101 protein-coding genes, 1 tRNA gene and 1 rRNA gene (1 of these 103 running past the window's edge) are annotated in these 115,343 nt (G+C 58.9%); 50 read left to right on the top strand and 53 right to left on the bottom strand.

Translation table 11 applies throughout. The features are described from left to right. On the top strand, positions 1–736 hold the 3' portion of the coding sequence (locus OKC31_RS12890) for a hypothetical protein (RefSeq protein WP_247823645.1). The gene continues 356 nt to the left of window position 1, outside the view; the window shows 736 of its 1,092 coding nt (coding positions 357–1,092); its start codon lies beyond the left edge, outside the window; it ends in the stop codon at positions 734–736. A gap of 63 nt (positions 737–799) precedes the next feature. On the opposite strand, the gene priA is transcribed toward OKC31_RS12890, so the two are convergent. Continuing rightward, positions 800–3,007, bottom strand: coding sequence for a primosomal protein N' (gene priA / locus OKC31_RS12885; RefSeq protein ID WP_247823646.1), 2,208 nt, complete (start codon positions 3,005–3,007; stop codon positions 800–802). Positions 3,008–3,154: 147 nt separating this feature from the next. On the opposite strand from priA, the gene rpmE reads away from it, so the two are divergent. Beyond that, positions 3,155–3,370: a 50S ribosomal protein L31 gene (gene rpmE, locus OKC31_RS12880; RefSeq protein WP_005340673.1), complete on the top strand. Its 216-nt coding sequence runs from the start codon at positions 3,155–3,157 to the stop codon at positions 3,368–3,370. A gap of 100 nt (positions 3,371–3,470) precedes the next feature. On the opposite strand, the gene OKC31_RS12875 is transcribed toward rpmE, so the two are convergent. Together OKC31_RS12875 and OKC31_RS12870 are read right to left on the bottom strand one after the other, a co-directional pair. Then, positions 3,471–4,121: a chromophore lyase CpcT/CpeT gene (locus tag OKC31_RS12875; protein WP_139746998.1), complete on the bottom strand. Its 651-nt coding sequence runs from the start codon at positions 4,119–4,121 to the stop codon at positions 3,471–3,473. A 122-nt stretch (positions 4,122–4,243) separates the two neighbouring features. Further along, the gene (locus OKC31_RS12870) at positions 4,244–6,097 is read right to left on the bottom strand and encodes a methyl-accepting chemotaxis protein (protein ID WP_247823647.1); all 1,854 of its coding nucleotides are present in this window, start codon (positions 6,095–6,097) and stop codon (positions 4,244–4,246) included. Between the two features lie 146 nt (positions 6,098–6,243). Between OKC31_RS12870 and rraA the strand changes: the two genes are divergently transcribed. After that, complete coding sequence (gene rraA / locus OKC31_RS12865) at positions 6,244–6,729, top strand: ribonuclease E activity regulator RraA (protein WP_005340678.1); 486 nt, start codon at positions 6,244–6,246, stop codon at positions 6,727–6,729. A gap of 270 nt (positions 6,730–6,999) precedes the next feature. On the opposite strand, the gene OKC31_RS12860 is transcribed toward rraA, so the two are convergent. The 3 genes from OKC31_RS12860 to OKC31_RS12850 form a co-directional block, all read right to left on the bottom strand. Further along, complete coding sequence (locus OKC31_RS12860; protein ID WP_005340680.1) at positions 7,000–7,674, bottom strand: 7-cyano-7-deazaguanine/7-aminomethyl-7-deazaguanine transporter; 675 nt, start codon at positions 7,672–7,674, stop codon at positions 7,000–7,002. 159 nt (positions 7,675–7,833) lie between these two features. Further along, positions 7,834–8,121, bottom strand: a complete 288-nt coding sequence (locus OKC31_RS12855) for a DUF3630 family protein (protein ID WP_247823648.1) — start codon at positions 8,119–8,121, stop codon at positions 7,834–7,836. A gap of 10 nt (positions 8,122–8,131) precedes the next feature. Then, on the bottom strand, positions 8,132–9,559 hold the full coding sequence (locus OKC31_RS12850; RefSeq protein ID WP_247823649.1) for a protein adenylyltransferase SelO: 1,428 nt from the start codon (positions 9,557–9,559) through the stop codon (positions 8,132–8,134). A gap of 105 nt (positions 9,560–9,664) precedes the next feature. Here OKC31_RS12850 and OKC31_RS12845 point away from each other — a divergent pair, with 105 nt between their 5' ends. Next, on the top strand, positions 9,665–9,967 hold the full coding sequence (locus tag OKC31_RS12845) for a c-type cytochrome (protein ID WP_005340687.1): 303 nt from the start codon (positions 9,665–9,667) through the stop codon (positions 9,965–9,967). A 66-nt stretch (positions 9,968–10,033) separates the two neighbouring features. Here the strand turns inward: OKC31_RS12845 and recQ are convergent, their stop codons facing one another. Continuing rightward, the gene (gene recQ / locus OKC31_RS12840; RefSeq protein ID WP_042081697.1) at positions 10,034–11,869 is read right to left on the bottom strand and encodes an ATP-dependent DNA helicase RecQ; all 1,836 of its coding nucleotides are present in this window, start codon (positions 11,867–11,869) and stop codon (positions 10,034–10,036) included. Positions 11,870–12,002: 133 nt separating this feature from the next. Between recQ and OKC31_RS12835 the strand changes: the two genes are divergently transcribed. Both OKC31_RS12835 and OKC31_RS12830 read left to right on the top strand, forming a co-directional pair. After that, complete coding sequence (locus OKC31_RS12835) at positions 12,003–12,467, top strand: thioesterase family protein (protein WP_005355465.1); 465 nt, start codon at positions 12,003–12,005, stop codon at positions 12,465–12,467. Between the two features lie 124 nt (positions 12,468–12,591). Next, positions 12,592–13,119 (top strand): AbiTii domain-containing protein, encoded by a 528-nt coding sequence (locus OKC31_RS12830; protein WP_247823650.1) that lies wholly within the window; start codon positions 12,592–12,594, stop codon positions 13,117–13,119. Positions 13,120–13,395: 276 nt separating this feature from the next. Here OKC31_RS12830 and OKC31_RS12825 read toward each other — a convergent pair. The 9 genes from OKC31_RS12825 to OKC31_RS12785 all read right to left on the bottom strand — a co-directional run bounded on the left by OKC31_RS12825 (position 13,396) and on the right by OKC31_RS12785 (position 22,680). Further along, positions 13,396–13,472 (bottom strand) — tRNA-Pro (locus tag OKC31_RS12825). 155 nt (positions 13,473–13,627) lie between these two features. Beyond that, positions 13,628–14,332 carry an MOSC domain-containing protein gene (locus tag OKC31_RS12820; protein ID WP_247823651.1) on the bottom strand — a complete coding sequence of 235 codons (705 nt, stop codon included), beginning with the start codon at positions 14,330–14,332 and terminating at the stop codon, positions 13,628–13,630. Between the two features lie 45 nt (positions 14,333–14,377). Further along, entirely contained in the window at positions 14,378–15,223 is an 846-nt protein-coding gene (locus OKC31_RS12815) for an ABC transporter permease subunit (protein ID WP_005355472.1), read from the bottom strand. Continuing rightward, complete coding sequence (locus tag OKC31_RS12810) at positions 15,220–16,125, bottom strand: ABC transporter permease subunit (RefSeq protein WP_005340703.1); 906 nt, start codon at positions 16,123–16,125, stop codon at positions 15,220–15,222. Before OKC31_RS12810 ends, OKC31_RS12815 begins: the two co-directional genes overlap by 4 nt. Further along, the gene (gene potA / locus OKC31_RS12805; protein WP_005340704.1) at positions 16,122–17,276 is read right to left on the bottom strand and encodes a polyamine ABC transporter ATP-binding protein; all 1,155 of its coding nucleotides are present in this window, start codon (positions 17,274–17,276) and stop codon (positions 16,122–16,124) included. The genes OKC31_RS12810 and potA overlap by 4 nt, the downstream gene beginning before the upstream one ends. 78 nt (positions 17,277–17,354) lie before the next feature. Continuing rightward, positions 17,355–18,440: a polyamine ABC transporter substrate-binding protein gene (locus OKC31_RS12800; RefSeq protein ID WP_005355476.1), complete on the bottom strand. Its 1,086-nt coding sequence runs from the start codon at positions 18,438–18,440 to the stop codon at positions 17,355–17,357. A gap of 119 nt (positions 18,441–18,559) precedes the next feature. Next, positions 18,560–19,657, bottom strand: a complete 1,098-nt coding sequence (locus OKC31_RS12795; RefSeq protein ID WP_005340709.1) for an extracellular solute-binding protein — start codon at positions 19,655–19,657, stop codon at positions 18,560–18,562. Positions 19,658–19,710: 53 nt separating this feature from the next. Continuing rightward, complete coding sequence (locus tag OKC31_RS12790) at positions 19,711–21,072, bottom strand: aspartate aminotransferase family protein (protein ID WP_247823652.1); 1,362 nt, start codon at positions 21,070–21,072, stop codon at positions 19,711–19,713. Positions 21,073–21,348: 276 nt separating this feature from the next. Continuing rightward, positions 21,349–22,680, bottom strand: a complete 1,332-nt coding sequence (locus OKC31_RS12785; RefSeq protein WP_021230755.1) for a glutamine synthetase family protein — start codon at positions 22,678–22,680, stop codon at positions 21,349–21,351. 480 nt (positions 22,681–23,160) lie between these two features. On the opposite strand from OKC31_RS12785, the gene OKC31_RS12780 reads away from it, so the two are divergent. The 9 genes from OKC31_RS12780 (at position 23,161) to malZ (ending at position 31,437) form a co-directional block, all read left to right on the top strand. Continuing rightward, positions 23,161–23,547, top strand: coding sequence for a TraR/DksA family transcriptional regulator (locus tag OKC31_RS12780; RefSeq protein ID WP_005356952.1), 387 nt, complete (start codon positions 23,161–23,163; stop codon positions 23,545–23,547). Between the two features lie 147 nt (positions 23,548–23,694). Further along, a complete protein-coding gene (locus tag OKC31_RS12775; protein ID WP_075116204.1) occupies positions 23,695–24,552 on the top strand; it encodes a hypothetical protein in 858 nt (285 codons plus the stop codon). A gap of 62 nt (positions 24,553–24,614) precedes the next feature. Next, on the top strand, positions 24,615–25,061 hold the full coding sequence (locus OKC31_RS12770) for an Mpo1 family 2-hydroxy fatty acid dioxygenase (RefSeq protein WP_247823653.1): 447 nt from the start codon (positions 24,615–24,617) through the stop codon (positions 25,059–25,061). A gap of 27 nt (positions 25,062–25,088) precedes the next feature. Then, a complete protein-coding gene (locus OKC31_RS12765; RefSeq protein ID WP_005355485.1) occupies positions 25,089–25,583 on the top strand; it encodes a CreA family protein in 495 nt (164 codons plus the stop codon). 74 nt (positions 25,584–25,657) lie between these two features. Beyond that, complete coding sequence (locus OKC31_RS12760) at positions 25,658–26,647, top strand: 2-hydroxyacid dehydrogenase (protein WP_005340720.1); 990 nt, start codon at positions 25,658–25,660, stop codon at positions 26,645–26,647. A gap of 92 nt (positions 26,648–26,739) precedes the next feature. After that, complete coding sequence (gene yegD / locus OKC31_RS12755; protein ID WP_247823654.1) at positions 26,740–28,101, top strand: molecular chaperone; 1,362 nt, start codon at positions 26,740–26,742, stop codon at positions 28,099–28,101. A gap of 165 nt (positions 28,102–28,266) precedes the next feature. Beyond that, positions 28,267–28,683, top strand: a complete 417-nt coding sequence (locus OKC31_RS12750) for an META domain-containing protein (protein WP_247823655.1) — start codon at positions 28,267–28,269, stop codon at positions 28,681–28,683. Between the two features lie 88 nt (positions 28,684–28,771). After that, on the top strand, positions 28,772–29,602 hold the full coding sequence (locus tag OKC31_RS12745) for an HDOD domain-containing protein (RefSeq protein ID WP_005355498.1): 831 nt from the start codon (positions 28,772–28,774) through the stop codon (positions 29,600–29,602). A 5-nt stretch (positions 29,603–29,607) separates the two neighbouring features. Then, positions 29,608–31,437 carry a maltodextrin glucosidase gene (gene malZ, locus OKC31_RS12740; RefSeq protein ID WP_005356962.1) on the top strand — a complete coding sequence of 610 codons (1,830 nt, stop codon included), beginning with the start codon at positions 29,608–29,610 and terminating at the stop codon, positions 31,435–31,437. Between the two features lie 99 nt (positions 31,438–31,536). On the opposite strand, the gene OKC31_RS12735 is transcribed toward malZ, so the two are convergent. Both OKC31_RS12735 and OKC31_RS12730 read right to left on the bottom strand, forming a co-directional pair. Beyond that, positions 31,537–32,070: an ATP--cob(I)alamin adenosyltransferase gene (locus tag OKC31_RS12735; protein WP_043821496.1), complete on the bottom strand. Its 534-nt coding sequence runs from the start codon at positions 32,068–32,070 to the stop codon at positions 31,537–31,539. An 89-nt stretch (positions 32,071–32,159) separates the two neighbouring features. Further along, positions 32,160–33,302 (bottom strand): DUF5610 domain-containing protein, encoded by a 1,143-nt coding sequence (locus tag OKC31_RS12730; protein WP_247823656.1) that lies wholly within the window; start codon positions 33,300–33,302, stop codon positions 32,160–32,162. 170 nt (positions 33,303–33,472) lie between these two features. On the opposite strand from OKC31_RS12730, the gene trmA reads away from it, so the two are divergent. Then, complete coding sequence (trmA, locus tag OKC31_RS12725) at positions 33,473–34,606, top strand: tRNA (uridine(54)-C5)-methyltransferase TrmA (protein ID WP_236767560.1); 1,134 nt, start codon at positions 33,473–33,475, stop codon at positions 34,604–34,606. Between the two features lie 67 nt (positions 34,607–34,673). Here trmA and OKC31_RS12720 read toward each other — a convergent pair whose 3' ends face one another. The 6 genes from OKC31_RS12720 to OKC31_RS12695 form a co-directional block, all read right to left on the bottom strand. Continuing rightward, positions 34,674–36,407 (bottom strand): methyl-accepting chemotaxis protein, encoded by a 1,734-nt coding sequence (locus tag OKC31_RS12720; RefSeq protein WP_270657065.1) that lies wholly within the window; start codon positions 36,405–36,407, stop codon positions 34,674–34,676. Between the two features lie 51 nt (positions 36,408–36,458). Next, positions 36,459–37,469, bottom strand: coding sequence for a galactose/methyl galactoside ABC transporter permease MglC (mglC, locus tag OKC31_RS12715; RefSeq protein ID WP_005342585.1), 1,011 nt, complete (start codon positions 37,467–37,469; stop codon positions 36,459–36,461). A gap of 16 nt (positions 37,470–37,485) precedes the next feature. Then, the gene (gene mglA / locus OKC31_RS12710; protein ID WP_033136359.1) at positions 37,486–39,006 is read right to left on the bottom strand and encodes a galactose/methyl galactoside ABC transporter ATP-binding protein MglA; all 1,521 of its coding nucleotides are present in this window, start codon (positions 39,004–39,006) and stop codon (positions 37,486–37,488) included. 53 nt (positions 39,007–39,059) lie between these two features. Next, positions 39,060–40,046, bottom strand: coding sequence for a galactose/glucose ABC transporter substrate-binding protein MglB (mglB, locus tag OKC31_RS12705; RefSeq protein ID WP_005340747.1), 987 nt, complete (start codon positions 40,044–40,046; stop codon positions 39,060–39,062). Between the two features lie 276 nt (positions 40,047–40,322). Further along, the gene (locus OKC31_RS12700) at positions 40,323–43,382 is read right to left on the bottom strand and encodes a beta-galactosidase (RefSeq protein ID WP_247823658.1); all 3,060 of its coding nucleotides are present in this window, start codon (positions 43,380–43,382) and stop codon (positions 40,323–40,325) included. Between the two features lie 189 nt (positions 43,383–43,571). Further along, complete coding sequence (locus OKC31_RS12695) at positions 43,572–44,579, bottom strand: substrate-binding domain-containing protein (protein ID WP_041915397.1); 1,008 nt, start codon at positions 44,577–44,579, stop codon at positions 43,572–43,574. 201 nt (positions 44,580–44,780) lie between these two features. On the opposite strand from OKC31_RS12695, the gene galE reads away from it, so the two are divergent. The 5 genes from galE (at position 44,781) to bacA (ending at position 49,974) form a co-directional block, all read left to right on the top strand. Next, a complete protein-coding gene (galE, locus tag OKC31_RS12690) occupies positions 44,781–45,794 on the top strand; it encodes a UDP-glucose 4-epimerase GalE (RefSeq protein ID WP_270657064.1) in 1,014 nt (337 codons plus the stop codon). 60 nt (positions 45,795–45,854) lie between these two features. After that, complete coding sequence (locus tag OKC31_RS12685) at positions 45,855–46,913, top strand: UDP-glucose--hexose-1-phosphate uridylyltransferase (RefSeq protein WP_270657071.1); 1,059 nt, start codon at positions 45,855–45,857, stop codon at positions 46,911–46,913. Next, the gene (gene galK / locus OKC31_RS12680; RefSeq protein ID WP_270657062.1) at positions 46,910–48,058 is read left to right on the top strand and encodes a galactokinase; all 1,149 of its coding nucleotides are present in this window, start codon (positions 46,910–46,912) and stop codon (positions 48,056–48,058) included. Before OKC31_RS12685 ends, galK begins: the two co-directional genes overlap by 4 nt. After that, positions 48,055–49,044: a galactose-1-epimerase gene (gene galM, locus OKC31_RS12675; protein ID WP_270657061.1), complete on the top strand. Its 990-nt coding sequence runs from the start codon at positions 48,055–48,057 to the stop codon at positions 49,042–49,044. The genes galK and galM overlap by 4 nt, the downstream gene beginning before the upstream one ends. A gap of 114 nt (positions 49,045–49,158) precedes the next feature. Further along, entirely contained in the window at positions 49,159–49,974 is an 816-nt protein-coding gene (bacA, locus tag OKC31_RS12670) for an undecaprenyl-diphosphate phosphatase (RefSeq protein WP_005355537.1), read from the top strand. Between the two features lie 66 nt (positions 49,975–50,040). On the opposite strand, the gene OKC31_RS12665 is transcribed toward bacA, so the two are convergent. The 3 genes from OKC31_RS12665 to OKC31_RS12655 form a co-directional block, all read right to left on the bottom strand. Further along, positions 50,041–50,736, bottom strand: coding sequence for a ChrR family anti-sigma-E factor (locus OKC31_RS12665; RefSeq protein ID WP_247823662.1), 696 nt, complete (start codon positions 50,734–50,736; stop codon positions 50,041–50,043). Further along, on the bottom strand, positions 50,729–51,298 hold the full coding sequence (locus OKC31_RS12660) for a sigma-70 family RNA polymerase sigma factor (RefSeq protein WP_005355542.1): 570 nt from the start codon (positions 51,296–51,298) through the stop codon (positions 50,729–50,731). The genes OKC31_RS12665 and OKC31_RS12660 overlap by 8 nt, the downstream gene beginning before the upstream one ends. A 140-nt stretch (positions 51,299–51,438) precedes the next feature. Then, complete coding sequence (locus OKC31_RS12655) at positions 51,439–52,005, bottom strand: LON peptidase substrate-binding domain-containing protein (protein WP_270657060.1); 567 nt, start codon at positions 52,003–52,005, stop codon at positions 51,439–51,441. A 310-nt stretch (positions 52,006–52,315) separates the two neighbouring features. Between OKC31_RS12655 and argS the strand changes: the two genes are divergently transcribed. The 15 genes from argS (at position 52,316) to mgtE (ending at position 70,090) form a co-directional block, all read left to right on the top strand. Beyond that, positions 52,316–54,061, top strand: a complete 1,746-nt coding sequence (gene argS, locus OKC31_RS12650) for an arginine--tRNA ligase (RefSeq protein ID WP_005355547.1) — start codon at positions 52,316–52,318, stop codon at positions 54,059–54,061. Between the two features lie 3 nt (positions 54,062–54,064). Next, positions 54,065–54,910, top strand: a complete 846-nt coding sequence (locus OKC31_RS12645; RefSeq protein WP_005340771.1) for an SPOR domain-containing protein — start codon at positions 54,065–54,067, stop codon at positions 54,908–54,910. Between the two features lie 29 nt (positions 54,911–54,939). Then, positions 54,940–55,134, top strand: a complete 195-nt coding sequence (locus OKC31_RS21685) for a DUF1737 domain-containing protein (protein ID WP_083243790.1) — start codon at positions 54,940–54,942, stop codon at positions 55,132–55,134. Between the two features lie 186 nt (positions 55,135–55,320). Continuing rightward, the gene (gene hslV / locus OKC31_RS12640) at positions 55,321–55,854 is read left to right on the top strand and encodes an ATP-dependent protease subunit HslV (RefSeq protein ID WP_005340772.1); all 534 of its coding nucleotides are present in this window, start codon (positions 55,321–55,323) and stop codon (positions 55,852–55,854) included. Positions 55,855–55,920: 66 nt separating this feature from the next. Further along, on the top strand, positions 55,921–57,249 hold the full coding sequence (gene hslU, locus OKC31_RS12635) for an HslU--HslV peptidase ATPase subunit (RefSeq protein WP_042059467.1): 1,329 nt from the start codon (positions 55,921–55,923) through the stop codon (positions 57,247–57,249). Between the two features lie 258 nt (positions 57,250–57,507). Next, positions 57,508–58,149, top strand: a complete 642-nt coding sequence (locus OKC31_RS12630) for a TetR/AcrR family transcriptional regulator (RefSeq protein WP_247823663.1) — start codon at positions 57,508–57,510, stop codon at positions 58,147–58,149. Beyond that, entirely contained in the window at positions 58,146–59,114 is a 969-nt protein-coding gene (gene hlyD / locus OKC31_RS12625; protein WP_247823664.1) for a secretion protein HlyD, read from the top strand. Before OKC31_RS12630 ends, hlyD begins: the two co-directional genes overlap by 4 nt. Beyond that, the gene (locus OKC31_RS12620) at positions 59,111–60,880 is read left to right on the top strand and encodes an ATP-binding cassette domain-containing protein (protein WP_247823665.1); all 1,770 of its coding nucleotides are present in this window, start codon (positions 59,111–59,113) and stop codon (positions 60,878–60,880) included. The genes hlyD and OKC31_RS12620 overlap by 4 nt, the downstream gene beginning before the upstream one ends. Next, the gene (locus OKC31_RS12615) at positions 60,877–61,986 is read left to right on the top strand and encodes an ABC transporter permease (RefSeq protein WP_124245095.1); all 1,110 of its coding nucleotides are present in this window, start codon (positions 60,877–60,879) and stop codon (positions 61,984–61,986) included. Before OKC31_RS12620 ends, OKC31_RS12615 begins: the two co-directional genes overlap by 4 nt. A gap of 3 nt (positions 61,987–61,989) precedes the next feature. Then, a complete protein-coding gene (locus OKC31_RS12610; protein WP_005355575.1) occupies positions 61,990–63,078 on the top strand; it encodes an ABC transporter permease in 1,089 nt (362 codons plus the stop codon). A 294-nt stretch (positions 63,079–63,372) separates the two neighbouring features. Continuing rightward, positions 63,373–65,919 (top strand): nitrite reductase large subunit NirB, encoded by a 2,547-nt coding sequence (gene nirB, locus OKC31_RS12605; RefSeq protein WP_247823666.1) that lies wholly within the window; start codon positions 63,373–63,375, stop codon positions 65,917–65,919. Further along, positions 65,919–66,236 carry a nitrite reductase small subunit NirD gene (gene nirD, locus OKC31_RS12600; protein WP_247824155.1) on the top strand — a complete coding sequence of 106 codons (318 nt, stop codon included), beginning with the start codon at positions 65,919–65,921 and terminating at the stop codon, positions 66,234–66,236. The genes nirB and nirD overlap by 1 nt, the downstream gene beginning before the upstream one ends. Before the next feature lie 57 nt (positions 66,237–66,293). Further along, a complete protein-coding gene (gene nirC / locus OKC31_RS12595) occupies positions 66,294–67,106 on the top strand; it encodes a nitrite transporter NirC (protein WP_247823667.1) in 813 nt (270 codons plus the stop codon). Positions 67,107–67,118: 12 nt separating this feature from the next. Beyond that, positions 67,119–68,519: a siroheme synthase CysG gene (cysG, locus tag OKC31_RS12590; protein WP_247823668.1), complete on the top strand. Its 1,401-nt coding sequence runs from the start codon at positions 67,119–67,121 to the stop codon at positions 68,517–68,519. 146 nt (positions 68,520–68,665) lie between these two features. Further along, positions 68,666–70,090: a magnesium transporter gene (gene mgtE / locus OKC31_RS12585; RefSeq protein ID WP_111900427.1), complete on the top strand. Its 1,425-nt coding sequence runs from the start codon at positions 68,666–68,668 to the stop codon at positions 70,088–70,090. 80 nt (positions 70,091–70,170) lie between these two features. On the opposite strand, the gene OKC31_RS12580 is transcribed toward mgtE, so the two are convergent. Next, complete coding sequence (locus OKC31_RS12580) at positions 70,171–71,112, bottom strand: hypothetical protein (RefSeq protein ID WP_069529778.1); 942 nt, start codon at positions 71,110–71,112, stop codon at positions 70,171–70,173. 348 nt (positions 71,113–71,460) lie between these two features. Between OKC31_RS12580 and OKC31_RS12575 the strand changes: the two genes are divergently transcribed. Then, on the top strand, positions 71,461–73,452 hold the full coding sequence (locus OKC31_RS12575) for a bifunctional 2',3'-cyclic-nucleotide 2'-phosphodiesterase/3'-nucleotidase (protein ID WP_247823669.1): 1,992 nt from the start codon (positions 71,461–71,463) through the stop codon (positions 73,450–73,452). A gap of 265 nt (positions 73,453–73,717) precedes the next feature. On the opposite strand, the gene OKC31_RS12570 is transcribed toward OKC31_RS12575, so the two are convergent. The 4 genes from OKC31_RS12570 to OKC31_RS12555 form a co-directional block, all read right to left on the bottom strand. Continuing rightward, on the bottom strand, positions 73,718–74,683 hold the full coding sequence (locus OKC31_RS12570) for an ABC transporter permease (RefSeq protein WP_021230728.1): 966 nt from the start codon (positions 74,681–74,683) through the stop codon (positions 73,718–73,720). Positions 74,684–74,685: 2 nt separating this feature from the next. Then, positions 74,686–75,804 carry an ABC transporter permease gene (locus OKC31_RS12565; RefSeq protein ID WP_005340798.1) on the bottom strand — a complete coding sequence of 373 codons (1,119 nt, stop codon included), beginning with the start codon at positions 75,802–75,804 and terminating at the stop codon, positions 74,686–74,688. Then, positions 75,804–77,369 (bottom strand): ABC transporter ATP-binding protein, encoded by a 1,566-nt coding sequence (locus tag OKC31_RS12560; protein ID WP_270657059.1) that lies wholly within the window; start codon positions 77,367–77,369, stop codon positions 75,804–75,806. Before OKC31_RS12560 ends, OKC31_RS12565 begins: the two co-directional genes overlap by 1 nt. 85 nt (positions 77,370–77,454) lie before the next feature. After that, positions 77,455–78,453, bottom strand: a complete 999-nt coding sequence (locus tag OKC31_RS12555; protein WP_005340803.1) for a BMP family lipoprotein — start codon at positions 78,451–78,453, stop codon at positions 77,455–77,457. 643 nt (positions 78,454–79,096) lie between these two features. Between OKC31_RS12555 and OKC31_RS12550 the strand changes: the two genes are divergently transcribed. From OKC31_RS12550 to uvrD, 3 genes are all read left to right on the top strand, one after another. Then, positions 79,097–81,028 carry a hypothetical protein gene (locus tag OKC31_RS12550; protein ID WP_247823670.1) on the top strand — a complete coding sequence of 644 codons (1,932 nt, stop codon included), beginning with the start codon at positions 79,097–79,099 and terminating at the stop codon, positions 81,026–81,028. 64 nt (positions 81,029–81,092) lie between these two features. After that, on the top strand, positions 81,093–81,494 hold the full coding sequence (locus OKC31_RS12545; protein WP_247823671.1) for a hypothetical protein: 402 nt from the start codon (positions 81,093–81,095) through the stop codon (positions 81,492–81,494). A 68-nt stretch (positions 81,495–81,562) separates the two neighbouring features. Further along, positions 81,563–83,734 carry a DNA helicase II gene (uvrD, locus tag OKC31_RS12540; protein WP_115521530.1) on the top strand — a complete coding sequence of 724 codons (2,172 nt, stop codon included), beginning with the start codon at positions 81,563–81,565 and terminating at the stop codon, positions 83,732–83,734. A gap of 63 nt (positions 83,735–83,797) precedes the next feature. On the opposite strand, the gene OKC31_RS12535 is transcribed toward uvrD, so the two are convergent. The 4 genes from OKC31_RS12535 to ydfZ form a co-directional block, all read right to left on the bottom strand. Next, a complete protein-coding gene (locus OKC31_RS12535; RefSeq protein ID WP_083250025.1) occupies positions 83,798–85,324 on the bottom strand; it encodes an anti-phage dCTP deaminase in 1,527 nt (508 codons plus the stop codon). Between the two features lie 75 nt (positions 85,325–85,399). Further along, positions 85,400–85,582: a hypothetical protein gene (locus tag OKC31_RS12530; RefSeq protein WP_139123909.1), complete on the bottom strand. Its 183-nt coding sequence runs from the start codon at positions 85,580–85,582 to the stop codon at positions 85,400–85,402. Positions 85,583–86,078: 496 nt separating this feature from the next. Beyond that, complete coding sequence (locus OKC31_RS12525; protein WP_047438473.1) at positions 86,079–86,516, bottom strand: DUF2846 domain-containing protein; 438 nt, start codon at positions 86,514–86,516, stop codon at positions 86,079–86,081. 202 nt (positions 86,517–86,718) lie between these two features. Further along, on the bottom strand, positions 86,719–86,916 hold the full coding sequence (ydfZ, locus tag OKC31_RS12520) for a putative selenium delivery protein YdfZ (protein WP_005342516.1): 198 nt from the start codon (positions 86,914–86,916) through the stop codon (positions 86,719–86,721). Positions 86,917–87,227: 311 nt separating this feature from the next. Here ydfZ and OKC31_RS12515 point away from each other — a divergent pair, with 311 nt between their 5' ends. After that, complete coding sequence (locus OKC31_RS12515; protein ID WP_270657058.1) at positions 87,228–87,728, top strand: DUF1993 domain-containing protein; 501 nt, start codon at positions 87,228–87,230, stop codon at positions 87,726–87,728. A gap of 101 nt (positions 87,729–87,829) precedes the next feature. Here the strand turns inward: OKC31_RS12515 and OKC31_RS12510 are convergent, their stop codons facing one another. From OKC31_RS12510 to OKC31_RS12480, 7 genes are all read right to left on the bottom strand, one after another. Further along, positions 87,830–88,342: a cupin domain-containing protein gene (locus OKC31_RS12510; protein ID WP_005357028.1), complete on the bottom strand. Its 513-nt coding sequence runs from the start codon at positions 88,340–88,342 to the stop codon at positions 87,830–87,832. A 125-nt stretch (positions 88,343–88,467) separates the two neighbouring features. Next, positions 88,468–88,830 carry a cystatin domain-containing protein gene (locus tag OKC31_RS12505; RefSeq protein WP_270657057.1) on the bottom strand — a complete coding sequence of 121 codons (363 nt, stop codon included), beginning with the start codon at positions 88,828–88,830 and terminating at the stop codon, positions 88,468–88,470. Between the two features lie 100 nt (positions 88,831–88,930). Then, complete coding sequence (locus OKC31_RS12500; protein WP_100644777.1) at positions 88,931–89,587, bottom strand: DUF3313 domain-containing protein; 657 nt, start codon at positions 89,585–89,587, stop codon at positions 88,931–88,933. Positions 89,588–89,977: 390 nt separating this feature from the next. Continuing rightward, complete coding sequence (locus OKC31_RS12495) at positions 89,978–91,108, bottom strand: ABC transporter substrate-binding protein (RefSeq protein WP_270657056.1); 1,131 nt, start codon at positions 91,106–91,108, stop codon at positions 89,978–89,980. Between the two features lie 57 nt (positions 91,109–91,165). Further along, positions 91,166–91,801: a LysE family translocator gene (locus OKC31_RS12490; protein ID WP_005340824.1), complete on the bottom strand. Its 636-nt coding sequence runs from the start codon at positions 91,799–91,801 to the stop codon at positions 91,166–91,168. Between the two features lie 40 nt (positions 91,802–91,841). Further along, positions 91,842–92,663 carry a helix-turn-helix transcriptional regulator gene (locus OKC31_RS12485; protein WP_005357044.1) on the bottom strand — a complete coding sequence of 274 codons (822 nt, stop codon included), beginning with the start codon at positions 92,661–92,663 and terminating at the stop codon, positions 91,842–91,844. A gap of 60 nt (positions 92,664–92,723) precedes the next feature. Continuing rightward, on the bottom strand, positions 92,724–93,482 hold the full coding sequence (locus OKC31_RS12480; RefSeq protein WP_247823677.1) for a substrate-binding periplasmic protein: 759 nt from the start codon (positions 93,480–93,482) through the stop codon (positions 92,724–92,726). Positions 93,483–93,738: 256 nt separating this feature from the next. On the opposite strand from OKC31_RS12480, the gene OKC31_RS12475 reads away from it, so the two are divergent. Next, on the top strand, positions 93,739–94,278 hold the full coding sequence (locus OKC31_RS12475) for a hypothetical protein (protein WP_247823678.1): 540 nt from the start codon (positions 93,739–93,741) through the stop codon (positions 94,276–94,278). 43 nt (positions 94,279–94,321) lie between these two features. On the opposite strand, the gene OKC31_RS12470 is transcribed toward OKC31_RS12475, so the two are convergent. Then, on the bottom strand, positions 94,322–95,521 hold the full coding sequence (locus OKC31_RS12470) for a 3-deoxy-D-manno-octulosonic acid transferase (RefSeq protein WP_333563521.1): 1,200 nt from the start codon (positions 95,519–95,521) through the stop codon (positions 94,322–94,324). Positions 95,522–95,757: 236 nt separating this feature from the next. On the opposite strand from OKC31_RS12470, the gene OKC31_RS12465 reads away from it, so the two are divergent. Continuing rightward, positions 95,758–96,819 (top strand): glycosyltransferase, encoded by a 1,062-nt coding sequence (locus OKC31_RS12465; RefSeq protein ID WP_247823680.1) that lies wholly within the window; start codon positions 95,758–95,760, stop codon positions 96,817–96,819. Between the two features lie 31 nt (positions 96,820–96,850). Here OKC31_RS12465 and glf read toward each other — a convergent pair whose 3' ends face one another. The 6 genes from glf to rfaD all read right to left on the bottom strand — a co-directional run bounded on the left by glf (position 96,851) and on the right by rfaD (position 103,944). Next, on the bottom strand, positions 96,851–97,960 hold the full coding sequence (glf, locus tag OKC31_RS12460) for a UDP-galactopyranose mutase (protein WP_247823681.1): 1,110 nt from the start codon (positions 97,958–97,960) through the stop codon (positions 96,851–96,853). Beyond that, positions 97,957–98,742 (bottom strand): DUF4422 domain-containing protein, encoded by a 786-nt coding sequence (locus tag OKC31_RS12455; RefSeq protein WP_247823682.1) that lies wholly within the window; start codon positions 98,740–98,742, stop codon positions 97,957–97,959. The genes glf and OKC31_RS12455 overlap by 4 nt, the downstream gene beginning before the upstream one ends. Positions 98,743–98,790: 48 nt before the next feature. After that, positions 98,791–99,882 carry a glycosyltransferase family 9 protein gene (locus OKC31_RS12450; protein ID WP_247823683.1) on the bottom strand — a complete coding sequence of 364 codons (1,092 nt, stop codon included), beginning with the start codon at positions 99,880–99,882 and terminating at the stop codon, positions 98,791–98,793. Next, positions 99,879–101,105 (bottom strand): O-antigen ligase family protein, encoded by a 1,227-nt coding sequence (locus OKC31_RS12445; RefSeq protein ID WP_270657055.1) that lies wholly within the window; start codon positions 101,103–101,105, stop codon positions 99,879–99,881. Before OKC31_RS12445 ends, OKC31_RS12450 begins: the two co-directional genes overlap by 4 nt. Positions 101,106–101,108: 3 nt before the next feature. Continuing rightward, entirely contained in the window at positions 101,109–102,869 is a 1,761-nt protein-coding gene (locus OKC31_RS12440; protein WP_270657054.1) for a polysaccharide deacetylase family protein, read from the bottom strand. Positions 102,870–102,987: 118 nt separating this feature from the next. Beyond that, complete coding sequence (rfaD, locus tag OKC31_RS12435) at positions 102,988–103,944, bottom strand: ADP-glyceromanno-heptose 6-epimerase (protein WP_270657052.1); 957 nt, start codon at positions 103,942–103,944, stop codon at positions 102,988–102,990. Positions 103,945–104,102: 158 nt separating this feature from the next. Here rfaD and OKC31_RS12430 point away from each other — a divergent pair, with 158 nt between their 5' ends. The 5 genes from OKC31_RS12430 (at position 104,103) to OKC31_RS12410 (ending at position 110,151) form a co-directional block, all read left to right on the top strand. Then, positions 104,103–104,747 (top strand): TetR/AcrR family transcriptional regulator, encoded by a 645-nt coding sequence (locus OKC31_RS12430; RefSeq protein WP_005340848.1) that lies wholly within the window; start codon positions 104,103–104,105, stop codon positions 104,745–104,747. Positions 104,748–104,862: 115 nt separating this feature from the next. Further along, positions 104,863–106,053, top strand: coding sequence for a glycine C-acetyltransferase (locus OKC31_RS12425; RefSeq protein ID WP_128834529.1), 1,191 nt, complete (start codon positions 104,863–104,865; stop codon positions 106,051–106,053). A gap of 55 nt (positions 106,054–106,108) precedes the next feature. Next, positions 106,109–107,137 (top strand): L-threonine 3-dehydrogenase, encoded by a 1,029-nt coding sequence (tdh, locus tag OKC31_RS12420; RefSeq protein ID WP_005340852.1) that lies wholly within the window; start codon positions 106,109–106,111, stop codon positions 107,135–107,137. A 197-nt stretch (positions 107,138–107,334) separates the two neighbouring features. Further along, complete coding sequence (locus OKC31_RS12415; RefSeq protein ID WP_019444987.1) at positions 107,335–107,790, top strand: c-type cytochrome; 456 nt, start codon at positions 107,335–107,337, stop codon at positions 107,788–107,790. An 84-nt stretch (positions 107,791–107,874) separates the two neighbouring features. Then, the gene (locus OKC31_RS12410; RefSeq protein ID WP_058056431.1) at positions 107,875–110,151 is read left to right on the top strand and encodes a putative bifunctional diguanylate cyclase/phosphodiesterase; all 2,277 of its coding nucleotides are present in this window, start codon (positions 107,875–107,877) and stop codon (positions 110,149–110,151) included. A gap of 2 nt (positions 110,152–110,153) precedes the next feature. Here OKC31_RS12410 and rep read toward each other — a convergent pair whose 3' ends face one another. Further along, a complete protein-coding gene (rep, locus tag OKC31_RS12405; protein WP_247823686.1) occupies positions 110,154–112,166 on the bottom strand; it encodes a DNA helicase Rep in 2,013 nt (670 codons plus the stop codon). 180 nt (positions 112,167–112,346) lie between these two features. Here rep and OKC31_RS12400 point away from each other — a divergent pair, with 180 nt between their 5' ends. Together OKC31_RS12400 and OKC31_RS12395 are read left to right on the top strand one after the other, a co-directional pair. After that, complete coding sequence (locus OKC31_RS12400; protein WP_201944787.1) at positions 112,347–113,567, top strand: aminotransferase class V-fold PLP-dependent enzyme; 1,221 nt, start codon at positions 112,347–112,349, stop codon at positions 113,565–113,567. 13 nt (positions 113,568–113,580) lie between these two features. Next, positions 113,581–114,015, top strand: a complete 435-nt coding sequence (locus OKC31_RS12395; protein WP_270657051.1) for a SufE family protein — start codon at positions 113,581–113,583, stop codon at positions 114,013–114,015. Positions 114,016–114,036: 21 nt separating this feature from the next. On the opposite strand, the gene tcdA is transcribed toward OKC31_RS12395, so the two are convergent. Both tcdA and rrf read right to left on the bottom strand, forming a co-directional pair. Further along, complete coding sequence (gene tcdA, locus OKC31_RS12390; protein ID WP_270657050.1) at positions 114,037–114,873, bottom strand: tRNA cyclic N6-threonylcarbamoyladenosine(37) synthase TcdA; 837 nt, start codon at positions 114,871–114,873, stop codon at positions 114,037–114,039. A gap of 195 nt (positions 114,874–115,068) precedes the next feature. Continuing rightward, positions 115,069–115,183, bottom strand: a 5S ribosomal RNA gene (rrf, locus tag OKC31_RS12385). Positions 115,184–115,343: the final 160 nt, after the last annotated feature.

Genomic DNA, 115,343 nt, shown 5'->3' with positions numbered 1-115,343 from the left:
CCACGAAATCGAGCTGCCCAAGCCGATCAAACCCTCCGAAGAAGGAGGCGATGGAGTGACCCAAGGAGATGCAACTGCTCAAGCCGCCGAGCCGGATCAACTGGTGGAGGTGACTGACACCCTGCTGCAACAGGAGCAGCTCAACGTGATGGCATCGGCCAGCGTAGCGACTCGGGATGGTCAGACTATTCAGCTCGATCTCGGCTTTGTGCTCGACTGGCGTCAGCTGGAGGTGAGCCAGCGGCGCACCACCCTCAATGCCCTCAAAGATCCGCTGGTGCTCAGTCTGGATGGCAAGATTGCCGATCTGACCGAGGCACGGGTCACTTTCGATATTGATCAGGATGGCAAGGAGGATAGCCTGCCGGGCTTGAGTGAAGGGAGCGGCTTTGTGGCGCTGGATCGCAATGGCAACGGCACCATAGACGATGGGGGCGAGCTGTTTGGTGCTCGCTCCGGCAATGGCTTCGGCGAGTTGGCCACCCTGGATGAAGATGGCAACGGGGTGCTGGATGAGGGGGATAGCCAGTTTTCAGCCCTGCAGTTCTGGCATCCAGAGCACGCACCTATAGCTCTGGTCGAACTGGGGATCGGCGCCATCCTGCTGCGCCCCCTCGACACCCCCTTCAACCATCTGGGGGAGAGCGGCAGTCAGGGGGTGCTGCGCCAATCCGGCCTCTATCTCACCGAACAGGGTAAAGGAGGCTGGGTGCAGCAGATCGATCTGCGGGTCTGAGCCTTGAAATGAAATCACCCATCGGTCGCTGACGATAACTGCCAGCGACCGGCGCCGGAGCCATCAACTCAGCTCGGTGGGGTCGATATCCAGACTCCAGCGCACCCTTTTGGTCTCAGGCCAGCCTTCCAGCTCCTTCACCGCCCAATCCAGCAGTTGGGCCAGCGGTGCCCGGTTCGGCCCCTGCACCAGCAACTGCATGCGGAACTTGCCCGCCTTGCGCTCCATAAAGCCGCTGATAGGCCCCAGCACCTGAACGTGGGGATAGCGGGCGCTGCGCAGGGTATCGGCGAGGCGGGCGAGGAACAGCTGCACCTCGTCGCGGCCGTTGGCCTCGGCGCGGAACAGCCCCTGATAGCTGAACGGCGGCAGCCCCAGCAAGCGGCGCTCTTTCAACGCCGTATCGGCGAAGTGGCCGTAACCGTTCTGGGTCAGATCCTGCAGCAGGGCGTGCTCCGGATGGTGGCTCTGCAGCACCACCAACCCGGGTTTGCTGGCGCGACCGGCACGGCCCGCCACCTGGGTGTAGAGCTGGGCCAGCTTCTCGGCGGCGCGAAAATCGGCGCTGAACAGGGCGCCATCCACATCCAGCAGCCCTACCAGAGTCACATCCGGGAAGTGGTGGCCCTTGGCCAGCATCTGGGTGCCGATCAGGATCTTGTACTTGCCCGCCTTGATGTCGCCGAGGTGGGTCTCCAGCTCCCCCTTGCGGCGGGTGTTGTCCCGATCGATGCGCACTACAGGATATTGCGGGAAAACCGTGGTGAGCAACTGCTCCAGCTGCTCGGTGCCCACTCCCGATCCAATCAGCTCGTTGCTGCCACACTCGGGGCAGTGGTGGGGCAGCGGGCGTACGCTGTCACAGTGGTGGCAGTGCAGCCGTCGTCCGGCCTGATGCCAGGTGTACCAGGCATCACAACGCTCGCAGGCGGCGCTCCAGCCGCACTGGTGACAGATCAGAGCCGGGGCATAGCCACGGCGGTTGAGGAACAGCATCACCTGATTGCCCGCCGCCAGATGCTCTGCCATCAGCTGCTCCAGCTGGGGGGAGAGCCCGGCCTGCAACCGCACGTTCTTGATATCCAGGATCACCTGACGGGCGGTCTGGGCGTTACCGGCACGGCGAGTCAGGGTGAGATGGTGATACTTGCCGCTGCGGGCGTTGTGCAGCGTCTCCAACGACGGGGTGGCCGAGCCAAGCAGGATGGGGATACCGGCACGATGAGCCCGCATCACCGCCAGATCCCGCGCGTGGTAGCGAAAACCGTCCTGCTGCTTGAAGGAGCCGTCGTGCTCCTCGTCGATGATAATGATGCCGAGGTTGTGAAACGGGGTGAACACCGCGGAGCGGGTACCGATCAGGATGGCGGCGCCGCCGTCGCGACAGGCGAGCCAGGCATCGAGCCGTTCCCGATCGTTCATGGCGGAGTTCATCGCTACCACTGGCACGTTGAAGCGGCGGCGAAAGCGATTGATGGTCTGCGGGGTGAGGCCGATCTCCGGCACCATCACCAGCGCCTGCTTGCCCGCCTTGAGCAAGGGCTCGAGGATGCTCAGGTAGACCTCGGTCTTGCCGGAACCGGTGATGCCATCGAGCAGGAAGGCACCGAACTTGTCGCTCTGGCTGGTAACGGCAGAGACAGCCAGCGCCTGTTCGCCGTTGAGGCGCAGCCCCTCCCCCGGCTCAAAGCGGGCGGCCCAGTCGCCGTCATGGCTCGGCTCCAGCGAGCGTTTCTCCAGTAGCCCCTTCTTCTCCAGCGCGGTGAGTGCTGCGCTCTGGATCTCCTCCTGTTTGAGGGCGGAGGGGGTCTGCGGCCCCTTGCGCAGCAAGGCGAGCGCTTGCTGCTGCTTGGCCGCCCGCTTGAGCTCGTTAAGGTCGATGGCCATCCCTGCCTCAGTAGCAAACCAGAACTCCAGTTCACGATAAGCGGCAGGCTCCCCCTTGCGCACCAACACCGGCAGGGCGTGGGGCAGCACTTCCCCCAGCGGATGCTGGTAGTAGCTGGCGCTCCAGTTCATCAGCGCCAGAATATCCGGCCCCAGCACCGGTGCGGTGTCCAATACCCGTTTGATGGGCTTAAGCTTGTTGCGGGGCACCTGGCTGTCGGCCGGATGATCCACCACCAGCCCGACCAGGGTCTGGGGACCGAAAGGGATCTCGACCCGGCAACCGGGGGCAGGTAACGGCAGGGGAGAGAGATAGTCGAAGTGACGGCGTAACGGTACCGGGACAGCGACACGAACCAGATCCAGCGTTTGGGAAGAATTCACCAGGGGTTGCCTATTTTTTCTGCGAAGCCACTTGCCTGATCTCAGGCATTTCCTATATTATTCGCAGCCTTTGAAACTGTGTTCAACAATCGTGTGGTGTCCGACAAGAGATCGGATGGCGACACGGCCTATTAATTGAGGTTGTCCATGAAAGCTGGTATCCATCCTGACTACGTAGCCATCACCGCCAAGTGCTCTTGCGGTAACGTCATCAACACTTTCTCTACCATCGGTAAAGATCTGAACCTGGACGTGTGCTCCGAGTGCCACCCGTTCTACACCGGCAAGCAGAAAGAAGTTTCTAGCGGCGGCCGCGTAGACAAGTTCAACAAGCGTTTCGGTGCGATGACCACCAAGAAGTAATTTTACTTCTGAAGAATTCTGAAAAAGGCGCCCATCGGGCGCCTTTTTTACGATCCCTGTTTTTCATCCTTCATGTTCCCGCAGCCAGACGCACTCGCCCCTACTGGCCAAACCCTTTGGAACGACGCAAATAGACATACCCCTCACCCGGGCTGCCCCAGCGCGGGCTCCCTGCGTTGTCATAGGCGCGATCCAGCAATCTGACGCTGTCGGGGCCAATCCAGATATGCTGCACCAGCGTCGTGGCACCACCAAAATCGGTGGAGCAGTGGCCCACCCGGGTATGACCGGCATATTCGCCGGAGGGGGTGCGGGTCAGCCAGATCTCGCAACCGTGGCGCAAGGAGAGCTGCTGCGGGGTCAGGCTGTCGAGCAGGGCGGGATCATGCCAGGCACCGGCAAAATCGGTGGCACGGGGCATGGTCAGCTCTGCCATCAGGATCCGCCCGTCAGGGGCGGGTGAGAAGCGATAAATACGCTGGCGAAAGGGGCGGATGGAACGCATGCTCAGATACTGCTCGGCATAGACCCAGCGATAGCCCTGATAGCCGGGCCAGATCTCCATCAGGCGCAGCTCGGCACTGGTAAAGCGGCTGTCGTAACTGGCCTGCTCCCGGCTCGTAAAGGCCCCGTTGAACCAGCTGAGTAGCGGCTCCATACCGGGCTTGAGTGGGGTAGCCTGAGGCGCCGGCCCTGCCAACACCAGACAGGAACAGAGCAGCCCGAATGCGGCCACCAGCAACTTTGCCATCGAATCCTTCCGAATCATCATAGTGGCGGCGATTATATGAGCGAATTTCCCCAATAACAGCCATTACGATCAAATCATTGCCACTCTGGTGTAAAAACCTCATAAGGATGCCAGTCCGCTCACTAAACCCGATATTTTGCCACCGCCTTGTTGAGCAGCTGGGCCTGCTCGTTGAGGCCCTCGCTGGATCTCGCATTTTCCTCCGCCATGATGCTCGACTCCTGGGCGATGTCGCGGATGTTGTTGACGTTGCGGTTCACCTCGTTGGCCACCAGACTCTGCTGTTCGATGGCTGCCGCAATCTGGGTGCTCATATCCATGATGTGGGTAACATCCTGAGTAATCTGCCCCAGCAACTCCCCTGCGGTACTGGCCTGATCCGAGCTGCGGTTGCCCTGCTCGCGGCAGGTTGCCATCACCTCGACGATGCTGCCGGTCTGTTTCTGCAGCGAGCTGATGATGCCGGCAATCTCCTGGGTCGATTTCTGGGTACGGATGGCCAGATTACGCACCTCATCGGCCACCACCGCAAAGCCGCGCCCCTGATCTCCTGCCCGAGCGGCTTCGATGGCTGCGTTGAGGGCCAGCAGGTTGGTCTGCTCGGCAATGCCGCGGATCACATCGAGCACGGAGCCGATGGTCTCGCTCTCTTTTTGCAGCTGGCTCACCTCGCGGGATGAACTCTCCAGATTGCCCGCCAGCGAGCGGATCTGCTCGACAGTATTCTCGACCGCAGCCCGCCCCTCCATCGCCTTGTTGTTGGTCGCCTGCGCATTGTTTGCCGCCTGCTCGGTGTTGCGGGCGATCTCTTCGATGGTGGAGCCCATCTCGGTGGACGCGGTCGCCACCATGTCGGTCTCCTGGAGCTGGCGCGCCGCCCCTTCACTGGTGCGCTTGACGTTGGCCGAGAGGTGATCAGCCGCTTCGGTCAGGGTGTGCACGCTCTGCTTCACATCGCCAATCAGGTTGCGAAACCCGCCCAGCATCACGTCGAGATTGCCTGCCAGCTGGGCCATTTCATCGGCCCCGCGCAGCTCTATCTTCAGGCGCAGGTCATTATCCTGACGAATGCGGTTGACGGTATCATTCACCTGAGTAATGGGACGGTCGATGCTGCGCCCCAGCAACACGCTCATGATGCCAATCAGCACCACAATCACCCCGCCACAGACCAGCATCAGGCTGTTGAGGCGAGCGCTCTGCCGCTCCAGCTCAGCGACAATGTGCTGATCGACGGCGGCAAACCCCTGTTCGGTCTGATGCACCAAATCCCGCATCTGGTTGCGCAGCCCCTCATCCTCTTTCAGCCCCAGTACCTGCATCCCCTGCACCAGCGCCACAAAGTCCTGCCGGTACTGCTTGCTGGCCTGCTCCAGCTTGCCACGCTCCCCCTCCGGCAAAGTGGCAAGACTATCCTGAAAACTCTTGTGCAAGGTCTCGAAACGCTCCAGATACTGGATATCGGAGCGCAGCATAAAGTCTTTCTCCGCCCGTCTCAGCTGCAACATGGTGATGAGCAACCCCTGCTGATCCAGCTGCTTGAGCCCATTCTCCACCTCATGCACCGCCGCCCTCAGCTTGCCATAGAGCCCCTCCTCCGGCCCCAAGCCAATCTTCTGCTGCTGGGCCACCAGATCGTTGAAGGCTTTGCCATAACCGCTGATCTGCTGATCCAGTCTGGTCAGCTCCCCCTCGACAGCCGCCAGATTGTCATCGGTCACCAGCTCCCGATTGTGCTGGTGAAAATCTGACAGCCCCTGATTGAAGCGCTCGACGAAGGTCATATCCTTACGGATCAGAAAATCCTTCTCGGCCCGCCGCAAGTTGAGCATGGCGATCTCCAGCTGGTCGATATTGCGCTGGGCTTCGGTCAGGTGACGGTGCACCTGGCTGGAGTAGATAAACAGGCCGCTCAGTACCAGCATGGCAACGGCAACCAGCACGGTATTCAGGATCAACTTATGACGGATAAGCACGATGGACCTCTCGCAAACTGGCAGTGAACTGCATTGAGCTTATGCAGAAAAGCGGCGACAGGTGATCTGTGCAAGGAATATTCATTGAAATGCCACACCCACTCCTTATACTGGTTGCACCTGTTTCCAGCCGTGGATTTGACACTATGGAATACAATACTTCTGAACTGTGCGACATCTATCAGGACATGGTGGATGTGCTTGAACCCATGCTCTGCTCCTTCGGCGGCCGCGCCTCTTTCGGCGGCGTCATCACCACCGTCAAATGCTTCGAATCGAATGGTCTTATCCGTGAACTCGTCAAAGAGAACGGACTGGGACGCGTCTTGCTGATCGATGGCGGTGGCTCCATGCGCCGCGCTCTGATCGACAGCGACATCGCCACCACGGCGGCCGAGAACGATTGGGAAGGGATTGTCTGCTACGGCTGCGTCCGCGAAGTCGATATTCTGGAAGATCTGGATATCGGCATTCAGGCACTGGCAGCCATTCCGGTCGGTGCCGACAGCAAGGATGTAGGGGAGACCGATCTGCCGGTCAACTTCGGTGGGGTGACCTTCCTGCCCGACGACCACCTCTACGCCGATACCACAGGGGTGATCCTCTCCCCCGAGGCACTCGATATCGAGTAAGCCACAGACAGCGTGACGACGGGAGCCTTGGCTCCCGTTTTTTATGCCTGCAACTTGCTGAAAAATGACAAAAAAAGAGGGCCAGATAAACTGGCCCTTAACTGGAAGCAATGTGAGCAATGTCGTGCCTTCACAAGAAGTCCATCACGTTGGAACGAATGAAGTCTTTCCCGGAAAACAAGTTAACAATAATCATTCTCATTTAACTAGGCAAGCGCTATTTGCAGAAAGTGCAAAAAAATTGACCACCGCGAAGGGTGGTCAATCTGGTCAGGCTTGCCGGGTGGCCGTTTGCAGGCTGGATAATCCGGCCTCGCCCACCAGCTTGCGGCTGAGGTAGCGCAACAAGACACCGTAGAGCGGCACGAACAAACCAAGGCTTATCAGCAACTTGAATACGTAATCGACGGTTGCGATCTCGACCCAGTGCTCTGCCATGAAAGGATCTGTGGTGCGCCAGAAGGCCACACTGAAGAAAGCGATGGTATCGACCAGATTACCGAACAGGGTGGAGGCCGCAGGTGCAATCCACCACTGCTTGAGCAGACGCAGGCGGTTGAACACCACCACATCCATGAACTGCCCTACCAGATAGGCCATAAAGCTGGCCAGCGCGATACGCGCTACGAACAGGTTGAACTCGGCCAGATGACCAACGCCCTGGAAGCTCCCTTCAAAGAAGAGTACGGAGAGCGCATAGGAGACCGCCAGTGCTGGCAGCATCACGGTCTGGATAATCTTGCGCGCCAGACCGGCACCGAAGATCCGCACCGTCAGGTCGGTCGCCAGGAAGATAAACGGGAAGCTGAACGCACCCCAGGTGGTATGGAAGCCAAACACGGTGATCGGCAGCTGCACCAGATAGTTGCTGCTGGCAATGATCAGGATGTGGAACAACGACAGGCGAACGAGCGCCGTTTGGTACTGCGCAGGGGTCAGATTCATCTTGTGACCTTTTTGGTTAATGGGGTTAGGGAACCCATATCGCCACCATTGGCGATAATCGAGGGGCAGGATTATACGCCCCAAAACCGATAGTTCAATCTTTATGCGATTACGCTTGTCCAGGTTGGCCAGCGGCAGAACAGGCCTTGTGGGCGATAGTCACGCCTTGTGCTGTCTGGCGAGCCAGAGCAGCGCCTCCCGATCCGCCGGGCGCACCGCCTCCAGCCAGCAGCCGCTGTAGTGTTCATACTCCAGCCGAAACTGGCTCCCTTCAAACTCCAGCAACCAGCTATGGCGGTCGGCACCCGTATCCTGCTTGAGCGGCTGCAGCTCCCACTCTCGTAGCAAGACCTGCGCCAACAGCGGAAACGTGTCCCACTCGAGCGCCGGACAATCCAGCGTCACTACGCCAGCTTCGCTATCTACCTGTTTGATTTGCCAACTCATGCCCAATCTCTCAGCTGCTGCAGGAGAGCTCACCACCGCAATACCATGCCGGAGTCGGGGTGGCGAGATCCTCATATTCGGGTTGTTCATCATAGGGGCGTTGCAGGGCGGCGAACAGCCGCTCGAACGGCCGCATATCCCCTGTGTCGGCGGCGTCGATCACCTGCTGGGCCAGCGCATTGCGCAGCACATACTTGGGATTGATGGCATCCATCTGCGCCTTGCGCACGGCATCCTCGCTTCCTTCGTGCATTAGCCGCGCCCGATAGCGCTCCAGCCACTCCTGCCAAACACCAGGTTCAGACAACAGGGACAGCAGAGACGCAGGCCACGCCCCCTCTTGCGTTACCTCACTGAGACGACGAAGGAACAGGTGGTAATCCACCTTGTGGGCCGCCAGCAACCGGAACAACTCGCGGAACAGCGCCGGGTCATCCTCCTCCCACACCGCCAGCCCGAGTTTGGCCCGCATCAGCTCGGAGTAGTGCAGCATCAGTTGCTGCTCGTACTGGGCCAACGCAGCAGCCAGCGCATCACCGTCTACATGGCCAGCCAGCGCCTGCGCCAGCTTTTGCAGATTCCAGTAACCGACCGCAGGCTGCTGATCCAGCGCGTAGCGGCCCGCCGGATCCGAGTGGTTGCAGACAAAATCGGGCACGTAGGCATCGATAAAGCCGTATGGCCCGTAATCCAGCGTCAAGCCGAGCAGCGACATGTTGTCGGTATTCATTACCCCGTGACAGAAGCCCGCCGCCTGCCATTTGGCAATCAGGCGCGCGGTGCGGCGCACTACCTCGGCAAACAGTTCGGCACCACTCTCCAGTTCGGGGAAGTGGTGGCGCAGCAGATAGTCGATGAGTGGCGGGATCTTCTCCCCCCGCCCGCTCCAGGCGAAATACTCGATATGACCGAAGCGCAGATGGCTGGGGGCGGTGCGCAGCACGGTCGCCCCGGTCTCAACCTGCTCGCGATAAACGGGCTCCTGACTGCCCACCAATACCAGCGCCCGCGTGGTCGGGATGCCGAGGGCATGGAGCGCTTCGGAGGCGAGATATTCGCGGATGCTGGAGCGCAGCACGGCGCGGCCGTCACCAAAACGGGAGAACGGGGTTTTACCTGCGCCCTTCAGGTGGAGATCCCAGCGCTGACCATCCGGCGCCTGCTGCTCACCCAGCAGCAGCGCGCGACCATCTCCAAGCCGGGGGCTATAACCCCCGAACTGATGGCCCGCATAGACCTGCGCTACCGGCTGCATACCGGGCAGCACTTTTCCCTCGCCACAACAGGCGATCCAGTCAGCCTCGCTGACCCCTCCCAGCCCCAACTCATCCAGCAAAGCCCGGTTGAGATGAAGCAACCTGGGTTGCTGCAGCGGCTGGGGGGCCACGGGTTCACAGGCCCAGGGCAACTCGGTCGCAAAAGTGTTGATCAACTTCATGGTTGTGCCATTCGTCCCTGCGTATGCTCGTGTCACTCTTTATACTGCCGTCAGCCATGCTTGCGCTAACTGGCAACCATCATTTTTCAATTCAAGGAGAAGAAGATGCAAAAATGGGTATATGCCCTGCCCTTGCTGGCACTGGCGTGGGGTCATCAAGCCAAAGCTGCCGATATTGAAGCCGGCAAAGCCAAGGCAGCGGTCTGTGCCGCCTGTCACGGCGTGGAAGGCAAGGCAATGATCCCCAACTATCCCCATCTGGCGGGTCAGAATGCCGCCTATCTGGTGAAACAGTTGAAAGCGTTCAAGGATGGCACTCGCAAAGAGCCCTTGATGGACCCCTTCATGGCGCCGCTGACCGATGCGGATATCGACAATCTGGCGGCCTTCTACGCCAGCCTGAAATAACCTCGCGTCTGACCCAGGTTCTTCCGAGCCGTGCTTGCCGTGGTCGATTAGGCTGCCTAATCGACCCTACCGGCGGCAGTAATCGATGATCAGGTCCATAAAGGCTTCGCCAAAGCGCTCCAGCTTGCGGTGCCCGACACCGTTGATAGCCAGCATCTCGTCTTCGGTCATCGGCATCAGCTGAGCCATCTCAACCAGGGTCGCATCGTTGAACACCACGTAGGGCGGCACCTCTTCGTCCTCGGCAATCTGCTTGCGCAGGCCGCGCAACTCCTTGAACAACCGCTTGTCATAGTTGGCATTGTCGAGCAGGCCATTGCGCTTCTCCTTGCGGCTGGAGATGGGCTGCAAGCGGGGCACCGCCAGCTCAAGCTTCACCTCGCCACGCAGCACCGGACGGGCCGCTTCGGTCAGCTGCAGCACCAGATTGCGGGTGATGTTCTGGGTCAGCAGCCCCTTGTGGATCAGCTGGCGGATCACGCTCATCCAGTATTCGTGGCTCTGATCCTTGCCGATGCCATAGGTCGACAGCTTGTCATGGCCGTGATCCTTGATGCGCTGGTTCAGCGACCCGCGCAGCACCTCCACCACATAACCCACCCCGAAATTCTGCCCCACCCGCCAGACGCAGGAGAGCGCCTTCTGGGCATCTTCGGTACCGTCATAACTTTTGGGCGGATCGAGACAGATATCGCAGTTGCCGCACGGCTTGTCGTTGTACTCGCCAAAGTAGTTGAGCAGCACCTGGCGGCGACAGGTCTGCGCCTCGGCAAAGGCTGCCATCACGTTGAGCTTGTACTGCTCCACCTGCAACTGCTGCGGGTTCTCGATGTTGTCGAGCAGGCGGCGCACTCGGCCGATGTCGGCGGGATCGTAGAGCAGCAGCGCCTCGGCGGGAGTGCCATCGCGCCCGGCGCGACCGGTCTCCTGATAATAGGATTCGATGTTCTTCGGGATGTCGTAGTGCACCACGAAGCGCACATTGGGTTTGTCGATGCCCATACCGAACGCCACCGTCGCCACCACTATCTCGATGTCGTCCTTGAGGAAGGCATCCTGCGTCTGCTGGCGCTGCTCGAGCGGCAGCCCCGCATGATAGGGCGCGGCCTTGCAGCCGTGGCGAGATAACCGCTCGGCCACCTCCTCCACCCGGTTTCGACTGGAGCAGTAGACGATGCCGCAGTTGCCCTTCTGGCTCTGGACGTAGCGCAGCAACTGCTCCGCCGCCTTGAACTTCTCCACCAGGCTGTAGCGGATATTGGGGCGATCGAAGCTGGCTGTGTGGATGAAGGGATCGTTCAGCTCTAGGCGGTGCAGCATGTCGCTGCGGGTCGCCTCATCGGCGGTGGCCGTAAGCGCTACCACCGGCACCTGCGGGAACCACTGCTTGAGTCGCCCCAGCGCCGCATACTCAGGCCGGAAATCGTGGCCCCACTGGGAGACACAGTGCGCCTCATCGATGGCGAACAGCCCGAGCGGCAGCTCGGCCAGCCGATCCATAAACTCGTGCTGTAACAGTCGCTCGGGGGAGACATAGACCAGCTTGATCTCGCCGCGACGCATGGCGGCGAAGTTCTGGATCATCTCCTCCCGACTGAGGGCCGAGTTGATGTAGACCGCCGCTACACCGTTGGCGCGCAGGCTGTCGACCTGATCCTTCATCAGCGAAATAAGGGGAGAGACCACCACACCGAGCCCGGGCCGCAGCAGCGCCGGGATCTGGTAGCAGAGCGACTTGCCGCCGCCAGTGGGCTTGAGCACCAGCGCATCGCGCCCCGCCACGATCTGCTCGATGATCTCGAGCTGACCCGGCCGAAACTGCTGATAGCCGAAGACCGCCTGCAGCAGGGCAAGCGGACTCTCTGGCTGAGGATCTGGCAGGGTTTCGGCAATCGCGGTCATGGGCTCTCCTTTGGGGTCGCCATTCTAAAGCAGCCGCCGCCCACAATAAACCTGCCATTGCGACTGTTAAGGAACTGTTGCAGACTGGCTGGAGTTTTTACTCGGCTTTGATGACAAGGATTGGGATCAGAGAATGAAACAGATGCTCAAGAAGATGGCGCTCAGTGGCATTGCCAACCTGTTTGCCGAGAAGATGCCCTTCAACAAACTGATCGGCATGCAGGTGACCCACTACGACTTCGACAAGGTGGAACTGCGTATCAAGATGGACGAGAAGCTGATCGGCAACCCTTTCCACAACATCCTGCATGGCGGCGTCACCGCCACGCTGCTGGATGTGGCAGGCGGTATGATAGTCGCCGCCTCCTGCATCGACGAGCTGGAGGAGTTCTCCCCCAGCTATCTCAAGGAGCGCTTCGCCCGCCTAGGCACCATAGATCTGCGGGTGGATTACCTGCGCCCGGGACGCGGCAACGAGTTTATCGCCACCGCCCACATCATCCGGGCTGGCAGCAAGGTGGCCGTCGCCCGGATGGAGCTGCACAACGAAGAGGGCACCCACATCGCCTTCGGCACTGGTACCTATCTGGTGGGTTGAACCAAGTTAGTGCATAAAAACCACGCGGCTAATCCACTTTTAATCATTAGATTCCTTACCCCCTCTGGCCGAACAAGGTCCATACTGATAGTCGGGATTGTGTGCAGAGGGAGGATTGCAGGCGATGAGTGCGAAACTGGCCATCAAACCATCCAGAGCCTTGTTGATACAGCTCGAGTCCATGCTCGACGAGGTGCAGACACCCGAGTGTCGCCACTGGTTGGAACAGGAGCTTGAGGGGTATTCTCTCTCCTCACCCCTGCCTTGGTATCGCATCGTTCCCTGTCGGCAACGCGGTCACTTTCTGGATCTGAAAACGGGAAAATATTTGACCTGTCACATCAACAGTCAAACGCTATGCCAACGCGATCTGGCCCAAATTCAGTTCATTTATGCCCGTGAACCCGCCGCCCACTATTTGCTGCAACGCAATTCCGGTATTGAACCCTGGCCAGAACAGCTGCTGGAAGATTATCAGGAGCAGTTGATCCCCGGCCATCTATGCCTGCAAGCCTGGCATGAGCCCGTGATTTCATTACGTGCACAACTGATGGAGGGAATAGAACATTTCATTAGTGAGTACCCCAAGCACGCGGCCTTGCTGCCTCAACACAGTTTCAAGGCTTTGCGGCATCAGCACTGGCATATCTGAGTAAGCGCCTGGCGCGCAAGGAGGGCACCATAGACAAGACCCATAGCGAGATTGCCACAATCTAGAGTGCCGGAGTCAGGATCAGACTCCACCGATGGGCCACCGAGCGGTGGCCCTTTTAATGTCTGTGGTTTTGCTTCAGCCCTGCATACAGCAACTACGATCGCTTATTCAAGTGGCAGGTCGGCAGGTCGGCAGGTCGGCAGGTAAAGTGAAGCGAGAAAGCAGAAAAACGAAATGCAAAAAGGCCACTCTATTGAGCGGCCTTTTCAAATTTGGTCGGTGTGAGAGGATTCGAACCTCCGACCCCTTCGTCCCGAACGAAGTGCGCTACCAAGCTGCGCTACACACCGATGTCTGCGGGACGGGAATTTACCGAAAGCCCCGACCTGACACAAGCCTTTTTTGCATTTGGCAGGAAAAAAAGTGCCGTTCGCTCAACTATTCAGCACTCTTTTCACCCGTTTACCGGACTGCAGCCAGCTGGTGACATTCCGGTAACCGGCTGTCAGGCCAGGCGCAGGGAGGCTGGCCCCAGCAGACGGCGCTGCCAGTCAGCCACAGTGCCATGCTCCAGCCAGTCGGCTGCATGCTGGCGCCAGTTGGGGGAAAGGGCCGGATTCTCCAGCAACATCAGCAGATCCGCTTCATTGCGCACCTGATTGAACAGGATATCCGCCGTGCGCTTCACCGTCAGTTCGGGATAGGGTCTGTCTACCAGCTCCATGGCCCTGTCAGGCGCGATCATGCCCTCCTCCAGCACCCGCAGCAGCCAGCCACAACGGCCATTTAGCTGCATCACCTGCGACATCTGGCCATAGCCAAAGCGCTGGTTGAGCTTGAAGCAGGGGGATCTTGGCTGACTTATCTGGATCAGCGCCTCGCCGAGTCGATAGACATCGCCAATGCAGGCTTGCACCTCGGTCAGCCCGATACCGGAGAGGTTCTCGCCAAAGGCGGCAGGTTGCCAGGGTGTGCGTGGCGCAGGCAAGCCCAGTGCGGTTTGCCAGGTCTGCCACCAGAGATAGTGATCGGCAGGATAGTAGTGGAGCGCCCGATCCGGGCCACCGTGGTGGCGCAGGTCACACTGCTCATCCCCTTCCAGACCGGCAAAGGTACAGCGAACTGGTGCAGAGATCTGTTGCTTGTGAATAGCGCTAGTGAGGCCGGGCACCAGCTCGGTGCCACGACCGCTAAAAAGGGAGATCCGCATACTCATCCTCCAGGTTGACGAGAGTAGGCGGATCTTATCATGGCGTCAGACGACGGCCTGCATCTGGGTGGTCATGGCTATCTCGGCGCGACGGCGCTTCTCCGCCCTGGCCATCAGATACCAGCTGCCGAAGGTAAAGAGCGATACCGACAACAGGATCAGGCTGGCCACCGCGTTGATCTCGGGTTTCACCCCTAGCCGCACCGCCGAGAAGACCTCCATCGGCAAGGTAGTGGAGCCCGGGCCGGAGACGAAGCTAGCCAGCACCAGGTCATCCAGCGACAGGGCGAACGACATCATACCGCCTGCCGCCAGCGAGGGGGCGATCATCGGGATGGTGATCAGGAAGAACACCTTCCACGGCTTGGCGCCAAGATCCATCGCCGCCTCCTCGATGGAGAGATCCAGCTCCCGCAACCGCGCCGACACCACGATCGCCACGTAGGCGGTACAGAAGGTGGTGTGCGCGATCCAGATGGTCAGCATGCCCCGCTCGGCGGGCCAGCCCACCAGCTGGGCCATCGCCACGAACAGCAGCAGCAGCGAGAGACCGGTGATCACCTCGGGCATCACCAGCGGCGCCGTCACCATGCCGCCGAACAGGGTGCGACCACGGAAGTGGGGAATTCGGGTCAGCACGAAGGCTGCCACCGTCCCCAGCGCCACCGCGGCGATCGCGGTGTAGAAGGCGATCTCCAGCGAGCGGAACACAGACCCGATCAGCTGCTTGTTGTCGAGCAGGCCGAAGTACCACTTCAGCGACCAGCCACCCCAGACCGTCACCAGCTTGGAGGCGTTGAAGGAGTAGATCACCATGATGATCATGGGCAGGTAGATAAACAGCAGCCCCAGCCAGAGCATCAGTTTGGCAAAACCGAAACGCTTCATCATGCCTTGCCCTCCAGCTCTTTGGCCTGGTTACGGTTGAAGAGGATGATCGGAATAATCAGCACCGCCAGCATCACTACCGCCAGCGCAGAGGCAACCGGCCAGTCGCGGTTGTTGAAGAACTCCTGCCACAGCACCTTGCCGATCATCAGGGTCTCCGGGCCGCCCAGCATTTCCGGAATAACGAACTCCCCCACCACCGGAATGAACACCAGCATGCAGCCGGCGATAATGCCGTTCTTGGAGAGCGGCACCGTGATCTGCCAGAACCGGGTCAGGTTGCGGGCCCCCAGATCGGAGGCGGCCTCCAGCAGGCTCTGGTCATGCTTGACCAGATTGGCGTAGAGCGGCAGCACCATGAAGGGCAGGTAGGAGTAAACGATGCCGATATAGACCGCCAGGTTGGTATTGAGGATCTGCAGCGGCTCGTCGATCACCCCGATCCCCAGCAAAACGCTGTTGAGCAGACCATTGTTGCTGAGGATCCCCATCCATGCGTAGACCCGGATCAGAATGGCGGTCCAGGTCGGCATCATGATCAGCAGCAGCAGAACGGTCTGGGTCTCCTTGTTGGCCCGGGCGATGGAGTAGGCCATCGGATAGCCAATCAGCAGGCAGAGCAAAGTGCTGACGAAGGCCATCTTGAGGGAGCCCAGATAGGCCGCGATATAGAGCTCATCCTCCTGCAGCAGCAGGTAGTTGCCCATGTTGAGCAGTATGGTGAGCTGATTGTCGGCCCAGCTCACCACGTCGGTGTAGGGCGGGATCGCCACATCCGCTTCCGCAAAACTGATCTTCACCACGATGACAAAGGGCAGCAGGAAGAAGAGGAACAGCCAGAAGAAGGGGATGCCGATCACCAGCCGGCGCCCGCCGACCCGCTTCAGTCGTTGCAAGAACTTCATGATTGCAGCACCACGCCGCTGTCATCTTCCCAGTAGAGGAACACCTGGTCATCCCAGGTTGGCCGCTTGCCGTGGCGTTCGGCATTGGCGATGAAAGCCTGAACGATTTTGCCCGAGGGCAGCTGAATGTGATAAACAGAGTGACCGCCCAGATAAGCGATGTCATAGACCTCACCCTTGGTCCAGTTGAAGTCCGGGTGCTCGATCTCCTCCGGCTTTTGCAGACTCATCAGCAGTTTTTCCGGCCGCAGGGCGTAGGTCACCTTCTTGTTTTCGGCGCGGGAGCTGATGCCATGGCCCACATAGATGGGCTGCTCCAGATCGGCGCAGGCGATGGTGGCGTGGTCCTGCTCATCCTCCACCAGCAGGCCGTCAAACAGGTTGACGTTGCCGATGAACTCGCACACCAGCCGACTGGCCGGAGTCTCGTAGATATCCATCGGGCTGCCGATCTGCTCGATGCAGCCGAGGTGCATGATGGCGATCCGCTCCGCCATAGTCATGGCCTCTTCCTGATCGTGGGTCACCATGACGCAGGTAACCCCGACCCGCTCGATGATCTCAACCAGCTCCAGCTGCATCTTGGAACGCAGCTTCTTGTCGAGCGCCCCCATGGGTTCATCCAGCAGCAGCAACTTGGGACGCTTGGCCAGGGAACGAGCCAACGCCACCCGCTGACGCTGGCCACCGGAGAGCTGATGCGGTTTGCGACGGGCATACTGGGTCATCTGCACAAGCTTGAGCATCTCCTCCACCCGGGCATCAATCTCGGCCTTGGGCAGGCCATCCTGCTTGAGGCCAAAGGCGATGTTCTGGGCCACCGTCATATGGGGGAACAGGGCGTAGGACTGGAACATCATGTTGATGGGGCGTTCATAGGGGGGCATGTCGGTGATGTCGACCCCGTCGAGGAACAGCCGCCCCTCGGTCGGGCGCTCGAAACCGGCCAGCATCCGCAGCAGGGTCGATTTGCCGGAACCGGACCCGCCGAGCAGGGCGAAAATCTCCCCCTTGTGAATATTGAGAGATACGTTATCGACCGCCAGCGTTTCGTCGAACTGCTTGCTTACCCGATCAATTTTCACCAGCACTTCTTTGCGCTGCTGACTGCCCTCGAGGGCTTTCTTGTAGGCACTGGAGGCTATCGCCATTACCAAACTCCCCAACGTGATACCGGCCTTGCGGCCGATCCATAAAAGCGATTTGGCGCCCCCGAACGGGCACCAAGGTTAGGTACCGGACTTGATCTTGGTCCAACTCCGGGTGATTAGACGCTGTACCGAGCGGGGATGTGCTTCCTGCACATAGAGTCGCTCCAGCACGGCTTGAGGGGGATATACCTCCTCATTGTTGCGCACCGCCTCATCCATAAACTCGCCCGCCCTTGAGTTGGGATTCGCGTAGCCCACATAGTCGCTGACCTTGGCGATCACTTCGGGCTGCAGGACGTAGTTGATGAGAGCGTGCGCCTCTTTGACATTGGTGGCATCGGACGGGATCGCCATCATGTCGAACCAGAGATTGCCCCCCTCTTTCGGAATGCTGTAGGCAATTTTCACCCCCTTGCCAGCTTCATCGGCGCGGGCAGCGGCTTGCAGGATGTCGCCGGAAAAACCGGCCGCCACGCAGATGTCGCCATTGGCGAGATCGCCGATGTATTTGGAGGAGTGGAAGTAGGCCACATAGGGCCGCACCTTGAGCAGCAACGCCTCGGCCTGCTTGATATCCCCCGTCGCATGACTGTTGGGATCGAGCCCGAGGTAGTTGAGGGCAGCAGGGATCATCTCGTCGGCAGAGTCGAGGAAGGCGACGCCGCAGCGAGAGAGTTTCGCCATATTTTCCGGTTCGAAGATGGTGGCCCAGGAGTCAATCTTGTCGACTCCCAGCACCGCCTTGATTTTGTCGACGTTGTAGCCGATGCCGTTGGTCCCCCACAGATAGGGCACCGCGTACTGATGACCCGGATCCACCTTGTCGAGCTGCTTGAGCAGCACGGGGTCCAGGTTGGCCAGATTGGGCAGCAGGGATTTATCCAGTTTCTGGAAGGCTCCCGCCTTGATCTGCTTGGCCAGGAAATTATTGGAGGGCACCACCAAATCGTAACCGGTCCGCCCCGTCAGCAACTTGCCTTCCAGGGTCTCGTTTGAGTCAAACACGTCATAGACGGTCTTGATCCCGGTCGCCTGCTGGAAATCGCTGAGGGTGGTCTCACCGATATAGTCAGACCAGTTGTAGAAGTGCAGCACAGGGGCAGCCTGGGCCACATTCGCCAATCCCATGGTCAGCGCTATGGTTAGCAATCTGGTTGTATTCACGGTGTCAGTTCTCCTGTTTCAGTGGTTGACCGTCTGCGCATCCATTCGCGCGGCCCATCCGGATGGATGGCATCACTACCCTCCCGGCCGAACTGCGGACCGGGAGGGGCATTCGTTACTTACTTGCCGGACTTGATCTTGGTCCAGCTGCGGGTCATCAGACGCTGCACCTTGGCCGGCAGATCCGGGAAGGTGTAGATCTTCTGCAGGGTCGCCGCATCAGGGTAGATACCCGGATCGGTGCGGATCGCCTCATCCACCAGCGGGGTCGCCGCCTTGTTGCCGTTCGGGAACTGCACCACGTTGGTAATATTGGCGATCACCTCGGGCTTCATCAGGTAGTTGATGAAGGTGTGGGCCGCCTCGACGTTCTTGGCATCCGCCGGAATGGCGATCATGTCAAAGAAGCTGCCTGCCCCCTCTTTCGGAATGGTGTAGGTGAGCGCGACGCCATTCTTGGCCTCGGCTGCCCGAGCCTTGGACTGCTGCAAGTCACCAGAGTAACCGACCGCAACGCAGAGGTTGCCGTTGGCCAGATCCGAGATGTACTTGGAGGAGTGGAAATAGGCGGTATAGGGACGGATGGAGAGGAACAGCTCCTCAGCCTTCTTCAGCTCGGCCGGTTTCTGGCTATCCGGCTTGAAGCCCAGATATTGCAGGGCAGCCGGCAGCATTTCGGTCGGTGAATCGAGGAAGGAGACGCCACACTCTTTCAACTTGGCCATGTTCTCCGGCTTGAACACCAGATCCCAGGAGTTGACCGGGGCATCAGCCCCCAGCACGGCTTTCACCTTCTCGGCGTTGTAGGCATAGCCGATGGTGCCCCACAGATAGGGGATGGAGTACTGGTTGCCCGGATCGCTCGGCTCGAGCGCCTTGAGCAGGTCGACATCCATGTTTTGCCAGTTGGAGAGCTTGGACTTGTCCAGTTTCTGGAACACGCCCGCCTTGATCTGCTTGGCCAGGAAGGGGTTGGATGGCACCACGATATCGTAGCCCGAACTACCCGCCAGCAACTTGGCTTCCAGTACCTCGTTACTGTCGAACACGTCATAGACCACCTTGATCCCCGTCTCCTTCTGGAAGTTATCCAGGGTATCCGGCGCTATGTAGTCGCTCCAGTTGTAGACGTGCAGCACCTTCTCTTCAGCCATTGCTCCGGCACTTGCCATGACCAGAGCCACAGAGGCAGCGATCACTCCTGTTTTGAAAGACATCATCCTTGTCTCCTAAGCAAATTGTATGCGCATGCCAACCTGCCCGACCGGCCTCAACCCTTCAGCTTTGCGGCTGTCAGATCCAGACTGCGCCTGGCCAGATCGACCAATTCATCCACCTGTTCCTCGGTGATGACCAAGGGGGGCGATATGATCATGGTATCGCCTACCGCCCTCATCACCAAGCCATTGTTAAAACAGAACTCCCGGCAAGTCATCCCCGCATTTGCCTGAGCCGGGAAACGCCGGTTGGTCTGCTTGTCCTCAACGATTTCCAGCGCGGCGACCAATCCTTTGCCACGGGTTTCTCCCACCAGCGGATGATCGGCCAGCTCCGCCCAGCGGCGCTGCAAATAGGGGCCGATAGTATCATGCACTCGCTTAACTATGCTCTCTTTCTGCATAAGCTGGATATTGGCCACCGCCACGGCGCAAGAGACCGGATGACCCGAGTAGGTGAAGCCGTGGTTGAACTCGCCCCCCTCCTCCACCAGCCCCTTGGCAACCCGGTCACTCACCATCACTGCGCCGAGCGGCAGATAACCGGAGGTGATCCCCTTGGCCAGACACATCAGGTCCGGCTTGATGCCAAACCCTTCGCTGGCAAACCAGTGGCCGGTGCGGCCAAAGCCGCAGATCACCTCGTCGGCGATCAGCAGGATGCCGTAGTGATCGCAGATGCGCTGGATCTCCGGCCAGTAGCTGTCAGGCGGAATGATGACGCCGCCCGCCCCCTGGATCGGCTCGCCGATAAAAGCAGCCACCTTGTCCACCCCCAGCTCCAGAATCTTCTGCTCCAGCTGGCGGGCCCGCTCCAGCCCGAACTCGTGGGCGCTCATCCCCTGCCCCTCACCGAAGTGGTAGGGCTGATCGATGTGCACTATGTCGGGAATGGGCAGGCCGCCCTGGGCATGCATCCCTTTCATGCCGCCCAGACTCGCCCCCGCCACGGTGGAGCCGTGATAGGCGTTGTGGCGGCTGATGATCACCTGTTTGTCAGGCTGACCCTTGCTGGCCCAGTAGTGGCGCACCATCCGCAGCACGGTATCGTTGCACTCGGAGCCGGAGCCGGTGAAGAAGACGTGGTTGAGATGGGCTGGCGTCACCTCGGCCAGCAGGGTCGCCAGCTCGATCACCGGCGGGTGAGCGGTCTGGAAGAACAGGTTGTAGTAAGGCAACTGTTGCATCTGGCGGGTGGCGGCATCTACCAGCTCCTGGCGGCCATAGCCCATATTGACGCACCACAGGCCCGCCATGCCGTCGAGAATGCGTTTGCCCTCGGAGTCTTCCAGATAGACACCGCTGGCTTTGGTAATGATGCGCGAACCCTTCTTGTTCAGGGCCTGAAAATCGGTAAAGGGGTGCAGGTGGTGGCTGGCATCCAGTTGTTGCCACTCACGGGTTGTCTGCTGCATTTGTTGCTCCTCGGTTCCTTCGATTTAGCAAGATTCAGTCGTCAAATAGTCAGGTGAGTCGGCACGTTCGCAGCCACAGTCACTCACGGCGTGTCTGCTGCATTCGTTACTCCCCTGCGCCTTCGATTTGGCAAGATTCAATCGTTAATCAATCCAGGTCGCAGCGCTCTTTCGGCCACAACCACTCACAGGTGGCTGCCGCCACCTGACTCGCGTTCCGGTCTCTTCGATACAGGGACCGGGGAGGCCGACTCCGGCCTCCCCGTTACAGGGGTATCAGACGTTCAGCAGCAGGAACTCCCGCTCCCAGCGACTGATCACCCCGAAGTAGGTCTCGTACTCTTTGCGTTTGACCGCGACGAAGGCGCGGGTGAAGCGCTCACCCAACATCTCCTTGATGGGCTCGCACTGTTCGAGATGGCTGAGTGCCTCCTCCAGCGAGCGGGGCAGGCTGTAGGGCAGGTCATAGGCGCTCGACTTCATCTCCGGCAGCGGCTCCAGCTTCTCCATCATGCCGAGATAGCCACAGGCTAGAGTGGCGGCCAGCGCCAGATAGGGGTTGGCATCGGCACCGGCGAAGCGGTTCTCCACCCGGCGGGCACTGGGGTCGGAGAAGGGCACCCGCAGGCCACAGGTACGGTTCTCAACCCCCCACTGGACGTTGCGCGGCGCGCTCTCGCCAAAGGTGAGGCGGCGGTAGGAGTTGACGTTGGGGGCCAGCAGGGCGGTCACCGCCGGGGTGTATTTCTGCAGACCGGCGATGAAGTGCATGAACTGTTCGCTGTTACCGCCGCTCGAGGTGCCGAACAGGTTGTGGCCGTTCACATCTTCCAGACTCTGGTGGATGTGCATGGCCGACCCCGGTTCGTCACTCATCGGCTTAGCCATGAAGGTGGCATAGATGCCGTGGCGGTGAGCGGCCTCACGCATGGTGCGCTTGAACAGGAACACCTGATCCGCCAGATCGATGGCATCCCCGTGCAAGAAGTTGATCTCCATCTGGGCGGCGCCCGACTCGTGGATCAGGGTGTCCACCTCCAGCTCCTGCGCCTCGCAGTAGTCATACATGTCTTCAAAGATGGGGTCGAACTCGTTGACCGCATCGATACTGAACGATTGGCGGGCGGTCTCAGGGCGGCCGTTGCGACCCACCGGCGGCACCAGCGGATAATCGGGGTCTTCGTTGCGGGTGACCAGATAGAATTCCAGCTCGGGCGCCACCACCGGCTTCCAGCCCTGCTTCTCGTAAAATGACAGAACCCGACGCAGCACGGAGCGCGGCGCGATATCGATCAGCTTGCCGTTGACGTCGAAACAGTCGTGGATCACCTGTGCAGTGGGCTCCAGCGCCCAGGGGACAAAACGGATGGTGTTGGGGTCGGGATAGAGCTGCATGTCCCGCTCCAGCGGGTCGATCATGCTGTCGTCATCCGGATATTCGCCGGTCACCGTCTGGGTGAAAATCACCTCGGGCAGACGCATGCCCCCTTCGCGCAAAAACTTGTTGGCTGGGATGATCTTGCCCCGGGCGTTGCCGGTGAAATCCGGGAACAGGCACTCCACCTCCGTGATGCGATTGCTCTCCATCCAGCCTTTGATACTGTCCATGTTAAACCCCGACTTTACGGTTGCCATTGGCAAGGGTGTCTAATATATGGAACACCCTTGTTATAAAATTGTAATCAACATCACCATAAAAGCCCGCCATCAAGGGCAATGTCAAGCGGGCGTGTTTAAAAAACTATAAATAACGGCGCATATAATGACCAAGGCGGCACCAAATACTAAACACTCAAATCCGTACGAAGCCCCCCCCTCTCATCGTTGCAAAGGCGATGCCAACAGAGGGTGAAGCAGGCGCCAGATCCCGACCAATCCCCCGCAGGAACGGACCATTTTTTTGCAAGGGCGCACAATCCTTATCCTATTTGCTTTGCTTGGCTGCATTTTTTTGGTACAAGGCCCGCCCTGATTTGCACTCTCTTGCATGAAACAGGTGCAAATCGGGATACAAGGGCTTGGTCTGTAGGCAGACAGCCCCCATAAACAGGGATAATTGGGTTAGTAAACTGACTGGTAGTTAATCGTATGTGTGATTTCATGACTGAAGACCAACTGGCCTTTTACAAGGGGCAGATCGAGCGACAGATCGTCGAGCTCGAAGAGCGCCTGAACTCCCAGGCCAGCCAGGCCATCGCCACCGACACCAACGAGATGGCTGATGAAATTGACCGTGCCAGTATCGAGGAAGCCCGCCGTCTGGAGCTGAACCGCATCGAGCACGACAAGCTGCACCTGCGCAAGCTGCGGGGCGCATTGAAGCGCATCAGCGAAGGGGATTTTGGTTACTGCGAATCTTGCGGTGACGAGATCTCTCTCAAGCGGCTGCATGCCCGTCCGGAATCCCGTTTCTGCGTCGAATGCCAGAGCACCAAGGAATTTAACGATACCCACGTGTTCCGTCGCGTCGCCTGATTCTTCGAAGAACCGTCACCATTCTGGTGCAACAGACGCCAGCAAGGCAGGGCCCCGCGCTCAAACCTTGCACAACGCCTCGCAGCAAGATGGTGACAAGTTCTGTTAGACTCCGGACACCTTCCGGAATCTACAGGAGAACAGAGAGTGAAATGGCTCATCAAGCTGTGTTTGTGCCTGCCACTGCTGGCACAAGCACAGGTTCTGACGGTCAAGGTCCCCAGCCGTCCCGTCAACAATCTTGACCAGGAGTACCAGTACAAGCTGCTGGAACTGGCCCTGACCCGCTCCGGGCAACCCTTTCGCATCCAGCCTGTCGAACTCGACCTCAACCAGTTCACCCTCCAGCAGCAGCTGAGCAAGGGCAAGACCATCAACGTCTTCTGGATGGGCACCTCCAGCGAGCTCGAATCCTCCCTGATTGCCGTCCCCATTCCGCTGTTTCGCGGGCTGGAAGGATTGCGGTTGTCGTTCATCCACGCGGACGCTCAGGAGAAGTTCAACCAGATCAATACCCTGGCCGACCTCAAACAGCTGAAGGCGGCGCAAGGGGTCGGTTGGGCCGATAACAAAATTCTGGAAAATGCAGGCATCCCGACCTTCTCCGGCCGATACAGCAGCCTGTTTCGCCTTATCAACGACGGCGACAAGATCGACTTCTTCCCGCGCGCCCTGGTGGAAATCTTCGCCGAGCGCAGCGAACTGGTGGCGCAGTATCCCAACCTCGCCATCGAGCAGCATCTGCTGATCCGCTACCCCTTCGCCCAGTTCTTCTTCGTCAGCCCCGAATACCCCAAGCTGGCCAAGGCGATTCAGGCCGGGCTGGAGCGGGCCTATGCCGATGGCAGCTTTATGAAGTTCTTCAATGACAACCCCAAGATCCGCGAAGCGCTCGCCAGCGCCAACCTCGATCAGCGGGTCACCATCGCCCTGCCCAATCCGGATATGACCCCGTTGCTAAAATCCATTCCGGCCCAATATTGGGAGTATCCACCGCAGGGATAATCATCCCGAGCGCCTGACCATGAGGGTCGGGCAGCGAGAACACAGTGCGCCAGGGAGGTGCCATGAAGGGAATCCAGGAGTGGTTTGCGGAGTATGGCCAGAGCCATCGCCATCCGATAAACGTCGCCATCCACAAACTGGCGGTGCCGGGCATCTATCTCTGCTCGCTGGCGCTGCTCTGGTGTCTGCCACACGGGCCCTTGCCAGAGCCCCTCAACTGGGCGGCAGTGGCAGCCATTCCGGTGCTGCTGTTCTATCTGCAACTGTCGTTTTCGCTGTTCGCGGGGATGGCCGGGCTGACCGCGCTGGGATTGTGGATCTGCCACCAATGGCAGGGGCCGCTGCTGTGGCCCGCGGTGGCGGCGTTCGTGATTCTCTGGATAGCCCAGTTTGTCGGCCACAAGATCGAGGGCAAGCGCCCCTCCTTCCTCGCCGACCTGCAATTTCTGCTGATAGGCCCCGCCTGGGTGCTTGCCAGCCTCTATCGTCGCCTGGGCATTCCCTATTGAAGGGGGGCCAGGCCAACAGGAGAGACCATGACACATAACCACACGCGACATAACGCCCTGCGCCGCGCCCTGCCCCTGCTGCTGGGGGCCCTGTTTGCCGGCCCGGCACTGGCCGACAAGGCCGACCCGGTCGGTGAAGTGAGCACAGCCTTCAAGCTGTTTGGCCCCAACCACAAGATCCTGGTGGAGGCGTTCGACGACCCGCGCATCGACGGCGTCGCCTGCTATCTGGCGCGCCCCAAGACCGGTGGTGTAAAAGGCGGGCTGGGCCTGGCGGAAGATCCCTCCCACGCCTCCCTGTCGTGCCACCAGATCGGCCCCATCACCCTGCCCGAAAAGCTGAAGGCGGGGGAAGAGGTGTTCGATGTCAGCACCTCGCTGGTGTTCAAGGAGCAGAAAGTGGTGCGTTTTTACGACAAGAAACGCAATGCACTGGTTTACCTGACCTACAGCACCAAACTGGTGGATGGTTCGTACAAGAGTGCAGTCAGCGCCGTTCCCATTATGCCGTGGGGACAATAACCAGCCGGTTTGTCCGGTGATAGCTGACCCATTTTGTTGTAATTTGACGACACACACGCTGCGGAGCACATACCATGAAAGTCGCCGTATTCAGTACCAAGAGCTATGACAAAGAGCATTTCAACCAGGCCAACAGCCAATACGGCTTCGACCTGGAGTTTTTCGATGTGCGGCTGGAGGCCAAAACGGCCCGACTGGCTCACGGCTTCCCGGTGGTGTGTCTGTTCGTCAATGACGATGCCGACCGCGAGGTATTGACCGAACTGGCTGCCAACGGCACCCAGGTGATCGCCCTGCGCTGCGCCGGTTACAACAACGTGGATCTGGCCGCCGCCAAAGAGCTGGGGCTGAAAGTGGTGCGAGTGCCCGCCTACTCCCCCGAGGCGACCGCCGAGCATGCTGTCGGCATGATGATGTGCCTCAACCGCCGCATCCATAAGGCTTATCAGCGCACCCGCGACGCCAACTTCTCGCTGGAAGGGCTGGTCGGCTTCAACATGCATGGCAAGACCGTTGGCGTCATCGGTACCGGCAAGATCGGTCTGGCCGCCCTGCGTATCCTCAAGGGCTTCGGGGTTCGCCTGCTGGTGAACGACCCTTACCAGAATCCGGCGGCCATCGAGCTGGGAGCCGAGTACGTGGATCTCGATACCCTGTTCCGCCAATCCGATATCATCAGCCTGCACTGCCCGCTGTTCAAAGAGAACTACCACCTGTTGAACAAGGAGGCATTTGCCAAGATGAAGGACGGGGTAATGATCATCAACACCAGCCGTGGCGGCCTGCTCGACTCCAACGCTGCCATCGAGGCACTCAAGACCTCCCGTATCGGCGCGCTGGGGCTGGACGTCTACGAAGAGGAAGAGGATCTCTTCTTCTCCGACAAGTCCAACGAGGTGATCACCGATGACGTGTTCCGCCGCCTGTCAGCCTGCCACAACGTGCTGTTCACCGGCCATCAGGCGTTCCTGACCCGCGAGGCGTTGCACGCCATCGCCGATACCACCCTCGGCAATATCCGCGCCATCGAGAGCCAGGGCCGCTGCGACAACGAAGTGGAATAAGGGCTCGCCCTCTCTTCGTCACGCGCCGGGTTGTGAGACCCGGCGCCTTCGGGTAGGCTAGCCCCCCTTTTTTATTCAGGAGTCTGGCGCCCATGTTTATCGGATTTGATTACGGCACCTCCAACTGTGCCGTGGCCGTGATGGAACAAGGTAGCCCCAGGCTGCTGAATCTTGGCGCATCCCGCTATCTCCCTTCCACCCTGCATGCGCCCCACCGGGATGCTATCGCCGGTCTGTTGGCCGAAGGGCTGGCCCCCGCCCAGCAGGCGGAGTACCTCAAGTTGCGTGGCCCCGTGGTCACCCGCGCCCAGATGGTTCGCCGCCAGATGCGCGAAGAGGGACTGATCGACGAGCTGAGCTTTGGTGGCGCTGCACTGGAGCGCTATCTGGAAGAGCCGGACGACGGCTACTACATCAAGTCACCGAAATCCTTCCTCGGTGCCTATGGCCTCAAGGCCCCCCAGATCGCCCTGTTTGAAGACATCGTCTGCGCCATGATGCTCCATGTCCGCCAGCAGGCGGAACAACAGCTCGGTGCACCGATCCGCCAGGCGGTGATCGGCCGTCCGGTCAACTTCCAGGGTCTGGCGGGGGAAGAGAGCAACCAGCAAGCTATCGCCATCCTGACCGAGGCGGCCCGTCTGGCCGGTTTCGAGCAGGTAGAATTCCTCTATGAGCCGGTGGCCGCCGGGTTTGAATTCGAGGCGCGCCTCACTGAAGACGCCGTGGTACTGGTGGTGGATATCGGCGGCGGTACCACCGACTGCTCCATGCTGCGGATGGGACCGAGCTACCGCGATCAGCTGGATCGCAGCGGCGATCTGCTCGGCCACAGCGGCCAGCGGATCGGCGGCAACGACTTCGATATCCGCCTGACGGTGGAGGGGATGATGCCGCTGCTCGGCATGCACGAGACCCTCAAGACCGGCAAGCCGCTGCCACACCCGCTGTTCTGGGATGCGGCCGCCATCAACGACGTCAGCGCCCAGAGCCGCTTCTACAGCCTCGACACCGCCCGCCAGCTGCAGGATCTGCAGCTCGACAGCCAACCCGGCAGCAAGCTGGGGCGTCTGGCCAACCTGCGGGCCCACAAGCTGAGCCACCAGCTGGTATGGCGTGCCGAGCAGGGCAAGATCGCCCTCTCGGAGCAGGAACTCAATCGCCAGTCGCTGGCCGAGCTGGAAAAAGGGCTGGAAGCGGAGCTGACCCGCGAACAGCTGGCCAACGCCTCGGCCCTGCTGCTGGAGAAGATTGGCGACCTGATGGACGAAGCGATTGCCGCCGCCGGTGTGCAGCCGGATCGCATCTTCGTCACCGGCGGTAGCGCCCGCTCGCCGCTGATCGCCAGCTTTATCCGCCAGAAGCTCCCGTCCATCCCGCTTGAGGGTGGCGATGACTTCGGCTCGGTGGCCGCGGGTCTCGCCCGTTATGCCGAGCGGCTATTCACCAACTGATCCCTGAGATAGCGTAAATTGATGGCAACATCACCAAGGTGTTGCCATTAAGCGACAGCCTCGCGAGACAAGGGACGACAGAAGCGGTCGGTCGTCCCCTCTCCCGCCCTGCTCCCGACTGCCCAAAAAGGGTATTCTTGACGCTCCCCCAACCGGAGCCCCCTCATGCCCAGATTGCCCTTTTTGCTGATCCCCCTGTTACTGCTCGCTGGCTGCAGCTCGACCGCCTTTGTTCAGCAAGATCTGCAACACCACCACTGGGTACTGAGCAAACTGGATGGCGAACCGATCAAGGCCCCCCGCGACAATCCCCCCGATTTCGAGATCGGCGAGCACTTCACCGTCAACGGCATCGCCGGTTGCAACCGCTACTTCGGTCAGGGCCATCTGGAAGATGACAAACTGTGGGTCACCAGTCTGGGCAGCACCGAAATGGCCTGCATGCCGCCGCTCGACAATATCGAACAGGCTGTACTGACCACCCTTACCGAGGGTGCAACCCTGAGCGGCACCAGTCAGAACCTGATTCTGCAGGGCAAACAGCACCGTTTGGAATACACCTTGCGCGACTGGGTGTTCTAGCGCTCACAAAGCCGCATCACAAACAGGAACATGTTGTCCGGCTGTGGCACAATATGAGGCAGAGTTCGCAACGGAGGCTGCCTCAGCCATGTCGATGGATCGCCTGTTTGACAAGATCAAACAACTCCCCACTATTCCCAAGCTGCTGCACGAGTTGATGCAGAGCTTCAACGACGAGAATGCCCGCATCGACGAGATTGCGGCCAAGATCGCCATGGATCAGGTGATCAGCGTCAAGGTGCTACGGATGGCCAACTCGGCTGCCCTGCGCCGGGGCAACGAAGTGACCTCCATCGAACAGGCGGTGATCCGGCTCGGCTTCAACAGGCTGCGCTCCGTGGTGGTCGCCTCCGGCATCATCGGTACCTTCAAGGCCCCGCCCAGCTTCGACAAGAACAAGTTCTGGACCGAGACCTTCCAGGTCGCCACCATCGCCAAAACCCTGGCTCAGGAGGCCAAGGTGATGGATCCCGAGACCGCCTTCACCTGCGCTCTGATCCACAACATCGGCGAACTGCTTATCCAGAGCACATTGCCGGAAGAAGCCGAGCTCATCAACATGGCGATCCAGAACGGCAGCAGCCGGGTCGAGGCCCAGCGGGAGATGCTGGGCTACGACTATGCCCAGCTTGGTGCCGAGCTGGCGCGGCGCTGGAACCTCTCCGAGGCCTTCGTCGATGCCATCTCCCAACAGCTTGACCCGCTCTCCCACGATCCGGTCAGCAAGGAGGCGGTGCTGATCCGCCTCGCCGTGTTTATCTCCTTCGCCTGGAACGCGGGCGTGCCTGCCCAGGCCATCATCGCCCGTTTCCCCAAACCGCTCGCCGACCAGTTGGGACTGGATCCCAAGTCGCTGGCAGGCCAGCTCGAAACACTGCATGAACAGGGTAATGCCCTCGCCGATCTTCTGACTCAATAAGCATCATGACCCATCCGTTTCTGTTTCATCCCCAGGTGGCGCCCTGGTTCAAAGAGAGCGCCGACGCACTGCAATTGACCCTCTTTAGCGAGCTGGATGCGCCGATCCGCGAGGTGTGGCTGCGCCACGAGCCGGATAACGAGGAGTACCTGATTCCGATGACGGCGGTCTCCACCCGCGATCGGCTGCAGGTGTGGCAGGCGACCCTGCCGCTCATCAAAGGACAAGATATCCACCTCTACAGCTTCAAGTGCCTCACCGACGAGGAGCAGTGGTGGCTGCACGGGGCGGGCGTCAGCGCGTCCATGCCGCCACGGGAGCAACATTTTCGCTTCAACAGCCTGCACCAGCCACCGGCCTGGGTGCAGGATCAGGTGTTCTACCAGATCTTCCCCGACCGCTTCTGCAACGGCGATCCGTCGCTGAGCGTCAAGCATCACGAGTACGAGTACCGTGGCAAGGCGGTGATCAGCAAAGCGTGGGGTGAGCCGGTCAGTCGTCATGAAGAGGGCCACGGCGCCTGCGAGTTTTATGGCGGCGATCTGGCGGGCATCGATGCCAAGCTGCACTATCTGCAATCTCTCGGGGTGACGGCGCTCTACCTCAACCCCATCTTCGATTCGCCGAGTAACCACAAGTACGACACCCAGGACTACTTCAAGGTCGATGCCCACCTCGGCAGCAACGAGCAGTTCGCCGAGCTGACCCGCAACCTGCACCAGCGCGGCATGAAGATCATCCTCGATGCGGTGGTCAACCACACCTCTACCGAGCACCCCTGGTTCTGCCCGCCACTGGGCGCCCAGAGCAACCCGGACTCCCCGTGGCGCAGCTTCTACACCTTTGATAAAGAAGGGGATTACGTCAGCTGGAAGGGCATTCGCAGCCTGCCCAAGCTCGATTTCTCCTGCGAGAAGGTGCAGGACGCCGTCTATCGGGCTGACGATGCCATCCTTCGCTACTGGATGCGCGCCCCCTACCAGATCGATGGCTGGCGCTTTGACGTCATCCACATGCTGGGCGAGCGCGGCACCGCCGAGGGCAATCGCAGTCACGTGCGCGCCATTCGCGGGGCAGTGAAGCAGGAGAACCCGGACGCCTATGTGCTCGGCGAACACTTCTTCGAGGCGAGCCAGTGGCTGCAAGGGGATCAGGAGGATGGCGCCATGAACTACTACGGCTTCGCCCATCCGATCCGCGCCTTCCTGGCGGGGCAGGATATCGCCTACCACCCCATCAAGATCAGCGCCGAAGAGCTGGATCGCTGGCTCAAGCTGGCGCGGGCCCACATCCCGTTCAAGAACCAGCTGGCCCAGTTCAACCTGCTGGACAGCCACGATACCGCCCGTTTCCTCCACCTGCTGGGTGAAGACAAGCAGCGGATGCAGCTGGCCGCCACCCTGCTGCTCACCTATATCGGCGTGCCGTCCATCTACTACGGAGATGAAGTGGGACTCTCCGGCGGCAACGATCCGGACTGCCGCCGCTGCTTCCCGTGGGATACCACAGACTGGGATCACGTGCTGCACGACCACTATCGTCGGCTGATCCAGATCCGCCGCCAGCGCCCCTCCCTGCGCCGTGGCGATATCCAGACCCTCTACGCCGGGCCCCACAGCTATGTGTTCGCCCGTACCCTGCAGAGCGATCAGGTGGTGGTGGCCTGCAACCGCCACCCGAGCGAGCCGCGCACCATCAGCCTGCCCCTGTGGCAGACCGCGAGCCCGGCCAGCCGCTTCACCGACGCCTTCAACGGCGAGAAGTTTGAAGTGGTGCAGGGCGAGGTGCAGCTCACCATCCCCGCCAACTCGGCGAGAGTGCTGATCTCCAGCTGAGCGGGCAACTTACGCGCTGAAAAACAAAACCGGAGCCCAAGGCTCCGGTTTTTTATTCCATTCAATCCACCATGACGTCTGGCCCCTAGCCAGCCACCATCAGTAGTTGATGCTGACGTAGGGCACTTCCGGCACCTGCCAGCGCTGCTTGAGGTAGACGGTGAGCACGAAGAAGAAGTTGGCCAGCAGGTTGGCGAAGCGATAGAGAATGGGATCGAAGGCCACCCCGCTCTCTTCCAGCCTGACCAGCAGCCGCACCACCTTCTTGCTGCCGCAGCGGCACAGATGGAGGGTGGGAATGGGCTGTGGCCCCTGTGGCAGCACAAAACCGGTGACGCTGCCGCGACTCGCCTCGTTATAGTGGTCGTAACGGGCCTTGAGCCACTCAAGATCTGCATCGAAGATCCCCAGCTTGCCGCGTACCGAGCCGTTGAGGTTGTAGATAAGTCGCTGCAACGCCGCGAGATCCGCCAGCATGGGCTCGGTATCGGCATCCGGCGCAAGGTGTGACAGCACAGCCCCGACCTGACAGCAGAGCTCGTCGGTGGCGATTTCAAAATCACATTTGAGCGAGGTTTCGAAGATAAAGGGGTAGCAGAGCTCGCGCTTGTCTCTTGGCTTCTTGGGGTTCATGGGGCAACCGGATTGGAGAAAAGGCCAGTTTGCCAGCCCCGGGAAGGGCTGGCAAACGGCAGGTCATTACTTGCGTTACGCGCTGTGGCTCAGGCGTTCTTACTGGCGGGCTCGGTGGAGGGCTGGAACTGGTTGATCATCCGCAGCGCCTCCAGCATCCTCTGGTTGAAGCTGGTGAAGCGATCGACCTGCGCCGGTTCCTCTTCTCCTCTCGCCGCCAGCACGGCCGGGGTCAACGCCTGTTGTTGGGCTGGGGGCAGCAGGCTATCCGCCTGTTTCTGCACCTGATCCAGCTTCGGCAGATAGTCGGCAAACGGCTTGATCAGATCCTGCAGGGAGTGCGCCCCCTGATAGGTCTGGCTCAGCTTGACGCTCTGCTTGAGCTTGAGGGAGTAGGAGGCCAGCTGGCTGTCATCCAGTTTCAGCTCGCCCGCCTTGTTCAGCAGATCCTCGAAGTTGCCGGAGAAGAAGTTCCCCGCCAGCTCGTCGATCCCCTTGACCAACTTGCCGATGGACTCCATCTCGTCGCTGCTGAGGTCCCCCTCCAGCGAGAAGCTGAAGCTCTGGCTCGACTTGAGGCTGAACTGGCTGCCGCTCTCGCTGGTCTGGGACTTGGTCTGCCAGCTGTCGTTGAAGCGCAGCACCACCTTGTCGCCATCCTTGGTCTGGATCTCCAGATACCCCTGCTGGCGACTGGCCATCTCGGCCTGTCCCATGTCGGTCGGAGAGACCTTGCCGAAGAACTCCTTCTCGAACTCCTCGAGCCCTTTCTGGATCAGCTTGTAGCTCTGATCGATACCGGTTTTGATATCGTCGTTGTCAGTCGCCCACTTGCCGAGCTGCTTCTTCGCCTCGTCAAAGCCCTTGTCGACCCCCTTGCGGGCCTGCTCCATCATCCCGGTCAGGTCGTCGTCAGACTTGCCATCGGCCCGCGCGGCACCAAGCCGCCCGGTCACGAACTGCAGCACGTTGTCCGCCACCGACTGGAAGTCGAACAGGGTCTCCGGGGTGATCTCCTCAGGTTCTTTCACCTTCGGCGCCTGATAGCCCTGGCCGTTGATCTCCAGCGAGAACTGCAATGCCTGCTGGATCAGCACCTGCGCCCACTTGGGCGGCTTGTGCAAGGAGACCTCCTCCTCGCTCTTGACCTGTTTCTGCTCCGCCTGTTGCGGCGATTTGGGAGAAACACCCACTCCCTTGGGTTGGGCTGCGCCCACGCCTTCGATCTGCATAATGTGTCCTCCCACCATGCCTGTAGATCAGCTATCGGCCTGACTGAACACTTCTTGACCATAAAATGCTGGACAATCTGCGGCTGGCTTTTAAAATCGGGCCCCTTTGGGTGGCCTGTAGCCTTCCCCCGATTTCGACCCGGCCCGGCCGGTGTGCATGTGAGGTATTTATGACCCAGTCCCAACAGCCTTCCGCGAACGCTCCGGCGCCCAGAACCGCGGCCGACTATCAGGCCCAACTCGACGAAAAGCGTGCTCGCCTCACCGAGCTGTTTGCCGGCTTCACCCTCCCGGCGCTGGAAGTGCACAGCTCGCCGGCGGAGTACTACCGGATGCGCGCCGAATTTCGCATCTGGCACGAAGGGGATGACCTCTTCCACTGCATGTATGCCCCGGCGACCAAAGAGATCATCAAGATAGACCACTTCCCCACCGCCAGCCGCCTCATCAACCAGTTGATGCCGCTGCTGCTGGAGGGGCTGCGCCCACACCCGGTGCTGCGCCGCAAGCTGTTCCAGATTGACTACCTCTCCACCCAGTCCGGCCAGATCATTGTCAGCCTGCTCTATCACCGCAAGCTGGAGGCCGAATGGCAACAAGCCGCCGAAGTGCTGCAGGCCGATCTGCGCGCCAAGGGGTTCGAGCTGCAATTGATTGGCCGCGCCCACAAGCAGAAGATCTGTCTGGGGGATGACTTCGTCATCGAACAGCTCAACGTGGCGGGTCGCCAGCTCACCTACAAACAGGTGGAGAACAGCTTCACCCAGCCCAACGCCGCCATCAACGAGCAGATGCTGGCCTGGGCGCTGGATGTGACCAAGGGGAGCGAAGGGGACCTGCTGGAGCTCTATTGCGGCAACGGCAACTTCTCCATCGCGCTGGCGCAGAACTTCCGCAAGGTGCTGGCCACCGAGATCGCCAAGCCGAGCGTCGACTCCGCCCAGTTCAACATCGCCGCCAACGGCGTCGACAACCTGATCATCCTTCGCATGTCGGCCGAAGAGTTCACCATGGCGATGCGTGGCGAGCGGGAGTTCAACCGCCTCAAGGGGGTCGATCTCAAGAGCTACCAGTGCAACACCATCTTCGTCGACCCGCCCCGCGCTGGTCTCGATGATGCCACCGTCAAGCTGGTGCAGGAGTACGACAACATCCTCTACATCTCCTGCAACCCAGATACCCTGCAGGCCAACATGGCCGTGCTGGGCGAAACCCACGAGATCGCCCGTTTCGCCCTGTTCGACCAGTTCCCCTGGACCCATCATATGGAAGCCGGGGTCTATCTGCGCCGCAAGGCCGGTTGATTTAGGCAGACAGGAAAACAACAACAGGGCCGGATGGCCCTGTTTTGTTATTGACTGAACATCGGCCTCACTCCAGCTGGAAGTGACCCACGATCTCCCGCAGCCGGTCGTAGGTCTGCTGCATCGCCGCGGAGCTGGCAACCGTCGCTTCGCCATTGTGAGTCAGCTGGCGGATCACCTCGGCGATGGCGCTCATGTTGCGGTTGATCTCTTCGGCCACCGCGCTCTGCTGCTCCGCCGCCGTGGCGATATGGCTGATGAGATCGTTGATCTCCACTACTTCCCCTGCCATCAGATCCAGCGACTCGTTGACCCGGGTGGTGTTCTCGGCCGCCCCCTGACAGCTCTGCTTGGTGTTACCCATGGCATCCACCACGGTGCGGGTGCCCCGCTGCAGACTGGCCAGCATGGTCTGGATCTCGGCTGTGCTCTGCTGGGTACGGGCTGCGAGGGAACGCACCTCGTCCGCCACCACCGCAAAGCCACGCCCCTGTTCACCAGCGCGGGCCGCCTCGATGGCTGCGTTGAGGGCCAGCAGGTTGGTCTGTTCGGCAATGCTGCCGATCACCCCCAGCACAGAGCCAATCTGCTGCACATCCTGCTGCATCGCCTCGATGGAGCGGGCAGTGGCTTCCACTTCGTCCACCAGCGCCATCACGCTGGCCATGGCCTGATCCACCACCTGACGGGACTGGCTCGCCAGCTGCTGGCTCTGACCGGTGAGCTGGGCGGTGCTGGCCGCACTCTCGGAGACGGAGACCGCGGTGCGGCTCATCTCGTTGATGGCGGTCACCACCTGCTCAGTCTCGCGTACATGATCCGCCAGCAGGGACTGGGCGGCGCCGGTCTGACTGGCCAGCCCCTCGATGCCGCTGTTGAGCTGGCCGCTCGCCTGCCGCACCTCCCCCATCATCTCCTGCAGCCGCTCGATAAAGCGGTTGATGCCGGCCGAGATCTGGCCAAGGTCATCCTTGCTGGTCACCGCCAGCCGGCGGGTGAGATCGCCGCTGCCGCGAGAGAGCTCCAGCACCAGATCCCGCAACGAGAGGATGGGGCGATATGCCACATTGAGCGCCAGCATCGCCAGCACCATCACCACGATAGCCACGCCGCACAGCGCCATGATGATCTGGCCGTTGAGAGCCCGGGTCATGGCCCTGATGTAGTCAAGATCGATGTAGCCGGTCAGCGTCCAGCTGCTGCCGCGAATATCCAGCTGGTTGGGGCGCGCTTCGCTCTCCCCCTGCGGCTTGCTGTCATAGAGGCTGTTACCCTGACTGTCGGCCAGCGAGAAGTAGCGGCCATCGCCACTCATCTTCTCCAGCAGGCTTGTGAACTCGCTCATGTCGAGGTAGTAGAGATAGGCGGAATCAGCGCCGCGCGGCACCAGAATGGTGATGACCGGCTTGCCATCCACCTGTTGCAGCAGGCTGACGGTGATCTGGTTATTGGCGGCGGGGATCAACTTGCGCAGGGCATCCACTTTGGCGCTGTCGTTGATGACCCCGCTCACGTCGAATGCCATGTCGCCGATCACCTTGACGATGTTGTGAAAGCCGGTCTCTTGCAGGGTCTTCTTGACGTTGGTCACCCCGAAGTTGAGGTTGGCAGCCAACAGGATCTTTTGATTGATGTCACTGGCCAGCTTCTCTTTGACCAGAGTGATCTGTTCGTTGATGTTGTGGGTGGCTTGAGTGCGAATGTAGCCACTGATGAAGTGGTTGACGCTGAGCCCGGCGGTGCCGATGGTGACCAGAATGGCCAGTAGCAGCAAGAGGTAAATCTTGACCTTGAATGGCATGGGTTCCCTCCAGAAGAGAGGGCTGGCAACGCCAACCCTCTCTGCCAATCGTTATTTCTTCTTGGCGTACTTCATGGAGTCCAGGGCCACCGCCAGAATGATGATGCCGCCCTTGATGATGAACTGCCAGTAAGGGCTGACGCCGATATAGGTCAAACCATAGTTGATCAGGGTGAAGATAAGTACGCCGGTGATCACACCTGCGACAGTTCCCACCCCGCCGGCAAACGACACCCCGCCCACCACGCAGGCCGCGATGGCGTCGAGCTCGTACATGAAACCGAGGTTATTGGTGGCACTACCGATCCGGCCCGCTTCCAGCATGCCGCCGAAGGCGTAGAAGACCCCCGCCAGCGCATAGATCATCACCAGATTGACCGCCACGTTGACACCGGAAACCTTGGCCGCTTCCGGGTTGCCGCCGATGGCGAAGATGTTCTTGCCAAAGCGGGTCTTGTTCCACAGCACCCAGACAAAGACGCTGGCGATGGCCGCGTAGAAGGTGAGGTACGAGAGCTTGAAGCCGCCGATCCGGATAAACCCCTGGGCGAAGCTGGAGAAGCGGGGGTCAAACCCAGCCACTGGCGAAGCCCCGACCGAGTCGAAGTAGAGGGAGTTGATACCGTAGACGATGATCATGGTGCCCAGGGTGGTAATGAACGGGGTAACGTTCAGGTAGGCCACGATCAGACCGTTGACCAGACCAATCAGGGCACCCACCACACACACCAGCAGGATCACCGCAGGAATGGGCACCTCCCCCAGCGTCGGGAACACCTTGTTGACGTTGGTCAGCGCCTGCAACATGGTTGCCGCGATGAGTGCCGCCAGACCGACCTGACGACCGGCCGAGAGATCCGTCCCCTGAGTGATGATGATGCCCGCCACCCCCAGCGCGATGATGACCCGCACCGAGGACTGGGTCAGGATGTTGCTGAAGTTGGTGAGGCTCAGGAAGGAGGGCTCCTGGATCACGATGACCATGAGCAGCACCAGCAGCACCAGATAGATGGCGTTTTCCTTGAGCGCCTGCATCAGATTGAAATTTTTAGCCGACTCCATAAATGTCTTCCTGTCTCTAGAGGTACAGAGATGCCAGGCGCAGTATCTCGCTCTGGTCAGTTTCTTTGGTATTGACGATCCCGGCGACCCGACCGTTGCTCATCACCATGATGCGGTCGGTGATCCCCAGCAATTCCGGCATCTCTGACGAGATGATGATGATCCCCTTGTCCTTCTTCGCCAGCTCCAGAATGAGCTGATAGATCTCGAACTTGGCCCCGACGTCGATGCCGCGGGTGGGCTCGTCGAGCATCAGGATCTCCGGCTGGGTCAGCAGCCAGCGGCCGATGATCACCTTCTGCTGGTTGCCCCCGGAGAGGGAACCTATCTGGGTCTGCTGGGTCGGCGTCTTGACCCGCATGGAGTCGATCACCCACTGGGTATCGCTCTTCATCTTGTTGTCGCTGAGCAGCCCCATGGAGCCCTTGTAGCTGTCCATGTTGGCGATCAGGGAGTTGAAGGCGATATCGAGCCGCGAGTAGATACCGGTGGAGCGGCGCTCTTCCGTCACCAGCGCAAAGCCGTTGCGGATCGCTTCGTGGGCGTTGTGGTTGGCTACCTCTTTGCCGTGCAGCTTGATGCTGCCCTGACTGCGATCACGAATACCGAACAGGGTCTCGACGATGTCGGTGCGCTTGGCCCCCACCAGTCCGGCGATGCCGAGGATCTCCCCCTTGTGCAGGTTGAAGGTCACATCCTGAATGGAGGGCTGGTTCTTCGCCGTCAGGTGTTCGATCTCGAGGATCACCTCTTTCGGCTGGTTGGTCTTTTCCGGGAAACGCTGGGTCAGTTCACGGCCGACCATCATGCCGATGATCTGATCCATGGTCATGCCCTTGAGCGGCTGGGTTGCCACCCACTGGCCATCCCGCAATATGGTGATCTCGTCACAGAGCTGGAAGATCTCCTCCATCTTGTGAGAGATGTAGACGATGCCGCACCCCTTATCCTTCAACTTGTTGATGATCTTGAAGAGGTGGTTCACCTCTTTCTCGGTCAGGGAGGAGGTGGGTTCGTCCATGATGACGATCTTGGCATCGTAGGAGAACGCCTTGGCGATCTCGATCATCTGCATCTGGGAGACCGACAGGGTCGCGACCTTCACTTTGGGGTCGATGTCGATATCCAGCTCATCGAAGATGCGCTTGGTGTCGTCATACATCTTGCCGTGGTCGATAAACCACCCCTTGGTGGGGTAGCGGCCGAGCCACATGTTGTCCATCACGGTACGCTGCAACACCAGGTTGAGCTCCTGATGCACCATGGAGACGCCATTTTCCAGCGCCTCTTTCGAGGAGGTGAAGTTGATCTCCTGCCCCTTGAAGAAGATCTTGCCCTGATCCTTCTCGTAAATGCCGAACAGGCACTTGAGCAGTGTGGATTTTCCCGCTCCGTTCTCGCCCATCAACGCATGCACAGAATGAGGACGGACCCGTAAATTGACATTATCGAGTGCCTTGACGCCAGGAAAGCTCTTACTGACGTCAATCATCTCCAACAGCCATTCTGATTGTTGCTGTGTTGTCATATCAGCCATCACATCTGGTTGAAAAAAGGGCAAGGGGATCTCCCTTGCCCTGGAGGAGGGAATTACTCGAATTGGGACAGGTTGTCTTTATCCACACCGACGTAGGCAACACGTACTACCTTGTCGACGATATTCCACTTGGTGCCTTCACCAGCCGGTTTGCCTTCAGCCAGGTTCTTGGTCAGCTCGAAGGTGGCTTTGGCCTGGTTGGCCGCATCGTTCAGCACGGTACCCGCCATGGCACCGCTCTTGACCATGGCCAGCGCTTCCGGCAGCGCATCGACGCCGAATACCGGAATGGCAGTCTTGCCCTGGGCTTTCAGTGACTCGACTGCACCCATTGCCATGCCGTCGTTGTTGGCGATGACCACTTCGATCTTGTTGGCGTTGGGGCCGGAGATCCAGGCGTCCATCTTGTCTTTCGCCATGGCGGTATCCCACATACCGGTATCCATGTGCAGTTGTTCGGTCTTGACGCCGCCATCGTTCAGGGTCTTGACCACGTAGGAGGTACGCGCTTCCGCATCCGGGTGGCCCGGCTCCCCTTTCAGCAGCACGAACTGGATCACGCCATCCTTGTTCAGATCCCACTCCGGATGGGCTTTCCAGTGTTTGGCAATCAGCTGACCCTGGATGATCCCTGACTCCTTGGAGTCGGTGCCCACGTAGTAGGCCTTGTCGTAGCTGGCCAGATCGGTAGCGCTCGGCTCCTTGTTGTAGAAGACCACCGGGATATCTTCGCCACGGGCTTTCTCAATCACCACCGGTGCCGCAGCTGGGTCAACCAGGTTGATGGCCAGCGCCTTCACCCCTTTGGCCAGCAGCACGTCGATCTGGTCGTTCTGCTTGGACTGGTCGTTCTGGGAGTCGTTCATCAGCAGCTCCACCCCCGGAGTGGCTGCCGCCTCCTTCTCGATGGCCTTGCGCACGACCGCCATGAAGTTGTCGTCGTACTTGTAGACGGTTACCCCGATACGGGTGTCAGCCTGGGCATTGGCTCCAGCCATCATGCCCATCAGCAGGGCGGCAACTGTGGTCAGTTTTTTCATTATGTGTGCTCCGATGTGTCTATCTGTGTTGTAGGGTGGCGAGCAATTGAGCAAGCGCCAATCAATGTAATCAGTTTGTTGTCATTTCTTCTGTGATCATGACGACAAAATGAAAACGTTTACACTCTGTTACATTGAAACTTTATATTTATTTTTCAAATACATATAAATAAAAATCAGATTTGAGACTCAATCTTTCCCACAGCATTGAGGCTAGTCGTTACTGGTCTGTTGTCAAAATGGCGCACTGGCTAGACAGTCGCTTCAATAGCTGGATTAGCGGAGAGTGCAGCCCCAACGGTAACGACGCTCGAGCAGTTGATACTCGGGACGCACGCTCTGGCTCCAGGAGTCATCACCGCCCACCCCCATATGGGCGCCATCGAGGCAGACCCACAACCCCTCTTCGGCCACCAGATCGCTCTGGTGACGGGCGGCGGCCAACTGCTGCTGACTGAAGCGGCTGGCACTGAAATGGAAGCTGCCGTTCACCGTCGTGCCGCCCAGCTGCAACTGGCGGGTATCACAGCGCAAGCCGTTGTCACTCGGGAAAATGTAAGGGGTATGCATCGCCTCCAGCGGCAGACTCCAGCGCCCCAGATCAGCGCCCAGCAGACGATCTGGATAGTTCTCGTGAGGGCCGCGTCCCAACCATTCGGCTCGCGCCGGTACCTCGGCCAGATGAAGCAGCAGGCCAATCCGCGGCAGCGACGGCAGCACCTGTGCCAGCTCGGTTTCTATCTCTAGGCTCATAGCGCCATCGTCGGTAAAGCGGTGATGCCAGTGACTCACCAGCAGCAGCTCATCGTGGTGGAAGTAACCATGGCTGACCCGGATATCCCCTCCGACGACCGCGATCCCCAGACAGCGGTGCTGCCACTGACCGAGGCCACACACCTGCCAGCGAGCAATCCAGGAGTTGGGGTCGGCGTGATCCGCTTCGCTGGTGCCAATGTCGTTGTCGAGCGGCGCCCGGTAGAAGTGATCCATGATCGGCGCCAGCAACTGCTCCTGCCCCGATTTTTGCCAACTGGTGATGCGGCCGCTCTGCTTGTCGAGCCACCACTGGCTGTTTGCGGTGGTGACCAGCCAGCTATCCGGCTGCTCGCTCAGGGTAGCGGCAGCGACCGGCGCTGGCAGGGCAAGGGGGATCGGCAGGGTGAACTGCTGACGGGCGACCTTGTGATCCGCCTGCGACCATAGGGTTTCCTGTGGCTGCACGATGGCCAGATCGAGCCAGGCCAGTGAGCCTGCCGCAAAGGGGGGCAGCCTCTCGCTCAGGGTCAACTCGACCACTCCCTGTGGCGCCAGCTCAAGGGAGATCTCCCCCTGCAGCTGCACATGGCCGTTCTCGCACAGCTGCCAGCAAAGCCGCTCGTTGTCGGTTTCCCGAAACAGGTATTCGCTCTCGATCCGCACCCGCAGCGGGGTGTGCTCAAGCAGAGTGAAGCGGAACGGCTGCTGGGCGCGCTTTGCCTCAAACAGCGCGGGATGGGGGGAGCGATCCGGGAACAGCAGGCCGTTGCAGCAGAACTGGCGATCGTTTTGCACATCACCAAAATCGCCGCCATAGCCCCAGTAGTGGCGGCCATCGGCGGTGTATTTGTCGAGCCCCTGATCGACCCAATCCCAGACAAATCCGCCTTGCAGACGTGGATGATCGCGAAACGCCTGCCAATAGTGGCCGTAGCCCCCCAGACTGTTGCCCATGGCGTGGGCATATTCGCAGAGGATCAGCGGCCGGTGCTCGCCGGGCAGGCCGATCCACTTGGCCAGCGCCCACTTGGGCACCGCCGGGAAGGGTTGATCCTGATGGGTTCTGGCATACATGGGGCAGATGATGTCGGTGGCCGGGGTATCGGCCCCGCCCCCCTCGTACTGCACCGGACGGCTCGGGTCGCTGCGCTTGATCCAGCCATACATGGCATCGTGGGCCGGGCCGTACCCCGACTCATTGCCCAGCGACCAGATGATGATGGAGGGGTGGTTGAAATCCCGCGCCACCATGCGGGTGGCCCGCTCCAGAAAAGCGTTGCTCCAGGCGGGATCCCGCGCCAGCCGCCCCATGGGGGTCATGCCGTGGGTCTCCAGATTCGCCTCGTCCACCACATAGAGGCCGAGCCGGTCGCAGAGGCGATAGAAGTCGGGGTGATTGGGGTAGTGGGAGCAGCGCACCGCATTGAAGTTGTGCCGCTTCATCAGCAGCAGATCCCGCTCCATGGTGGCGCGATCAACGGCATAACCCTTGGCGGGATGGTGTTCATGACGGTTGGCACCACGAATAAGCAGCGGCTGACCGTTGACCCGCAGCAGGCCGCCACAGATCTCCACCACCCGAAAGCCCACATCGCACGCTTCGCTCTCGATAGCCTGGCCCTGCTCGTCCCGCAGGGTCAGGGTCAGGCGATAGAGATGGGGCGTCTCGGCGCTCCACTTGCGCGGCGCAGCCACGTCGAGCCACAGTTCGGCGCGATCGTCGTAAGCCCCTTTTTCATCAATGGCTTGGGTGCCGATCGGCTGGCGCAGGGTCGCAACCCGCTCGCCACCGTCATAGAGATTGGCCTCTACCGAGAGGCCAGCCCCATTAGCGACCTGCAGGGCAATCTTGAGACGGCCATCCCGATAGCAGGCATCCAGCTCGGGGGTCACCCGCATATCCATCAGATGGCGGGACGGTTTGTGCAGCAGGCTGACGGAGCGGAAGATCCCCGACAGCCACCACATATCCTGATCTTCCAGATAGGAGCCATCGGACCAGCGCAGCACCAGCACCGCCAGCCGGTTGCGACCGCTCTGCAGATAAGGAGTCAGATCGAATTCGGCGGGCAGCCGGCTGTCCTGGGAGTAGCCGACCCAGAGGCCGTTGCAAAAAAGGTGGAAGGCACTGCTAACCCCGTCAAAGATGATCCGGCTCTGACCGCTGGCCAGCCAGTTGGCGGGCAGTTCGAACTCGCGGGAGTAGCAACCGGTGGGGTTCTCTGCCGGTACCCGCGGCGGATCGCAGGGAAAGGGGTACTTGATATTGGTGTAGATGGGGCCATCGGTAAGTGGCCGCGCAGCCGGATAGGCGGCATCCAGCTGCCAGTTACCCGGCACTGTAATGGGGCAAGTATCCGCCAGATCCTGCACCAGCCAGCTCTCGGGCACCCGCTCGGGGGCGGCAAAGAAGGAGAAGCGCCACTCGCCATCGAGCAAGAGACGGGAGGAAGAGGCCAGATCACCCCTGGCATCCGTTTCGCTGCGCCAGCTGAACATGGGGGTATGGGCAGCCAGCCGGTTTACCGACGTAATGGCCTGAGTCTGCCAATCCTGACGCGCCACTATCTCCCTGAGCATTCACTCTCTCCCTGCTGATTAGAAAACCTATTCAGTCTAGAGAAGTATGACGCAGGGAACGGCGATCTCGCTCACACAGATGTAAACGATTACACTTGTTTTGTTAAGTAAAGCGGAGTAAAAATGATTAAAAATAGGTAAAACAATAACCGTGCAAGAAACGGCCCCGAACAGGGCCGCAAAAGGGAGCTATCCGGCCCGAACCGGCGCCACCGAGTGGCGATTTATCAGGGTGGGTGTATAGATCCGGCTCTGGGTCGCGTCACTCTCCCCCGCCGCCAGCTGAATGGCCAGCTTGGCCGCCTGGGCCGCCATCAGCTCGATGGGATAGCGCATGGTGGAGAGCTTGGGGCGCAAATATCTGGCATAGATGATGTCATCGAAGCCCACTACCGATACCTCCTCCGGCACTCGCAGGCCGTTGTCGGCCAGCACAGAGATGGCGCCCGCCGCCATGGCATCGTTATAAGCCACCACGGCAGTCACCTTGAGCCCCTTGGCCAGCAGGTTGAGCATGGCGCGCTCGCCCCCCTCCTCGTTCGGGGTGCCACTCTCGATAAGCTCGGGATCGGCTGCCAGACCGGCTTCCATCAGCCCATCCTGATACCCCTGCAGACGCAAGGTGGCATCCTCGATGGCGTGATCCGAGCTGATAAAGGCGATATGGCGGTGGCCCAGCTCGATCAGATGACGGGTCGCCGTGGCGGCACCCAGCCGGTTGTTGAGAGCGATGCAGCGCCCCTTGAGGGCCGGAATATCGCGGTTGATCAGCACCATACCGGGCACCCGCATGGCGTAATCGTAAAGTTCCTCGTCGCTCAGCGCCTTGCTGTGCACCACCAGCGCCTCGCAGCGCTTGCCGATCAGCAGCTCGATCGCCTCACGCTCCTGACGCGCCTTGTGAAAACCGTTACCCATCAGCAGGTGAAGGTTCTGCTCGACGGCGATGCCGGAGACACCCTTAACCAGTGCACCGAAGAAGGGATCGGCCACGTCACCGACCACTACCCCCATGGTGTCGCAAGTCTGGCTGACCAGTGCCCGCGCGTTGGCGTTGGGAGTGTAGCCCAGTTCGGCCATGGCCTTCTGCACCACTTCGCGAGACGCGGCGCTGGCCTTGGGGGAGTTGTTCATCACCCGTGAAACCGTTGCCACCGACACATTGGCCAAACGGGCGACATCCTTGATGGTGCTCATGCTGTTTTCACTTCTTTCACTGTGCAATAGAGCGCCATTATACCCAGCAAACCCTTTGAAAACAGGGGTGAAACGCATATCTGCCGTCAGGATGATCACAAAACGATGTAATCGTTTACACTGTTTTGCAAGCAAGCTCACAGTTTGGTCGCCACACCCTCGGCTAGACTGCTTCCCGACACTTTTTCAGTGGAGAGCAAGATGAACGTTCTGGTCACCGGCGGTTGCGGATATATCGGCAGCCACACCTCTCTGGCCTTGCAAGCGGCAGGCATGAATCCCGTGGTGGTCGACAACCTCGGCAACAGCAAGCGCAGCGTGCTAGCCCGAGTCGCGGCTATCAGCGGCCAGCAACCCCTGTTCTATCAAGGGGATATTCGCGATGCAGCCCTGCTGGACCGAATCTTCGCCGAACAGCAGATCGATGCGGTGATCCACTTTGCCGCCCTCAAGGCGGTCGGTGAATCGACCCGCATTCCACTGGATTACTACGAGAACAACCTCGGCGGCACCCTCACCCTGCTGCAGGCGATGAAGCGGGCTGGCGTGCACAATCTGGTGTTCAGCTCCTCGGCGACCGTCTACGGCGATCCCGCCAGTCTGCCGATCCGCGAGGATTTCCCCCGCAGCGCTACCAACCCCTACGGTCGTTCCAAGCTGATCATCGAAGAGATCCTCGAGGATCTGCAGCTGGCCGAGCCGCACTGGAGCATGACCCTGCTGCGTTACTTCAATCCCGTCGGCGCCCACGAGTCGGGCACCATGGGGGAAGATCCCCAAGGCATTCCCAACAATCTGATGCCCTATATCACTCAGGTCGCCATCGGCCGTCGCGACTGTCTCTCTGTCTTTGGAAACGATTACCCAACAGTGGATGGCACCGGCGTACGCGACTACATCCATGTGATGGATCTCGCCGAGGGGCACGTCAAGGCACTGCAACACTGCGCCGGCAAGGGTGGCGTGCACACCTACAACCTGGGCACAGGTCAGGGCCAGAGCGTATTGCAGCTGGTCGCTGCCTTTTCCAATGCCTGCGGCAAGCCGTTGCCGTTTCGCATCGAACCGCGCCGTCCCGGCGATATCGCCGCCTGCTGGGCCGATCCGGCCAAGGCAGAGCGCGAGCTGGGCTGGCAGGCGACCCGGGACATTGACGCCATGTGCGCCGACAGCTGGCGCTGGCAGTCCGCCAACCCGAACGGTTACGAGGAGTAGGCCTGCCTGCTCCCCGGTAATAAACGATTCTATTTTTCAATACTTTATTCAGGAGAGATGATGTTCAACCCCGTCGATCATCCCCATCGCCGCTTCAACCCGCTGACCGGCCAGTATGTGCTGGTCTCCCCCCATCGGGCCAAACGCCCCTGGCAGGGACAGGTAGAGAAGGTGAGTCAGGCCCCCAAACAGGCCCACGATCCCGACTGTTTCCTCTGCGCGGGCAACACCCGGGTCACTGGCGACATCAACCCCGACTACAAGGGCACTTTTGTCTTTACCAACGACTTCGCCGCCCTGATGCAGGATACCCCGGCCGCCGATAGCGCCAGCGATCCCCTGCTGAAGCTGGAAGCCGCCCGCGGCACCAGCCGGGTCATCTGCTTCTCGCCGGATCACGGCAAGACCCTGCCCGAGCTGCCGTTGCTCGCCATCGAAGGGGTGATCACCACCTGGAGGGATCAGGTCGCCGAGCTGTCAGCCCAGTGGCAGTGGGTGCAGGTCTTTGAAAACAAAGGGGCCGTCATGGGCTGCTCCAACCCGCACCCCCACGGCCAGATCTGGGGCAGCGACTTCCTGCCCAACGAGATCGCCCGTGAAGAGCAGCACCAGCGCGACTGGCTTGCCGAGCATGGCCGCCCCATGCTGCTGGAGTATGTGGAGCGGGAGCTGGCGGATCGCTCTCGCATCGTGGTGGAGACCGAGCACTGGCTGGCCGTCGTCCCCTTCTGGGCCGCCTGGCCGTTCGAAACCCTGCTGCTGCCCAAGGCGCACGTCCCCTCCATGCTCAATATGACCCAGGCCCAGCAACAGGATCTGGCGGTAGCGCTCAAGGAGCTCACCAGCCGTTACGACAACCTGTTCGAGTGCAGCTTCCCCTACTCCATGGGCTGGCACTTTGCCCCGCCCAAATCGGATTGCCCCGAGGCGTGGCAGTTGCACGCTCACTTCTATCCGCCCCTGCTGCGCTCCGCCACCGTGCGCAAATTTATGGTGGGCTTCGAGATGCTGGCCGAAACCCAGCGTGACCTTACCCCCGAGCAGGCTGCCGAGCGGCTGCGTGCCCTGAGCCCCGTTCACTACAACCAGACCAGCCACACCAATGAGGAGGCCCTATGACCCCCAGCCAACGCGTCAGCACCGTTTTTGCCGAGCAATTTGCCAAAGCGCCCGATCTGCTGGTGCGCGCCCCCGGCCGCGTCAACCTCATCGGTGAACATACCGACTACAACGACGGCTTCGTGCTGCCCTGCGCCATCGACTACGAGACCTGCGTCGCCATCGGCCTGCGCGATGACCGGCAAGTGCAGGTGATCGCCGCCGACTACGACAACCAGCGCGACCAGTTCGACCTCGACCAGCCCATCGAGCACCACCCCAGCCAACGCTGGAGCGACTACTTCCGCGGCGTGGTGAAGTATCTGCAGGAGCGCGGTTATGCCCTGCGCGGCCTCGATCTGGTGGTCTCCGGCAACGTACCGCAGGGGGCGGGGCTCTCCTCCTCTGCCTCGCTGGAAGTAGCCATCGGTCAGGCATTCAAAGAAGCGCTGGGGCTCGATATCAGCCAGGCCGAGATCGCCCTCAACGGCCAGCAGGCGGAGAACAAGTTCGTCGGCTGCAACTGCGGCATCATGGATCAGATGATCTCCGCCAGCGGCAAAACGGATCATGCCCTGCTGCTCGACTGCCGCTCGCTGGAGACCCGTCTCATCCCCATGCCAAGCGATCTGGCAGTGCTGATCGTCAACTCCAACGTGCGTCGCGGTCTGGTGGACAGCGAATACAACACCCGTCGCCAGCAGTGCGAAGCGGCCGCCCGTCACTACGGGGTCAAGGCGCTGCGCGACCTCGATCTGGCCGGACTGGAAGCGGGCAAAGCCGGGCTGGATGAGACCTGCTATCGCCGTGCCCGCCACATCGTCGGTGAAAACGCCCGCACCCTGGCGGCCGCCGATGCGCTAGCGAGCCACGATCTGACACGACTCGGCGAGCTGATGGCCGAGTCGCACGCCGCCATGCGCGATGACTTCGAGATCACAGTGCCCGCCATCGACGGTCTGGTGGAGATCATCAAGGCCAGGATCGGCACAGATGGCGGCGTGCGGATGACCGGCGGCGGCTTCGGCGGCTGCGTGGTCGCCCTGCTGCGCCCGGAGAAAGTGGCCGAGGTGATTGCCGCCGTCGAGGCGGAGTATCCGGCCATCTCGGGCCTCAAGGCCGACTGCTACGTCTGCTCTGCCAGCGCCGGTGCAGGCAAGCTATGAGCAGCGCCATGACCCCGTTCGAGCTGGAAAATGAAGAGGGGCTGCGGCTGCGCGGCCTCGACTTCGGCGCCACCCTCACCTCCCTCACCCTGCCGGTGGTGGGCAAACGGCGTGAAGTGCTGCTGGGCTGTGACGACGACGTCTATCCCACCCAGCAGGTGTGGCTGGGCGCGGTGGCAGGACGCTTTGCCAACCGCATCGGCGGTGCCGAGCTGGTGCGTGACGGACAGCACTGGCCGCTGAATGCCAATCAGGCACCCAACTGCCTGCATGGCGGGCAGGCGGGCTTTCATCGCCAGCGGTGGCAGATCAAGGAGCTGGAAGCGGATCGGGTCAAGCTGGTGTTGCTATCCCGAGCGGGAGATCAGGGCTTTCCCGGCAATCTGCGGGTAACCCTGGAGTATCGGCTTGAGCAGAGCGATCTGGTGGTCGATTTTGTGGCCAGCACAGATGCAGCGACCCCGGTCAGCCTCACCAGCCACGCCTACTTCAATCTCGATAGGCAAACCGATGGCAGCGATGTCCGTGACCACCTCATCAGCATCAATGCCGACCACTTCCTGCCCACCGATCCGAGCGGTTTGCCGATCGCCATCACTCCGGTGGAGGGGCCGTTCGATCTGCGCCGCGAGCGTCTTGTCGGACAGGATTGGCTGAGCCATCCCCAGCAGCAACAGGCCAAGGGGTACGATCATGCCTTTGTGCTCAACGGCCCGGCATCAGAATGGGCCGCTCGGGTCGTCTCTGGCGACAAGCAGCTGGCGATGGAGGTCTATACCAACCAGCCCTCGCTACAGTTCTACACCGGAAACTGGCTGGCCAATACCCCGAACCGCAGCGGCCAGTCGCACCTGGATCACGACGGCTTCTGTCTTGAGGCGCAACAGCTACCGGACAGCCCCAATCGCCCCGAGCTGGGCAACCCCTGGCTGCTGCCGGGCGGGCGTTATCACCACCAGACCCGCTACCGCTTTATCCGCGACTGACTTAAAGGTTTCATGATTTTTACATAGCCTCGGCAGTCACAATCGAGCAAGATAAGCCGCCCCGAGACCCTCCCGGGGCGTTTTACATCAACGAAGTTAAGGATTGTTTGTTCGATGACTGACACTTATAGCCTGCTGGTCGCCTTTATTCTGGGCGTCGTCGAGGGGCTGACCGAGTTCCTCCCCGTCTCCTCCACCGGCCACATGATTATCGTCGGCCATCTGCTGGGCTTTGAAGGGCCCAAGGCTGCCACTTTCGAAGTGGTGATCCAGCTTGGCTCCATCCTCGCCGTGGTCGCCGTCTTCTGGCGCCGCCTGTTTGGCCTGATTGGCATCCACTTCGGCCAGAAGCCGTCCCGGGATCACGCGACCCTGTCGCTGGTGCATGTCATCCTCGGCATGATGCCCGCCATCGTGGTCGGTCTGGCCATCCACAGCTGGATCAAGGCCAACCTGTTTGGTCCGCAGACCGTCATGTACGCGCTGGTCGCGGGGGGCATCCTGCTCATCATCGCCGAGAAGTTCCGCCCGGCCGTCACAGCAGAAACCCTGGATGACATCAGCTACAAGCAGGCGTTCGGCATCGGTCTGTTCCAGTGTCTGGCCCTGTGGCCCGGCTTCTCCCGCTCCGGCGCCACCATCAGTGGTGGCATGTTGATGGGGATCAGCCGTCACGCCGCCGCCGAGTTCTCTTTCATCATGGCAGTGCCCATGATGGTGGCGGCCAGCGGGCTTGATCTCTACAAGAGCCGCGATTTTCTCTCGATGGCCGACTTCCCGATGTTTGCTGTGGGCTTTATCACCGCCTTCGTGGTGGCGATGTTTGCGATCAAGACCTTCCTGACATTGATCCGCCGCATCGACTTTATCCCGTTCGCCATCTACCGCTTTATCGTGGCATTCGCCGTCTATCTGGTGTTTGTTGCCTGACCGGCAACCAGCAATCAAATGAAAAAAGGGACCAATCTGGTCCCTTTTTCTATGGCGTCATAGTGCTCAGTAGAGGTGCTGGCTGATGCCATTCAGCAGCCGCGACAACCCCTTGGTGAACTGCACCGGCGCATCCTGCACCGTGTAGCAGAGGCAACCGTCCGGCGTATGCGGGCTGTGGGAGTGGCTGGCATCGCGCCAGATGAAATCTCCCGCCTTGTAAAGGGTATCGCCATCCTGAATATTGCCCGCCAGCAGCAGAGTCAGCTCATAGCCCTGATGGGTGTGCTCGGGGATGCGCCCGCCCGCTTCGATATGGAGCAAGCTGGCGCGAGCCCCCATCTCGTCCAGCGGCAGACTCTGCTGACGAATGGCCCCGATATGGCGCCACTTGGGCGAACGATAGCGGGCCAGCACCCGTGGCAAACGGTAGGCGTGACCGGCTACCTCCAGCTCTCCGGGCTGGGCTCGGGGCTGGTCATGTGTTGGCTCGGAGAGGGGCTCTGCCAGCGGCTGGGCCAGAATATCCGCCAGCATGGCGTCGAATCCGGCGTCCAGTCCCACTTCATCGCGGGAGTCCAGCTTGGGCTCTACTGGCGAGGCAAGATATTGCTGCGCCAGCTCCTCTTCGAATGTCTTTAGTCGGGCAGCACAATCGGGGCAGAGTTCACAGTGGGCGGAGAGCCCCACCGCCAGCGGCAGAGGCAGCTCGTCGGCGGCGAAGGCACGCAGCATAGGGTCGGTCGGATGGGCTTTAATCATGGCCTTGCTCCACTTGCTCTTTCAGTTTCTGTAACGCCAGCCGGAGGCGGGACTTGATGGTACCGAGCGGCACGCCGAGTCGCTCCGCCAACTCTTGCTGGGAAAACTCCTGCAGATAGATGCCGCGTACCACCTGCTGTTGCGGCTCCGGCAGGGTGCCCAGATAGTGGGCCATCTGACGGGTCAGCACCGCATCCTCACCGCCGCTCAGATGCTCCTCTTCGGCCTGAAACTCCAGCACGGGCCACAGCTCCTCGGCACAGAGATCCTCCTTGCTGGCGCGACGACGGCGCAGCATGTCGAAGCACTGGTTGCGCATCACGGTGTAGATCCAGGTGGTCGGCGCCCCCTTCTCGGGGTGGTAGAGGCGTGCCTTCTGCCATACCAGCAGCATGGTCTCCTGCACCAGCTCCATGGCGTTGGCCTCGCTGCCGAGATGGCGCAGCCCGTAGCTGCGAATGCGCGGCGCAAAGTGTTGGAACAGGCGAGCAAAAGCAGCCTTGTCGGCCTGCTCTGCCACCCTGATCAGCAGAGATTTGAGGTCGCCATCCGGGTTATCCATCACGGGCGAGGTCCTGCGTATGGTCGAGTGTGGTTGGCCAGTATATGCCATTGCGCCATCCCTTTGGTGTGCTGTCGAACATGCTGTGGTGATGACTTGTACGGCGCTGCGGCAGTGGCGGATCAGCGGGTCAGAAAAAATCAGTGGCTGGCCACCAGTACCCCCTTGAGCAGGGCGATGGCGGGCTGATTGTCGGCAGCGGCCAGCAACAACTGCTTCTGTTCAGGGGGGATGGGCAGCACCTCCAGCCAGCGCTGGGCCACCCAGTTGCCATCGTCCCAGCGGGGGGCGGGATAGAGGGCGGCGTAGTCGGGATAGTCGGCAAACACCTCCCGCAGCGCATCAACCAGCGGTTGCTGATCGGGATGGAGCCGGCGGGGCGGCCAGGCCGTCAGCGGCGTCACCTCGCCGATACGCAGGCCATCCTGCTCCTGCCACAGATCTTCTATCTGCACCCGCTCCATCCCCTGCACCGTGATCCCCAGCATGCCGTCCGGCAGCCGGTCGAAATCGATGATGGTGACCCGGGTGGCGATGGGCAGCATGTTGCGCAGGGCGTCGGGCTGGCGAGGATCCACCATGCAGAGGGCAAAGCCGGACTCCCCCGCCTCGGCAATCATCCGCTGGTATCTCGGTTCGAAGATCCGCAGCGGCATGATGCCGCCGGGCAGCAGGTGGGCAGATAGGGGAAACAGCGCCAGTCGCATCGCAAACTCCTCGGTTGGGAACCTCTGTTGATACGCCGGGCCAGAGGGAGGAGATCATTCCCGTCAGCGGAAAGGAAAAACCCTTAACAATCAGGGGAAAATAGCCTGGACAAGCCGCTTGGATATGCAGTAGAAATGGATAAGCACCGTAATTTCCACCCAATATTCTGGAATATGGCGCCAAACGCAGTGAAATATCCGCCCGACAGCGAGCGGCGGGTCATCCCTATAGTTTTCTCGGGCCGATGCGGGTAAAATTCACGCCCTTATATATCAGTCATTTTTCGACGCGCAACCTTGGTGGTCAGTTATGAAAGAGCATATTCATCATCTACTTGAACAAACGGTAGCCAATCTCAAGTCAGCAGGCGTCCTGCCGGCGGACCTGGAAGCCCGCGTGCAAGTAGACCGATGCAAGGAAAAAGCTCACGGCGACCTGGCTACCAACCTGGCCATGCTGCTGGCCAAACCGGCCCGCAAGAATCCCCGTGAGCTGGCAGCGGCCATCATCGAGCACCTGCCTGCCTCCGACCTGATCGCCAAGGTCGAGATCGCCGGTCCCGGCTTTATCAACTTCTTCTTCGACCAGCGCTGGCTGGCCGGTCAGGTTGAGGCCATGGTGACCTCTGCCAATGCCAACGTACGGTTGCCCGCGCCACAAACCGTGGTGGTGGACTACTCCGCCCCCAACGTGGCCAAAGAGATGGCGGTGCACCACATCCGCTCCACCGTACTCGGTGATGTGGCTGCGCGCGCGCTGGAATTCCTCGGCCACAAAGTGATCCGTGCCAACCACATCGGCGACTGGGGCACCCAGTTCGGGATGCTGATCGCCTATCTGGAAAAGATGTCCAACGAGCACGCCAGCGACATGGCGCTCAAGGATCTGGAAGCCTTCTACACCCAGGCCAAGCGTTGCTACGACGAAGACGAAGCCTTCGCCGAGCGCGCCCGTAACTACGTGGTCAAGCTGCAGGGCGGCGACGAGTACTGCCGTACCATGTGGAAGAAGCTGGTCGACATGACCATGGAGCAGAACCAGATCAACTACGACCGCCTGAATGTCTCCCTGACCAACAAGGACATCATGGGCGAGTCCATGTACAACGACATGCTGCCGGAGATCGTTGCCGACCTGAAAGCCAAGGGGCTGGCGGTCGAGAGCGAAGGCGCCACCGTTGTCTTCCTGGACGAGTTCAAGAACAAGGATGGCGAGGCCATGGGCGTCATCATCCAGAAGAGCGATGGCGGTTTCCTCTACACCACCACCGACATCGCCTGTGCCAAATACCGTTACGAGACCCTGGGCGCCGACCGTGTCATGTACTTCATCGACTCCCGTCAGCACCAGCACCTGATGCAGGCCTGGACCATCACCCGCAAGGCGGGCTATGTGCCGGAATCCGTACCGCTTGAGCACCACGCCTTCGGCATGATGCTGGGCAAGGATGGTCGTCCCTACAAGACCCGCTCCGGTGGTACCGTCAAGCTGGTTGACCTGCTGAACGAGGCCGAAGAGCGCGCCGCCGCCCTGCTGGAGAGCCGCAACAGCGACCTCTCTGCCGAAGAGAAGGCCAACGTGGTCAACGCCATCGCCATGGGCGCGGTCAAGTATGCGGATCTCTCCAAGAACCGTACTACCGACTACATCTTCGACTGGGATCTGATGCTCTCCTTTGAAGGCAACACTGCCCCTTACCTGCAGTACGCCTACACCCGTATCCAGTCCATCTTCCGCAAGGCCAACATCGATGCCGAAACGCTGACCGGCAACGTGACCCTGAACGAAGAGGCCGAAGAGGTGCTGGCCCAGAAGCTGATCCAGTTCTCCGACGCGGTCAACGGCGTGGCCGACAAAGGCATGCCGCACCTGCTCTGTACCTACCTGTACGAGTTGTCCGGCAACTTCATGACCTTCTATGAAGCCTGCCCGATCAACAAGGATGGCGTGGACGAGGCAACCCGTCAGAGCCGTCTGCTGCTGTGCGCCGCCACCGCCAAGGTACTGAAACTGGGCCTCGGCGTACTGGGCATCCATACCCTGGAGCGCATGTAATAGATGGCAACCCGGGATTATGTCGGCAGCCGCCCGCGACGTCGGGCGGGTGGCCGCAATACCAAGAAAGCGGCCCCTCGCCGCTTTCCTGTTATTCCAGTGCTGCTGGTCGTGGCACTGCTGGCAGGCTTTGGTGGCTTCCTCTACATGATCAATGGCAAGGGCAACGATGCCCCCACTATTGAGGAGCAGGTAAAGGCCAACAAGCCAAAAGCGCAGAATAACGGGCTGCCTCAGGAGAAGTGGAGCTACATCGAACGGCTTGAGAACAAGCAGGTCGATATCATAGAGCCGCCGACCCAGCCGGGTGTGCTGCCGCCACCACCGGCAGATACCATGACCCTGCAACCGGAAAAACTGCCACAGCCGGTGCCGACCGACATTCCCCAACCGGGAACGCCCATCGGCCAGCCCAAGCCCTATCAGCCCAATCCGGCGACCACCCCTTCCACCTCCGGAGCACCGGTTGCCAGCGCGCAAGAGCAGGTGATCGACCGCAAGGCCGAACGGGAACGGATGGAGCGGGAGATCCGCGCCGAGCTGGAACGGGAGCGGGCCGAAGCGGCCAAGGCCAAAGCGGCCACTCCGCCAGCCCAGACCGCAGCCGCCGACAGCGGTCGCTATATGATGCAGTGCGCCGCCCTGCGCTCGCAGGATTCCGCAGAGTCGCTCAAGGCACGTATCGCCTTCACCGCCGGCCTCTCTTCCAGCCTGCAGGTGATCAATGGCGCCAACGGCACCGTCTACAAGGTGATGGTGGGCCCCTTCAACGGCAAGGCGGCCGCCGACGCGGCCAACAGCAAGCTGCAGAGCTCCGGCATCAGCGGCTGCATTCCCAAGAAGGGTTAGCATACTGTCACCAGCAGGAGAACCAGAGCATGACAAATTCGAAACAGCCACCAAATGGCCTTCCGGTTTACCGCTTAATTACTGGGCCTGATGACGCGACATTTTGTTTTCGTGTCAGCGAGGCACTAGCTCAAGGCTACACGCTGTATGGTTCTCCCTCGGCGACGTTCAATGGCCAAACTGTGATCGTGTGCCAAGCGGTAGTCTGGTCTGAAACAAAATAATGCGGATAGTTTGCAGCAGGGCCGGGTGGCAACACCCGGCCCTGTTCTTTTGGTGCCACTCGCACCCACGCTGTTTGCTACCCCGTTTATCCCAACCAAAGGCAGGGTTGAAAAGCCCGTTTGCCATCCCCATCTTTCTTGCCATGCACAGTCAGGCCGTCATTCGGCTCAAGCGAGGTAAGTAAAGTGACTACCATAGTTTCAGTTCGCCGCAACGGTCAGGTCGTCATCGGTGGCGATGGCCAGGTCTCTCTTGGCAACACCGTCATGAAGGGCAACGCCCGCAAGGTTCATCGTCTCTACAACGGCAAGGTGCTGGCCGGTTTCGCTGGCGGTACCGCCGACGCCTTCACCCTGCTCGAGCGTTTCGAAGCAAAACTGCAGGCCCATCAGGGTAATCTGGAGCGCGCCGCCGTGGCGCTGGCCAAAGATTGGCGCACCGATCGCGCCCTGCGCCGCCTCGAAGCGCTGCTGGCCGTGGCCGACGAACACAAATCCTTCATCATCACCGGCAACGGTGACGTGGTGCAGCCGGAGCACGATCTCATCGCCATCGGCAGCGGCGGCAACTTCGCCCAGTCCGCCGCCATCGCGCTGCTGGAAAACACCGAGCTGGATGCCAGGACCATTGTCGAGAAGTCCCTCAAGATTGCGGGCGACATCTGCGTCTTCACCAACGGCAACCACACCATCGAAGTGCTGGACTATTCGGCGAAATAAGGCCACCAGCCAAACCCAATTTCCCAAGGGGCGGGCACTGCCCGCCCCGGATACAGGAACACCATCATGTCCGAGATGACCCCGAGAGAAATCGTCCACGAGCTGGATCGTCACATCATTGGTCAGGCCGATGCCAAGCGCGCCGTTGCCGTTGCCCTGCGCAACCGCTGGCGCCGGATGCAACTCGATGAAGAGATGCGCCATGAAGTGACCCCGAAAAACATCCTGATGATCGGCCCGACCGGTGTCGGCAAGACCGAGATCGCCCGTCGTCTGGCCAAGCTGGCCAACGCCCCCTTCATCAAGGTAGAAGCGACCAAGTTCACCGAAGTGGGCTATGTCGGCAAGGAAGTGGACAGCATCATCCGCGATCTGACCGATGCCGCCATCAAGCTGGTGCGCGAAACCGAGATGGAGAAGATGAAATATCGCGCCGAGGAAGCCGCCGAAGAGCGCATCCTCGACGCCCTGCTGCCCAACCCGCGCAACACCTGGGGTGAGGAAGAGAAAGCCGACAACTCCAACACCCGCCAGATCTTCCGCAAGAAACTGCGGGAAGGTCAGCTGGATGACAAGGAGATCGAACTGGAACTCTCCGCCTCCCCGATGGGCGTCGAAATCATGACCCCGCCGGGCATGGAAGAGATGGCCAACCAGCTGCAGGGACTGTTCCAGAACCTGGGCCAGAACCAGAAGAAGAAGCGCAAGATCAAGGTCAAAGAGGCCATGAAGGCGCTGATCGAAGAGGAAGCGGCCCGTCTGGTCAATCCGGAAGAGCTGAAGCAGAAAGCGATCGCAGCGGTTGAGAACAACGGCATCGTCTTCCTCGACGAGATCGACAAGATCTGCAAGCGCGGCGAGAGCTCGGGCCCCGATGTCTCCCGTGAAGGGGTACAACGCGACCTGCTGCCGCTGGTCGAGGGCTGCACCGTCAACACCAAGCACGGCATGGTCAAGACCGACCATATCCTGTTTGTCGCCTCCGGCGCTTTCCAGATCGCCAAGCCGTCAGATCTGATCCCAGAGCTGCAGGGCCGTCTGCCGATCCGCGTCGAGCTGACCGCCCTGACCACAGATGACTTCGAGCGCATCCTGACCGAACCGAACGCCTCCCTGACCGATCAGTACAAGGCGCTGATGGCCACCGAAGGGGTCAACATCGAGTTCACCAAGGATGGCATCCGCCGTCTGGCCGAAGCGGCGTGGCAGGTCAACGAGCGTACCGAGAACATCGGTGCCCGTCGTCTGCACACCGTGATGGAGCGCCTGATGGAAGATATCTCCTATGACGCCTCCGAGAAGTCCGGCGAGACCTTTGTAATCGACACCGACTACGTCAACGCCCACCTCGGCAAGCTGATTGAAGACGAGGATCTGAGCCGCTTTATTCTGTAAACGCGCCCCTCCCGATAAAACGCCTCCCTTCGCGGAGGCGTTTTTATTTCTCCACCACCTCCGTCATCTGCCCGGATTCTGGCCCACACCTGCGGCAACCCGTTCAATCCCAAGCCGTTTCCAAACCTCTCCTTGCCAACGCCCGCCGTTTTTCATCTCCGCTGAAATCTGCTCAAAAAAAGATCTTTCCTATTCTCGGCGGCTGATTTATACATACGTATAAATCAGATCAAAATCTGTGCAGCAGGAACCAGAAAGATGAATCCAACCCGGCAGAAACTGCTCGATACCGGCCTCGCCATCGCCACCGAGAAGGGGCTGCGCGGCCTGACGGTGCGCGAGCTGGCGGCAGCGGCCGAGGTGAACCTCGGCTCCTTCGTCTACCACTTCGGCAACCGTGACACCTTTATCGACGAGCTGGTCGAGCTCTGGTACGCCCCCCTCTATGACGAGCTCAAGGCGGTGGCAGCCAAAGGCTCCTACCCCTCCGCCATCGCCATGTTCGAGGCGACCATGGAGGCGCTGATCGGGCTGGTGGCGCGCCAGCGCGGCTTTATCAACCACCTGTTTGGCGATGCGCTGGCGGGTGAAGGGGCGGCCCAGCGCTTTCTGCTCAGCCTGCCGCGCCGTCATCCCCTGCTGCTGATCGAGCAGGTACGGATGGCACAGGCGGAAGGGTCGCTGGTCGCGGGTCACCCGCTCCAGCTGATGATCTTCATCATGGGGTCGGTCGGCCTGCCGCTGGTGATCGCCGGCAGCGGTCGCCAGCTCGGCTGGCTGCCCGAACAGGCCGCCCCCTTTCTCAGCCAGATAGACAACCCCGAGGCCGCCAGACAACGGCTGGTATGGGCCCTGCGCGGCCTGCGCCCCACCGACATGAAAGAAGGAGAAGCGGTATGAAGCAACGCATTGCAATCGTGGCCCTGCTGCTAACCGTTATCGGTGGCTACCTCTGGTGGCAGGGACGCCCGGCCGACGGCTCCATCCTCTACGGCAACGTCGATATTCGCGACGTCAATCTGGCCTTTCGGGTCGGCGGCCGCGTCGTTCAGGTACTGGTCGATGAGGGGGATAGGGTAAAAGCCGGTCAACTGCTGGCCCGCCTCGATCCGGTTCCCCTCACCCACAGCCGCGACAGTGCCCGCGCCAATCTGGCCGCGCTCACTGCCGCCAACACCTTGATCCACAAAGGCTATCGCAGCGAAGAGACCGGCCGCGCCCGGGCCGCACTGGCCGCCGCCGAAGCCGCTGCGCTGGAAGCCGACCAGCAGTGGCGCCGCCAGAGCGCGCTGGCAGCCACCGGCGCCATCTCCCGCGGTCAGCTCGACAGCGCCCGCTCCCAGCGGGATCAGACCCGGGCGCAGGTACGCTCGGCACGCGAACAGCTCGCCCAGCTCGAAACCGGCTACCGCCCGGAAGAGATTGCCCAGTCCGATGCCCAGCTGGAAGGGGCCAAAGCGGCGCTCGCCAGTGCCGAACTGGCGCTGGCGGATGCAAGCCTGACCGCCCCCAGCGACGGCATCATCATCAGCCGCGCCGTCGAGAATGGCAGCATGGTGCAGAGCGGAGCGACCGCCTTCAACCTCTCCCTGACCGCGCCGGTCTGGGTGCGCGCCTATGTGGAGGAGCCCTGGCTCGGCCACTTCCCGAGCGGCGCCAGGGTGACCCTCACCACCGACTCGCGGCCGGATCAGCCCTATCACGGGGTGGTGGGCTTTGTCTCGCCGACCGCAGAGTTCACCCCGAAATCGGTGGAGACGCCAGACCTGCGCACTCACCTCGTCTACCGACTGCGCATCGTAGTGCAGGATCCCGACCAAGCCCTGCGCCAAGGGATGCCGGTCACCGTCAGGCTGGCGCCATGAACAGCGCCATCTCCCTCGAGGGGCTCACCAAACGCTTTGGCGAGCGGGTCGCCCTCAACGCCATCTCGGCCACCATTCCGGCCGGCGGCATCACCGGGCTGGTTGGCCCCGACGGCGCGGGCAAGAGCACTTTGCTGCGCCTGCTGGCCGGTCTGCTGATCCCCGAAGCGGGCACCATCCGGGTGCTGGGGCTGGATCCGGTGAGCGAGGGAGACCTGTTGCGTCAGCGCCTCGGCTACATGCCCCAACAGTTCGGCCTCTACGAGGATCTCAGCGTGCTGGAGAACCTCACCCTCTACGCTGACTTGCGCGGCGTACTGGAGCCCGAACGCACGCCTACCTTCGCGCGGCTGCTCGCCTTCACCGATCTTGCCCGCTTCACAGCACGACCGGCAGGCAAACTCTCTGGCGGGATGAAGCAGAAGCTCGGGCTGGCCTGCGCCCTGCTCGGCACCCCGGATGTGCTGCTGCTCGACGAACCCGGGGTCGGGGTAGATCCCATCTCCCGCCGCGCCCTCTGGCAGATGGTACGCGAGCTGGCCAAGGGAGGGATGACGGTGCTCTGGAGTACCGCCTATCTCGACGAGGCGGAGCTGTGCGACCACGTGCTGCTGATGGCGGATGGCGAGGTGCGCACCAGCGGCACGCCGGCCGATCTGATGGGGGCCATGGCCAGCCGCTGCTGGCTGCTGGAGGCGGGGCAACTGGATGGCCGCGAGCGACGCGCCCTGCTGCGCCGGGCACTGGCTCACCCGGCGGTGATGGACGGCGCGGTGGCGGGGGAACGGGTTCGCCTGCTGCTGCACCCGGGCATGACGCCCCCACTGCTGGCGGAGCTGCAACTGGATTATCTGCAACGAGCTAATGGCGCCTTTCAACCGGCCCAGCCCCGGCTGGAGGATGCCTTTATCGACCTGCTCGGCGGCGGCCCCGGCGGAGAGTCGAGTCTGGCGGCCGGGATGCGGGAAGCCGAACTGCCGCAGGGAGTCTCCCCCGAAGCGGTGATCGAGGCGCGCCACCTCACCAAGCGCTTCGGCGATTTTGCCGCCACCGATGATGTCAGCTTTGCGGTGCGCCGCGGCGAGATCTTCGGCCTGCTCGGCCCCAACGGGGCGGGCAAGTCCACCACCTTCAAGATGGAGTGCGGCCTGCTGCGCCCGAGCGAGGGGCAGGCGCTGGTGACCGGCATCGATCTGGCTCACAGCCCCTCGGCGGCGCGCCAGCGTCTCGGCTACATGGCGCAGAAGTTCTCCCTCTACAAGCAGCTCACCGTGGCGCAGAACCTCTCCTTCTTCGCCGGTATCTACGGTTTGTTCGGCCGCCACCAGCAGACGCGGATCGACGCCATGGTGACCGCTTTTGCCCTCACCCCCTGGCTCGATCAGAAGGCGGAATCCCTGCCGCTCGGCCTGCGCCAGCGCTTGTCGCTGGCCTGCGCCCTGCTGCACGAGCCGCCGCTGCTGTTTCTCGACGAGCCCACCTCCGGGGTCGATCCAGTGACCCGGCGCGAGTTCTGGTCGCACATCAACGCGCTGGCCGACCACGGCGTTACCGTGCTGGTCACCACCCACTTTATGGACGAGGCGGAGTATTGCGACCGCATCGCCCTCATCTATCGCGGCAAGCTGCTGGCCCTCGGCACCCCGGACGACCTCAAGGGGCTGGCCGCCAAAGAGGCGGCGACTTCTCTGCCAACCGGTTCCTTGCCGACCATGGAAGAGGCCTTTATCACCCTGGTCGAGCGGGCCAGCGAGGAGGACGCATGAGCATCAACCGTCGGCGACTGCTGGCCCTCTGCCGCAAGGAGACGCTGCAAATCGTCCGTGACCCGAGCAGCATCCTCATCGCCTTCATCATGCCGGTGGTACTGCTGGTAGTGATGGGTTACGCCATCAATCTGGATGTGGACCATCTGCGTCTCGGCATCTGGCGTACCGATAGCGGCGCCCCGGCGGTGCGGCTGGAACAGGCCCTGCGCGGCTCTACCGCACTGGAGATCCACAGCGGCCCGAGCAAGGCGTCCCTGCTCGCCAGTCTGGCCCGTGGCGAGATCCGCGGCCTGCTGGTGATCGATGACGGCTTCTCCCGCGCCATGGCCGGTCAGGGCAATGGTACGCCGCAGGCGCTGCTGCTGACCGACGGCTCCGAGCCCAACACTGCCAACTTCGTCACCAACTATGTGCAGGGGATCTGGCAGGGGTGGCTCGCTGGCGAGGGGGTCGCCATGCCGGTGTCGATAGAGAGCCGCGCCTGGTTCAATCCGGCGCTGGTGAGCCGCAACTTTCTGGTACCGGGCTCCATTGCGGTGGTGATGACCATCATAGGCGCCCTGCTCACCTCGCTGGTGGTGGCGCGGGAGTGGGAGCGCGGCACCATGGAGGCGCTGCTCGCCACCCCGGTCACCAAAGGGGAGCTGCTGCTCTCCAAACTGCTGCCCTACTATGGCCTCGGCATCATCGCCATGCTGCTCTGCCTGCTCTTCTCGGTGGCGGTAATGGGCGTGCCGTGGCGCGGCTCCCTGCTGCTGCTCTTTCTGGTCACCAGCGTCTTTCTCGGCAGCGCCCTCGGACTCGGGCTGTTTCTCTCCACCGTGATGCGCAGCCAGTTCAACGCCGCGCAGGCGGCGCTGATCGCCGCTTTTCTGCCCGCCGTGATGCTGTCGGGCTTCGTGTTCGAGATCGCCAGCATGCCGCCGCTGCTGCGGGCCATCACTCACCTCATTCCGGCCCGCTACTTCGCGAGCTCCCTGCAGACCCTCTATCAGGCGGGCAGTGTCTTCTCGATCCTGCTGGTCAACGGTTTCTGTCTGCTGCTGCTGGCCGGTTTCTGGCTGGCCCTGACCGCCCGCAAGACGCGGCGCACTCTGGAGTAACCCATGCTGATCCGACTCTGGTGGCTGATCCGAAAAGAGCTGCAGGCCCTGATGGGCAATACCCAGGGGCGCTTTCTGCTCATCATGCCGGTGCTGCTGCAAACCGCCCTCTTCCCGTTCGCCGCCACTCTGGAGGTGACCGGCAACACGCTGGCCATCTACAACCAGGATGGCGGTGCCCAGAGCCGCGAGCTGCTGGAGCGCCTCACCCATATGCCCGCCTTTACCACCATCATCCCGGTGCAGGGCGAGGCGGGCATGACCGAGGCCATCACCGGGCAGCAGGCACTGCTCGGGCTGATTATTCCGGGGGATTTCTCGCGCCGGCTGGCGCGGGGCGAACCGGCCAAGGTGCAGCTGATTATCGATGGCCGTCGCTCCAACGGCGGTCAGGTGGCGGCTGGCTACATCAGTCAGGTGATCGCCCGCTGGCAAAGTGAGGGCAAGGGGCAACCCGAGCTGGCGGTACGCAACCTCTACAACCCCAACGTCGAGTTCCACTGGCATATCCTGCCAGCGCTGGTGGCCATCATCACCACCACCGGCTGTCTTATCGTTACCGCCCTCTCGGTCGCGCGGGAGCGGGAGGAGGGCACCTTCGATCAGCTGCTGGTCTCCCCCCTCACCGCAGGCTGGATCATGGCGGGCAAGGCGGTGCCCGGCATCATGGTGGCAGTGGGACAAGGGTGCATAGTCGCGCTGGCCGCCCGTTTTGTCTTCCACCTCCCCTTTGCCGGCAGCCTCAGCCTGCTGATGGCGGGCATGGTCTGCTACGGGCTGGCACTGGCCGGGATCGGGCTCTTCATCTCGTCGTTCTGCTCGACCCAGCAGCAGGCCTTTCTCGGAGTCTTCTCCTTCACCGTACCGGCGGTGATCCTCTCGGGCTACATCTCGCCGGTGGAGAACATGCCGCAGGTGTTCCAGTGGCTGGCGGCCATCGACCCCCTCACCCACTTCATCGTGCTGCTCAAGGGGGTCTTCCTCAAGGGGTTTGACTGGTCGGCCGCCTGGCCCCTGCTCTGGCCGCTGCTCGCCATCGCCGGCGTCACCCTGTCGCTGGCGCTCGCCATGTTCCGCCGCCATATCGCCTGACGCGCAGCCTAGCTCAGCTGATGCCGGTCTCGCCAGTGCGAGGCCGGCCTTTTCCGCCAGAAGTTTTCACTCCCCGGCCGTGGGTAAACCGGGCTTTCCCTCCACCACCCCTCACCCCGAGCCACCCCAGAAATCATCAACTGGTATACCTATTTTTGTATATCTTTGAATTTTATCGAATTACCCCTGACGAGATATATAAATAGACACTTGATTTGCATCAATTGCCCGCCCCGACTGACTGGGTAGCCTAGCCCCAGAATGATGTTTTATTACTCCAAACTAGAGGCAATCATGAGCAAAGTCAGACTGGTCGTTGTGGGCAACGGCATGGTGGGGCACCGCTTCATCGAAGAGTTGATCGAGCGGGCCGAGCCGGGCCGCTACGAGATCACCGTCTTCGGTGCAGAACCCCGTCCCGCCTACGATCGCGTCCATCTCTCCTCCTACTTCTCCCATCACACCAGCGAAGATCTCTCCCTCGTCAAACCCGGCTTCTACGACAAGCACGGCATCCGCCTGCTGCTCGGCGAAGCGGTGAAAAAAATCGACAGGGCCAACCGCGAAGTGCACTCCAACAAGGGCACTGTGGTCGGGTACGACAAGCTGGTGCTGGCCACCGGCTCCTACCCCTGGGTGCCGCCCATTGCGGGCAGTCAGCACCACGAGTGCTTCGTCTATCGCACCATCGAGGATCTGAAAGCCATCCGCAGCGCCGCCAGGAGCGGCAAGAGCGGGGTGGTGATCGGGGGAGGCCTGCTTGGCCTGGAAGCCGCCGGCGCCCTCAAGGCGCTGGGGCTCGAAACCCACGTGGTGGAGTTTGCTCCTGTGCTGATGGCCGAGCAGCTCGACGGTCAGGGCGGCCAGCTGCTGCGCCGCAAGATTGAATCCATGGGCGTGCAGGTACACACCAGCAAGAGCACCAGCGAGATCCTGATGCATGGCGGTGAGCAGGCGAAACACCGCCTCGCCTTTGCCGACGGCAGTCAGCTGGAAGTGGACGTGGTGGTCTTCTCCACCGGCATCCGCCCGCAAGATACCCTCGGCCGTTACGGTGATCTCGCCATCGCCGAGCGCGGCGGCATCGTCATCGACGATCACTGCCTCACCTCCGACCCCGACATCTACGCCATCGGCGAGTGCGCCGCCTGGCAGGGTCGCTTCTTCGGGCTGGTGGCGCCGGGCTACAAGATGGCCCAGATCACCGTCGACCATTTGCTCGGCGGCGACAGCCGCTTCGAGGGGGCGGACATGAGCGCCAAGCTCAAGCTGCTCGGCGTCTCCGTCGGCTCCATCGGTGATGCCCACGGCCGCACCCCGGGCAGCCACAGCTATGTGTTTCAGGACGATCAGGCCGGCGTCTACAAGAAGATCGTGGTGAGCGAGGACAACAGCCGATTGCTCGGCGCCGTGCTGGTGGGTGACGTGGAAGATTACGGCAACCTGCTGCAAATGATGCTCAACGCCCTGCCGCTGCCGAGCCACCCGGACACCCTGATCCTGCCCGCCTACGCCGGAGCCAAACCGACGCTGGGGGTGGATGCCCTGCCGGAGAGCGCCCAGATCTGCTCCTGCTTCGACGTCTCCAAGGGCGACATCGCCAAGGCGGTAGCTGAAGGTCACACCACGCTGGCCGCCATCAAACAGCACACCAAGGCCGGCACCGGCTGCGGCGGCTGTGTGCCGCTCATCAGTCAGGTGCTCAACGCCGAGCTGGTGAAGCAGGGTATCGAGGTCAACAACCACCTCTGCGCCCACTTCCCCCACTCCCGTCAGGAGCTGTTCCATCTGGTCAAGGTGGAGGGGATCAAGAGCTTCGACGAACTGCTGGCCAAACACGGTCAGGGCTATGGCTGCGAGGTGTGCAAACCGACCGTCGGCTCCATCCTCGCCTCCTGCTGGAACGAGCATGTGCTGAGCCCGCGCAACATCCCGTTGCAGGACACCAACGACATCTTCCTCGGCAACATGCAGAAGGACGGCAGCTACTCCGTCATCCCGCGCATGGCCGGTGGCGAAGTGACTCCGGAAGGGCTGCTGGCGGTGGCCGAAGTCGCCCGCGACTACAAGCTCTACACCAAGATCACCGGCGCCCAGCGCATCGGTCTGTTCGGGGCTCAGAAGGATGACCTGCCCGCCATCTGGCGCAAGCTGCTGGCAGCCGGATTCGAGACAGGTCAGGCCTACGCCAAGGCGCTGCGCATGGCCAAGACCTGTGTCGGCAGCACCTGGTGCCGCTTCGGCGTGCAGGACAGCGTTGGCCTCGGGGTCTTCCTCGAGAACCGCTACAAGGGGATTCGCACCCCGCACAAGATGAAGTTCGGCGTCTCCGGCTGTACCCGCGAATGTGCGGAAGCCCAAGGTAAGGATGTCGGCATCATCGCCACCGACGCGGGCTGGAACCTCTATGTGGGCGGCAACGGCGGCATGAAGCCGCGCCACGCCGACCTGCTGGCGTCTGACCTCGACCGCGAGACCCTCATCAAGCTGATCGACCGCTTTATGATGTTCTACGTCACCAGCGCCGACAAACTGCAGCGCACCTCGGTCTGGCTTGGCAATCTGGAAGGGGGCGTCGACTACCTGCGCGAAGTGATCGTCGACGACAAGCTGGGGCTGGCCGAGACGCTGGAGCGCGATATCCAGACCCTCATCGACAGCTACGAATGCGAATGGTCGCGCACCCTCAACGAAGAGGAAGCGCTCAAACGCTTCAGCCACTTCATCAACAGCGACAAGCGCGATCCGGACGTTCAGTTCGTCGCCGAGCGCAACCAGCATCGACCGGCGACCCCAGCCGAGCGCATCCCCGTCTACCAGATCGAGGTGGAAACCAAATGATGAAACTTGCCTGCCAACTCAACGACATCCTGCCGGGAACCGGCGTCTGCGCACTCATTGAAGGTCGCCAGATCGCCCTGTTCCGCCCGAGCGCGGCCGCCGAGGTGTTCGCCATCGACAACCGGGACCCCTTCTTCGCCGCCAACGTGCTGTCGCGGGGCCTGATCTGCGAACACGACGGCGAGCTCTGGGTCGCCAGCCCGCTCAAGAAGCAGCGCTTTCGCCTGAGCGATGGCCACTGTTTCGACAACCCTGCGATGTCGGTTCAAAGCTACCCCGTTGAAGTACACGACCAGCAGGTCTGGGTCGCCGTCTAAAGCCAAATTCACTCTCTTTCGGGCTGCCAGAGAGCAGCCCTTTCAAGGACTCACTAGATGTACACGGAAACCATCAACAAGTGCGCCGCCAACGCGGCCCGCATCAACCGCTTCGAGCGCAGCGACAAGCTCGGCTTCTGGCTCAGCTCCGCCATGGCGGGGGCCTATGTGGGCCTCGGCATCATCCTCATCTTCACCCTCGGCAATCTGGTGGATCCCGCCATCCGGCCGCTGGTGATGGGGGCCACCTTCGGCATCGCCCTGACGCTGGTGATCATCGCCGGCTCCGAGCTCTACACTGGCCACACCATGTTCCTCACCTTCGGGGTGAAGAGCGGCAAGATCACCATGGCCGACCTGCTGCGTATCCTGCCGCAGACTTGGGCGGGCAACCTGATTGGCTCCGTCGTGGTGGCGCTGATCTACTCCTACGGCGGCAGCCTGCTGCCAGACGCAGGCAGTCTGGCCCACAAGGTGGCGCTGGCCAAGACCCTGGCACCGGCCCTGACCCTGTTTATGAAGGGGATCCTCTGCAACTGGCTGGTCTGCCTCGCCATCTGGATGGCGCTGCGCACCGAAGGGGCCGCCCGCTTCATCGCCATCTGGTGGTGCCTGCTGGCCTTTATCGCCTCCGGCTACGAGCACTCCATCGCCAACATGACCCTGTTCGCCCTCTCCTGGTTTGGCGCCCACTCCGAGGCCTACACCCTGAGCGGCATCGGCCACAACCTGCTGTGGGTGACCCTGGGCAACTCCGTCTCCGGCGCCCTCTTTATGGGCCTCGGCTACTGGTATGCCACCCCCAAGGCCGAGCGCCCAGTCGCGGTGAGCGAAACAACCAGCACCGCCAACCAGACCCGAACCGCCTGATCCGGAGGCCCCATGGACTACTTGCCCATCTTTTGCCGACTCGACAACAAACCCGTGCTGCTGGTCGGCGGCGGCGAGGTGGCGGAGCGCAAGGCGCGCCTGCTGCTGGATGCCGGTGCCCAGCTCACCGTGGTCGCGCCCGAGCTCGACCCCGAGCTGGCGGAACTGGCTGCCAACGGCAGCATCGAGTGGATGGCCGGTGAATTTGCGCCGCAGCAACTGGCGGGCAAGTGGCTGGTGGTGGCCGCCACCGATCGGCGCGAGGTGAATGCGCTGGTCTACCAGAGCGCCAATCAGGCGCGGATCTTTGCCAACGTGGTGGATGACCCGAAGCGCTCCAGCTTCATCATGCCGTCGATCATCGACCGCTCGCCGCTGATGGTGGCCATCTCCTCCGGCGGTAAGGCGCCAGTGCTGGCCCGGCTGCTGCGGGAAAAACTGGAAGCCCTGCTGCCGCAACATCTGGGGACCGTGGCAACCTTCGCCGGCAGCCTGCGGGAGCGGGTCAAGGCCCGCTTCGCCACCATGGGCGAGCGGCGTCGCTTCTGGGAGCGGCTGCTCGGGGCGGATCGGCTCGGTCAGGCGCTGGCGCGGGGCGATAGCGCCTCTGCCCACCAGCTGGCCGACAACCTGTTTGCCGACGAGAGCCAGAGCACTGGCGAAGTGGTGCTGGTGGGAGCCGGCCCCGGCGATCCGGGTCTGCTCACCCTGCACGCCCTGCGCCAGATGCAGCAGGCCGACGTGGTGGTCTATGACCGGCTGGTCTCGGACGAGGTGATGGCGCTGGTGCGCCGCGACGCCAAACGCATCTTCGTCGGCAAGCAGGCGGGCAACCACTGCGTGCCGCAGGAGGGGATCAACCAGCTCTTGCTGGAGGAGGCGCAGAAGGGGCAACGGGTGGTGCGGCTGAAGGGGGGCGACCCCTTTATCTTCGGCCGTGGCGGCGAGGAGCTGGAGACGCTGGTCGGCAGCGGCATCGGCTTTCAGGTGGTGCCGGGGATCACCGCGGCCAGCGGCTGCGCCGCCTACGCCGGTATTCCGCTCACCCACCGCGACCACGCCCAGAGCGTGCGCTTCGTCACTGCTCACGGCAAGGGGGGCGCACGGGATCTCGACTGGCCGCTGCTGGCCAAAGATCGGCAGACGCTGGTGTTCTACATGGGGCTCTCATCCTGCGCCACCATCCGCGAGCAGCTGCTGGCCCACGGCAAGGCGGGCAACACCCCGGTGGCGCTGATCGAGCGCGGCACCCAACCCTGCCAGCGGGTCCTTCGCGGCACCCTCGATGAGCTGCCCGCGCTGGCGGTGGGGGTCGAGAGTCCGGCGCTGATCATGGTGGGCTCGGTGGTGACCCTGGCCGACCGGCTCGCCTGGTTTGGTGCGGCACCGCAGCGCCAGCGAGCCCTCGCCTGAGGGATCCTCGGCAACTCGCCATGAGGCCACCAGCAGGTGGCCTCACTTTTACCCCCCTCTTCTCCCATCACGGTCATAACCTGTTGTTTTAAGTCTGGTATCCTATGGGCATTGAGCCCTTGGCTACCATCTCAGGAATTCATCCCATGTCTCTTCCCATCAAGAACAGCGCCCGGCAGCGCGCGGATGACAGATCCCGCATTCTCACCCTGCTGCTACGCGATGACGCCCTCACCGACAGCCTGCTCGACCCGCAAGCGGTGCAGGATGCAGAGCAGCGCGATCAGACCAGCGAACTCACTGCGCTGGTCAACGGGTTGCCCGCCGCCGACGTCGCCGATGCGCTGGAGTCGCTGCCGCCCGATGAGCGTCATGCCCTGTGGGCGCTGGTGGAGGAGGAGAAGCGCGGCCAGATCCTGGTCGAAGCCTCCGAGACGGTGTGGGACAGCCTGATCAGCGGGATGAGCGACAAGGAGCTGCTGCACGCCCTGCGTACCCTGGATATCGACGATCAGATCTATCTGGGCCAGTACCTGCCGCGCAACCTGATGGGGCGGCTGCTCACCTATATGGCCCCCGCCGACCGGGATCGGGTGCGGGAGGTGATCCGCTACGGCAAGCACACCGTCGGCGCCATGATGGATTTCGAGATCATCACCATCCGCCCCGAGGTGAGTCTGGCCACGGTGCAGCGCTATCTGCGGCTGCGCGGCAAGATCCCCGCCAACACCGACAAGCTGTTCGTCATCGACCGGCGCAACCACCTGCTGGGGGAGCTGGCCCTCACCACAGTGCTGCTGCACAAACCCGCTACCCTGGTGAGCGACGTGATGGAGCGGGATCCGGTCACCTTCGATCCAGAGGATAACGACGAAGCGGCGGCCCGCACCTTCGAGCGGGATGACCTGCTCTCCGCCGCCGTGGTGGATGGCAAGGGCAAGCTGATGGGCCGCCTCACCGTCGAAGAGGTGGTGGATCTGGTCTATGAGGAGAGTGACACCGACCTGCGCCGGATGGGGGGTATCAGCGAGGATGAAGACGTGTTCGCCCCTGTCTCCAAGGCGGTCAAGACCCGCTGGGCCTGGCTTGCCATCAACCTCTGCACCGCCTTTGTCGCCTCGCGGGTGATCGGCTTGTTCGAGCACACCATCTCCCAGCTGGTGGCACTGGCGGCGCTGATGCCCATCGTCGCCGGGATCGGCGGCAACACCGGCAACCAGACCATCACCATGATAGTGCGGGCGCTGGCGCTGCAGCACATTCAGGCGGGCAACCTCTCCTTCCTGCTGCTGCGGGAACTCGGCGTCGCCTTTATCAACGGGCTGGTGTGGGGCGGCACCATGGGCATTGCAACATATCTGCTCTATCAGGATGCGGCGCTCGGCGCCGTGATGACGCTCGCCATGATGCTCAACCTGCTGGTGGCCGCCCTGATGGGGGTGATTATCCCCATGACCATGACCCGCCTCGGCCGCGACCCGGCGGTGGGAGCCAGCGTGATGATCACCGCCATCACCGACACCGGCGGCTTCTTTATCTTCCTCGGGCTGGCGACACTCTTCCTGCTGTAAACCGTGCGTTGAAAACAACAAGGGAGCCACTGGCTCCCTTGTTGTTTCAGGCGCGTTTGCCCACCCCTGCCGTTAGCTGCTTATCGCTTGTCAGCGGTGATCAGCAAGCCATTGGTGTCGGGGAAGCCGATGACCAGCGCCTCTTTTTTGGCATCCGTGGTAAAGGTGGTGACATAGGCGACGCGGTTATCCATCGCCCGGGCCAGAGCGGCATTCCAGAGGTTTTCGATCGGCGTGGCGGCAGCGGATTGCTTGAAGTTGCACTTGCCAAACCCGGTCATGGTCAGCTTGCTCAACCCGGCAGTGGCACTCCCCTCGCCCACCAGCGTACAACCTGCCGCCGGAAACTCGATCGCTACCGTCAGCTTGCCGCCGTTGTTGGTGGTATCCACCTTGCCCACCATGTCGCTGCTGAAGCCATCGCTGTCCGTGGCACTCCAGCTGGCCGTGGTCACCGCTTTGGTGGTCAGGGCTGTCACCGCCACATGACCGCTGAAACCGGAATAGATGGGGGAGTTGTCGGAGAACTTGGTGCCGGTGCGAGTGAAATCAAAAACCCAGCGCTTGATCTCCTTGCCCTGCAGATCGATGACCGGCTGATCTTGGAAGGTGATGAGGTTGTGGTCGTTGGTCACCGAGCTGAGCGCCGTGCTGGTACCGAGCCGCTCGCTGTTGCGGATCAACTGCACCGGGTAGATCCCGTCTTTGTCGGCTTTCTGGTCAGCCTGACCCAGCCACTGGCTGTTGGTCTCGACCTTGCCCACCTGATGATCCACCCAGACACCCCAGTACTGCACGGTTTCACCCTTCGGGTAGACCAGCGCCAGACCATCCAGATCCTTGATCATGCGCGGCGTCGCCTTGTCGCCGTCGCGGCTCATCAGATTCGCTTGGTAAAGACCCGCCTCCGGCAGAGCCAGCGGCACCCGTTTGGCGATGCTGTTGGCAGCTTTTTCGCTGTCACAGGCAGACAGGGCCGCAGCGCAGGCGATGGCCAGCAGCGCTTTGTTGTGCATTTTCATGAGGTTTTATTCCTTGCTGTCGCTTTGTAATTTTTAGATGCAATCAATCGCCGCTGAATTTAAGGGAAAGGTCATCTATCAGTCGAATGGAGATCTGTAACCAACCATTACAGCCTCGCAGGAGCGGCAGACCGCGCCGCTTGCTCCGACCGCACAGCGGTGACTACAGGGTGACTAACGGCGGAAAAGCAGCGAGGGTAGCGAACCAAAAAAACAGATGAAAATCAGAGTCATAACTCTATTAACAGGAGGGTAATTAGCCCGAATTGCCAGCCTGCTCACAATCGGATTCTTTTGCTGTCGATAGAATGCACCACGCTGGCATACCCATAACAAGAGAATCCAACAATGAAAACCACCCTCAAACTGAGCGCGGTGGCAGTTATCTTTTTGCTGTCCGGCTGTGACGACAACAACTCTCAGGCCCCCGGTGATCTCACCCTGCGGCTGATCGAAACCTCTGATATCCACTCCAACCTGCTGAGCTACGACTACTACCAGAACAAGCCGGATGCCTCGCTGGGCTTTGCCCGCACCGCTGTGCTGATCCGCAAGGCCCGCGAAGAGAACGCCAACAACTTGCTGATCGACAACGGCGACCTGATCCAGGGCACCCCGCTGGCCGACTATATCCACGACCAGCAGGTCAAACAGCAATGGCTGAGCAAGCAGACCCACCCCGCCATCAAGGCGCTCAACACCATGAGCTATGATGTCGGCAACCTGGGCAACCACGAATTCAACTTCGGTCTCGACTTCCTTTCAGAGACCCTGAAAGGGGCCAACTACCCCTACATCAACGCCAACGTCTTCCAGGCCGATGCCTTCAGTCGTGATGGCAAGGGCACCATCGACTGGAGCAAGCAGAAGTTCAAACCCTATGTGGTACTGGATCGTCAGGTGAAGGATGCCAACGGCAATACCCAGACCATCAAGGTCGGTGTGCTGGGCCTGACTCCGCCCCAGATCACCCAGTGGGACAAACGCAATCTGGAAGGCAAGGTGGTGGTGGCCGATATGGTCGAGACCGCCGAGCACTATGTACCCGAAATCCGCGCCAAGGGCGCTGACATCGTCGTGGTCGTGGCCCACACCGGCATCATTGGTGACCCGCGCGAACCCATGATGGAGAACGCCGCTCTGCCGCTGGCCAAGGTGAAAGGGGTCGATGCCCTGCTGCTGGGCCACGCCCACCGCACCTTCCCGGGCGACTACCCCAACATGACCGACGTGGACAACGAGAAAGGCACCCTGGCGGGCGTACCGACCGTGATGCCGGGCGTCTGGGGCAATCACCTCGGCATCATCGACCTGCACATGACCTGGAAAGAGGGTCGCTGGGAAGTGGCCTCCAGCCAGTCCCAGCTGCGCAAAATCGACAGCAGTGCCAGCAGCACCGAAGATCAGGCGGTGGTCGATCAGGTCATTGCCGAGCACGAGCAGGCCAACCAGTGGCTGGACGAGCCCCTCAGCAAGATCACCAAGCCGATCCACAGCTTCTTCGCGCTGGTGCAGGATGACCCCTCCATCCAGATCGTCAGCGACGCCCAGCTGTGGCACGCCAAGAAACTGCAACAGGATGGTCAGCTCAAGGAGAAATGGCCCATCCTCTCCGCCGCCGCGCCATTCCGTGGCGGTCGCAACGGCCCGACCGACTTCACCTATGTACCGGCTGGCGATATCTCCCTGCGCAACGTGGCCGACCTCTATGTCTACCCCAACACCCTGCAGGTGGTCGCCATCAATGGCGCGACCGTACAGGAGTGGCTGGAGAAGAGCGCCGTCCAGTTCAACAAGATCGATGCCGCCAGTACCGCGACCCAGTGGCTGGTCAACGAGAAGTACCGCACCTACAACTTCGACGTGATCGACGGGGTGAACTATCAGGTCGATGTGACCAAACCTGCCCGTTACGATGTGGATGGCAACAAGGTGAGCGACAGCTACCGCATCACCAAACTCACCTATCAGGGCAAGGCGATCGACCCGACCCAGATGTTCTACGTGGTGACCAACAACTACCGCGCCAGCGGTGGTGGCAACTTCCCGGGCATCAACGCCAAGGTGATCGTCCATGAAGATCAGTTCGAAACCCGCGAAGTGCTCTCCGAATACCTCAAGGATCTGGCAGAGAAGAATCCGGCCGGTTTCGAGCCCCCGGCAGACAACAACTGGCAGATGGCCCCCCTGCCCGCCAATCTGGATCTGCGCATCTACAGCTCGCCACGCAGCGAGGCGCAAGCCCTGACCGGTGGCAAGCTGAACTATGTAGAGACCCTGCCGCCCACCGATGCCAAACACCCCGGCTTTGGTGTCTACAAGCTGGTGCTAGCACCCTGAACCTCAGAGTTCATCCGGCAATAACTTCTGCAACCCCCTCCTGATACGAGGGGGTTTTTGATGGTGCAGGCAGAGGGTCAGCTCTTGTACGCCAACCACGACCTGCAGCAGATCGCGCAGCCCGTTTATCCCTTCATGCCATCGCCTCCCTCTATCACACCATCCAGATCCCGGCTGACCTGCCCCATCCCGCCCATAAATAAACAGGCCCACCGAAGTGGGCCTGCAGTTATCTGGGGGGTCGGGAATATCGCGCCAAAGGACGCTACTCCCGCTCCTTCACATAAGGTGTGCCAAGTGCCTTCGGCGCCACCGCACGGCCGATAAAGCCGGCCAGCAGGAACACGGTCAGGATGTAGGGCAGTGCCTCGATGGCCTGCACCGGAATGGCGAAGCCACCGATGCTGACCCCTTGCAGACGGATGGCGACCGCATCGAGGAAGCCGAACAGCAGGCAAGCAGCCATGGCATTCCAGGGGCGCCATTTGCCGAACACCAGCGCCGCCAGCGCCATAAAGCCCTTGCCCGCACTCATGTTGGGGATGAACTGGGCCGTCTGGGCCACCGCCAGATAGGTGCCACCGATACCGGCCAGCAGGCCGCCGATGAGGAGCGCGGTGTAGCGCATCCGCACCACAGAGATACCGGCGGTATCGACCGCTGCGGGCGCCTCGCCCACCGCCCGCAGACGCAGACCGAAGCGGGTACGGAACATCACCCACCAGGCCAGCGGCACACAGGCAAATGCCACGTACTCCAGCAGGGAGTGGCCGCTCAGCAGCTCGCTGTAGAGCTGGCCGATCACCGGCACATCCCACAGCTCCTTGGCATAGGGCAGATCGATGGGAGCGAAACGGGCATCACCGGAGAGTGCCGGAGTCTGGCCACCCTGATCGAACCAGTAACGACCCAGCGTCACGGTCAGACCGGCCGCCAGAATGTTGATGGCCATGCCACTCACCACCTGATCACCGCGGTGGGTGATAGTGGCAAAGCCGTGCATCAGGGCGAACAGGATGGAGACACCTACCCCGGCACCCAAACCTATCCAGGCAGAACCGGAGACCGCCGCAGCCGCACCACTGGCGAACGCCGCTGCCAGCAGTTTGCCTTCCAGCGCGATATTGACCACCCCGGAGCGCTCGCAAAACATGCCCGCCATGGCGGCCAGAATGAGCGGCGGCGCGGTACGAATGGTCGCATCCAGCATCAGGATCAGAATTTCAAACATGATCAGACTCCTTTAGCTTGCGCGGCTGAGCGGTTGGCAAACGCTAGATAGAGCTGCTCGATGCGCGGACGCATCATGTGCTCAAGGGCGCCACAGAACAGGATCACCAGACCCTGCAACACCACCACGATGTTGCGGTCGACACCGAACTCGAAGCTGAGCTCGGCGCCCCCCTGATAGAGGAAACCGAACAGCAGGCTGGCGATGATGACGCCGACCGGATGGTTGCGCCCCATCAGCGCCACCGCGATACCGGTGAAGCCGAACCCTTCCACGAAGTTGAGCTTGATCTGGTGCAGTTCACCCTGCAGCACGTTGAGGGCGAAGAAGCCCGACAGCATGCCGGAGATGACCATGGCCAGGATCACCACCTTGGGATAGGAGATACCGGCGTAGGCAGAGGCACTCTGGCTGGCGCCGACCGAGCGGATCTCGTAACCCCAGCGGGTGTGCCAGATAAAGACCCACACCAGCGCCGCACAGATCAGCGCCCAGAAGAAGCTGATATTGAGCGGGCTGTTGGGGATCTCCATCCCGAACAGGCTAGCCAGCCCGCTCATCTTGGGCAGCCAGCTTGCCTCGGCAAACACCTTGCTCTCGGTCGCCATCGAGCCGGGCGGCTTGAACACCTCCACCAGCAGATAGGCCATCAGGGAGGCGGCGATGAAGTTGAACATGATGGTGGTGATCACGATATGGCTGCCGCGCTTGGCTTGCAGCCAGGCCGGAATAAAGGCCCAGGCCGCACCGAACAGACCACCGGCAATGATGGAGAGCGGCAACAGCAGGGCAAACGGCAGCACATCGCCGAGCATCAGACAGACCAGACCGACACCGAGACCACCGATATAGGCCTGACCTTCACCACCGATATTGAACAGACCGGCGTGGAAGGCGACCGCCACCGACAGACCGGTAAAGATAAAGCCGGTTGCGTAGTAGAGGGTGAAGCCGACCCCTTCACCTGTACCGAACGCGCCGTACCACATGATCTTGGCGGCATCGACCGGGTTGATGTCGAGGTAGTAGAACAAAATGGCCGACACCAGGAAGGCCAGCAGGATGTTGACCGCAGACAAGACGCCTACGGAGACCCAGGCAGGAATACGTACTTGGCTCATCAGTGGGCCTCCTTGGCAACTTCGTCCGGCACTATGTTCGCCATCATCAGACCAATGGTGCGCTCATCCGCCTTGGCACCATCCAGCTCGCCGACGATGCGACCGTCGGCAATGACCAGAATGCGATCTGCGAGGCTCATGATCTCGTCCAGCTCCACCGAGACCAGCAGCACCGCCTTGCCCTTGTCGCGCATGGCGATGATCTGTTGGTGGATATATTCGATGGCACCGATGTCGACCCCGCGGGTCGGCTGGCCGATCAACAGCACATCCGGGTCCTGCTCCACTTCACGGGCGATCACCAGCTTCTGCTGGTTGCCACCGGAGAAGTTGGCGGTCTTGTGATCGGGATGGGGCGGGCGCACGTCCCACTTCTCCATCTTGGCCTGACAATCCTGCTGGATCGCCTCCTTGTTCTGCAGCCACCCCTTGTTGTATTGCGGGCGGCGGTGATAACCGAGAATAAAGGCCTCTTTCGCCTCGAAGCGGTTGATCAACCCCATCTTGTGGCGATCTTCCGGCACATGGCCGAGGCCGTAGTTGCGCACCAGCTCGGGATCGGCCGGGTGCTCAGCGCTCACCTTGTGCACGCCGCTGCGGCTGCTGATGGTAAAGCTGCCCTTGCTCGGCTTGAGAATGCCGCCAAGCAGACTGAGCAGTTCGGACTGGCCGTTGCCGGAGACCCCGGCGATGCCGACCACTTCACCGGCCCGCACCTCGAAGCTGACCGATTTGACCCGCTCCACCTTGCTGGCGTCGACGTAGCTGAGCCCTTCGATCTTCAGCTTGGCGTCACCGGGCTGGGTTGGCCCCTTGTCGACCTTGAGGCGCACCTTGCGGCCCACCATCAGTTCGGCCAGCTGCTCCTTGTCGGTATCCTTGGTGGCGACGTGTGCCACCATCTCGCCACGGCGCATGATGGAGACCTGATCGGTAATGGCCAGGATCTCCCGCAGCTTGTGGGTGATAAGGATGATGGTTGCCCCCTGATCCCGCAGCTTTTTCAGCACCTCGAACAGGTGATCCGCCTCTTGCGGGGTCAGTACCCCGGTCGGCTCGTCGAGGATCAGGATGCGGGCGCCGCGATAGAGCGCCTTGAGAATTTCAACCCGCTGTTGCAAGCCAACCGGCAGGTCTTCGACCTTTTCGTGCAGCGGCACGTCGAGGCCATAATCCCGCGCCAGTTCGCCCAGCAGCTTTTCGGCTGACGCCACGCTCTGCTGAAGGTGCCAGCCGTTCTCAGCGCCGAGGATGACGTTTTCCAATACGGTGAAGTTATTGACCAGCATGAAGTGCTGGTGAACCATGCCCACGCCTGCGGCAATCGCATCTTGTGAGCCATGGGGTTTGAAAGGATTCCCGTCGATCAGCATCTCGCCTTTGTCGGCATGGTAGAAACCATAAATGATGCTCATCAGGGTGGACTTACCGGCGCCATTTTCGCCGACAATGCCGTGGATACTGCCTTTGCGAACCTTAAGGTCGATCAGCTTGTTGGCGTACACTTCGCCGAACCGCTTATCGATACCTCTTAATTCGATGGCATAGCGATCTGTCTGGTCCATGATGCAGCCCTGCGTTTCATGAAATAAGACTAAAAACCGGCCCGTGCGGGCCGGTGGTGCGTTGAGAGTCGTAGCAGCTATCTAATTAGTATTTGCAGGTGTTATCGCTCATGTAGTCATGAACCTTGACCTTGCCAGCGATGATTTCGGCCTTGATGGCATCCACCTTGGCTTTCATTTCCGGGGTGATCAGCTTCTCGTTGTCCTTGTCGAGTGCCCAATCCACACCGCCTTCAGCCAGACCCAGGTTCTTGATACCCGGCTTCCACTCGCCTTTGGCAGCGTCATCCCAGGTCTGGTAAGCGGCCAGACCCACAGACTTGACCATGGAGGTCAGCATGGTGCCCGGTTGCAGGTGGTTCTGGTTGGAGTCCACACCGATAGCGAACTTGCCGCTGTCCTTCGCTGCCTGATAGACACCGATACCGGTACCGCCAGCTGCGGCGTAAACCACATCAGCACCTTTGGCGAACTGGGACTTGGCCAGCTCGGCACCTTTGGCCGGGTCAGCAAACGCGGCCGGGGTAGAGCCCGCCATGTTCTGGAACACTTCGATCTTCGGATTGACGAACTTGGCACCCTGCTCGTAACCGCACTGGAATTTGCGGATCAGCGGGATATCCATGCCACCCACGAAGCCGACCTTGCCGCTCTTGGAAGCGATGGCAGCCAGCGCGCCCACCAGGAAGGAACCTTCATGCTCCTTGAAGATGACGGACTGGACGTTCGGCTTGTCGACCACCATGTCGATGATGGTGAACTGGGTTTTCGGGAATTCGGTCGCAACCTTCTCTACCGCAGAACCCATGTTGAAACCGACCGCCACGATCGGGCCGTTGCCACGGCTGGCCAGACGACGCAGACCCTGCTCACGCTGGGCTTCGTTCTGGGGTTCAAACTCTTTGACCTTGACGCCCTTGTCCTTGTTGTAGAGCTCGACGCCGTTACGGAACACGGCTTCGTTGAATGATTTGTCATACTTGCCCGCGGTGTCATAAATGACGGCTGGCTCGGAAGCAGCCTGAGCAGAGAGAGCAGCGAGAGTGAGGGAGGCCACGGTGGCCAGCTTGAGCACTTTAGTCACGATCGTATCCTTGATTGTTATTAAGTGAGGGAACTTGCTTGCCTGTCAGAGCAGGCTATCTAGCACGCAGGCTTACTCTAAGTCAGCCCCGATGCGGGTCAAGCAAATGATAAGGGAAAAACGTTTGCGTTAACGGTTTGAATTCTAAGCAAATAACCTTATAAGCAGTTGTTTTTTAGCTACTTTTCAGTTTTTTATGCTAACAACCAGAAGACCCAAACGACATTTCTCTTATTGTTCAGCAAGTTACTGTAAACCGTTTTCCCCTCTTATTCATCCAGCCCCCCGGCAAGCCCGTGATCCGGCTCGCAAAATCCCCACAAACCGCGCGAGCAAGGATTGGCTACAGCTGGAAACGACCAACACTCACAGACCCTCTCTCTAATACTCTCCAGTCAACATTCCCTAACCAACAATGAGCCCCCACCTCCACTTTGTTGAGCAAGCTCACAATTCATATGAACTCGAGATCCAGATCAAGTTGAAAACCATATGAGCCCCTGTATGATGCCCGCCGCATAGATCTCAAATGAAACTAACAAAAACATCAATTGGGCTTCTTTTGCATCAAGTCATGCCACCCATTCTGACTTCCTCAGCCAGGTGCCGGTGACATATGCATCGTTGTTTCAGGAAAATAAAAATGAAAAAAAATATTCTGGCTTTATCGGTTGTGACGGCGTTATCCAGCTTGGCGCTGGCTGGTTGTGGCGGTGGTGGCGACAGTGCCAGCACAGATAATGGCAATAACAGTGGCAATGGTGGAAACGCCACCAAACCTGCGTTGACTGCCACCTTTATTGATAGTGCGGTAGCCGGTTTGAACTACACCTGCGGCAATTACTCGGACGTCACGAACTCGCAAGGTCAGTTCCTCTTTAATGACGGTGACACCTGTACCTTCAAACTGGGCTCAATCCCGCTTGGGGAAACCCAGGTTAAAAAAGGTCAGACCCTGGTAACCCCATATACCATCGCCGAGAAGGGTGACAAAGATCGCGCCATTCGTATCGCCGCCCTGCTGCAAACCATGGATGACGACAACGATCCTGCGAACGGTATCACCCTGAAGCCTGATGCCATCGCCAAGCTGGGCAATACCATCCGTTTTGAAAGCGATGACGCTTTTAATACCAGCCTGAATGAAGCCCTGAAACAGGCACAGCTCGACAAAAAAGTGGTTGATACCAAAGCTGCCGAAGCACATATGAATGCCTCGCTGGCAGTGATTAATGGTCAATCAGTTGCAGTCAACAAGGTACTCACCGATCTGCTGACGCTGACCGATCTAAAAACCCTGCATGTGGAAGATAAGCTCAAGGAGTACAAGAGCACGCTGCAGGCCGAGACCACAGACACTGGCAAAACCGATCGCCAGATCGTGCTGGCCATGCTGGCCATGCTCGAAGTAACCAACGACCCTGTTGTTGCAGAACGCTTAGGCTTTACCTCTTCTGAGATGGGCGTTAATTACAGCACCAACCTGGCTAAAGTGATCGATGTCATTATCCACACACCATACTCCGCCTCCATGGCCTTTAGTCTCAAGGGTGGCAAAGGATATACCCGTGACGTAGCTAAGCTGATGGGGGCCTATGCCGATAGTATGGACAAGGTCGCCGCCACCCTGGCCGATATCCAGGACCCGGGTTACAGCGCAATCTATGGTGACAACGATGCGATTACCCTCAATCTCGACAGCGCCAAGGCCCTACGCGCCTCAGCGATGGCGATGGCATCGGCACTCAATATTGCCGCATCCTACCAATACGGCCCGGATAATGCGTATGCAACCCAGCAAGAAGAGGTGACCTTGCCTCGCATGCATATCAAGCAAAGCTGGGGGCAGCAATTCCATACCACTTATGAAGAGAGCGCCAGCACCTTCAAGACCCAGTTCAGCCAGATGGATATCGAACCAGATGCGCTAGTGGCACATGCGGACTTCTTCCGTCTGACCAATGAGGCCAAGGCTCGGCTGACCAAGGCCAAGGCACAGTTAAAGGATGCGGTAGACATTGCACTGACCATAGATCAGAGCAAGCTGGACGAATCGCTGACCCAAGATGAGATCGATTCCAATGCCGCAACCCTGAAGCAGTTTGCCGACCATTTCTCGGGCAAGGCGCCCACTATCCTGTGGGAAAGCATTGAGACTAAGTACGTAGACACCGGCATGGGCTGGGAACCCAAAGAGGTTGGCGTCAAATTCAACATCAACGTTATCCCGTTCTTTGACGAGATGCTGGATCGCAGCGATTTAACCATCAAGGTATCTGGCAACTGTGCTGTGGGTGTGCGGGATGCCGAACTCTCCAAGGCAATGGGAGAGCCCATGTGCCTGATCTCGAGCAATGAATTCAAGGCGCTTCATGCCCAAAACGATTACGGTGCACTCAAGTACATCGGCTGGATGCAGGAAGATCAAGACAGCCACACTAGCATCTACGCCAAGGGAGTTGGCTATGGCTGGTCAACCCAAATGACACCGGTAGCTGGATCGACCTTTGACAAAGTCTTTGTATCTTGTACCGATCTGGATGGAAACAAGGTCAGCTGTGCCGATCAGCTGTAAACAATGCAGAGCGCCCCTGCTGGGGGCGCTCTTTTTGCTAATACCGACGGCACAAGCTGCCGGTATGTTGGCTCGCTACAAGGATTATCGGGAGCGTGTCTTCGATCGTCAGGGTCTTTTGCAATATCAATTAACTACCCGGGAATATATGCAGCGGATGCCCGATGGGCGTCCGTCACTGTCCAGTCTCTTTGCGTTGCGAGAGATGCAACGAGAGTCACTGCAGCTCAAGCTGGGCACCTTGATGGTGAATGATGTCATCGTGCACTTCCAGCATGGATATTATCAAGATGGCCAACTCATGATGGGCGACACGGAAGTGACCTTACCTGAAGGCCGTTTGCACGCAGCAGTACTTCGTTTTGATCCCGTCCATCAAGTGTTGGATTCCCCACGCGCCATGCTATTGAGCTTTTCTGGCGATGTGTTGGGCCAATATCGAGATTATCACCGCCCCCTTCGTTGATCCTGCTGGTTGGTCTCTGGCGCCACACGCCGTATAATCCCCGCCTGTATAAATAAACAGGAGTGGTGATGGACGTTTCAACCCTGCTCGACGGGCTCAACGACAAGCAAAGAGATGCCGTTGCGGCGCCCCGCAGCAACCTGCTGGTGCTGGCCGGTGCCGGTTCGGGCAAGACCCGGGTGCTGGTGCACCGTATCGCCTGGCTGATGCAGGTGGAACGCTGTTCACCCTTCTCCATCATCGCGGTCACCTTTACCAACAAGGCGGCGGCCGAGATGCGCGGCCGGGTCGAAAAAGTGATCGGCGACGGCGTGCGCGGCATGTGGATCGGCACCTTCCACGGCATCGCCCATCGCCTGCTGCGGGCCCACCATCTGGATGCGGGGCTGCCGCAGGATTTCCAGATCCTCGACTCCGACGACCAGTACCGGCTGATCCGCCGGGTGCTCAAGGCGCTCAACCTCGACGAGAAGCACTGGGCCCCGCGCGCCGTGATGGGCTACATCAACGGCAAGAAGGACGAGGGACTGCGCCCCGGCGACATCGACCTCTACGGCGACCCCGTCACCCGCACCTATCAGCAGATCTACAAGACCTATCAGGAGACCTGCGATCGCTCCGGTCTGGTGGATTTTGCCGAGCTGCTGCTGCGCGCCCACGAGCTGTGGCTCAACAAACCGCACATCCTCGAACACTACCGCGACCGCTTCCAGAACATTCTGGTGGACGAGTTTCAGGATACCAACGGCATCCAGTACGCCTGGCTGCGGATGCTGGCGGGCAACAGCGGCAAGGTGATGATCGTCGGCGACGATGACCAGTCCATCTACGGCTGGCGCGGCGCCAAGATCGAGAACATCCAGCGCTTCCTGACCGACTATCAGGGCGCCGAGACCATCCGCCTCGAGCAGAACTACCGCTCCACCGCCAATATCCTCAAAGCGGCCAACAGCGTTATCGCCAACAACGCCGAGCGCCTTGGCAAGGAGCTGTGGACCGAAGGGGCCGAGGGCGAGCCGATTTCCCTCTACGCCGCCTTCAACGAGGTGGACGAAGCGCGCTTTGTGGTCGGCCGCCTCAAGGATTGGAAGGAAAAGGGCGGCCTCCTGGCCGACTGCGCCATCCTCTATCGCTCCAACGCCCAGTCACGGGTGCTGGAAGAGGCGCTGATGCAGGACGCCATGCCCTACCGCATCTACGGCGGCTTGCGCTTCTTCGAGCGGCAAGAGATCAAGGACGCTATGGCCTACCTGCGCCTTATCAACAACCGTGGCGACGACGCCAGCTTCGAGCGGGTGGTCAACACCCCGACCCGCGGCATCGGCGATCGCACCCTCGAGATCCTGCGCGGCAATGCCCGCGATCAGGGGCTCAACCTGTGGCAATCGGCCAAGGCGCTGCTCAACGACAAGGTGCTGACCGGTCGCGCCGGTAATGCGGTGCGCGGCTTTGTGGATCTCATCGACGCGCTGGAGGAGCAGGTCTCCCTGCTGCCGCTGCACCAGCAGGCGGATATCGCCATCCAGAACTCCGGCCTCAAGGCGATGTATCTGGCGGAAAAAGGCGAGAAATCCCAGGCACGGGTAGAGAACCTGGACGAACTGGTCACCGCCTGCCGCCAGTACCAGCGCCCGGACGAGCTGGAGGATATGAGCGATCTCTCCGCCTTCCTCGCCCACGCGGCGCTGGAATCCGGCGAGAATCAGGCCGACGAATATGCCGATGCGGTGCAGCTGATGACCCTGCACAGCGCCAAGGGGCTGGAGTTCCCGCTGGTGCTGCTGGTCGGCGTCGAAGAAGGCATGTTCCCCAGCCAGCAATCGACCGAGGAGTCGGGCCGGCTGGAAGAGGAGCGCCGTCTCTGCTACGTCGGCATGACCCGCGCCATGGAGAAGCTCTACATCTGTTATGCCGAGAGCCGCCGCATCTATGGCCGCGAGATGTTCCACAAGCCGAGCCGCTTTATCCGCGAGATGCCCGCCGAGTGTCTGGAAGAGATCCGGCTGCGCACTCAGGTCAGCCGCCCCACCCAGTACGGCCGCTTTAGCCAGAACGAGGTGCAGCAGAGCTTCGACGCCAGCGGCATCAAGCTCGGCCAGCGGGTGCTTCATCCGAAATTCGGCGAAGGGGTGGTACTCAACTTCGAAGGGGTCGGCCAGCAGAGCCGGGTGCAGATCCAGTTCGACGACGTCGGCGCCAAGTGGTTGGTGACGGCGTATGCCAGATTGGAAGCGCTTTAAATTGCCTAACAAAACAGCTCCGAACAAGTGATGAGTTCGGAGCTGTTTTAGATAAAAAGTTACTTAAGCGTCGGTATTTTCAAACATTCCTGCAAGCATCGCTGCTACTTTAGCTTCATATGCATGATAACTATCTAAATATTGAGTATCGACATGATATAAATCATTCACATGATTATGAATAACGCGACCACTATTATCCTTTCTGGCACCATTTGATTTAAAAAACTTCTCAAATCTATTAGGAGATACACCTTCAAATGGCATAAAAATAACTTTACCTACTTCATCTATATCTGATATAGCATCATCATGAAGTTTCATTGCGAGACTTTTTTCATAAGGTTCAATATATACAACCTTATTTATGCCAGCAGCAACAATATGTCTAGCACAATTATGACATGGATATGTCGTGGCAAATAATATTTTGTTTTTTGTTGACTCAGATGTTTCTCTGGCAAGTGAAACAATAGCATCCATCTCAGCATGAATAGCGCGTGAATATTCAATTAGAGATTTTATTTTTGTTTCTGATACAATTTGCTGCACAAGGTGCTGAACTAACCTTTCATCATGGATTTCTTTAGTAAGCGTCTGTCTAATTTCTTCTTTAAGAAGACTCTTATGCTTATCATTAGAACACTGCCCTTTATGTACACATCTGAAATCCTTGCTGGTACTTGCAGAATATAAACCTCCGCCAGCAGCAGGAACATCATTACATCCAGTAGCAATAACATTTCCTGAAGCATCAGTTATTGCAGCCCCAACCTGTCTAGATAAGCACGCAGAGCGTAATGATGCTGAATATGCGGCAAACATTCCGATTTCATCATGCGTGGGTGTAATTCCATTGACACCATGAACGAGCTTAATAAATCTTTCTACAGAGGCTTGTAATAGCTGGCTCTGATTATGGATATTTCTTATAAAGAAATCTGCGCCATACAATGTTTTTTCAACTTGCTGACCATGCTCATCAGAGTCTTTTCTGTCGCGCATGACCAATTCTTCAATTTCACCAGGGTTTATCTTTTCTTCTTCTAGATTCAGCTTTCTTTCTTTTTCCGTTCTAATTAGACCAATTAAATAAAAGTTGTGATTGTAAACAGTCCTTAATAGACTAACCTCATCAGGATGTTTTAGCTGGTCTAATATATATGCTACTTTTTTATCTGTTTTTACTAATTCGTCACTTTCCTCTTCATCAGAGCCATACTCCTCTATTCTAGTTAATGCAATTTCATTTATTGCACATGCTGCCAAAATAGAACTATTGTGTTTACGCCTCAACTCATCGCCAGCATCTTGCAACTGAACGTAGCGATCATATCCTGTTAACGACTTTAAGGTAGGGTCAGTCTTACTAATTATGATATCACTCAGTCTTATATGGTGTACTTCATACCCATATGACTTTAACTTTTCACATATTGTATTTTTAAGCGGTTTGATTCCTGAACCTATCGCACCACAAAGACCAATAATAAGCTCTTGTGAACGCCGCTTTTTGATCACGCCAATTACATCTTTAGGTGGGTTTGTTATTCCGATTATTTTAGGTGCTTTGACTGGTGACGTCGCCATAATGAAAAACCCTTAAGAATTGATAAAAATATTCTTAAGGGTTTTTCATTAAAAATCAATTGTTTTGTAACAGAATCACCAACCCAACTTTTGGGCAGATGATAACAATACATCACGAGCCCTTCTTTTCTTTTTGTTATTGTCTTTAATTTCAACCACTTTTGCACTTTGCTCATTATTTTTAGGTGCGCAAAAATTGCCATTAGACTCAATGACTTGGCTCTTTCTCTGCCTATATTCGTACATAGAAGCAACCATGCTTAACCTCCTATCTACATTTATCATCCTAAATGCAGGTTTAACAGACTAAATGCAGCGCGAAATTCTACTCATTTTTTGCCCAACTGCAACTAAAACATAATCCATTTAAACTTAACTTACTAATTTAAAACATAAAAAACTAACCTACGTCACTATTTAAATTTCAAGCACAACATATAGTTTAAAATGAATTTCAAAACACAATATGTAGGATAACGGTTCCGATGAACAGAGCGTGCAGATCTGGGATGGGAAATCTCCATGCCCGCCGCCAATTGGCCATCCCTTTCCCCTCGTTGAGACCGAAAAGCCAAGCATAGTCTTGCCTCACGTCGATCTGCTTACGGGCCATGATGGTGCGGATATTCCATTACGCGATCGTCCGATTACGCTTCGCTAATCGAACCTACATGGACAGGAAATCTGGAACACCCACTTTCGGGCAAAGGCGTAACTGGTGGAGCTACGCCTTGTTTTTGGTGAAAGCCTCTGGTCACTTGACCAACTTGCTCTCCATCACCCCTTGTTTGCCCTCCTCCTCACTGACCTGACTCAGCTTGGAGCGGGCCATCAGCAGCCCCATCTTGACCTCCTGCCAGACGTAGTAGTTTTTACCCGCCTCGGTGCTGAGGGTCAGGGTGGCATCGTTCTCCGACTTGGAGGTGATGGTGTGGCTGCCCGGTGTCACCTGCTTGAGGATGTAGGTGTGGGCCACGGTATCGCCGACCGCCATACCATCCACCAGCAGCGGCATTTTCACCGCCGCACCGAAGGTCTCGTTGCGATAGATATAGAGGTTGGCCGCATCCTTGGGCGCCACAAACTGCTTGGCCTGCGCGTCTGCGGTGGCATCGGCCATGGGTACGGAAGCACAACCAGAAAGCAGCGCCGCCGACAGCAGGGCGGCACCCATCATTATTTGCCTGAACATAGTCGTTATTTTTTAGTGGGTTAACGGGATTTAAAGGTTCGCATGAGCCTGCGCTGGCTGACAATCGATCAAATCGGTCGGGGTGTGACCCGGTTCAATTTTTCAGCATTTGGTGGGATGAAGGGGGAAATCAGAAACCCGGCCGCCAGATGGGGCGCGGTGGCCGGGTGAATTGTAAAGAGTAGGGTGACAGGGAAAGGGATCAGCCTAGTCTAATCAACTCGATGGGGGCGTAGCGCTCACCAGAGTTTGCCAGCAGCACGCACTTCTCATGCTCCGCCTGATAGGGGGTCATGTTGTCGGTGTGGGCCTCTTTCAGAAAATCGACTGCGCCAGTGGCGGCAATCATGACGCGCTGACCCAGGTTCAGCACATTGCGGTTACGGTCATAGATCTTCATCTCATTCTCCTTTTCTTGTGTCCTGGCGGATGCGCAGGCGTCTGTCCAGGACAACGGCATTCAGCCTACGCCCCTGAAAAAAGGTGATTTATGTCACAGATCAAAAAAGGGGTGATAAGGGACTCGCAGGCTCAAAAAGCGAGCATGGCCCCTTGGCCAACGGCTGTCGCGCGAAGTCGCGCTGCCCTGCCCTTTTTGTCACCACGGGCTCGAACCCGACAGCGGTTGGGGTATATTGGTGGCCGATTAGCCAGTCTCATTCACCGTGGCCGCGGACGCGGGCCGCTGTTTCAACAAGATGGAGAGTGCTCATGAATCGCGACATTACCGCCCAGTTTATCAAGATGCTGACCAACCTCGACCACTGTCTGGCCAAGGCCGAGGCCCACGCCGCGGCGAAGCAGTTCAACGTGGATAACTTCTTCGGCGAGCGGCTGATCGTCGATATGCTACCGCTGTCCAAGCAGGTGCTGATCTGCTGCGATTCGGCCCGCGCCGTGGTCGCCACCGCCAGCCACAGCGAGCTGCCGGTGCTGGGGGATGACCCCAAAACCATGGCGGACCTGCGCGCCCATCTCGGCAAGACCATCAGCTATCTGCAAGGCAAGCTGGACGCAGACTACAGCCAGTATGCCAGCGGCCGTTACGTGCCCCACTGGGCGGGCGGCAAGGGGATGGATGGCCATACCTGCGTCCATGAGTACGGCATTCCCAACTTCTACTTCCACCTCACCATGGCCTACGCCCTGCTGCGCCGCGCCGGGGTCGATCTCGGCAAGCGTGACTATCTGGGCGGGCTCAACCTGCAATAAGCGCGGCACGCCACAGGCGGCAAACAGATAGCAAAAGCCTGCCACGCGGCAGGCTTTTTTATATCGGGTGGTGCAGATCTGGTGCGCAGAAGGGCTGCGTCCTAGAAGGGGCCATTGCGCTCGCGCAGCTTGTCGGGCAGGCCGTCGTGATCCCCCAGCTCGCGCTCGGGCACATCATCCCAGTGCAGCTTGCCGAGGGTGATATTTCGCTCGGGATGAACGGCGTAGTGGATGCGGTTGTCCTCCCGATCCGTATCGCCGATGCAGAGCAGCCGGACAGTCTCTTCGGTGTTGTTGATAAAGGCGTGGGCCAGTCCGTCACCGGCCTTGAAGCCCACCGAATCGCCCGGTTGCAGCCGATAGAGGACGCCATCGAGCCAGACATCCGGCGTCCCTTCCAGCACGTGAACAAACTCGTCTTCGGTCTTTTCGGCATGGGGCCAGCTGGTGCGATGGCCGGGTTCGACAATCTCGTGGTGAATGCCGATGCGGCTGAAGCCAAAGTGCTTGCCGAGGGCGCAACCGCGCGACAGGGGCTCCTGACTGCCGGAGTAGTAGCGCGGCGTCTGCTCTTGCAGCTCGCTCCAGTGTTTGATGCAGGGGTGGCGATTCATAGCGGTTCCTTTTCTATGAGGATGCAGTCACGGGAGGGGTCATCCTGACTGTCAGAATGCGGGGAGAAAAGCAGAAATTTTCTGGTCAGATGAGCCCCTCTGACGAGGGGCTCAACAAGCAGGAATTACTTGGCCTTGACGCAAGGCAAGGGAGGAAGCTCGCCCTGTGCAGCCGGGCGGGTCATCTGGTAGTTGCCGGCAAGATCCCGATAGACACGGGTGTTCCACACCTCTCCGCTGTCGAGCTGGAACTCGATGTCGTAGTTGACCCCGGAGACCACCTGGCTGCGCACCTCGCGGATGCTCTGCAGTTTGGCGGCCGTGTTCATGCGAGCCAGCACGCTGGCCAGCGCAGCCTCCCCTTCCGCATTGGGCAACGGCTGACTCTGCCAGCCACCCGCCATCGGTGCACACTCCGGCGTGGGTGACGAGGTGCTGCAGGCACTCAACAGGCCCGCAACAAGGATGGGTAACAACACGCGTTTCATATCATTTTCTCCTGCCTGCAAAATGACCACCTTATCAACATCTTGCCATTATTGCAGCCCAAAAGGCTCCCGCTGCGCCCCGCTTGGACGCACCAATCGATCAGCGCCCCAGATTGTCCGCCAGCTGTTTGGCGCGGCTGGCCGCCCACTGGTCGATCATCTTCTCCATCTCCTCGGCGGTGATGGGCTCATCCTTGTGGGTGGTATCCGTGCTCTCGCGGGCATCCATCACCCGCACCAGCAGCTTGCCGCTCCGGGAGTCGAGCAGCTGGGCCATGCTGCCCACCTTGAGCAAATAGGGCTCCTTGCCGATCACTTCGCGGGTGACGTTGATGGCGATCTTGGCGGGCAGCAGGTCACGCAGCTTGGGATCGGGGCGGGTCAGGTCGAAGTTGGTGACGGCGGCCTGGATCCGCATGACTTTCGGGCCGGGGGCAGTGGCGATCTTGACGCCCTGCTTGATCAGCTCGCTCTGGAACTTATCGTGGTAGTAGCGGCCAATCTGGTTCTGTTCATTGGCGGTCAGCAGATACCACTGACCATTCTCCTGCCGGATAAACTGCAGCGGATCGAGCAGCACTTCATTGTATTGGCGCAGGTCAACGCCCGGCTCCTTGTAGACGCGCTGATTGGGGTTGCTCTCGCTCTGCTGGAAGGCAGTCAGCGGGATCGCCTGCAAGCTGTGGGATACCTGATTCTTGACGGCGCAGCCACCCAGAAGGGCCGCAGCCACGGCAACCATCACGACCTTTTTCATATTTGCTCCTGCATTTTACTGTTTGTTTTTGCTGTGGATTTCGCACCACATGGCTGGAGAACCCGTGCCGGATGCCGCCAATGTCACAGAGAAATAACCTATTCATCACCTTCCCACAAGGGACAGATCAGGATTGTTCAGCTCACATCCAAGTTGTCACAATTGAGGCACTTTTGTACAGGGTCAGCCAGGGTACGAACGGCAATCTGGCGAGGGTTCGGTTGTTTAATCCGGCTAAATGGGGCTGCGGAAAGCGCTCAGTTTTTTCAAACGATGTGAGCCCGCGAGCGGCGTGAGTTGAACGGGGGAATACCCTGGAACGGGCGATGACCGATCATCAGCCATCTCGCGCAAACTTGCCTGCCACCGGAGAAGCGGCAGGCTCATTCATCAGTTATCGAGATCCCAGGGGCACTGCTTGACCAGCCCCTCTTTGCCGCTGGCGACGATCGCCTGCTGCACCATCCGTTTGTAGCGATTCTTGATATGGGCGGGCAACGCGGGCACCAGCAGCCGCTCGTCAAACTCCGGCAGCGGGTGATCCGGCAGCACCGCCTGCTCCTGCGGGCTGAGGGGTGGCCGGGAGGCAATATTGCTGGCCGAAATGGTGGGCGTGCCCACCAGCATCTGGCGTTGCAGCGGCGCGCTCAGCAGAAAATCCACAAGCAGGTAGGCGGCCTTGAGCCGAGCGGGATCATCGCCGACATGACGGGCGATAGAGATCGCATCGAGGGCATAGATGGCCCCCTCCTGCACCATGGCGATCCGCCACAGCTGCTCGTTCTGCTTGTTGCACTCCACCAGCTCCAACCCCCAGGTGGTGGCAAAGGTCTGCTGGCGCAGATCCTCGCAGCGGTTGGCCTGATTGAACCAGAAGCCGCGACTGGCTCGCAGCCGCTGCGAGAGCTGCTGCTCCACCTCTTGCTGCAAGGTCTTGTCGGCCAGCATCTCGCCGCTGGCAAACAGAGCGGGCGACTTGCCCAGCGAGAGCAGCACCGAAAAGAGCAGCGGCTCGAACTGGTCGCAGAACTCGGCAAACTGGCCCGGCGGCGAGCTGTTGGCGAGCACCTGCCAACTGGTGGGCGCTTGCGGCACCTGCTTGCTGTCATAGGCGAGGCTGAACATGGCGTAGGAAAAGGGCACCGAGTAATTGCGCTCCCCCTGCTTGTCATACTCGGTGTTCTTGAGGGCGGGTTTCACCTCGGCGTAGTGCTGCAGGCGACTGAAATCGATGGGGAGCAGCAGCTTGAACAGCGGCTGGTGATGGGCCTTGTAGAAGTAGCTGGTCGGCAGCACCACATCGGCGCTGCGGGTGCGCAGGGCGCGGTAGACGCTGTCGAAATCGGTCAGCAGCGGCTCGATCCGGCTGACCGTCGCCTCCACCCCATGGGCTTTGGCGTAGTCGGCAAACTGTTGTTCATAACCCGCTGGCAGATAGCCCCACTCCAGCAATTTGAGCTGAACCGGGGCCGCCAGCGCCGGGGCCATCCCCAACAACCAGCAAAGAGGCAGTAGACGCATGGCCGGGTACTCCTGACAGGTAAACCTTGTTGGAGTATAGGCCCATGCGCCGACTCGTCAGGCCACCAGCTCGGCCCCCATGCTCGCCAGAATGGAGAGGCTGACCACCGCAAACAGCACGCCGGTCACCAGATTGAGTGGCCGCTGCACCCGCAGCAGCAGGCGCTGGGCACGATCGGTGGAGAGGCTCCACGCCAGCAGCCCGAACCAGCAGAGGGAGATGATGAACAGCTCGCCCACCAGCAGGCTACGGGTCATTCCATCCACCTCTGGCGTCACCATGGCGGCCAGCAGACCGATAAAGAACACCAGCGCCTTGGGGTTAAGCAGGTTGGTGGCAAGGCCAGTGCGCACGCCCCTGCCCCAGCCGCGCAGCTCGTTGGCGGCGCTCTGCATCACGGTACTGCTCTGCTGCCGAGCCGCCATCAGGGCGCCCCACCCCAACCAGCCCAGATAGAGGGCGCCGCAGCACTTGATCACCATAAACAGCAGCGGATGGCTGGCGATCAGCATGCTGATCCCGGTCAGGCTCAGGGTGGCGTGCACCATGATCGCCAACGAGATGCCCAGCGCCGCGCCAAGGGCGGTCGGCCGGTGCAGGCTGGTGCGCAGGATCAGGGCGAAATCGGGGCCGGGGCTGGCCAGTGCAATCAGGTGCATCAGGCCGAGGGTAACGAACAGACTGGTCAGCATAACAACTCTCGCTTTAACGACGGAGAGCCAGCATGGCGGATCAGCGGGGGGCGCGGCTTGTAAAAGATTGCATCTGGGCACGAAATTCGGCGGGCGTCAGACCGAATGCCTGGCGAAAGCCGTGGTGGAAGTGACTCTGATCGAAGAAGCCGACCGCGAGCGCCACCTCGCTCACCGCCATGCCGCTCGCCAGCAGCCGTTTGCCCTGCTCCAGCCGCAGCCGTTTCAGCCAGGCGTAGGGGGTCATACCGCTGCGTTTCTTGAACTGGCGCAGGAAGGCGAAACGGTCGAGCCCGAGCAACCCCGCCAGCTCTTCCAGCGAGTGGGGCTCGTCGAGGGCGGCCATCAGGTAGTCGCGCAGGAATCGCAACTGGGGATCCGCCAGCTGGTGCACCTCGGGGGCCAGATGCAGCAGCTCCCCCAGCAGGGCAAGCAGCTGGCTCTCGATCAGCAGGCCATCGGCCTTGGGGTTGTCGAGATAGCCGTGTAGCTGGGCAAAGCCCTGATAGAGATCAGGGCGGCTCTGCAATCCCTTGTCGAAGAAGGGTTCCGGCTGCTCCGGCAGCCAGAGCGCCAGCTGCTGCGGATCGATGGCAAAGACCCGCACCTCATACCCTTCCGGCAACAGGCTGAGGCCGTCGTGCACCTCATCCGGGTTGACGGTAGAGAGCACCCCGCGCACCAGATGGTGGCTGTTTCCCTTGTGGATAAACTTCTGGCCACCCCGCTGCACCAGCCCGATATGGTAGTCGAGATGGACATGGCGGCCATAGCTGAACGCCCTGTGGTGGGAGTGTGACAGCTCGACCCCCGGCAGGTGCGGGGATTGCCAGTAGCGGATGAGGGAATCGGTGGTATTCATGGCTTATAGATACACCAGCAGCGGGCCTTGGACTTGTAGATTATTGCACGCAACCCCCTCTCAACGCCCCCACAGCCGAGGGGTTGGCTCCACCAGCGAGGCGAGCGGCACCCGCTCCACCATCTGACGCATATGTTGCACCAGATCGGGATTGCCATCCCCCAACGACTTGTTCAGCACGATATGCACCTGCAGCGGAGTGACCGGCAGGTAGATGAGGCGGGTCGCCGCAGGGAGCTTGGCGCGAAAATGGTTGGCGGAAATATCGTTGGAGAAGAGCGCGGCATCGATGCGCCCGCGCAGCAGCTTCTGCATGTTGCCATGCTCCCAGCTGAGCTGGGAGAGAGTGTCGATGTGGATCTGCGGATGCTGTAACAGCGGCGGCACGATCGCCTGACTCGACCAGCCGATGGTGGTGCCGTAGAGATCTTCCTGCCGTTCGACCGAGTGAAGTCGCGATGGCACCAGTACCACCAGCACCGGCCGCAGCAGCAACATGTGGGGGTCTATATAGCGGAAGTGACGAGCACGCTCGGGACTGTAACTCAGCAGCGGGGTCAGATCGCACTCGCCGCTCTCGAGGTTACTGAGCAGCCGCGCCACATTGAGCCCCTGCCACTCGATGGTACGCCCGATCGCGGGTTCGATATGACGGCGAAAGTAGTCGATCACCGGCCCGGAGACCTCGCCCTGCTGATCAATGGTGACCAGCGGCGCCAGCTGAAAGACGCATCCCCGCAGTGGCGCGTTGATCGCCACGGCCTGGCTGATGGTCATAAGAGGGAGAAGAAGTGCCGATAGCAGTAATACCAAACTCATACCCGAACGAGAGATGCCCATAGGTGCCGACCCGATGCCCTGATAGCCATCAGCATGGCACAAGGCAAAAGGGCGGGCTATCCGCTCCTGCCGCGCTTTGACCTCTTGTGCCCCCTACTCCCATGACCAATGGGCCCCGTTCTATTGCGGTGAAAATCAATAATTCCGCGGCTTTGATGGATTTTGGTCTCTTGATATATAGTGCGGCCCCATTCATCACACGGGCGGGTGAGCACCCCGCCGGACAGGTAAATTCATGAGACTGTTTTTGCTGTTGTTGTCGTTGTTTGCCACGACCGTAAATTCTGATGAAAAGCCGCGCCTGCCCTATTACGACTGGGGTCGCTGCCCGTTTGAAGGTTGCACCTATCAGACATGGACCACCAAGCAAGAGGTGATCGTCAGAGCCGAGCCATCCCTGACGGCCAAAGGGCTATTCCGGCTACCCCGCGGCCAGCAGGTGGAAGGGCTGACCGGGGTTGTCATTACCGAACAACCGGGGATCGTCGAGATACTCAGATCGGTCAAGCTGGGCTATAGCAAGGAGGGCAAAGGGCCGCTGTTGAATATGAAGGCAGGGGAAACGCTTTATATCCTCGGTGGACTGGGCGAAGGCAATAGCCTGTTCTGGTACAAGGGCAAAACCTACATTCTCGATTATGACTATGCGCGCAAAGAGATCAGATACGGCCGGTCACCGCAAAACCAGTGGTGGGTAAAAATTCGGGACAAGCAGGGGCGTGAGGGTTGGGTTGCCGAAGCCAAAAACTTCGCCCATATGGACCGTTTCGAATAGTGACAGCCAGCCCACCGAGATCGGGGAGCTGGCCGTGGATGACTCACCGCTTGGGTTGCAACTTCATCTCTTGCAGATGCTCCAGCACCTGGGTTTTGTAGTCCGCCTGATAGGAGAACTTGGTGCTGTCGCACGCCGCGATCAGGTTCACCGCAGTGCAGAACAGGGTTGCCGCCAGCAGCCCCTTGCCAACCCACTGCGGATAACGACGGCTCCAGCGCACCAGCAACAGCAAGATCGGGAACAGGGCGTAGGGGAAGATCAGCATCAGGTGCCAGTAGTTGAAGATGATGGGCGAGAGCGCCGCACTCACCAGCACCGCCAGCACCGCCGCCAGCGCATAGAGACCGAGCCAGCTTTCACCATCCACTGGCGCGCGATCGCTGCGCAACAGACGCGGCTTGAGTTCGCGCCACAGCTGCCAGTTGGCCTTGGCCGCCAGCAATACGGTCGCCAAGCCGACCCCGTAAATCACCACCCGCCACAGCCAGACTGCCGCCATCTGCAGGTATTCGTGCCCCGCCAACCAGATGAACTGGGTATCGTTGACCAGCTTGCTGGCAAACAGCCAGGAGCCGTAGCGCAGCCAGTAGAGCACTGATTTCAGCACCGGATAGACATGCACCAGCCCCCAGCCGATATAGCGCTGACGCGCCTCGGGATCGATGTTCTGGGTAATATGGCTGTTGCTCATCACTTCCATGGCGTAAGGGATCAGGGAGGCACCGATCAGCAGGGTAGCCACCACCACCCCGCTCCAGCTCACTTTGAGAATGCGGCGCCAGAACAGATAGGTGGACATTACCGCCAGCAGCGGCCAGGAGTAGTGCAGCTGCATCGCCATGCCGATGGCCAGCAGGTGAACAATCATGTGCCAGAAGGAGGCCCGCTCGCGCATATGCCAGGCAGACCAGCAGTGCATGGCCGAGAAGAGGAACAGATAGGAGGGGTTGTAGAGCAGACTCTCGTACTGGAACCAGGGGTTGAGCCAGCAGAGCACCAGAAACAGCAGACGTACCCTGTCATCAAACACCTGACGGATCACTGCATCAAAAAGCAGGAATCCGACCAACCGCATCACCAGCAGCAACACCATGGGGGCATAGGGAGAATCCCACAGCAGCAGCGGCCCGCCGATCAGCCAGGCCGACAAACTCCCCGGCACATTGCCCACCGCACTCGCCGCATTGCCATAGCTGAGCCAGACCCCCTCATAAGCCCCAAGGTAGCCCTTGTAGAGCATCTGGGTCTGATCGCCGGTGAGGAGTTGGTGATCGGAAAACAGCCAGGAAAGCAGCAGCCCGGCAAATATACAGGCCGCGAATAATGCGTTATGGTAGCGCCCACTAAGACCAATCATTGATCCATACCTATTGAAAAAATTGCTAACGACTTTAACAGTTGCCACCTGATTTTGCTCGTTTACGATTCACATTTTTAGTAGATTTACCAGTCAGTTATGAGACCCGCGGAGCAGTTATGACCCCACCAGTTAAAAAGTTTTTATTCATTGTTGAAGACTTGTATGGTGGTGGTGCGGAAAAGGTTTTGCTCAATACCGCATCCTTGCTAAAAGATGCCGGTGCAGATGTAACCTTGTTTACCTTGCGGGAAAAAATAGATCATACGTTGCCCGACAATATTCATCCTATCGACCTTGGCATTGTCACAAAACTGACCAAAGCCATATCCAATATTGCGGTTGAAAAAATACAAGCGTCGCTGATCCTGAAAAAAATCAAAGAGATTTCACCTGACGTCATCATCTCATGCTCATGTGATAAAATTACCAGACACCTGCCTGATACACTGAATATCTATTACTGGATCCACGGTAATATCACTGGCTTTGCCAAAAACAACGCCAAAGGATATGAAAAATTCAAGCGTTTCTATAATGGCAAGAAACTGATCTGCGTATCTCGTGGCATCGCGGACGACATTTTACAAAATGTAAAAGCCACACCCAAATCGTGTCAGGTTATATACAATCCGTTTGATATCGAGAAAATCCAGGCGTTGGCTAATGTGCCTTTCAGCAAGCCATTCGACAAGTATTTTATCCATGTCGGCACCTTCGAAGAGCGGAAACGCCATGATCGTCTCTTGCAGGCATATCAGCTAAGCGGCGTTGATACACCACTCGTCCTGATGGGAAAAGGGGAGCGGCGTCCTCACATTGAGGCCATGATCGAGGAGATGAACCTTGCCAACAAGGTGAAAATCATCGATTTTCAGAAGAATCCCTATCCCTATATCAGGGCTGCCCAAGCACTTATCCTGACATCGGATGCTGAAGGATTGCCAACAGTGCTTATTGAAGCACTTATCTGCCATACCCCGGTGATCAGCGTGGATTGCCCGTCTGGGCCGGCAGAGATTCTTACTGGCAGTCTATTTGAATATCTATGCCCAATAAATAACGGTCAAGCACTTTCAACCGCAATATCATCTATTGATAAAATGCCACCTTTCATAAACAATACTTTATACGAGTCATTCTCTAGTAGCCAAACCATTAAAAAATTCCTTGCTTTATAATTGAAAGGCGAATCATATGATTCGCCTTGTATTACTCCAACTCCTGACGAGCACGATAAAGTGCAGAACTAATTACTTGATGCATGTCATAGTATTTATACTCAGCAAGTCGGCCTCCAAAAATCACGTCAGACTCATTTTTTGCCAACTTTCTATATTTATTATAGCGTTCCATATTTGCGTCATTATTCACAGGATAATACCTTTCCTTACCAAGTACCCATGAATCTGGGTATTCCTTTGTCAACACCGAGAATGGTGATGAGCAATAGCGAGAGAAGTGACGATGCTCAATAACTCTAGTATAGGGGATGGATGCTTCAGAATAGTTTATAACTGCATTACCCTGTACATTCTCACTCTCAAAAACTTCATGTTCAAATCTAAGAGAGCGATATTCTAGTGCACCAAAACAGTATGAGAAGTACTCATCTATAGCACCCGTGAACACGATCTTTTTCGCCAACTTACGATATTTTTCCTGATTATCAAAAAAATCCACCCCTAATTTCACATCGACACCATCAATCAATGACTTTATTAATGTGTTATAACCACCAAATGGAATCCCTTGGTACTTATCACTGAAATAATTGTTATCATATGTAAATCTAACAGGAATACGCTTAATTATAAACGCCGGTAATTCAGTTGCTTTTTTTCCCCACTGTTTCTCTGTATAACCTTTAATAAGCTTTTCGTATATGTCTCGCCCGACTAATGAGAGGGCTTGCTCCTCCAAATTTGCAGGGGGAGTTGCATTATTATATTCAGCCCTCTGTTTTTCTATCATAGCCATAGCCTCTTCCGGGTTTTTTACACCCCATAGACCATGAAATGTATTCATATTAAACGGTAAGTTATATTGTTCATCCTTATATCTTACCAATGGACTATTTATATATGGTTCCATCTCAACGTGAGCACAAACAAAGTCCCATATTTCTTTATCATTGGTATGAAATATATGGGCGCCATACTTATGTACAATCACACCATGTTGTTGCTCGCAGTAAACGTTGCCACCAATATGCTCTCGCTTATCAATTATCAAGCAACGTTTCCCATTATCCTTCATCTGGTTTGCGAATGTCGCACCATACAATCCGCACCCTACGATAAGATAATCATATTCTGTCATATTGATTCCTTAATAAACTTGCTAAATAATTTTTTAACTCGGCTCTTTGACTCTAGATTTATCACCCCAGATTCATAAATGCGCAAATTTAGCTCTTGTGCAGCATATAAGATCCAAACATTAAAAAGCCTCTCTGATATAAAACCAAATACTCTGCGCTGATAACTATCGTAGGAACTAATATCAATAGACATCTCTAACTCAAATAGCACAGAAAAAATCCACTCCCAACATTCTCTAAATAATTGTTGAGGCATGACAAACATATTGCAAGTATGGATACTTCTTTGGCATGAAAAGTCATCAAAATACTTTAAATATTTTGGATACTTATCCTTTATAATACTTCTAGTAATCTCATAATCAGCATGAACATGATTTATTTTATAATCCTGTTCAATATGAGCATGGAACTTAATTCTCTTGGGTATTACTATGTCATAACATTTAAATAATTTATCAAGTTCACATGCAGTTACACAAGAATTAACCCCCCAACGTCCTATAAACTTTTCCTCATTTCTAGCACCCAATTTAAAATGACGCCGATAATGAACTAATCCTACATGTGTTGAGTTATCATTTCTCAACATCCAATATATTGCAGACAACTCACAAAAGTTTCCATTTTTCAATGAAATATTATCATTACCGATATCATCTCTTACCAAACAGAAATGCGTCTCCCTTAATGCGGCTCCTACCTCTATAGGCACATAAATATTTTCATCACTTGGATAACTATATGGCTTATGTGTTGCAACATATATTTTTATTGTCATAAAAACAAAGACCTTTATATTTTGAAAGCCATTTAAAAAAAAAGATTATTAATAAGTGTTTTTTCTACTGATACAAAGAGAACTCCACATTATAAACATAGCTCTAAACTTATCAAGATTAATATAATTAACACTCTGAATCATATTTGTTTCAACATATAACACTTTCGAATTATGGCAATTTGGTAGCCACTCTTTGTTTTCAGGCATGCCAAAGTTATCGTTATATATTCCCAAGATAGGCTTACCTAGCCCTGCACTAATGTGAACAGTTGCAGTATCTACGGAAACCATACCAACACTCGCTCTTACCTGGGCAAACAAAGCCCCAAGTGATGGCGGCTGGTTATAGATAAAAACTCTTTCTTTAGACGCAACAGACATCATTGATATAATGCGGTCAATTTCTTCCAGCTGATTAGGTGGATATAATAGACAGATATTGAAATCCGATTCAGCCAGCATTATATCTATCAGATTCAATACATTCTCTTTATTGAATACTCTTGAGCTCCCACTTCCATATGGATTAAAGCATATAGTCGGAACCTTAGGCCAATGTTCCCTGACCTTCATTTCATCTTCAGTGAAATATGGGATTATATATTTACTGTCAAACTCACCAACCCCCATAGATTTCAGCGCTTCAGAAAACTTTATCGAAAAATGAACATTTTCTGTTTTTTTACCCAGTTTAATATCAACACATTGCAAATCATCATCGATCCCAATAACATGCTTCGGGTTTGCTTTTTTTATAAAATACATGTCTTTCATCTTCATACTTTTTGAAAAATGTACAAGATAATCGACATTTCCTAGCGAAGAGGCCAAACTCGCTAGTTGATTATATGATGGTCTTTTGGGTATACAAAAAACCTCATCAAATTCAAAATACTCTCTGAATAAGTGAGCTATATCGGGTGATGTGATAGCGATTACCTTCTGCATTGGGTATTTTTTTTTGATCTCTCTAGCAACCCACGATGAAACTATCGCATCACCCAGCTTTGCGTCCCAACGGACGAATACTGTGGCTCCTCGTTGTTCATATAATGAGTTTGTAACAGGGCGGTCAAAAATCATAATTCCTATTTTACGACGAATGATATCGCGCCATAATTGCAATTTCTTAATCATTTTCTTCCCTCCAGAGGCGATACCTTTATTGTGGTAATTAAAGCCGAAAATAAAAACATGAAGAATATCATCCCGGAGTTATGACTTATAAATGCTTGACTCAAGCTATAATCAACAAGAGTTAATGATGAAACCGCCAACATACTACTAACCAACAAGTTATCTCTATTTTTACTCGCAACCCAAAGTGGATAAAAGTACAGCAGAGCTAACATCAAGAAGCCTATAATGCCGCGTTTAGCCAATTCATCTAAAAATTGATTATGTGCATGTGAGTTAAAATTATAAATGAACTCAGATATAGAACCATTATTATATTGGTTTAATTGTGATAAGCGAATGCCGTTATTTCCCCAACCAAAAATTGGTTTTTCCAAAAAAGAGTTATATGCACTTTCCCACAACTGCAATCGAATGCCTAGAGATGTATCCGGGTTCACACCATCAAAATAATGAACAACATCTGCTTTCGCATTATATATCCTATCCATTACGCCACTTTGCGGAAGCAAAGCCAAGAAAAACAATAAGGCACATACTGTACTTGCATAGAGACCATCTTTGAGGGATAGCTGTTTTCGAAAATAAAAAACTATTGTAAACAATACGATTGGAAGTAAAACACAGCCACCTCTGGTCCCGGAGAGAAAACTGCCTATCCCCCCCATTAAAAATGAAAGAAGCATAATGGCAGCAATGCTTTTCTTCCCTAAATTGCGGAACCAAAAAAAAGCACATAGACATAACAATGCCAATGTCATGCTGATGTTGCCTGACTGAATTGGCATGCTTTCATCAAAAGCTCGTGGCATTCCTAAATAAACTTTCTCATATATCGCAATTAGACCTGAACTAATTGCTCCAATAGAAAGCCCCGCAATAAACACATTAATATTTACGGGAAACAAACTCAATAAAGGCAATGTCATTGCAGCCATTAATAGGCGACTTGGTCGGTCTAACTCTTTGAGAGCACCACCATCAATCCAGATTGACACGGCTTGGATGATAAAAAAAGAGATGAATATATATGATAATATTTTCACCTCAGAACTCATTGCCAAATAATACCTTTTACGCCAAAAGACAAAAGCACTTGCCAAAACTAAAATGCTGGGCCCATATCCATAACCACTGGGAACAGTTAAAACTATTGCACCAAATAAAAAAGCTGCAAATTGCACAATAATATTTAGTCGTAGGCAATTTTTATCTAAATTCACAAGTTATTTCCTGAACACATAATTCCCGCGAATTTTGCGCCACAGCCCGAATACATCAGTACGGGGGAAGATAGCAATCCGGCGGATCTGGAAAGGGTCCTGGTGCATCGCTTTGGGGCCGCTATTGGTAGCAACGGCAAAACGATACCCGGCAGCGATAGCCTGCTCCTTGGCACTCTCGTTCATATCTCCGTAAGGGTAGGCAAACGAGAGCAGCGGATGGCCAAGCAGGGCCTCCAGTTGGCGTTTATTCTCCTGAATTTCATGGGCTTGTTGTTCGGGTGTGAGCTTGCTCAAGCGGGGGTGAGTCAGGGTATGACCACCAATTTCCACATGACCGCTGGCGGCCAGCGCCTTGACCTGCTCACCACTCATCAATGAGACCTTGGTGTCCGGATTGGTCGGATGCTCCACATCCCAACGGTTATAGCCTTCACCGGTGACCACGTACACCACGGCTTTGTAACCATATTTTTCCAGCAGTGGCTGCATGCGGGTCAGATTGTCCTGATAGCCGTCATCGGCAGTGATCATCAGGTACTTCTTGCCGTATTGCAGACGGTGGATAAAGCCTTTGTCCGCCAGATCGCGGAACGTCAGGGTTTCGTAGCCGAGCCACTTCATCAGTCGCAGATGCTTCTCGAACATGGTGATCGGCATCCAGGTGCCATGCACCCCTTTCTCGCTATCCTGTTCGATAAAGCGGTGGTACATGATGACGGGCATCTCGCGGCGCAGGGTTTCGACTACGGCATCCTGATAGATGGTTTCGAGGCCAGATACTACCCCCTGCAAGCCATACTCATCCTGAATGCGTTGGCGAATGGCTTCCGGCACCGTCTTGCTGGCCAAGGCGGTCTCGATTTCTCCCTTCAGGGCAGCAAAATCGATAGCCAGATCCTTGGGGCCGATATCACCAAAATTACTCGCCAGCGCCTCGTCCAGATTCTGTTCGGTCACCAGACCAATGGCCCTGGCTTCACCAATGGCAAAGGCGGGCCGACCACAGAGCAGTGCTTCCATCGCCACCCGACCGGCGCCGATCACCAGATCGCAACTCGCCAGCAGAGCGGGTACATCATCGACATAACCGACAAACTCGGCGCGCCCTTCGAAACGGGCAAAGCGCTCCGGCACCTTGGTACCGCTGACAATCCGCACCCGACAAGCATCCAGGTCGAGCACTTCATCGAGCAAGCGGTAGCAGAGCTCCCCTTTGGGGCCGCTCAGACGCCCGATGATGGCAATCACCGGTTTGGCATTGTCCGGCGCAGGCACAGGCTGGAATTTGTCGGTTTCGATACCGTTACGCAGCACCTGAACGATCGCAGGATCGACCCCCAGATTGTCGACAATCTGATGGGCAATATCCTCACAAACGGCAACCGCCCGATAGCCGAGTGCATGGAACGCCTTGCGCGAAGCGTGCACCGGCTGGCGGCCATGCACCGTGGTGATCATCGGGGTACCGGTCAGCTTGCAGGCGACATAGCTGCTCCAGCCGGAGGCGCGGGAGTGAGCGTGTACCAACTGGATATGGTGCTTCTTGATGAGATAGATGAGGTAAAAGACGTGCCAGAAACGGCGCAAGATGCTGCGCTTGTTGAATCTCAGCTTGAAGACGGGGCCAAGCGTCGGCTTGGTCAGGGTATCTGACACATAAAAGACGTTGTGACCACGCCGGGTCAGTTCGTTACCGACCGTGGTGGCATAGACCTCAGCTCCCGTTACCTCGAGCTGGGAGAGTGCCATCAATATATTCATCGCGCGGTTACCCGGTAGAGAAGAGAGGAACGGCAAGCAGCCACAGAGACCAGAAACCGGAGGCAGGCGAGTGCCCACTTCCGGTTTTGCGCTCAAACTGCCGCGTTGTGCTCACCCGTTAGCGGTTGAGCCAGGCCATGTAATCCGCTACCCCTTCGGCAACGGTTTTAAACTCGGCGTCATAACCCACGCTGCGCAGCTTGGTCATGTCAGCCTGGGTGAAGCTCTGGTAGCGACCCTTGAGGTGATCCGGGAAGGGAATGTACTCAATGGCTCCCTTCTGATGATGCTTGATCACCGCTTCGGCCACGTTCTGGAACGGCTCGGCACGACCGGTACCGCAGTTGAAGATGCCGGAGTGCTGCGGGTTCTGCCAGAACCAGAGGTTTACCTTGCAGACGTCGTCGATATAGATGAAGTCACGCATCTGACCACCGTTGGGGAAGCCATCGCAACCTTCGAACAGCTTGGGATTCTCGCCCTTCTTCACCTGGGTATTGAGGTGGAAGGCGACGGAAGCCATGGAGCCTTTGTGCTGCTCGCGCGGGCCGTAGACGTTGAAGTACTTGAGGCCAACGACCTGAGAGTTGATCTCCGGTATCCAGCGGCGCACGTACTGGTCAAACAACTGCTTGGAGTAGCCGTAGACGTTGAGCGGCTGTTCGAACTTGGGATCTTCGATGAAGTTGTCGTTGCGGCCACCGTAGGTCGCGGCAGAAGAGGCGTAAATGAACGGAATTTCACGCTCGATGCAGTAGTGGAACAGATCCTTGGAGTACTCGTAGTTGACCTCCATGATGAACTTGCCGTTCCATTCGGTGGTGGCAGAGCAGGCACCTTCGTGGAAGATCACCTCGATGCCGTTATCCCACTCTTCAAACTCGTCACCGGAGACGACGCGAGCCTGAAACTCGTCTTTGTCCATGTAGTCAGCGATGGTCAGATCGACCAGGTTGACGAACTTGGTGCCGTCGGTCAGGTCATCAATGACCACGATATCGGTCCGTCCTTGAGCGTTCAGCTGCTTGACCAGATTGCTGCCGATAAAGCCAGCACCGCCAGTTACTACGATCATGGAGTTTGCCTCTCGTACGTTGATGGCTACATGTGACTGCTTGTTAAAGCTGTGTATAGTGAGCCAATTTGAAATTGCCGAAAAGTTTATCACGGGCCGTCCGGGGATTCGACCTTGTTCAAAACTGCCCCGAGCGGAACCTGTTGGAGGAATGAGTGATGAAAACCAGAGACAGGATCATTCACAGCGCGACCGAGCTGTTCAACGATCAGGGTGAACGCAACATCACCACCAACCACATTGCGGCGCACATGGGCATCAGCCCGGGCAACCTCTACTACCACTTCCGCAATAAAGAAGACATCATCCACTCCATCTTCGACCAGTATGCCCGTCACCTGAGCGAGAGCTTCGTGCCGACCCGCAACCGTGAAATCACCCTGCAGGATCTGATGGGCTATCTCGATGCCATCTTCTATCTGATGTGGCAGTTCCGCTTCTTCTACGCCAACCTGCCGGACATCCTGAGCCGTGACGAACCGCTGCAACAGAAGTACCTCAAGGCCCAGGAGCAGATGCGCTCCTCCGTGGTCGCGCTGCTCAGAAGCCTGCGCGAAGGGGGCATTATTGATGTCAGCGATGAAGACCTGCCGGATCTGGGCCAGACCATCAAGATGGTGGTGACCTGCTGGATCCCGTTCCAGATCGCTCAGGCCCCCAACACCCGCATCACCAAACCTCTGCTCTATCAGGGCGTGTTGAAGGTGCTGTTCCTGCTGCGCCCCTATGTGCAACCCCAGGTGGCCGGACAGATCCAGCAGCTGGAACAACACTACCGTCAGCTGGCCCAACCAGCTGGGTGAGATCTGTTTCACATTTGTTGAATATCAGCACAATCATTTGAATTTACCGCAACAGATTGCAGTAAAATGTCGCCCTCTGTTGATACGCAGCTGAAATAGCCACTAAGGATCGAGGATGTCTAACGGATTCTATCGTCACCTGACCGAGCAACTGAACCAGGTGCATGCTGAAGGGTTGTACAAGCAGGAGCGCATCATCACCTCCGCCCAGCAGGCCAGCATCGCCGTCGGCGGTGAGCAGGTGCTGAACTTCTGTGCCAACAACTATCTTGGGCTGGCCAACCACCCGGATCTGATCGCTGCCGCCCATCAGGGACTCGACAGCCACGGCTTCGGCATGGCCTCGGTGCGCTTTATCTGTGGCACCCAGGACCAGCACAAAGCGCTGGAGCAGAAGATGTCCGCCTTTCTCGGCACCGAGGACACCATCCTCTACTCCTCCTGTTTCGATGCCAACGGCGGCCTGTTCGAGACCCTGTTCGGCGCCGAAGATGCCATCATCTCCGATGCCCTCAACCACGCCTCCATCATCGACGGCGTGCGGCTGTGCAAGGCCAAGCGCTATCGCTACGCCAACAACGACATGGCCGAGCTGGAAGCCCAGCTCAAGCAGGCTGACGCCGATGGCGCCCGCTTCAAGCTGATCGCCACCGACGGTGTCTTCTCCATGGATGGGGTCATCGCCGACCTCAAATCCATCTGCGATCTGGCAGACAAATACGATGCGCTGGTGATGGTGGATGACTCCCACGCCGTCGGCTTTATCGGCGAAAATGGTCGCGGCACCCACGAATACTGTGGCGTGATGGATCGGGTCGACATCATCACCGGTACCTTGGGCAAGGCGCTCGGCGGCGCATCCGGCGGCTATACCTCCGGCAAGAAAGAGGTGATCGACTGGCTGCGTCAGCGCTCCCGCCCGTACCTCTTCTCCAACTCGCTGGCCCCCTCCATCGTTGCCGCCACTATCAAGGTGATCGACATGCTGGCGGAAGGTCACGACCTGCGTGCTCGCCTGAAAGAGAACAGCCGTTACTTCCGCAAGCGGATGAGCGCCGCCGGCTTCACTCTGGCTGGCGCCGACCACGCCATCATTCCGGTGATGTTGGGGGATGCCAAACTGGCCTCCGAAATGGCAAGCCGCATGCTGGCAGCCGGCATCTATGTGGTGGGCTTCTCCTTCCCGGTCGTGCCCAAGGGTCAGGCCCGCATTCGCACCCAGATGTCTGCCGCCCATACCCGCGAGCAGCTGGACAAGGCGATCGACGCCTTTATCCGCATCGGCCGTGAACTCGGCGTTATCTGATTTGAATCAAGGGGCTGCAGCCCCTTTTTTCTGCATTCATATTGAAGGAACAGCCATGAAAGCACTCTCCAAACTGCACAAAGAGGTCGGCATCTGGATGACGGATGTGCCGGCCCCCGAGCTCGGCCACAACGACCTGCTGATCAAGATCCGCAAAACCGCCATCTGCGGCACCGATATCCATATCTACAACTGGGACGAGTGGTCCCAGAAGACCATTCCGGTACCCATGGTGGTCGGCCACGAATATGTTGGGGAAGTGGTCGCTATCGGTCAGGAGGTGCGCGGCTTCGCCATCGGCGATCGGGTCTCCGGTGAAGGGCATATCACCTGCGGTCACTGCCGTAACTGCCGCGCTGGCCGCACTCACCTCTGCCGCAACACCATTGGTGTTGGCGTCAACCGCCCGGGCGCCTTTGCCGAGTATCTGGTGATCCCCGCATTCAACGCCTTCAAGCTGCCGGACAACATCCCGGACGAGCTGGCCGCCATCTTCGACCCGTTCGGCAATGCGGTACACACCGCCCTCTCCTTCGATCTGGTGGGTGAAGATGTGCTCATCACCGGGGCAGGCCCCATCGGTATCATGGCCGCCGCCGTCTGCCGCCATGTGGGTGCGCGCCATGTGGTAATCACCGATGTCAACGAATACCGGCTGGAGCTGGCCCGCAAGATGGGCGCCACCCGCGCGGTCAACGTGGCCAAGGAGAAGCTGGCCGACGTAATGAGCGAGCTGGGCATGACCGAAGGCTTCGATGTGGGGCTGGAGATGTCCGGCGTCCCGAGCGCCTTCCAGGAGATGCTCGACAAGATGAACCACGGCGGCAAGATCGCCATGCTTGGCATCCCCCCCTCCACCATGGCCATCGACTGGAACAAGGTGATCTTCAAGGGGCTGTTTATCAAAGGGATCTATGGCCGCGAGATGTTCGAGACCTGGTACAAAATGGCCAGCCTGATCCAGTCCGGGCTGGATCTCTCCCCCATCATCACCCACAGATTCCACATCGACGAATTCCAGCAGGGGTTCGATGCGATGCGCTCCGGCCACTCCGGCAAGGTGATCCTGAGCTGGGACAAATAACCCATTTCACCCCTTGGGTACCCGAAACCCGGCGAATGCCGGGTTTCTTTTTATCTCCACCACCAGAATTGCCGTGATATCGGCCAAAACTTTGCACGCAGAGTGTTTAACACTTCACACACAAGCGTTTAAATGGCTGTAACTATTCGGTTATAATCCCGTCGTTTACATGGATAATAAAAGACTGCTGGGAGTATATGAGCGTGTTGAAAAAACTGAGCTATTTGCTGGCTGTCGGGATGACGGCCGCCAGCTTGTCTGGGGCAGTGCTTGCTGCCGATGAGATGTCACCGGAAGCCATTGCCGAGCGGATCAAACCAATCGGTCAGGTCTATACCGCCAAGGATCTGGAAGGTATTGCCGGCGCGAGTGCTGCTCCGGCGGCGGCCGCCTCTTCCGGTCCCCGCGATGGCGAAACGGTATACAAGGGCGCCTGCTTTGCCTGTCACGACACCGGCGCCGCTGGTGCCCCCAAACGGGGTGACAAGGCAGCCTGGGATCCTCGCATCGCCCAGGGCATTGATACTCTCAAGAAACATGCCATTGAAGGCTTTACCGGCAAGTCCGGCATGATGCCTCCGCGCGGCACCTGTGCGAACTGTAGTGATGAAGAGATTGAAAACGCCATCCACTACATGATCGACAAGCTGTAAGTATTTGAAAGGGCCGCAATTGCGGCCCTTTCAATCTATCGACTTCCGACTACTCTTGTAAGGTAGACATATCGGGAGTTGCACATGTCGGCCCAATCCATCGAACCCCACTACTCAACTCCTCTGTTGGCGTTAGTCTCTGCCATTATGGACTTCCCGGCGCCACAAACCGCCACGTCTGACGATTACGATTCCCTGATCCAGCAGATTGACCAACTCTGCCCGCTGCAACATTTCGGCATGCTGGGCCTCTCCGATACCGGTCTGAACTGGCTTTACGCCTACAAGGTCAGCGACATCTTCAAGCAACAGCTGGGCCGTGAGCAGTCCCGCATCACAGACCAGCTCACCCAGCTGGATGAGGCCGAAGGGTGGTGCGTCTTCCCCATCGAGCATGGCCAGATACAGTGGTTGTTGGCGCGTGGCACCCCAGCCGACCTGCCGACCCTGCGCCTGCTGCTGGAGTGTCTGGCCAAACGGCTGACCGAAACCCAGGCGGGCTCCCATCTCACCGAGCTCCCTTCGCCGCTGATCCGCAAAGACCCGAACTGGAAAAAGAAAATCGAGAGCATCAGCCGCATCATGCGGCTCGCCAATACCCTGCCGGCTCAGGCGCTCTTCTCCCAGCTGGAAGCGGTACTGCGCCAGATGCTCACCATTGAGGACATGCTGCTGGTCAGATTAACCAGTCAGAAGCTGGAAAAGATCTACCCTGCCCATCCCCATCAGGGAGACGAGTTCATCAGCGGCTTGTGCCACAGCACCAGCAATATCGAGGTGAGCAGGGAGTCACGCTACTGGCACAGCATGCCGCTGCGGCTGCAACAACAGTACTTCGCCCACTTCATCATCAGCACGGCTCAACCGCTGGAGACCGACGACAAGCTGTTTCTCGACTTCCTGCGTGGTCAGCTCACCCTGCTGCTGGAGCTGAGACGGATCCGCCAGCAGCTCAACGACATCAATACTGAAGACTCCATCAACCAGCGGCTGCAACAGCTGCGTCAGACCAACCTCAGGCTGCAAAAGCAGCTCAAGCAGCATCAGGAGCTGGAACGGCGGCTGCAATTCGATGCGCTTCACGACCCGCTGACCCAGCTGCCCAACCGCGCGCTGTTGATGAACCACCTCAACCACGCCATGACCCACTACAACCGCTACAAGTCGCCGGGATTCGCGGTGATTTTTATCGATGTGGATCACTTCAAGCAGATCAATGACACCCTGGGCCACAGTGCTGGCGATCAGCTGCTCAAGGAAGTCAGCCGCCGCCTGCAAACCTGCATCCGGCAAAACGATCTGGTGGCCAGACTGGGGGGCGACGAGTTTGTCATCTATCTGGACAGCAGCAAGAGCGACGATGACATCAGCCCGGTGCTCAACCGCATTATCAGTCGTCTCTCCTACCCGTTTCGGCTACTCGGCAATGAGCTGAGCATTACCGTCAGCCTTGGGGTATCGAGCGTCTCCGAGCAAACCTCAGATATCAGCCAGCTGCTCCATCAGGCCGATTTGGCCATGTATCAGGCCAAGCGCAATGGTCGCAGTCGCATCGTCAGCTACTCGGATGATTGCATCAACCAGAACTGGAATTCGCCGGAAGAGATGCTGGCCAGAGCCCTGCGGGAGGGGCGTATCGTCCCCTATTTCCAACCGGTGATCCGGCTGCAGGATAGCCGCCTGACCGGACTGGAGGTGATGGCGCGCTGGCTGACCGAGGAGGGCATCCTGAAGGATGCGTTCGACTTTATTCCGCTGGCAGAGCAGTGCGGCCTGATTCTGGAGCTGGATTACCAGATCCTGCGCCACACCTGTCAGCAACTGAAGAACTGGCTGCCAATCTCCGGGCAGGGCAAGTTCAAGATCGCCATCAATCTGTCGGGCAAGCATCTGGTCAACCATGACCACATCATGCGACTGATGGGGATCATCGAAGAGGAAGGGGTCGCACCCGGCTATCTGATTTTTGAATTCAACGAGCGGGAGCTGTCGCGGCAAGATTCCGATGCGCTGGCATCCCTGCACGAGCTGCGCGCCAAGGGCATCCAGATCAGCCTCGATGATTTCGGGACCGGCTTCTCCTCCCTCAACGCCCTGTTCCACTTCCCGGTGGACTACATCAAGGTGGATGACAGCTTTACCCAGCGGATGCTGCAATCACCCAAAGATTTGGCGCTGATCCGCGCCATGCGGGATATCTGTCAGGATCTCGATTACACCCTGGTAGTCGAGGGGATCGAGAACCAGCAGCAATTGCAGAAGCTGATTGATATTGGCTGCCGGATGGGGCAAGGGCGCTATATATCTCCGCCCATGCCGGGAGCAGATATAGTGCCGCTACTGACTCCGGCCAATCCTTAGGGTTAATCCTTCTTGAACAACGCACGCAGGTTGGCAACACCGACCTGTCCCTTCTGCTGGCGCTCCTCGGCAGTCACCTTCTTCTGGTTTTCCCATTCAAGGTCATCCTGCGGCAGCTCCAGCAGGAAGCGGCTCGGCTCGGGCCGTACCGACTCGCCAAACTGGCGCCGCTCCTTGCAGAGGGTAAAGGTCAGCTCGGTCTGGGCCCGGGTGATGCCCACGTAGGCGAGGCGCCGTTCCTCCTCTACGTTGTCCTCGTCGATGCTGGTCTGGTGGGGCAGCAAGCCCTCCTCCATCCCCACCATATAGACATAGGGGAACTCCAGCCCCTTTGAGGCGTGCAGCGTCATCAACTGCACCTGATCCGCATCATCCTCACCTTCGTTGCGTTCCATCATGTCGCGTAGGGTGAGGCGAGTGACCACCTGAGCCAGCGTCATCGACTCCTCCAGCTCATCCCCTTCCAGCATCTCGGTGATCCAGCGATAGAGGGTGGAGACGTTCTGCATCCGCATCTCGGCCGCTTTCGGGCTGGGGGAGGTCTCGTAGAGCCACTCTTCGTAGTGGATCTCCTTGATCATGTCCCGCACCGCCTCCACCGGATTGCCGCGCAGCGCCTGATCGCCAAGGCGTACCAGCCAGTTGGTGAAAGCCTGCAGGGCCACGAGGCCCCGCCCGGAGAGGTGCTGCTCGAGCCCCAGCTCGAAGCTGGCGGCAAACAGGCTCTTGCCGCGTTGATTGGCATACTGCCCCAGTTTTTCGAGGGTAGTGGGGCCAATCTCGCGGCGCGGCAGGTTGACCACCCGCAGGAAGGCGGTGTCCTCATCCGGATTCACCAGCAGCTTGAGGTAGGCCATGATGTCCTTGATCTCGGTGCGGGAGAAAAACGAGGTGCCGCCGGAGATGCGATAAGGAATCCGGTTGGTCATCAACGCCTTCTCGAAGATGCGCGACTGATGGTTGCCCCGATAGAGGATGGCGTAATCCTTGAACCGGGTGCGGTTCATAAACTTGTGGCCCATCATCTCGGCGGCAATCCGCTCCGCTTCGTGCTCCTCGTTCTTGGCGAACAGCACCTTGAGCTTCACCCCCTCATCCAGCTCGGAGAAGAGCGCCTTGTCATAGACGTGGGGATTGTTGGCGATCAGGATGTTGGCGCACTTGAGGATACGCCGCTTGGAGCGGTAGTTCTGCTCCAGCTTGATCAGCTTGAGGCTGGGGAAATCTTCGCTCAGCAGCACCAAATTCTGCGGCTTGGCCCCACGCCAGGAGTAGATCGACTGGTCGTCATCCCCCACCACGGTAAAGCGGGCCCGCTCGCCGACGATCTGCTTCACCAGTTCGTACTGGCTGGTGTTGGTGTCTTGGTACTCATCGACCAGCAGATAGCGGATCTTGTTCTGCCAGCGCTCGCGCACCTCCTGATTGCTCTTGAGCAGCAGGGTCGGCATCACGATGAGGTCGTCAAAATCCAGGGCGTTATAGGCCACCATCTGGCGGTGATAACGCTCGTAGAGCTGGGCCATCAACACCTCTTCCGGCCCGCGAGCAATACGCATGGCGCGGGCCGGCAGGATAAGATCGTTCTTCCAGTTGGAGATTTGGCTGATAAGGGCCGAGAGCTTGTCCTTGTCGTTGTCGAGATCGTCTTCAGTCAACTCTTTCAGCAGCGCCAGCTGGTCGGTGTCATCGAACAGGGAGAAGTTGGCCTTGAGATTCAGGCTCTTGTGCTCCCGACGAATGATATCGAGACCCAGGGTATGGAAGGTGGAGACCATCAGCCCCCGCGCCTCCTTGCGACCCAGGGTCTGGCCGACCCGCTCCTTCATCTCCCGCGCCGCCTTGTTGGTAAAGGTGACCGCAGCGATGTTGCGCGCACTGTAGCCGCACTGCTGCACCAGATAGGCAATCTTGTTGGTGATGACGCGGGTCTTGCCCGATCCGGCACCCGCCAGCACCAGGCAAGGGCCGGAGACATACTTGACCGCTTCGTTCTGATTGGGGTTGAGCTTCATGGGCCGGATCTCTTGGCTTATGATGAGGGGCGGCATTGTACCAGAAATCACCCGATGAGCCGTACCTGCTGCACGGCAAGCAACCGCCATTCCGACTTATCGCACCTTGTGTTCGGGCGCTATTTTCAGGATCATGGCCGACCTTCGAAATGATGACTTTTTCCAGATAGTGAGGGGAGCATGAATCAGCAACAGCACAACCAACTGCGCAGCCAGTTTCCGGCCTTGGCGCAGGAGGTAAACGGCCACCCTCTGGTCTATCTGGACAACGCCGCCACCACCCAGAAACCGCGCGCGGTACTGGATGCCATCGCTCACTACTATCGGGCCGACAACGCCAACGTGCACCGTGCCGCCCACGCCCTGAGTGGCCGCGCCACCCTCGCCTTCGAAGATGCCCGCGAGACGGTCGCCCGCTTCATCAATGCACCCCGCAGCCACGAGGTGATCTGGACCCGCGGCACCACGGAAGCGATCAATCTGGTAGCCCAGAGCTGGGGGATGAGCGAGCTCAAGGCGGGGGATGAAATCATCCTCAGTACGCTGGAGCACCACGCCAACATCGTCCCGTGGCAGCTGGTCGCCCAGCGCACCGGCGCAGTCATCCGGGTTATCCCCCTCGATGAGCGGGGCGATCTCGATCTGGCCGCCTATCACGCCATGCTGGGGCCACGCACCCGGCTGGTGAGCGTGGCCCACGTATCCAATGCCCTTGGCACCGTCAATCCAGTCAAAGAGATGGTGGCAGCGGCCAAGGCAGTCGGCGTTCTGACCCTGATCGACGGCGCCCAAGCGGTGGCTCATCTCGAGGTGGATGTGCAAACCATCGGTTGCGACTTCTATGCCTTCTCCGGCCACAAACTCTATGGCCCGACCGGCATCGGCGTGTTGTGGGGCCGCACCGAGCTATTGGAGCGGATGCCGCCCTGGCAAGCCGGTGGCGAGATGATCGATCGGGTCAGTTTCAGCGGCACCACCTTCAATACCCTACCCTTCAAGTTCGAGGCGGGCACCCCCCATATCGCCGGTGCTATCGGCCTCGCCGCCGCCATCGACTTTGTGATGGAGCAAGACCGGCAATGGCTCGCCAACCATGAACAGGCACTGACCGACTATCTGGTCGCAGGTCTGCAACAGGTGCCGGGGCTTCGTCTGATCGGCGAACCCAATCAGCGCGCCGGTGCTGTCTCTTTCTTGCTCGAGGATATCCACCCGCAGGATGCCGCTACCCTGCTCGATATGCAGGGGATCGCCCTGCGAGTCGGCCATCACTGCGCCATGCCGTTGATGGAGTCGCTCGGGATCGGCGGCACGATGCGCGCCTCGCTGGCCTGCTACAACAATCGGGACGATGTCGACGCCCTGCTGGCCGCCCTGCACAGACTCAGTGACTTCTTCTAAGGCAGACAACCGAATGAGTGACCTCGCAAGCTATACCCAGATTGGCCTTGAGCCCAACGCTGACACCATCCGCCAGCAGTTTGCCGCCGCTCATGGCTGGGAGAACCAGTACCGGCTCATCATCCAGCTCGGCAAGCAGCTGCCGGAGCTACCCGGCGAATGGCAGCAGGAGGAGTTTCGCCTCAAGGGGTGTGAAAGCCAGGCCTGGCTGAAGGGAGAACAAAGCGAGGATGGCTGCTGGAACTTTGCCTGTGATTCCGATGCCCGCATCGTGCGGGGCCTTATCGTCATCGTGCTGGCGGCACTCAACCACCAATCGTCTGCGGCGATCCAGGCTTTTGATATGGAAGGGTATTTCAGCGAACTGGGACTTGAGAAACACTTGAGCCCGTCACGAGGTAACGGGCTCAGAGCGATCGTGCTGGCGATCCGGGAACAAGCGGTCTAACCCGCCTTGTTCAGTGGTCGATTAGGCTTCGCCAATCGACCCAGCATCTTCATTCCCTGCCTCTTTCTCGGCGCGGGCACCCCGCTCGGCAATCTTCTTCAATACCCGGGACGCGGCAACCAGCCCAAAGGTTGCCGTCACCGGCGTCACGGCGCCAAAGCCGGAGGCGCAATCCATCTTCATGGTGCCATCGCTGGCCGCTTTGGCCTGACAGGTGCCACCATTGCCATCCGGATAGCTCAGCTGCTCGGTTGAGAAAACACACTCCACCCCGAATTTGCGCGCCGGATTCTTGCTGAAGTTGTGTAACCGGCGCAGGTCGGAGCGCACCTTGGCCGCCAACGGGTCTTGAATCGTCTTGGCCAAATCGGCCACGGTGATTTGGGTCGGATCCATCTGCCCGCCAGCACCACCCGCTACAATCACCGGGATCTTGTTACGCTTGCAGAAGGCAATCAGCGCCACCTTGGCCTTGACCGAGTCGATGGCGTCCACCACATAGTCAAACTCCCGCTTGATATGCTCGGCCAGATTGTCGGCGGTGACGAAATCGTCCACCTCGATCACGTCGCAATCCGGATTGATGGCGCGAATACGCTCGGCCATCACCTCGGTCTTGAGGCGACCGACCGTACCCTTCATGGCGTGGATCTGGCGATTGGTGTTGGTGATGCAGATATCGTCCATGTCGATCAGGGTGATCTGGTTGATACCGGCGCGGGCCAGCGCCTCCACCGCCCAGGAGCCCACACCGCCGATCCCCACCACACAGACCTTGGCCTGGCTAAAGGAACGCAGTGCGCTCTGACCATAAAGACGGGCAATGCCCCCGAATCGCTGTAGATATTCTGCTTTCATACCACCACCTTGCTTGAGGGCGGCCATTATAGCGACAACCACCGCCAGCCGCGATGGCATAACCGGAGAAAATCGGGAAGGAAAAACAGGGGGAAACGGCAGGGAAGAGGGAATAAAAGGTCAGTTATCTGACGATTTGCTGAATTGCAGGCAATAAAAAACCCCGCTCATTGAGCGGGGTTTCTTGTATTGGGTGCCTGGCAGTGTCCTACTCTCGCATGGCGAATGCCACACTACCATCGGCGCTACCGCGTTTCACTTCTGAGTTCGGCATGGGATCAGGTGGTTCCACGGCGCTATGGCCGCCAGGCAAATTCTTTAATCTAGAAAGCTGACGTGAGTAACGAGGTTGCCTATTGGCTTCGCTATCACTGAATTAGTAGTTCGCTTAGGTTTGCTACAAGCCTTAGAACACTTCTTGGGTGTTGTATGGTTAAGCCTCACGGGTAATTAGTATGGGTTAGCTCAAC

This window comes from Aeromonas sp. Y293-4, from assembly GCF_027705905.1.
Taxonomy (GTDB): Bacteria; Pseudomonadota; Gammaproteobacteria; order Enterobacterales; family Aeromonadaceae; genus Aeromonas; species Aeromonas veronii.
This window is presented reverse-complemented; position numbering and strand designations above follow the sequence as displayed.

Bases quoted from the DNA above. Each gene is read 5' to 3' on its own strand.
- rpmE (WP_005340673.1), top strand. From the start codon at position 3,155: ATGAAAGCTGGTATCCATCCTGACTACGTAGCCATCACCGCCAAGTGC.
- OKC31_RS12875 (WP_139746998.1), bottom strand. From the start codon at position 4,121: ATGGCAAAGTTGCTGGTGGCCGCATTCGGGCTGCTCTGTTCCTGTCTG.
- rraA (WP_005340678.1), top strand. From the start codon at position 6,244: ATGGAATACAATACTTCTGAACTGTGCGACATCTATCAGGACATGGTG.
- OKC31_RS12860 (WP_005340680.1), bottom strand. From the start codon at position 7,674: ATGAATCTGACCCCTGCGCAGTACCAAACGGCGCTCGTTCGCCTGTCG.
- OKC31_RS12855 (WP_247823648.1), bottom strand. From the start codon at position 8,121: ATGAGTTGGCAAATCAAACAGGTAGATAGCGAAGCTGGCGTAGTGACG.
- OKC31_RS12850 (WP_247823649.1), bottom strand. From the start codon at position 9,559: ATGAAGTTGATCAACACTTTTGCGACCGAGTTGCCCTGGGCCTGTGAA.
- OKC31_RS12845 (WP_005340687.1), top strand. From the start codon at position 9,665: ATGCAAAAATGGGTATATGCCCTGCCCTTGCTGGCACTGGCGTGGGGT.
- recQ (WP_042081697.1), bottom strand. From the start codon at position 11,869: ATGACCGCGATTGCCGAAACCCTGCCAGATCCTCAGCCAGAGAGTCCG.
- OKC31_RS12835 (WP_005355465.1), top strand. From the start codon at position 12,003: ATGAAACAGATGCTCAAGAAGATGGCGCTCAGTGGCATTGCCAACCTG.
- OKC31_RS12830 (WP_247823650.1), top strand. From the start codon at position 12,592: ATGAGTGCGAAACTGGCCATCAAACCATCCAGAGCCTTGTTGATACAG.
- OKC31_RS12820 (WP_247823651.1), bottom strand. From the start codon at position 14,332: ATGCGGATCTCCCTTTTTAGCGGTCGTGGCACCGAGCTGGTGCCCGGC.
- OKC31_RS12815 (WP_005355472.1), bottom strand. From the start codon at position 15,223: ATGATGAAGCGTTTCGGTTTTGCCAAACTGATGCTCTGGCTGGGGCTG.
- OKC31_RS12810 (WP_005340703.1), bottom strand. From the start codon at position 16,125: ATGAAGTTCTTGCAACGACTGAAGCGGGTCGGCGGGCGCCGGCTGGTG.
- potA (WP_005340704.1), bottom strand. From the start codon at position 17,276: ATGGCGATAGCCTCCAGTGCCTACAAGAAAGCCCTCGAGGGCAGTCAG.
- OKC31_RS12795 (WP_005340709.1), bottom strand. From the start codon at position 19,657: ATGTCTTTCAAAACAGGAGTGATCGCTGCCTCTGTGGCTCTGGTCATG.
- OKC31_RS12790 (WP_247823652.1), bottom strand. From the start codon at position 21,072: ATGCAGCAGACAACCCGTGAGTGGCAACAACTGGATGCCAGCCACCAC.
- OKC31_RS12785 (WP_021230755.1), bottom strand. From the start codon at position 22,680: ATGGACAGTATCAAAGGCTGGATGGAGAGCAATCGCATCACGGAGGTG.
- OKC31_RS12780 (WP_005356952.1), top strand. From the start codon at position 23,161: ATGTGTGATTTCATGACTGAAGACCAACTGGCCTTTTACAAGGGGCAG.
- OKC31_RS12770 (WP_247823653.1), top strand. From the start codon at position 24,615: ATGAAGGGAATCCAGGAGTGGTTTGCGGAGTATGGCCAGAGCCATCGC.
- OKC31_RS12765 (WP_005355485.1), top strand. From the start codon at position 25,089: ATGACACATAACCACACGCGACATAACGCCCTGCGCCGCGCCCTGCCC.
- OKC31_RS12760 (WP_005340720.1), top strand. From the start codon at position 25,658: ATGAAAGTCGCCGTATTCAGTACCAAGAGCTATGACAAAGAGCATTTC.
- yegD (WP_247823654.1), top strand. From the start codon at position 26,740: ATGTTTATCGGATTTGATTACGGCACCTCCAACTGTGCCGTGGCCGTG.
- OKC31_RS12750 (WP_247823655.1), top strand. From the start codon at position 28,267: ATGCCCAGATTGCCCTTTTTGCTGATCCCCCTGTTACTGCTCGCTGGC.
- OKC31_RS12745 (WP_005355498.1), top strand. From the start codon at position 28,772: ATGTCGATGGATCGCCTGTTTGACAAGATCAAACAACTCCCCACTATT.
- malZ (WP_005356962.1), top strand. From the start codon at position 29,608: ATGACCCATCCGTTTCTGTTTCATCCCCAGGTGGCGCCCTGGTTCAAA.
- OKC31_RS12735 (WP_043821496.1), bottom strand. From the start codon at position 32,070: ATGAACCCCAAGAAGCCAAGAGACAAGCGCGAGCTCTGCTACCCCTTT.
- OKC31_RS12730 (WP_247823656.1), bottom strand. From the start codon at position 33,302: ATGCAGATCGAAGGCGTGGGCGCAGCCCAACCCAAGGGAGTGGGTGTT.
- trmA (WP_236767560.1), top strand. From the start codon at position 33,473: ATGACCCAGTCCCAACAGCCTTCCGCGAACGCTCCGGCGCCCAGAACC.
- OKC31_RS12720 (WP_270657065.1), bottom strand. From the start codon at position 36,407: ATGCCATTCAAGGTCAAGATTTACCTCTTGCTGCTACTGGCCATTCTG.
- mglC (WP_005342585.1), bottom strand. From the start codon at position 37,469: ATGGAGTCGGCTAAAAATTTCAATCTGATGCAGGCGCTCAAGGAAAAC.
- mglA (WP_033136359.1), bottom strand. From the start codon at position 39,006: ATGGCTGATATGACAACACAGCAACAATCAGAATGGCTGTTGGAGATG.
- mglB (WP_005340747.1), bottom strand. From the start codon at position 40,046: ATGAAAAAACTGACCACAGTTGCCGCCCTGCTGATGGGCATGATGGCT.
- OKC31_RS12700 (WP_247823658.1), bottom strand. From the start codon at position 43,382: ATGCTCAGGGAGATAGTGGCGCGTCAGGATTGGCAGACTCAGGCCATT.
- OKC31_RS12695 (WP_041915397.1), bottom strand. From the start codon at position 44,579: ATGAGCACCATCAAGGATGTCGCCCGTTTGGCCAATGTGTCGGTGGCA.
- galE (WP_270657064.1), top strand. From the start codon at position 44,781: ATGAACGTTCTGGTCACCGGCGGTTGCGGATATATCGGCAGCCACACC.
- OKC31_RS12685 (WP_270657071.1), top strand. From the start codon at position 45,855: ATGTTCAACCCCGTCGATCATCCCCATCGCCGCTTCAACCCGCTGACC.
- galK (WP_270657062.1), top strand. From the start codon at position 46,910: ATGACCCCCAGCCAACGCGTCAGCACCGTTTTTGCCGAGCAATTTGCC.
- galM (WP_270657061.1), top strand. From the start codon at position 48,055: ATGAGCAGCGCCATGACCCCGTTCGAGCTGGAAAATGAAGAGGGGCTG.
- bacA (WP_005355537.1), top strand. From the start codon at position 49,159: ATGACTGACACTTATAGCCTGCTGGTCGCCTTTATTCTGGGCGTCGTC.
- OKC31_RS12665 (WP_247823662.1), bottom strand. From the start codon at position 50,736: ATGATTAAAGCCCATCCGACCGACCCTATGCTGCGTGCCTTCGCCGCC.
- OKC31_RS12660 (WP_005355542.1), bottom strand. From the start codon at position 51,298: ATGGATAACCCGGATGGCGACCTCAAATCTCTGCTGATCAGGGTGGCA.
- OKC31_RS12655 (WP_270657060.1), bottom strand. From the start codon at position 52,005: ATGCGACTGGCGCTGTTTCCCCTATCTGCCCACCTGCTGCCCGGCGGC.
- argS (WP_005355547.1), top strand. From the start codon at position 52,316: ATGAAAGAGCATATTCATCATCTACTTGAACAAACGGTAGCCAATCTC.
- OKC31_RS12645 (WP_005340771.1), top strand. From the start codon at position 54,065: ATGGCAACCCGGGATTATGTCGGCAGCCGCCCGCGACGTCGGGCGGGT.
- OKC31_RS21685 (WP_083243790.1), top strand. From the start codon at position 54,940: ATGACAAATTCGAAACAGCCACCAAATGGCCTTCCGGTTTACCGCTTA.
- hslU (WP_042059467.1), top strand. From the start codon at position 55,921: ATGTCCGAGATGACCCCGAGAGAAATCGTCCACGAGCTGGATCGTCAC.
- OKC31_RS12630 (WP_247823663.1), top strand. From the start codon at position 57,508: ATGAATCCAACCCGGCAGAAACTGCTCGATACCGGCCTCGCCATCGCC.
- hlyD (WP_247823664.1), top strand. From the start codon at position 58,146: ATGAAGCAACGCATTGCAATCGTGGCCCTGCTGCTAACCGTTATCGGT.
- OKC31_RS12620 (WP_247823665.1), top strand. From the start codon at position 59,111: ATGAACAGCGCCATCTCCCTCGAGGGGCTCACCAAACGCTTTGGCGAG.
- OKC31_RS12615 (WP_124245095.1), top strand. From the start codon at position 60,877: ATGAGCATCAACCGTCGGCGACTGCTGGCCCTCTGCCGCAAGGAGACG.
- OKC31_RS12610 (WP_005355575.1), top strand. From the start codon at position 61,990: ATGCTGATCCGACTCTGGTGGCTGATCCGAAAAGAGCTGCAGGCCCTG.
- nirB (WP_247823666.1), top strand. From the start codon at position 63,373: ATGAGCAAAGTCAGACTGGTCGTTGTGGGCAACGGCATGGTGGGGCAC.
- nirD (WP_247824155.1), top strand. From the start codon at position 65,919: ATGAAACTTGCCTGCCAACTCAACGACATCCTGCCGGGAACCGGCGTC.
- nirC (WP_247823667.1), top strand. From the start codon at position 66,294: ATGTACACGGAAACCATCAACAAGTGCGCCGCCAACGCGGCCCGCATC.
- cysG (WP_247823668.1), top strand. From the start codon at position 67,119: ATGGACTACTTGCCCATCTTTTGCCGACTCGACAACAAACCCGTGCTG.
- mgtE (WP_111900427.1), top strand. From the start codon at position 68,666: ATGTCTCTTCCCATCAAGAACAGCGCCCGGCAGCGCGCGGATGACAGA.
- OKC31_RS12580 (WP_069529778.1), bottom strand. From the start codon at position 71,112: ATGAAAATGCACAACAAAGCGCTGCTGGCCATCGCCTGCGCTGCGGCC.
- OKC31_RS12575 (WP_247823669.1), top strand. From the start codon at position 71,461: ATGAAAACCACCCTCAAACTGAGCGCGGTGGCAGTTATCTTTTTGCTG.
- OKC31_RS12570 (WP_021230728.1), bottom strand. From the start codon at position 74,683: ATGTTTGAAATTCTGATCCTGATGCTGGATGCGACCATTCGTACCGCG.
- OKC31_RS12565 (WP_005340798.1), bottom strand. From the start codon at position 75,804: ATGAGCCAAGTACGTATTCCTGCCTGGGTCTCCGTAGGCGTCTTGTCT.
- OKC31_RS12560 (WP_270657059.1), bottom strand. From the start codon at position 77,369: ATGGACCAGACAGATCGCTATGCCATCGAATTAAGAGGTATCGATAAG.
- OKC31_RS12550 (WP_247823670.1), top strand. From the start codon at position 79,097: ATGAAAAAAAATATTCTGGCTTTATCGGTTGTGACGGCGTTATCCAGC.
- OKC31_RS12545 (WP_247823671.1), top strand. From the start codon at position 81,093: ATGTTGGCTCGCTACAAGGATTATCGGGAGCGTGTCTTCGATCGTCAG.
- uvrD (WP_115521530.1), top strand. From the start codon at position 81,563: ATGGACGTTTCAACCCTGCTCGACGGGCTCAACGACAAGCAAAGAGAT.
- OKC31_RS12535 (WP_083250025.1), bottom strand. From the start codon at position 85,324: ATGGCGACGTCACCAGTCAAAGCACCTAAAATAATCGGAATAACAAAC.
- OKC31_RS12530 (WP_139123909.1), bottom strand. From the start codon at position 85,582: ATGGTTGCTTCTATGTACGAATATAGGCAGAGAAAGAGCCAAGTCATT.
- OKC31_RS12525 (WP_047438473.1), bottom strand. From the start codon at position 86,516: ATGTTCAGGCAAATAATGATGGGTGCCGCCCTGCTGTCGGCGGCGCTG.
- ydfZ (WP_005342516.1), bottom strand. From the start codon at position 86,916: ATGAAGATCTATGACCGTAACCGCAATGTGCTGAACCTGGGTCAGCGC.
- OKC31_RS12515 (WP_270657058.1), top strand. From the start codon at position 87,228: ATGAATCGCGACATTACCGCCCAGTTTATCAAGATGCTGACCAACCTC.
- OKC31_RS12510 (WP_005357028.1), bottom strand. From the start codon at position 88,342: ATGAATCGCCACCCCTGCATCAAACACTGGAGCGAGCTGCAAGAGCAG.
- OKC31_RS12505 (WP_270657057.1), bottom strand. From the start codon at position 88,830: ATGAAACGCGTGTTGTTACCCATCCTTGTTGCGGGCCTGTTGAGTGCC.
- OKC31_RS12500 (WP_100644777.1), bottom strand. From the start codon at position 89,587: ATGAAAAAGGTCGTGATGGTTGCCGTGGCTGCGGCCCTTCTGGGTGGC.
- OKC31_RS12495 (WP_270657056.1), bottom strand. From the start codon at position 91,108: ATGCGTCTACTGCCTCTTTGCTGGTTGTTGGGGATGGCCCCGGCGCTG.
- OKC31_RS12490 (WP_005340824.1), bottom strand. From the start codon at position 91,801: ATGCTGACCAGTCTGTTCGTTACCCTCGGCCTGATGCACCTGATTGCA.
- OKC31_RS12485 (WP_005357044.1), bottom strand. From the start codon at position 92,663: ATGAATACCACCGATTCCCTCATCCGCTACTGGCAATCCCCGCACCTG.
- OKC31_RS12480 (WP_247823677.1), bottom strand. From the start codon at position 93,482: ATGAGTTTGGTATTACTGCTATCGGCACTTCTTCTCCCTCTTATGACC.
- OKC31_RS12475 (WP_247823678.1), top strand. From the start codon at position 93,739: ATGAGACTGTTTTTGCTGTTGTTGTCGTTGTTTGCCACGACCGTAAAT.
- OKC31_RS12470 (WP_333563521.1), bottom strand. From the start codon at position 95,521: ATGCTCTACAAGGGCTACCTTGGGGCTTATGAGGGGGTCTGGCTCAGC.
- OKC31_RS12465 (WP_247823680.1), top strand. From the start codon at position 95,758: ATGACCCCACCAGTTAAAAAGTTTTTATTCATTGTTGAAGACTTGTAT.
- glf (WP_247823681.1), bottom strand. From the start codon at position 97,960: ATGACAGAATATGATTATCTTATCGTAGGGTGCGGATTGTATGGTGCG.
- OKC31_RS12455 (WP_247823682.1), bottom strand. From the start codon at position 98,742: ATGACAATAAAAATATATGTTGCAACACATAAGCCATATAGTTATCCA.
- OKC31_RS12450 (WP_247823683.1), bottom strand. From the start codon at position 99,882: ATGATTAAGAAATTGCAATTATGGCGCGATATCATTCGTCGTAAAATA.
- OKC31_RS12440 (WP_270657054.1), bottom strand. From the start codon at position 102,869: ATGAATATATTGATGGCACTCTCCCAGCTCGAGGTAACGGGAGCTGAG.
- rfaD (WP_270657052.1), bottom strand. From the start codon at position 103,944: ATGATCGTAGTAACTGGCGGTGCTGGCTTTATCGGCAGCAATCTGGTC.
- OKC31_RS12430 (WP_005340848.1), top strand. From the start codon at position 104,103: ATGAAAACCAGAGACAGGATCATTCACAGCGCGACCGAGCTGTTCAAC.
- OKC31_RS12425 (WP_128834529.1), top strand. From the start codon at position 104,863: ATGTCTAACGGATTCTATCGTCACCTGACCGAGCAACTGAACCAGGTG.
- tdh (WP_005340852.1), top strand. From the start codon at position 106,109: ATGAAAGCACTCTCCAAACTGCACAAAGAGGTCGGCATCTGGATGACG.
- OKC31_RS12415 (WP_019444987.1), top strand. From the start codon at position 107,335: ATGAGCGTGTTGAAAAAACTGAGCTATTTGCTGGCTGTCGGGATGACG.
- OKC31_RS12410 (WP_058056431.1), top strand. From the start codon at position 107,875: ATGTCGGCCCAATCCATCGAACCCCACTACTCAACTCCTCTGTTGGCG.
- rep (WP_247823686.1), bottom strand. From the start codon at position 112,166: ATGAAGCTCAACCCCAATCAGAACGAAGCGGTCAAGTATGTCTCCGGC.
- OKC31_RS12400 (WP_201944787.1), top strand. From the start codon at position 112,347: ATGAATCAGCAACAGCACAACCAACTGCGCAGCCAGTTTCCGGCCTTG.
- OKC31_RS12395 (WP_270657051.1), top strand. From the start codon at position 113,581: ATGAGTGACCTCGCAAGCTATACCCAGATTGGCCTTGAGCCCAACGCT.
- tcdA (WP_270657050.1), bottom strand. From the start codon at position 114,873: ATGAAAGCAGAATATCTACAGCGATTCGGGGGCATTGCCCGTCTTTAT.